Raw genomic sequence first — 112324 nt, forward strand, 5'->3', positions numbered from 1 at the left:
CGCGCTCGGCTTCACGCACCTTCTGTACGATCACCTGCTTGGCGGACTGGGCTGCGATGCGGCCGAAATCCATGGGTGGCAGCGGATCGGCAATGAAATCGCCGAGCTTGGCGTCGACGTTGCGATCGCGGGCCAGCTCCAGAGCGATCTGGGTGCCGTAGTCTTCGACCTGCTCGACGACTTCGAGCAGGCGCTGCAGGCGGATCTCGCCGGTCTTGGAGTTGATGTCCGCGCGGATGTTCGTTTCCGAACCGTAGCGGGAGCGCGCCGCCTTCTGGATGGCGTCGGCCATTGCAGCCAGCACGATCTCGCGGTCGATGACCTTTTCGCGTGCCACTGCATCCGCAATCTGCAGAAGCTCAAGCCGGTTTGCACTCACTGCCATTGTCGTTCGTCTCCGTCAGTCGAAAGGTTTCCGGCCTCTGCGGGCCGATCAATCCATTGCTATTCGTCGTCTTCGCCGTTCTGATTGGCGGCCTGGGCCTTGGCGAGCTTGTCGGCCCGCAGTGCGTCCCGGATCAGGTCGTCCGTCAGGATCAGCTTGGCCTCCGAAAGCGCCGTGAAGGGGATGGTGACGCTCGGCGCTTCGCCGTAGGCCACCTGGTCGCGCTCGATCGTAAAGCCTTCGTCGTTCGTCTCGGCAATCTTGCCGCGGAACCGCTTGCGATTGTCGACCATGATCGAAGTCTCGCATTTCACGATATGGCCATGCCAGCGGGTGAAATCGGACTTGCGCACCATCGGCCGGTCGATCCCGGGCGATGATACCTCGAGATGGTAGGCCTTATCTACCGGATCTTCGACGTCGAGAACAGGCGAAATCGCCATCGACACCTTTTCGCAGTCCTCGACGGTCATGGTCGAGTCGTCGCGCTCCGCCATGACCTGCAGCGTCAGGCCGTTCTGGTTCAGCAGCCGAACGCGGACCAGGCGATAGCCCATGTCGGCAATCACCGGATCGATGATCTCGGCAATCCGGAGCTCGACGCCGGTCTCGACGATGATGCGCGGTTCTTTTTCGGTCTGCGACATGAAGTGGTTCCGACATTCCGGCTCCGGAGAGCCTGTGGTTTGTCGATCGCCTAACAAAAAAGAGCGGGTCCCGGTCAGGCCCCACCCTTCATCAAACGATCAAGAATATGATTGCCATATACGCCCTGTGCCCGGCGTTTGCAAGTGTTTGGTAACGAAGCCTCCTTCGGGCTGGCTTCCGGGCAGAGCCGCTCTATACTCCTGAGCGAACTGACGCAGCCGAGTTGGAATACGCGTGATTGCCCCCTCATCGCCTTTTGCGCCCCTGCGCCACCACAACTATCGCAACATGTGGTTGGCGAGCCTTGCCTCCAATCTCGGCGGGCTGATCCAGGCTGTCGGGGCGGCCTGGATGATGACGGCGCTGACGAGTTCGGAAAATCTGGTGGCGCTGGTACAGGCCTCCACGGCGCTTCCGATCATGCTGTTTTCCGTCGTCTCCGGAGCGCTGGCCGACAGCTTCGATCGCCGTCGAGTGATGCTGACAGCCCAGTTCCTGATGCTGGCGGCCTCGATCCTCCTGGCCTTCTTTGCCTGGTCCGGCTGGCTGACGCCCTGGCTGCTCCTCAGCTTCACCTTCGTGATCGGCACCGGGACGGCGCTCCACAACCCCTCCTGGCAGGCCTCGGTCGGCGATATCGTCCCGCGGATCGACCTTCCGGCGGCCGTCTCCCTCAACAGTGCCGGCTTCAACATCACCCGCAGCGTCGGCCCGGCCTTGGGCGGCGTCATCGTGGCGGCGGCCGGCGCGGCGGCCGCTTTCGCCATCAACGCGCTCAGCTATTTCTCGCTGATCTACGTGCTCCTGCGCTGGCAGCCGAACTTCCCGAAGAACCCTCTGCCGCGCGAACGACTGGCCGGAGCGGTCTTCGCCGGTCTGCGCTATGTCTCGATGTCGCCGAACCTCGGGAAGGTCATCCTGCGCGCCTTCCTCTTCGGCGTATCCGCAGGTTCGGTCCTCGCGCTCCTGCCGATCGTCGCCCGCGACATCCTTCAGGGCGGTCCGCTGACCTACGGCATCATGTTCGGCGCCTTCGGCGTCGGCGGCATCGTGGGCGCGTTCCTGAACGCCCGCATCCGGGAGTGGCTCAAGAGCGAAGAGATTGTCCGGACCAGTTTCGCCGGCTTTGCGCTGAGCGCCGCCGTGATCGGGATCAGCACGAGCAATGTGGTCACCTTCCTCGCGCTGATTCTGGCCGGCGTCTGCTGGGTGGTGACGCTGTCGCTTCTCAACACCGTGGTGCAGCTGTCGGCACCGCGCTGGGTGGTCGGGCGGGCCCTGTCGCTTTACCAGACCGCGGCTTTTGGCGGCATTGCCGCCGGCAGCTGGCTCTGGGGCTCCTGGGCCGAAGCGATCAGCCCCGCCTCGGCCCTGATCGCGTCCAGCCTCCTGATGCTCGGCGGCGCGGCCGTCGGCCTGCGCCTGCCGATGCCGGATTTCCAGTCGCTGAACCTCGACCCGCTGAACCGCTTCGTCGAGCCGGCGCTCGGGCTGGAGATCCAGCCCCGCAGCGGCCCGATCGTGATCCAGATCGACTACGAGATCCACGACGAGGATCTGCCGGAATTCCTGTCGCTGATGGCCGAACGGCGGCGCATCCGTCTCCGCGACGGCGCCCGTAATTGGGCGCTGATGCGCGACCTGCAGATCCCCGAGATCTGGACGGAGACCTACCACGTGCCGACCTGGGTGGAATATGTCCGCCACAACCAGCGCCGCACCCAGGCCGATGCGGAAACGACGGACCGTATCCTGGCACTACACCGCGGCGACAAGGTGCGCGTCCACCGGATGATCGAGAGGCAGGCTATTCCGGCAACCCGCGACGACGTCTTCCATCAGCCGCATATCGATCCGCACTGAGGCACCTATTTCAGCCGGGCCTTCAGGGAGGCATCGGGAAAGCAGGTCGGCTGCAGGCCGCTCTTTGCCTGCCAGTCGCCGAGCGACCGCCGCGTCTTGTAGCCCGCCAGCCCGTCGACGGTGCCGACGTCATAGCCCTGGGCAACGAGCGCCTTCTGCATGGCGAGAACGTCCGACCGCAGCATCTTGCCGACATTGCCCCACGTCGCCTGAAAGGCGCCGCTGCCGTAGGCGATCCGGTCGGCGAGATTGCCGATGAAGAGCGCGTAGAGGTCGGAGTTGTTGTACTGCTTGATGACGTAGAAGTTCGGCGTGACGATGAACTCCGGGCCGTGGCGCCCGGCCGGCACCAGCATCATGCCGTCGGCACGCAGCTCCTGGTCAGGGAAGGGGCGTCCTGAGACGCGCCCTATGCCCGAGGAGGCCCAGGCGGAGATCGGCTTGGCCAGATCCGGCCCTTCCTGCGCGCAGGAGACGCCGGCGGGGATGTCAACTTCGAAGCCCCAGTCGCGCCCGCGCAGCCAGCCTTCCTGCGCCAGGTAGTTGGCGATGGAGGCCAGCGAATCGGGCACCGAGTTCCAGATGTCGCGGCGGCCATCGCCATCGAAATCCACGGCGTATTTCAGGTAGCTGGAGGGCAGGAATTGCGGCTGGCCCAAAGCGCCCGCCCAGGACCCCATCATCTGCGCGGCGGAGATGTCGCCGCCCTCGATCATGTGCAATGCCGCGATCAGCTCCGTGCGGAACATCTCCTTGCGCGTCGACATGAAGGCCTTCGTGGCCAGCACCTCGATGGCTTGATGCGGAAGCTTCGCCCGGCCGAAACCGGACTCGCGGCCCCAGATCGCCACGACGATCTCGCCCGGCACGCCGTAGGTCGCCTCGATGCTCTTAAGCGTCGCCGCATGCTGGGCCGAGAGGCTGCGGCCGGTGGCCGCCAGTCCCTGCAGCCGGTTCTCGGCGAAATAGGCCCCGGGTGAGGAGAATTCCGCCTGGCTCTGGTCCTGCTGCCGGGGCGGTGTGCTGCCCGGCGGCACGAGATCCGGCAGATCCCAGTCGAGCGACACGCTGTTGAATGCGGCCTTCAGCGTGGTGTCGGAAATACCGTTCCGTTTCGCCTCGGCCGCTATATCGCCGGCGATCCATCGCTGGAACTGGACTTCCACCTCCGCCCTGGAAGCGGCCGTGGCTGCCGGCGGCAGAAGGGCGAGCAGGGCGGCGAGCGCCCAGGTGAGCTTGCTCATGGTTTCTCCTCAGATCACGGTTCGGGCGCGCAGCGCAGCCGTCAGTGTTCCCTCGTCGAGATAGTCGAGTTCGCCACCGACCGGAACGCCGTGGGCAAGCCGCGTGATCTTGATCTCCAGCCCGGCGAGCTGGTCGGTTATATAGTGGGCTGTGGTCTGCCCCTCGACGGTGGCGTTCACGGCGATGATGATCTCTCGGATGCCGCCTTCCTGCACGCGATCGATCAATCCCCGGATGTTCAGGTCGTCGGGGCCGATGCCGTCGAGCGGCGAAAGCGTGCCGCCCAGAACGTGGTAGGCAGCGTTCATCGCTCCGGCCCGTTCCAGTGCCCAGAGGTCGGAAACGTCCTCGACGACGATGATCATCGACTGGTCCCGCCGGGTATCGGTGCAGACGGTGCAGGGGTCGACTGTATCGACGTTGCCGCAGCGGGAGCAGACCTTGACCTTCTCGTAGGCCTCGCCCATCGCCAGTCCCAGCGGGCCGAGCAACTGCTCCTTCTTCTTGATCAGGTGAAGGGCGGCGCGGCGGGCGGAGCGGGGCCCGAGGCCCGGCACTTTCGCCAGCAGCTGGATGAGTTTTTCGATTTCGGGACCGGTCACGCGTTTTGCCATGCGGGGCTTTTAGCTGATATCTTGCCGGAACGGAATCGCCGGAAGGGCCACATTGATGAAACTCACCGCCATTTGTCTCGGGCGCCCGGAGGTGCTCGCCGGCAAGAGCTACAAGACCGGGATCAACAAGACGGCTCTCAATGTGCCGATCGTGGTGGATGCGGAGGGGCTGGTGGGCGATGCGGTCTGCAACCGCAAGCATCACGGCGGACCGGATCAGGCCATCCTGCTGGAGGGCTCACTGACGCTCGATTGGTGGGCTGCCGAGCTCGGGCGGGACCTGCCGCCCGGCGCATTCGGTGAGAACCTCATTGTCGAAGGGCTGGACAACCGCGAGGTCTCGGTAGGAGACCGCTTCCACTTTGACGGTGTCGTGCTGGAAGCCAGTTCCGCCCGGATCCCCTGCGCCACCTTCGCCGCAAAGATTGGCGATCCGATGTTCGTCAAGCGCTATGCCGCGGCAGGCCGCCCCGGCATCTACTGCCGCGTCCTGCAGGGCGGTATGCTCGCGGCGGGCGAAGCCGTCCGCTGCGAGCCCTATGACGGTGAGCGGGTGCTCATGCCGGAGATCCTGTCGACGTTCGGCCGGAAAATGCCGGCCGACGTGCGCGCCCGTTTCATGGCGGCACCGATCGCCAGCCGGCTGCGAGCCCTGGTGGAAGCCGCCTGACGCGATCTTAGAACGGCAGCTTCATGCCGGGCGGGATCGGCAGGCCGGCTGTCAGATCCTTGGTCATCTCGGCGGCGGCCGTTTCCGCCTTGCCCTTGGCATCCTGATGGGCCGCGACCACGAGGTCCTCCAGGATCTCGACGTCGTCTTCCTTGAAGAGCGACGGATCGATCTTGAGGCCGAGCATTTCGCCCTTGCCGTTCAGGCGTACGGCAACGAGGCCGCCGCCGGATTTGCCTTCGACTTCGAGTGCGGCGATGTCTGCCTGCACCTTCTCCATCTTGGCCTGCATTTCCTTGACCTTGCCCATCATGCCCATGATGTCGCGCATCGGTATTCCTTCTCTTATAGTTCGATGTCGTCGCCGGGCAGGATGTCCCCCTCGGCGGATTCGGCCGCAGCCGGTGCAACCACGTCACCCTCGTCGATCTCGTCTTCGGTCACCCGGATGCGCACGTCGGTGATGCGTGCGCCCGGGAACTGCGCCAGGATGGCGGCGACGTCCGGATCGGCCCGGGCATCGGTGAGCCTTGCCTCGCGAGCAGAGTTATCGGCCTCGACAAGCGTCGGTTCGCCCGCTTCCTTGCTGAGGCTGACGATCCAGTGGATGCCGGTCCATTCCTTGAGCTTGACGCCGAGTTCGCCCGGCAATGTGCCGGGGCCGCCGTCCGTCATCCGGATATCGAGGCGGCCGGGATCGATCTTCACCAGCCGCACGAAGTTGCGCACCAATGCCTTCAGCTTTGCGTCGCGGTTCTTCGCGCAGAGGTCGACGATGTCCTGGATGGAGTTGACGGGCACCTTCGGCGCCGGCTTGTCGGCGGGCTGGGCCTCGGCGCGTCCGACGGGCATGGCATGCGCTTCCGGGGTCGGAACAGCCTTCAGCATGGCCGTCGGCCCGCCGTTGCCGCCGCGTTGCGCCGAAGGCATGGCCATGGGCTGTGCCGTCAGCGAAGGCGGTGCGGCAAGCTGCGCCCGGGTGCCGCCGTTGCCGGAGGATGGTGCCGTCGATCCGCGGGCCTCGCCACTGCTGAAGTCGCTCAGCCGCCGGGCCGCATCCTCCGGTGGCGGAAGATGGGCGGCATGGCTCAACCGGATCAGCACCATTTCGGTGGCGCCGGCGGGGCGAGACGAATTTTCGGCTTCGGGTATGCTCTTCAGCAGCATCTGCCAGATGCGCGACAGCGTGCTGACCGCCACCGCATTGGCGAATTCCTCGCCGCGCACGCGCTCGACCTCGCTCAGCGAGGGGTCCTGCGCGGCTTCCGGGATATATTTGAAGCGGGTCACGAGGTGCGTGAAGTCGGCCAGATCGCTCAGCACCACCACGGGATTGGCGCCCGCCTGGTACTGGATCGCGAACTCGGAGAGCGCCGCAGCGACATCGCCCCGGACGATATGTTCGAAGAGGTCGACGATGCGTGCCCGGTCGGCAAGCCCGAGCATGCCGCGCACGGTCTCCGCCTCTACACGGCCGCCGCCGTGGGCGATTGCCTGATCGAGCAGCGACAGGCCGTCGCGCGCTGACCCTTCCGCCGCACGGGCAATCATCGACAGTGCCTCGGGCTCGGCGGAAATGCCCTCCATCTCGGCGATGGTGGAAAACAGGTGGACGAGGTCGGCGGCACTGATCCGGCGCAGGTCGAATCGCTGGCAGCGCGACAGCACGGTGATCGGCACCTTGCGGATCTCGGTGGTCGCGAAGATGAACTTCACGTGCTCCGGCGGCTCTTCCAGCGTCTTCAAGAGGCCATTGAAGGCCTGCGTCGACAGCATGTGCACTTCGTCGATGATATAGACCTTGTAGCGCGCCGAAACCGGACGGTAGCGCACCTGCTCGATGATCTCGCGGATGTCGTCGATGCCGGTATGCGAGGCGGCGTCCATCTCGATGACGTCGACATGGCGACCGTCCATGATCGCCTGGCAGTGTTCGCCGGGGATTCGCAGGTCGATCGTCGGCCGGTCGATATCGTCGGTCTTGTAATTGAGGGCGCGGGCAAGAATGCGGGCGGTGGTTGTCTTGCCGACACCGCGAACGCCGGTCAGCATGTAGGCCTGCGCGATACGGCCGGTCTCGAAGGCGTTGGTGAGCGTGCGCACCATCGGCTCCTGGCCGACCATCAGGTCGGAGAAGTCCTTGGGGCGGTACTTCCGCGCCAGCACGCGATAGCCGCTGCCTGGGGGTGGAAATGCCGTCGAGGTGGGGCCGGTATCGTTCATGAGTCCTGCCAGCCTGCGCGGGCCGTTCCAGCCTCTTGACCGGACCGGAAGCTGACCAAGATGGTAGAAGGTGGGAGGCTGGCACGGTGACCCGTGCCGGGCTCGTTAGGGCTGCTTCCTTCCGGACCTGACCCGGTTGGCGAGTGGCTCGTCCACCACCAACCTCCCGCCGCACATATCGGCAATTACGCTCGCAAATGCAAGCGAAGCCTGTAAAAAACTGCTAGGCTTCACAGAGAGGAGAATGGACGTTGAGGGATTTTGCGCTGGACGAGAGGCTTGAGCGGGATTCGGAGCGGGTGACGGTCCTGGGGCTCTGCCAGTTGCGCCTGTTGAAGGACAGCCGCTGGCCGTGGCTGATGCTGGTGCCGCAGCGGAAAGGCATCAGCGAGATCTACGAGCTGACGCCGCTCGATCAGGCGCTGCTGACCTTCGAGACCAATTCCGTGGCTGCCGCTTTGAAGAAAGTAACCGGTGCCCGCAAGATCAACGTCGGCGCGCTTGGCAATATTGTCGGGCAGCTGCATGTGCATATCATTGCGCGACAGGAAGGCGATCCGAACTGGCCGGGTCCCATCTGGGGCTACGGCAGCGCCGAGCCCTATCCGGACGACGCCAAGAAGCAGGACCTCCTCAAGAAACTGGTTGAAGCCCTCTGACATGACTGCATCCCTTTTTGACACCGACACCCCCCACCCGGAACCAAGCCGCCTCACGGCCTTTGCGGGCAATACGCTCGACAGGCAGTCGGAATATCGCGACGAGGGCTGCCTCGAGGCGGCCCTGAAGGTGGAGGGCACGCATATCCTGGCCTTCACCGGCAGCCGGCTGATCCTGAAGCACGACGGACTGATCCTCGATCCCCTGTTTGCCGCATACGAACTGCCGGAACTGCAGCCGGATTTCGAAAATGCCGTCCTTCTCGGCTATCGGGAGAACGGCGAGCCCCGCATCGCGGTGCCGGTCGGCATTCCCGCCGAAGAGCTCGCGACGCACTTCAAGCCGACCGAGGCGCGCGCGCTCTTTCGCGACGGCCTGCTGGACGAGGAGCTCCTTGGTGAGGCGGCGCAGGGCGCGGCTCTCATCAACTGGAACGCCGGCAACCGGTTCTGCGGCAAGTGCGGCGGGAAAACGGAAGGCCGGATCGGCGGCTATCGTCGCGTCTGCACCGTCTGCCAGAACATGACCTTCCCCCGCACCGATCCGGTCGTCATCATGCTGACGGTCGACGAGGAGCGGGACCGATGCCTTCTCGGGCGCAGCCATCATTTCCAGGAGGGCATGTATTCCTGTCTGGCGGGCTTCGTCGAACCGGGCGAGACGATCGAGCATGCGGTGCGTCGGGAAACCTTCGAGGAGGCCGGCATCCGCACCGGGCGCGTCCGCTATCACGCCTCGCAGCCCTGGCCGATGCCGCATTCGCTGATGATCGGCTGTTTTGCCGAGGCCGCGTCGACCGAGATCAAGATCGACGAGCAGGAAATCGCCGACTGCCGCTGGTTCTCCCGCGAGGAGGTTGCGCGTATCCTGGACGCCCAGCCGGGTGACGGCAGCACCTTCGCTCCGCCGGCCGGCGCCATTGCGCACCGCCTGATCCGCGACTGGATCGACTGGCCGCGCTAGGCCAGTCGGGTCATCATTCAGGGTTTCTGCAGCGCACCGCGCATGGGGTGGCCCTTGTAGACGCCGAGGATGCGGACCTTCTCGGAGAAGAAGCGCAGCTCCTCGAGCGCCCGGCGCACCGCCGCGTCGTCCGGGTGGCCTTCGATGTCCGCATAGAACTGCGTCGCCACGAACTTGCCGCCGAGCTGGTAGCTCTCGAGCTTGGTCATGTTGACGCCGTTGGTGGCAAACCCGCCCATGGCCTTGTAGAGCGCAGCCGGAATGTTGCGGACGTTGAAGACGAAGGTGGTGACGATCACCTCCTGGTCGTCCTCCCGCGCGGCCCAGTTCTCGTTTCGAGACAGTACGACGAACCGCGTCACGTTGTTTTCGCTATCCTCGACATTCTCCGCCAGGATCTCCAGGCCGTAGAGGTCGGCCGCAAGGCGCGGCGCAAGGGCTGCCATCGAGCGGTCACCGGTTTCGGCAACCAGCTTGGCCGCACCGGCGGTGTCGCCCGCCACCACCGCCTTCCAGCCGTTCGAGCGGATGATCTTGCGGCATTGGCCCAGCGCATGGATGTGGCTGTGGACGGTGCGAACGTCGTCGCGCGTCACGCCCGGCAGCACCATCAGCTGGAAGCGGATCGGCATGAAATACTCGCCGATGATGTGCAGCCGCGAATCCGGCAGCAGGTAGTGGATGTCGGCCACGCGCCCGGCAATCGTGTTTTCGATCGGGATCATCGCCAGATCCGCCTCGCCGTTTTCGAGCGCCGTGAAGGCATCCTCGAAGGTGGGGCAGGGCAGCGGTTCCATGGTGGGAAACATGTCCCGGCAGGCCATGTCGGAATTGGCGCCGAAGTCGCCCTGGAAGGCGATCTTGTTGGTGGTCTGGATCATGGGGAGCGCCTCAGGAGGATCGGCTGGCGAGGATCGCGCGGGCCTTTTCAAGATCGGCCGGAGTATCGACACCGAGCGGAACCGAGTCAACGATCTCGACATCGATGCGCATGCCGGCCTCGAGCGCCCGCAACTGCTCCAGCGATTCCCGCTTTTCGAGCGGCGAGGGGCCAAGCGAGACGAACCGCTCCAGCGCCGTGCGGCGGTAGGCATAGAGCCCGATGTGATGGTAGAGGGGGCCGGGACCATGGGGTGCAGTCGCCCGGGTGAAATAGAGCGCGCGCAATCGGGTGGCGGAAACCGGCGAGCCGACCACCTTCACGACATTCGGATTGGTCTTCTCATGCTCGTCACTGATTTCGACCGCAAGCGTGGCGATATCCACTTTGGGATCGTCGAGTGGGCGCAGAGCCGCACGCACGGACTCGGGATCGATCGTCGGCAGGTCGCCCTGGACGTTGATGACGACGTCGATCCGACCCTCCGGGTCGGCCTTCTGCACCGCCTCGAAGATGCGGTCCGAGCCGGACTGGTGATCCTGCCGCGTCATCACCACCTCGAAGCCTGCCGCCGCCACGACGTCGAAGGTCTCCTGATGGTCCACGGCGACGATGATTCGACCGACCCTGGCCTCCTGTGCCCGCCTGGCGACCTGGACGATCATCGGCAGCCCGGCGATATCGGCAAGAGGCTTGCCGGGAAGTCTTGTGGAAGCCATGCGCGCCGGAATCAGCACCAGGGTTCGTTCAGGGGCAAGTTCGGTCATGAAGAGCCTTCAAAAGCGCGTCGAACAGTGTCAAAAAGTCTCATGCGCCAGCCTATAATCGTGTTGCAACGGCAATGCAAAAGACATAGGTTCCGCGCGATTTCAAGATGGCCCGCCTGTACCTGGCGGTTGCGAGGGAGCGTTTGCAAATGAACTCATACGTGAACATGGCGGTAGGAGCATTTCTTGCCACCGTTTTCGTAATGATGACGGTTTCGATAGCTTCTGACGGCATCTGGCACTCGGAAGCGCCCGAACAGGAAGGCTTTGCCATTGTTGCTGCGGAAACCGGAGGCGAAGCTGGCGCCGCTGAAGAAGTGGCTGCAGTTCCGATCGCCACGCTCCTGGCCAGCGCCGATGCGGCAGCCGGCGAGTCCTCGTTTCGCAAATGCGCAAGCTGTCACACGGCCGAGCAGGGCGGCGCAAACAAGGTCGGTCCGAACCTGTGGGGTATCGTCAATCGTCCAATCGCCTCGCATGAAGGCTTCAGCTACTCCGCCGCCATGCAGGACTTCTCCGAAGGCGGCTCTGTGGTCTGGGACTATGACCACCTGAGCTACTTCCTGGAAGCTCCGAAGCAGCACATTCCCGGCACGGCCATGGGCTTCGCCGGCCTGAAGAAGGATGATGAGCGCGCCAACGTGGTCGCTTACCTCCGTTCGCTGGCGGATAGCCCGGCTCCCCTGCCGGAACCGGTCGCTGCAGAAGCCGCACCCGCAGCAGAAGCCGCACCTGCCGCTGAGGGCGCTGCTCCTGCCGCCGAGGCACCGGCCGCCGAGGGTGCTGCACCCGCTGCCGAAGGCGCCGCTCCTGCCGCCAGCGACATACAGCCGGCCGCGCAGGCTCCCGGCCCGAGCGGGGAAGCTCCTGCGCCTGCCGTTCAGGAGGCCGAGCCCACTGCCGATCAGGCCCCGCCGATCACGCAGCCCGGCACTACCACTGGCCAGCAGCCGGCTCCAAACAACTAGGATTTCCAATCCATTGAGAAAAAGCCCGGCCATCGCGCCGGGCTTTTTTGTGTCTGGCTACGGCGAAGGCGGTAGAGCGGGGCAGCTTGCCTCAGCCCAGGAACCAGGCCCAGAAGCTGACGGAAATGATCCCGAAGGCCGTCGTCACGCTGATCGTTGAGGCGGCAATGTTTTGTCCGGACCGGAAGCGGTGGGCGATGAGCCAGGCATTGATCCCCGTCGGCACCGACGAGGTCAGGACCATCGCCGCCGTCCATTCCGGGCTCAAACCCAGCAGCCGGCTCATGGCGTAGACCGCAGCGGGCAGCAGCAACAGTTTCAGCGCGGCGATGGCGCTGGTCAGTCCAATATTGCCGCGCACCGGGTATTTCGTCAGTGCCATGCCGATGGAGATCAGCGCGGCCGGCCCGGCAGCGCTCGACAACTGCGTCACCACCGTGCTGAGGACAGGTGTCAGCGTCAGTCCGGAGAGATTGAACGCAAGGCCCGCCGCCAGCGCGATCACCAGCGGGTTGCGGACGAGGTTTGAGCCCACCTGCATCAGGATGGCCCGCAGGCCGCGCCTTTCGCCCCCGCCGACCACCACGGCGGCGCGTTCCATCAGGATCGTCCCGACGATCATCATCAGCGGCAGGTGGATGGCGAGCAGGATGGACAGTGCCACCAGTCCGTCCTCGCCGACAGAGCGTCCGACCAGCGGAAGGCCGATGAAGACGTTATTGGCAAACGCTGCCGACATCCCGGATATGACGCCGATCTTGGCGTCGCGCCCGAATACATGCCTGGCGACGAGATGCCCTGCGGTCCAGGTGACGGCGACGCCGGCGAAATAGGCACCCCACAGCCGGAAGGGTGAAGCGCCCTGGAAATGCGCATCCGCCAGCGTGTGGAAGATCAGCATCGGCACGGCGATCTTGAAGACGAATTCGCCCAGCGCATCTCCCGTCGCCTCGTTGAGGACGCCCAGGCGGGCGACAAGCCAGCCGATCAGGATGAGCAGGAAGACAGGGGCGACATTGACGAGAGTGGAGGACACGGCGGGGAGGCTTTCAAGGGAAGGGGCCTTCGCCTTTAAACCATCTCGACGAACGTCACAAATGCGCAGCGGGGAGAGTGTTCGTATCGCTCACTTCCTGAAGCCTGCCTCTAGGGTTTTTGCTTTGCTTGTGCGAGAAGGGCCAAGATTGGTAAGAAGCAAATCAGGAAGGGCTTGGCTGGATGTCCAAATTCGACGTTCTCGCAGTCGGCAATGCCATCGTCGACATCATCGCGCGTTGTGATGACAGTTTTCTCAGTGAAAACGACATCATCAAGGGCGCGATGAACCTGATCGATGCCGAGCGCGCCGAACTGCTGTATTCGAAGATGGGTCCCGCTGTCGAAGCGTCGGGCGGGTCGGCGGGCAACACCGCCGCCGGCATTGCCGGGCTGGGCGGCAAGGCAGCCTATTTCGGCAAGGTGGCCGAGGATCAGCTGGGCACGATCTTCCAGCATGACATCCGCGCCCAGGGCGTCCATTACGAAACCAAACCGGACGGCTCCAGGCCGCCCACGGCCCGCTCGATGATCTTTGTCACGCCCGACGGCGAGAGATCCATGAACACCTATCTCGGCGCCTGCGTCGAACTGGGGCCGCAGGATGTGGAGCCGCAGGTGGTGGCCGATTCCAAGGTCACCTATTTCGAAGGTTATCTCTGGGACCCGCCGCGCGCCAAGGAAGCAATCCTGGAATGTGCCCGCATTGCCCACGAGAATGGTCGCGAGGTGTCCATGACGCTGTCGGATCCCTTCTGCGTCGGACGATACCGCGCCGAGTTCCTCGACCTCATGCGCTCAGGCACGGTCGATATCGTGTTCGCCAACAAGCAGGAAGCGCTGTCGCTCTACGAGACAGAGGATTTCGAACTGGCATTGTCGACGATCGCCGCTGACTGCAAGCTCGCCGCGGTGACCCTCAGCGAAGAGGGGGCGATTATCGTGCGCGGCGAAGAACGTATCAAGATAGACGCCTTCGAGGTTGCTGAAGTGGTCGACACCACAGGTGCCGGTGATCTGTTCGCAGGCGGGTTCCTCTATGGCTACACCCAGGGGCGTTCGCTGGAAGATTGCGGCAAGCTTGGGTGCCTGGCGGCGGCCATCGTCATCCAGCAGATCGGTCCGCGTCCGATGCAGTCGCTCCGGGGTGCGGCGGCCCTTGAAGGGCTTCTCTAGGGGCGGCTACTTGAAGGCTTCCCCGGGATAGGCGCCCCAGACCTCTGCCTGGCTGACCCAGCCTTCGGCACCTCCGGCCGAGGCATGGCACCAGTCGCCGTTGCACTCGTCCATCACGATCACGACACCGGGCTGAAGCTTGGCGATGACCGCTGCCGAGCTCTGGGGCTCGCGGCGCATGTTGACGAAGACCTCGCCCTTCTCGCGCATCCATGGTGCTGCGACGGCGGTTCTTTCGCCCGAAAGCAGCGCCTGGTTGACCCAGCCTTCGGTCCCGTCGGCGTCACGCACCCGGCGCCAGTTGTCGTATTCCTGAATGATCTCCATCGGCGTGCCCGATTTCATGTACATCCAGGCAACGGGGTAATCCGTGCTCGGGCCGATGCGGATGTTGACCCGTGCGGACTTCAGGCTGACAAATCGGGGAAGCGGCAGCCCGCTGGCACCCTTGGCCGCGCCCTGGGCCATTGCCGGCGAAGACCCGAAAGCCGCAGGGCCCAGGCCGATCAGGGTAGCCATGAGAATCTTGAGAATGACGCTTCGCATGCGTGCCGTTCCAACTTCTGCCGCACCGGCTGCGCCGGCGATGGAGGGATCGTTGCCGGGCGCAGCCAAGACAGCCGCCTCGCAAGAGGTTTTGTTTGTCTTCGGCGACGGGTCTGGTAGAAACGCCCTGGATACACCGAATATCGCGCCACTTGGTTAAGGACCTCTGAACACGACGCTATGACGCCCAAGAAGAAGCCCAAGGTCTACATCACCCGGAAGCTCCCGGACGCCGTCGAGACCCGCATGCGCGAGCTCTTCGACGCGGAGCTCAACATCGACGACACGCCGCGCACCCGCGATGAGCTTTCGGCGGCGATGAAGGCTGTGGACGTGCTGGTGCCGACGGTGACGGATCGCATCGACCAGGCGCTGATCGAAGAGGCGGGCCCGAACCTGAAGCTCATCGCCAGCTTCTCCAACGGCACGGACCACATCGATGTCGACGCCGCGGCGAAGAAGGGCATCACCGTCACCAACACCCCGAACGTGCTGACCGAAGATACGGCCGACATGACGATGGCGCTGGTTCTCGCTGTCTCCCGGCGACTGACGGAAGGCGCGCGGATTCTGACCGATCATCCCGGCGACTGGGCCGGCTGGTCGCCCACCTGGATGCTCGGTCGGCGGATCTGGGGCAAGCGCATCGGGATCGTCGGCATGGGCCGCATCGGCACGGCAGTGGCACGTCGCGCCAAGGCGTTCGGCCTCGCCATCCATTACCACAACCGCAAGCGTGCCAATCCGGAGACGGAGGAAGAACTCGAGGCGACCTATTGGGACAGCCTCGACCAGATGCTGGCGCGTGTCGACATCGTCTCGGTGAACTGCCCCTCGACTCCGGCGACCTTCCATCTCCTCTCGGCGCGGCGCCTCGCGCTGATCCAGCCGACCGCCGTGATCGTCAATACCGCCCGCGGCGATATCATCGACGAGGCGGCGATGATCCAGCTTCTGCGCGACGGCCAGATTGCCGGGGCAGGGCTCGACGTCTACCAGAACGAGCCGGCCATCGATCCGAAGCTGATCAAGCTTGCCAATGAGGGCCGGGTGGTTCTGCTGCCGCATATGGGCTCGGCGACCATCGAAGGCCGCATCGACATGGGCGACAAGGTGATCATCAACATCCGCACCTTCTTCGATGGCCACAGACCTCCCAACCGCGTGCTGCCGGGCCGGCCCTGACGCAGCGGACGAGCGAGGACGTCAGCTAGCCAATACCGGTGGCGTGGCGTCGAGCGTCCGAACCATTTCGATGAAGGTCGCGCGATCACAGCCGGGGTGAGACTTCTCCGCCGTCTTAACGAAGCCCCAATGGGCAAACGTCGCATGGTTGCCGGTGAGTTCGATGCGGGTCTCCAGACGCAGCCGGCTGCACCCGCGCTCTCGCGCTGCCGCTTCGGCTTTTGCCAGGAGCCGCCGCCCGAGCCCCTTGCTCTGTGCGTCCGGGTGAACGGCAAGCTTGCCGATGTAGAGGCAGTCGGCAAGCTCCAGCCGGCAGAAGATGCAACCCAGCAGCTTTCCTTCCTCCACGGCGAAGAACGCGATCTCTGTTCCCGCCTTCTCCGCCAGCGACGCAGCCGTCAGTCCCTTGGCAGACGACGGTGGATCGATGACGCCGTCCATATACGCGAAGGAGGAATGGATGAGCGCCAGGAGCTCGTCCCAACGGTCGAAATCCGAACCAAGGCGGAAGATCTCGATCATGCCTTGCCCGTCTCCACCGGGCGGCGCTTGTAGCGGATCGTGTCGAAACGGGCCGTCAGCGAGTCGTAGAGAAGCAGGCGGCCGACCAGCGGGTCGCCGATGCCGGTGATGAGCTTGATCGCTTCCATGGCCATCAGTGTGCCGATGACGCCGGTCAGCGCGCCGATCACGCCGGTCTCGGCGCAGGAAGGGATCAGCCCCTCCGGCGGCTTCTCCGGAAAAAGGTCACGGTAATGCGGATTGGCAGTCCCGTCAGGCGCGGCCGCATAAGGCATCAGTACCGTCAGCGAGCCGTCGAAGCGGCCGACGGCGCCTGTCACCAGCGGAATGCGGGCCTCTGCTGCGGCGTCTGCCGCGGCATAGCGGGTGTCGAAATTGTCGGATCCGTCGATCAGCAGGTCGAATCGCGGAAGATGCGACCTCGCCCAGGGCAGGGAGAAGCGCTCCTCGTAGTCGAGAACCCGGATGGTGGGGTTAAGCCGGGCGATGGCGGCCCGCGCGCTGGCGGTCTTGGCCGCACCCACCGTGCCGGTGTCGTGAATGACCTGCCGCTGCAGGTTGGAGAGCGAGACGACGTCGTCGTCGACGATACCGAGCGTCCCGACGCCCGCCGCCGCCAGATACTCGAGGACCGGCGCCCCGAGACCGCCGGCGCCGATCACCAGCACGCGGGCGCTCTTGAGGCGCTGTTGCCCCGCGCCGCCGATTTCGGGCAGCAGGATGTGGCGACGATAGCGCTCGATTTCGTCCGGGGTCAGTTCCATGCCTGGTTTCTAGCAGCCCTGCCGACGTCGGGGAAGCGGTTGCTAGGGGCGGACGCTGCCGCCATCGACGGTAAAGAACTGCGCCCGCTCTGCCAGAGCTGAAAACATCGACCGGTCGGTGCCGGTCATGAAGGACTGGCCGCCGAGGTCATGGATCAGGTCGAATAGGGCCCTTCTGCGCCCCTCGTCCAGATGCGCGGCGATCTCGTCGAGGAGAAGGACCGGTGCAAAGCCGGTCATATTGGCGGTGAGGCGCGCATGCGCCAGGATGAGGCCGATCAGCAGTGCCTTCTGTTCCCCCGTGGAACAGCGTGCGGCATCCATGTCCTTTTCCCGATGACGGACCTGCAGGTCGCTCCGGTGCGGTCCGTCCAGCGTGCGCCCTGCCGCAGCGTCGCGCCCGCGGCTCTCGCGCAGCATGGCGAGATACCGGTCTTCCAGATCTGCCGCCGGTCCCTCGGGGACATCATCCAGGAAGCCTTCCAGGGCCAGCACCGGGGAGGGGAAAGGTGTCTCTTCCGAAGCCGCCGACAGGGTCCGCAACAGGCCGAGCATTTCCTGCCGGGCGGCGGCCATGGCGATCCCCAGCCCCGCCATCTGCGCCTCGATGGCGGAGAGCCAGGAGGGGTCGTAGCGTCCCTCCGACAAGAGGCGGTTGCGATTGCGCATGGTCCGTTCGAAATCGCCCGCGCGACGCCCGTGGGAGGGATCGATCGACAGGACCAGGCGGTCGAGAAACCGCCGGCGGTCGGAGGACGGGCCGGTGAAGAGACCATCCATGGCCGGCGTCAGCCACAGCACGCTGAGATGGTCGGAAAGCTCCTCCGTCGATTTGGCAGGCGTCCCGTTGATCCGCAGCCGGCGGACTGAGGTCTCACCCTCGCCGTCGATCCCGGTGCCGAGCGATACCTCGCCCTCCATGCCTTCCAATCGGGCAAAGACGGAAAAGCCGCCCTCGGCGCCCACACGGGTCACATCGGCCAGAACCGCCCGCCGAAGGCCTCGTCCGGGAGAAAGAAACGAAACGGCTTCCATCAGGTTGGTCTTGCCGGCGCCGTTTTCGCCGGTTAGTACCACATGCCGTTCGTCGAGCGTCAGGCTCGCCTCCGTGTAGTTCCGGAAGTCGGTGAGCTTCAGCTGCGAGAGAGAGATCTTCTGGGCCATGAGTGTCTGCTTGCGTCCTCAGAGGGAGCTAAGCGTTATCCGTCGCCATGGCAAGCATGCACCGCGATGCGTCTCCTTCCATGCCGCAACAACACGCCAGACGACGAGCCGATCGATGGCACGGGAACTTCCGCGAGACTGGCCGGTTTTACGCGCGACATGGAAACGGCGGAGACATAGGCTCCGGTATCCGCCAAGGAGGCACCCATGCTGGAACATGATGACATGACCCCGGAGGAAGCCCGGCGTGACCATCGGGAGATGCTGTGGTTCCTGGCGATCAATGCGGCCTTCGGAATGGCGATCGGGGTGGTGGTGGCCGCTGCCCTGGTCTGGTTCGATCTCTCCGGGCTCGGAACCCATGTCAGTCGTTCGCAGATGCCGATGCTGTCCTTTGCTATGATGGCCGTGCCGCTTGCGTTCACCTTCGGCGGTGCTGTAACAGCCTCGGCCATCATGCTGATGCCCTACGAGCGCAAGACGCGATCTTGAGCGCCTGAACGATGGCGGCACCAGCGGGCAACGCGAGGGACATGCTGTGGCGGACGATGACGAACGGATCATGCGGCTGGAAGAGCTTGCAGCCCACCAGGCAAAGGTGATCGACGAACTGTCGGACCAACTGGCCGACCAGTGGCGGATCGTCGAACAGATGCGGGCAAAGCTCGATCGTCTGACCGAACGCTTCCAGGCGATCGAGGAAAGCGCCCTGGATGCACCCGCAAACACCAGGCCGCCGCACTACTGACCGAACGCAAGATGCAGCAAAGGACAGCGCAAGGCTGCCCTTTGTGCGATGATCCTAGGACGAGCGAGCTGTTCACCGCCCTTCGGCGCAAGACGCCGCCCTCAGCCCTCGAAGAATTCCTTCATCCGGGCAAAGAAGCCGGTGGATTCCGGATTGTTTTCCTTCGAGGAAATCTCGTCGAATTCCTGCAGCAGTTCCCGCTGGCGCTTGGTCAGCTTCTGCGGCGTCTCGATCTGGATCTGGATGTAGAGGTCACCTGTCTGCGACGAGCGCAACACCGGCATGCCCTTGCCCTTGAGGCGGAACTGCTTGCCGGGCTGGGTGCCCTCGGGAACCGTGACCCGCGACTTCGTCCCGTCCAGCGTCGCGACGTCGAAGGTGCCGCCGAGCGCTGCCGTCGTCATCGAGATCGGTACGCTGCAGAAGAGATCCGCTCCGTCCCGCTGGAAGAACTCGTGTGGCTTCACCGACAGGAAGATATAGAGGTCGCCGGTCGGTCCGCCGCGCGTTCCCGCCTCGCCCTCGCCCTGCAGGCGGATGCGGGTGCCGTCCTCGATGCCCGACGGAATGTTGACCGAAAGCGACCGCTCTTCCGCGATGCGGCCCTGGCCGTGGCACTTGGTGCACGGGTCGGTGATCGTCTGGCCACGCCCGTGGCAGGTCGGACAGGTGCGCTCTACCGAGAAGAAACCCTGGCTGGCGCGGACACGGCCGGAGCCATGGCAGGTGGCGCAGGTCTTCGGCTGCGTGCCGGGCTTGGCTCCGGAGCCGGAGCAGAGGTCGCAGGTGATCGAGGTAGGAACCCGGATCTGGGCCGTCTTGCCGGCGTAGGCTTCCTCGAGCGTGATTTCCATGTTGTAGCGCAGGTCGGCGCCACGTTCACGGCCACCCGAAGACCGCCGGGCGCGGCCGCCGCCCATCATCTCGCCGAAAATGTCTTCGAAGATGTCGGAGAAGCCGCCGGGACCAGCGGAACCGAATCCACCGCCGCCGGGACCCATGCCGCCCGACTCGAAGGCTGCGTGGCCGAAGCGGTCGTAGGCAGCCCGCTTCTGGGGATCCTTCAAGGTCTCATAGGCCTCGTTGATCTCCTTGAACTTTTTTTCGGCATCGGCGTCGCCGGGATTCTTGTCCGGATGACACTTCATCGCGAGCTTGCGAAAGGCGCTCTTCAGCTCCTTCTCGTCAGCGGTCCTGCCGACACCCAAGGTTTCGTAATAATCTGCTTTTGCCATGGAGGTAACGGCTCCCGAAAGGATTCCGGCTGCACGATGGCAGCCGGATTTCTAGTCGACTATGTTCTGAGCTTTGCCATCGGGCGAACTCAGGCCGACTTCTTGTCGTCCTTGATTTCCTCGTAGTCGGCATCGACGACGCCATCGTCGTCCTTGCCGCCCTCGGAGCCTTCGGCACCCTCGGCCTGGCTGGCTTCATAGATCGCCTGGCCGAGCTTCATGGAGACTTCCATCAGCGTCTGCGTCTTCGCCTGGATGTCGTCAGCGTCCGGCTCGGAGGCTTCGACGGCAGTCTTGAGCGAAGCCACCGCATCCTCGATCGCCTTGCGGTCGGTTTCGGACACCTTGTCACCGTAGTCGGCGAGCGACTTCTCGGTCGAGTGGATCAGGCTTTCGGCCTGGTTCCGGGCCTCGACGCCTGCACGACGCTTCTTGTCTTCCTCGGCATGCGCCTCGGCATCCTTGACCATCTTCTCGATGTCCGCGTCGGAGAGACCACCGGACGCCTGGATGCGGATCTGCTGCTCCTTGCCGGTGCCCTTGTCCTTGGCCGAAACCTGGACGATGCCGTTGGCGTCGATGTCGAAGGTCACTTCGATCTGCGGCACGCCGCGTGGCGACGGTGGCAGGCCGACGAGATCGAACTGGCCGAGCAGCTTGTTGTCCTGCGCCATTTCACGCTCGCCCTGGGAAACGCGGATCGTCACGGCCGACTGGTTGTCGTCAGCGGTCGAGAAGGTCTGCGACTTTTTCGTCGGGATCGTCGTGTTGCGGTCGATCAGGCGGGTGAACACGCCACCGAGCGTTTCGATGCCGAGCGACAGCGGGGTCACGTCGAGAAGCAGAACGTCCTTGACGTCGCCCTGCAGAACGCCGGCCTGGATGGCGGCGCCCATGGCAACGACTTCGTCCGGGTTGACGCCCTTGTGGGGCTCCTTGCCGAACAGCTGCTTGACGACTTCCTGGACCTTCGGCATGCGGCTCATGCCGCCGACGAGCACGACTTCATCGATTTCGCCAGCCGTGACGCCGGCATCCTTCAGCGCTGCCTTGCACGGAGCAACGGTGCGCTGGACGAGGTCGTCGACCAGGCTTTCGAACTTCGAGCGGGTCAGCTTCATCGTCAGGTGCTTCGGACCGGAAGCATCGGCGGTGATGAACGGCAGGTTGATTTCGGTCTGCTGCGAGGACGACAGTTCGATCTTCGCCTTTTCAGCAGCTTCCTTGAGGCGCTGCAGGGCGAGCTTGTCGTTCTTCAGGTCGATGCCGTTGTCCTTCTTGAACTCGCCGGCCAGATATTCGACGAGACGCATGTCGAAGTCTTCACCGCCGAGGAAGGTGTCACCATTGGTCGACTTCACTTCGAACACGCCGTCGCCGATTTCCAGAACGGAGATGTCGAAGGTGCCGCCGCCAAGGTCATAGACGGCGATCGTCTTGCCTTCGGTCTTGTCCAGGCCATAGGCGAGGGCTGCCGCAGTCGGCTCGTTGATGATGCGCAGCACTTCAAGACCGGCAATACGACCGGCATCCTTGGTGGCCTGGCGCTGGGCGTCGTTGAAGTAGGCCGGAACCGTGATGACGGCCTTCTGGACCTTTTCGCCGAGGTAGGATTCGGCGGTTTCCTTCATCTTCTGAAGGATCATCGCGGAGATTTCAGCCGGGGAGTAGGACTTGCCCTGGGCCTGGACCCAAGCGTCGCCGTTGTCGCCCTTGACGATCTCGAACGGAACAAGGCCCTTGTCCTTCTCGACGGTCGGATCTTCATAGCGGCGCCCGATCAGGCGCTTGACGGCAAACAGGGTGTTGGTGGGATTGGTCACGGCCTGGCGCTTTGCCGGCTGGCCGACGAGACGCTCGCCATCTTCGGTGAAGGCGACCATGGAAGGGGTGGTGCGAGCGCCTTCGGCGTTCTCGATTACCTTGGAATCCTTGCCGTCCATGATGGCAACGCAGGAGTTCGTCGTACCAAGGTCGATGCCAATTACTTTAGCCATTTTTTCTCTCTCCTTTAAGCGAACCGTCGGAACCCCGCTCAGGCATTCCGCTGACAGTTCCTCGACTGGGATGGTCTACTGTATTCTCGCAGCATGCGCTGCGTCATGCGGCGTATATAAGGACGGGTTTTTTGGACTGCAAGGCAGGACAAGACTCTGATGTCAGCAAAAACACACGGGAATGTGAACGCAACCGTCTGCGGCTCACTGACCCATGATCAGGTCGTAGAGCGTCGTCTGGCGCGGCGGGCGGGTAGACGCGGTTGCGCCGGCATCCACCGGCGGCATCGGCCGGCCACCAACGTCTGCGGGCGGTACGGGAGCGCCCCCGAAATCATCGTAGGGACCGCGATATTCGCGATAGTCGCGGATCGGCATCTCGCCCTGCGACACGTCCTCCTGGTAGACATCGGCGGCCGGCGGAGCGGGATAGTTGTCGCGCCGCCCGACGCCGGGAAGCACGCCGGAGATGATGTCGCCGATGCTGGTCGGCTCCCGCTCCGGCTCGATCGAGGCCGGCGGCAGGTCGAAGCCGCCATGGCTTCCAAACAGGGGTGTCGGGGAATAGCCGTCGAGCGCGGCCGTCATGTAGTCTTTCCAGGCTTTGGCCGGAAGTCCGCCGCCGGTCACCTTCTTCATCGACGTGCCATCGTCGTTGCCAAACCAGATGCCGGTGGTCATGACGCTGGTGTACCCGACGAAGAGCGCGTCCCGGAAGGACTGGGTGGTGCCGGTCTTGCCTGCCGCCTGCCAGTCCTTGAGCTTCGCCGCCTTGCCGGTTCCGTTCTCGATGACGCGCGTCAACATGCTGTTCATGGTGGCGACCACCGTTTCGCTCAGCACCCGCGGCGGGCTGTCGTAGCCTGTCTCGTAGATCGTGTTGCCCTCGGCATCGAGGATGCGGCGGACGATGTGCGGCGTTGCCTTGTAGCCACCGTTCATGAAGGGGGCATAGGCTGCCGTCAGTTCCACCAGCGGCACCTCGGATGTCCCCAGCGCAATCGATGCATTCGGCTGCAGCTCCTGCTCGATCCCCATGCGGTGCGCGAGGCTGACGACCTCCTGCGGTCCGACCTCCATGACGAGCTGTGCAGCGATCGTATTGAGCGACTGGGCGAGGGCGGAGGAGACCGTCACTTCGCCACGATACTTCTGGTCGTAGTTTTCCGGGGTCCATTTGCCGATCCGCACCGGTGCGTCGTTGCGGATCGAGTCCGGCCGGATGCCGGCTTCCAGGGCGGCCGCATAGACGAACGGCTTGAAGGCAGAACCCGGTTGGCGCTTTGCCGTCACCGCCCGGTTGAACTGGCTCTGCGCATAATCCTTGCCGCCGACAAGCGCGCGGATTGCGCCGGTCGCATCCATCGAGACGAGTGCGGCCTGCGAGGCATTGAGCTTTTCGCCGTCACCCTCGAGGATGTCGGTGAGGGCCTCCTCGGCCTTCCGTTCCAGCGACAGGTCGATCGTCGTCTCGACGACGATATCCTGCTTTACCTCGCCGACGAGTTTCGTGACCTCGTCGAGAACCATGTCGGCGGCATAGTGCTCGGCTCCGGACCAGTAGCTGCGCGCTTTCGTCGGCGGCTGCGACATCGCCGACTTGATTTCGTCCTCGGTGACGTAGCCCTCTTCCTGCATCGCGCCGAGAACCACCTGGGCACGCGCTTCGGCAGCCTCCGGATCGCGCGCCGGCGACAGCCGCGACGGGGCCTTCAGAAGACCTGCCAGGAGCGCTGCCTGGCCGAGGTTGACCTCGCGTGCCGACGTATTGAAATAGCGGCGCGACGCCGCCTCGACGCCATAGGCATTCGACCCGAAGAAGACCCGGTTCAGGTACATCGCCAGGATCTGGTCCTTGTTGAACTTGTGTTCCAGCCAGAAGGCGAGGAGGACTTCCTGGATCTTGCGCTCGAAGGTGCGTTCCGGCGACAGGAACAGGTTCTTCGCCAGCTGCTGGGTGATCGTCGAACCGCCCTGAATGGGCTGGCCCGTCAGGTTGTTGATGAAGGCGCGCGCGAGGCCGAAGGGGTCGACGCCGAAATGGGAGTAGAAGCGCCGGTCCTCGATCGCCATCACCGCCTGCGGGATGTAGGGAGACATCTCTTCCAGCGACAGAGCCTCGCCGCCGGTAGCGCCGCGGTTGGCGATCACCGAACCGTTGGTGGAGACGATCTTGATGTTGGGTGGCCGATCCGGGATTGCCCAGGCGCTGGCGGCGGGCATCTGCGCGCCGTAGTAGAGAACAAGGCCGCCGATGCCGATGCCGGCCCAGATGCCGAGCACCAGGCACCAGTAGAGAAGCGAGCGCACCGGCGCAAAAAGGCCGCGCGACTGGCGGCGCGTCTTGCTTTTTCGGCGGGAACTGGAGGCGGCAGGCTTCTTCGCCGGGCCGGACTTGCGCTTGGGGCGGCCGCCGACGACCCGATCATCAGACCCCAGCCGCAGATCGTCCTCGAAACGGTCTTCATCGTCTTCGAAAGACGGTTCGATCCTGTGTCGCGATTTGCCCTTGGCTGCCATGCCGCGTCGGTAGCCCCATGTTCCTAAAGCCGACCGAGGCCGGTGATCAGATATTCGCCCAAGCTTTGGCTGGACTCTAAATGCGGCGATTTAACGGGGTGTTAAGGGAACTAGCCGGGCCGACCAAACTGGTCGGCCCGATGCGATAGGCTATCGACGGCATTCGTCCACATAGCGGTTCCCGTAGCGGTCGCGGTAGTAGCAGCGTCCTGGCTGGTCCTGTACGCTGCCGATCAACGCACCGCCTGCACCGCCCACCGCTGCGCCAACCGCGGCTCCACGGACGTCGCCGGATACGGCGCCACCGACCACTGCCCCGGTTGCAGCGCCGACGCCGGCACCGCGTTCGGTTGCCGTGCAGGCAGCAAGCGACATGGTCATAAAGCTGATTGCGAGAACTTTTTTCATAGGTCTTCTCCCTTGATTGACGATGGAGTTAACCGCTCGGGGCCGCCGTTGTTTCATCTCCGGCGCTGAAAAACCGTTCCAATCACCGCATCCGGTTTCCACCTTCGGCGGATCGAAGGCAAACGGGAGGGGTTTCGGAACAATGCCTGGCCGTTTCCGTTCCGTTTGATACGCAATAAGGGAGAAGAACAATGCCGAACAGAGATCCTATCCAGAATCCGGCGCCGGAAACTCCTCGCGGGCCGATTTCGACGCCAGGCATTCCCGACCGGACGCAGGGGAAGCCGCCCCTCACGCCTGTCCAGGACCCCGGCGATACCAAGAACCCGCAGGACCCCAAGCTCGATCCTGCCCTGATGCCGATCGGAGATCCCGCCGGCGCGGCGTAATGAATTTTTGAATGCGACAACAGGCGGCGAGCCGTCTGTTGTCGTTTCAGTCGTTCATGGCGATTGCCCAGGCTCCGGAGATTCGAGATACCACTTTCGGTGCTTAATTTTACATTCCGGCGCATCATGCGTAAGTTCTACACAAGACCGCCTTTATAAAGCCAAGTTTCGCGCGATCAATTCGATCCCGGGACTGGGATCAAAAGGCCTATCGGGCTGCAACAGCATGGGGAGGTTGGTGTGCCGACACAACTGGTTCGCAATCCGGTCAATCCGGATCAACTGAACATGCTGCAGCAGGTGTTTGATCAAGCATGTGTTGAGCATAACATCAGCAAATCCAGCCCGGACGGCGAGGCCTTGGCTCTCATTCTCGTTCATTCGATGCAAAAGGGATTGAGTGAGAAGGAAAAGCTGGAATCGCTTGCTCACATCCTGGCTGAAAGCCGTGGCGTCTGACACTTGTTCCTGGCTGCAATGAGAAGGTTCCCGAGGCGGAACCTATCGCTGCTTGACCCGTTAATGGATCAACTGGAACACAATGGAGGCTTCAATGGCCGAATCAACAGGAAATGTGAAGCCGATGGGCAACTTGGATCAGCTCGACAGTGACAAGATGGGGCAGGAGATCGCGTCGCTGCGTGCCGAGATCGCTTCGTTGAGTGCGCGCCTGAGCGAGCGCGCCGGAAACGCCGCCGCCTATGTTCAGGATGAGGCTACGACAGTCGCTGGTGCGATCCGCGAACATCCTGCCACGGCGACGACGCTCTTCACACTGATCGGCACGATCGGATTTGCGATCGGATATCTGGTCGGCGCTCAGTCGGTTGAAAACCGCACTGCCTGGTACCGTCGCTACTCCTAGCGCTACCAAGTCATCTCAATAAATGGGCGGATGTCGATGTCATCGACGTCCGCCCATTTCGTTGTGCGGGATCGCCTCATCAGGTGGACGCTTTGATGCTTTTTGGATGTTGGCGTCGAGCCATGCGCAGATCGCATTGCTGCGGTGCAAAATTGAGGCTGTTTTTCAGGCATGCTCACTGTATGATCAAAACATCGAAGGACGCACTCCTCCTCCCAGTGTTCTTCGATGGGACTAGCAACACCTCCTCCTCCCGGTTGCTGGTCAGTTTCGGAAACCCGGCGCACCTCCTCCCGCGCCGGGTTTTCTGTTTTCGGCGTAAGGGCGAGATTTAGCATAAGCCGCAAACCTTGACAGAGCGGCACCTCGCTTCTATCTCCCACGCATCGCTATTTGTAGACAAGACTGCTCTAAGCACCTCCGGTGCTCTCGACACCCTTCCTTCAAATACGAGACCACCCCGTTCCGGTTCGCTGGAACATCGCCGCTATTTGCAAGAGAAAGACATCGACATGGCTACCGGTACCGTAAAGTGGTTCAACGCAACCAAGGGCTATGGCTTCATCCAGCCGGATGATGGCTCAGCAGACATTTTCGTTCACATCTCCGCTGTTGAACGCGCTGGTATGAGCTCGCTCAACGACGGCCAGAAGCTGTCCTACGAACTCGTGACAGACCGCCGCTCCGGCAAGGTCGCTGCAGACAACCTGCAGGCTGCATAAGTCTGCCGCAGACGTGATCGGAAAGGCCGGCTTGTCCGGCCTTTTTTTATGTTAGCTATTGCAAAACAACGACCGCCGTACCATTTGCTGATCATCAGCGTTTCCGGCGCAGTGAGCAAATGCGGGAAACCGCGCCATCGATGAAACGGTTGCCATATTCGTCTTTTACGAAATGTTAACCAGTTGGAGCGATGATGATCGCCAGGGCCGCAATGGGCACATTGCCTGAAGCGGACGCGCCGGAAATGCCTGTCTCGATTCCTGGGTGACCACGGATGTACTGGCACAATCAGAATTGAGAGTAGAAAAGGTCGGGCTTGCCCGGCCTTTTTGTATTCTGGGGCCGGGCTTCCCCGGCCCCTTTAAGATCTATCTCAGAGTGCTGCCATGATCCGTGCCCAGGACCGGATGCCCTTGTGGAAGGACTTCAGGTCGTATTTCTCGTTAGGCGAATGAATACGGTCATCGACGAGACCAAAGCCGACCAGCAGGGAATCCATCCCGAGCATCTTCTGGAAATCGCCGACGATCGGGATCGAGCCGCCCATGCCGACGACCACGGCAGGCTTTTCCCATTCGTCCGACAGGGCATTCTTCGCCTTTGTCAGCACCGGTGAATCATAGGACAGCTGGATGGCGGGCGAGCCGCCGTGCTCGTGGAAGTCCACGGTGCAGTCTGCCGGGATGCGCGAGCGGACGTAGGCACGGAATGCGTCGCGCACCTTCGCCGGATCCTGCTCGCCGACCAGCCGGAAGGAGATCTTCGCGGAAGCCTTGGCGGCGATCACCGTCTTGAAGCCCTCGCCGGTATAGCCGCCCCAGATGCCGTTCACCTCGCAGGTCGGCCTCGCCCAGGTGAGTTCCAGAACAGAGCGACCCTTCTCGCCCGAAGGAACCGACAGTCCGACCTCGCCAAGGAAGCTTTCCGCGTCACGACCGAGCGTCTCCCAGCTCGCCTTGATGTTGGCAGGGGTCTCCTCGACGCCGTCATAGAAGCCGTCGAGGGTGATCCGGCCGGTCTCGTCTCGCAGACCGGCCAGAATTTCCGTCAGGATGTGGATCGGATTGGCCGCCGCGCCGCCGAAGAGGCCGGAATGCAGGTCGCGATCAGCGGCAGTAATGGTGATCTCCTCGCCGACCAGGCCGCGCAGCGCTGCGGCGATCGCCGGCGTCTCGCCGTCCCACATGCCGGTATCGCAGACCAGCGCGCAGCTTGCGGTCAGCTCCGCGGCATTTGCCTCCAGGAACGGCTTCAGCGAGGGCGAGCCGGATTCCTCCTCGCCCTCGAAGAGGATCGTGACGCGCACCGGCAGGCTGCCGTGGACGTCCTTGTAGGCTCGGCAGGCCTCGACGAAGGTCATCAGCTGGCCCTTGTCGTCAGCCGTGCCGCGGCCGGTGATCACCTTCCGTCCCGCGCCCAGGTCCTTGATTGCCGGAGCGAAGGGATCGTTTTCCCAAAGCTCCACGGGGTCGACCGGCTGCACGTCGTAATGGCCGTAGAAGAGGACATGCGGAGCATCCGGCGTGGCGCCTGCATGATGCGCCACCACCATCGGGTGGCCGGTCGTATCGCGTACGGAGGCGTCGAAGCCGATTTCGGTGAGGGTCGAGACCAGCCACTCGGCGGCCTGTCGGCAATCGGCCTTGTAGGCCGGATCGGTGGAGATTGATTTGATGCGCACCAGCTCGAATAGCCGCTCGAGGCTTTTCTCGAGGTTCTGGTCGGCACGGTCGAGGACGGGGGAAAGCTCGGTCATCTGGAAATCCTGTCTGCAAGAACAGGGGCGACCTTAGTGCAAAGGTCGTTGTGTTTCGAGAGCCGAGTTGGCGAAAGACTTTAGAGCTTGCGCGCGTTGTCGATGGCCATGCGCATGTATTCCATCATCAGCTCGCGCTCGAATTGCCGGAACCCCTCGAATAGGACGGCATCCGCTTCTGCCGCAGCCTCGACGGCCTGCCGCTCGAGCTCGCGCCCGAGCTCCGTCAGTCGAATGATCTGGGCGCGACGATCGCGGGGGTGTGGCTCACGCGTGATCAGTCCGCCGCGTTCCATGCGCACCAATGTGTTGGCAAGCGTTGCCTGCTCGACCTCCAGCCGATCGAGAAGTTGCTTCTGGGTCAGGCCGTCTTCCTGCCAAAGCTCCAGCAGCACCGGAAACTGGCCCGGAGAAAAGCCGAGGTCTGCGGCCCGGCTCTGCAGGGAGCGTGAAAAGCCCTTGGCCAGTTGGCCGGAGAGATAGGTCGCGCAGTGGGAGCGGTTGAATACCATGGGAGGAGCTTTCCTGACGAATGCAGGCGATATATAGCGCTCCATGCTTTCGCCAAGCCTGCGCAGCAGATCAGCAGAAAAGCAAAACCGCCACGGCCGGGAGGGGGATCGGCCGCAGCGGTTCGATGTCTGGACAAAGGCCCTGAGGGGGATGAGGCCTTCGTCCGGTCTGGAGCGGCGGGGGATGAGCCGACTGCCAGACTGCGGCGTGATCATTCGCCGGTACACAGGAAATGCGCAGCCGAACGGGGCTTTTCAAGGGAATCGCAAATTACAAATCAGTAACGTTCCGGTGAGCCTGCGGCAGGCATTGGCGCCGCGGTTTTCCATCAAGTTTTCGTGGACTGGCGAAGTGCTGCAAGCTATTCCATAGCCCATGAAAAAAGGTGATCACCTCTTCCTCGTCGACGGCTCCGGTTTCATCTTCCGCGCCTTCCACGCCCTGCCACCGCTCACCCGCAAGTCGGACGGGCTGCCGATCGGCGCCGTGTCCGGTTTCTGCAACATGCTCTGGAAGCTGTTGACGGACGCGCGCGATACCTCCGTCGGGGTGACGCCGACGCATTTCGCGGTGATCTTCGACTATTCCTCCAAAACCTTCCGCAAGGATCTCTACGACGCCTACAAGGCGAACCGCTCGGAGCCGCCGGAGGATCTCATTCCCCAGTTCGGCCTGATCCGCCAGGCGACGCGCGCCTTCAACCTGCCGTGCATCGAGACCGAAGGTTTCGAGGCCGACGACATCATCGCCACCTATGCGCGCCAGGCCGAGGCGACCGGTGCCGACGTCACCATCATCTCCTCCGACAAGGACCTGATGCAGCTCGTGACGCCCAACGTCCACATGTACGACAGCATGAAGGACAAGCAGATCGGCATTCCCGAAGTGATCGAGAAATGGGGCGTGCCGCCGGAGAAGATGATCGACCTGCAGGCCCTGGTCGGCGATTCGGTCGACAACGTTCCGGGCATTCCGGGGATCGGCCCGAAGACAGCCGCCCAGCTGCTGGAAGAGTTTGGCGATCTGGAAACGCTCCTGGCCCGCGCCGGCGAGATCAAGCAGGTGAAGCGGCGCGAAAGCATCATCGCCAATGCGGATCTCGCGCGCCTGTCGCGCCGGCTGGTCGAGCTTCGGCTCGACACGCCGCTCGACATGCCACTGGACAGCCTGGTGCTGGAAATCCAGGACGGGCCGAAGCTGATCGCCTTCCTGAAGGCGATGGAGTTCGGCAGCCTAACGCGGCGCGTTGCAGACGCCTGCGATTGTGATGCCAGCGCCATCGAGCCCGCCCACGTCGAGGTGCAATGGGGTGCTGCGGCCCGGGGTCCCGACCTTGATGCCGGCACCGACACCTCAGAGGCAAAGGCTCCGGCAAGGGTGGGTACGGGCACGAAGGCGGCTGCCGATATCTACGCTGCCGCAACACCGGGCGATCTCGCCAAGGCACGAGCCGAGGCCTTCACATCGGCAAAGATCGACAGAAGCTGCTACGTCACCATCCGCGACGTCGAGGAACTCGACGACTGGATGCGGGCGGCGCGCGAGACCGGTGTGATCGCCTTCGAGGCCGAGGGCACATCAATCGATCCGATGCAGGCGGAGCTTGCCGGCTTCTCGCTGGCATTGGCCGACAACACCCATACACCCTCAGGCCGTGACATCCGCGCCGCCTACATCCCCTTCGGCCACCGCAGCGGCAGCGACGACCTGCTCGGCAACGGCCGCGCTGAACATCAGCTGACAAGCGGCGAGGTGTTCGAGCGGGTGAAGCCTCTGCTGGAGGATGCAGCGGTCCTGAAGGTCGGTCACAATCTCAAATATGCCTATCTGCTGCTGAAGCGCCACGGCATCGAGATCGCCAGCTACGACGACGTGATGCTGATGTCCTATGTGCTGGAGGCCGGCAAGGGCGCCCATAGCCTCGACGCACTGTCGGACCGCTGGCTCGGCCACATGCCGGCCACCTTCAAGGAGGTTGCGGGCTCGGGCAGGGCTGGCCTCAGCTTCGACATGGTCGAGATCGAGCGCGCGTCCGTCTATGCGGCGGAGAAGGCCGACCTCACCCTTCGCCTGGCGATGGTGCTGAAGCCGCGGCTGACGGCAGACCAGCTGACGCGGGTCTACGAGCGGCTGGAACGCCCGCTGGTCGCGACGCTGGCGCGGATGGAGGAGCGCGGCATCACCGTCGACCGCCAGATCCTGTCGCGGCTGTCGGGGGAACTGGCCCAGAAAGCCGCGGCCATCGAGGACGCGATCTACGAGACGGCCGGCGAGCGCTTCACCATCGGCTCGCCGAAGCAGCTCGGCGACATCCTGTTCGGCAAGATGGGACTGCCCGGCGGTGCCAAGACGAAGACCGGGCAATGGTCGACCTCGGCGCAGGTGCTGGAGGATCTGGCGGCCATGGGTCATGATCTGCCGCGCAAGATCGTCGACTGGCGGCAGCTGACGAAGCTGAAATCCACCTATACCGACGCGCTGCCGGGCTATATCCACCCGCAGACGAAGCGGGTGCACACGTCCTATTCGCTCGCCTCGACCACCACGGGACGTCTATCCTCGGTCGATCCGAACCTGCAAAACATCCCGATCCGCACCACCGAAGGCCGCAAGATCCGCACCGCGTTCATTTCGTCAACCGGCCACAAGCTCGTTTCGGCCGACTATAGCCAGATCGAACTGCGGGTGCTTGCCCATGTCGCCGATATCCCGCAGCTGCGCCAGGCCTTTGCAGATGGCATCGACATCCATGCGATGACGGCATCCGAAATGTTCGGCGTCCCCGTCGAAGGCATGCCGAGCGAGATCCGCCGGCGCGCCAAGGCGATCAACTTCGGCATCATCTACGGCATTTCCGCCTTCGGGCTCGCCAACCAGCTGTCGATCGACCGCTCCGAAGCGGGCGAATACATCAAGCGGTACTTCGAGCGTTTTCCCGGGATCCGCGACTACATGGACAGCACCAAGGCCTTTGCCCGCGACCATGGCTATGTCGAAACGATCTTCGGCCGGCGGGCCTACTATCCCGAGATCCGCTCGTCCAATCCGCAGGTCCGCGCCTTCAACGAGCGCGCCGCCATCAACGCGCCCATTCAGGGCTCGGCCGCCGACATCATCCGCCGCGCCATGATCCGGATGGAGCCGACGCTGCAGGCGGAGAAGCTCGCGGCCCGCATGCTGCTGCAGGTGCATGACGAACTGATCTTCGAGGTCGAGGACGGCGAGATCGAGGCGACGCTGCCGGTGATCGTGGCGACGATGGAAGAGGCCGCCATGCCGGCGATCGCAATGCGGGTGCCGCTGAAGGTCGATGCCCGCGCCGCGTCCAACTGGGACGAAGCACACTGAGGGGTGCTTATCGCGGGCGAGATACCGGCAGGCAGTGGGCAAGCGCATCGACCATGGCCTCGCCGGCGTCTTCGATCGAACCGCTGTTGTCGATCGTGACGACGTCGTAGTCGTCGAGGCGCGTCGGCGTGCTTCGCTGCAGCCGGCGCAGGATCTCCTCGCGGCTTTCGCGACCGCGGGCCTCCAGCCGTGCGGCGAGCACCTCCGGCCGGGCGGTAACATTGACGACCGTCATCGATGGGAAGGCAGACTTGAAGTGCGGCAGTGCCGAACGTGATCCGTTGGCGACGACGACACGACCTTCTGCGATCTGCTGCAGCGTTTCCGCCGGAATGCCGTAGCTTAGGCCATGCGCATGCCAGGAGACGGCAAAGCGCCCCGACTGCGCCCGCCGCAGGAACTCTTCCTCGGAGACGGCATCATGATCCTCGCCGCCCGCATTGCCGTCGCGGGTGATCACGCGGCGTACGAAAACCACATCCGCCCGGTCCCGCAGCCGCGCGGCCGCAAAGGCCATCAGCGTATCCTTGCCGGCGCCGCTGGGGCCAACGACGACGACCAGGCGTCCGCCTGCGGCTTGCTCGGCTGCGGCTGCGTAATCCATCACGCCACCCGGCGCCCTTCGCGCCAGGTCGCACGCGCGACCGGCACGCCAGTGTCGCGCTGCACCCGAACGAGATCGGCCCGAAGACCCGTTGCGATCCGGCCGCGGTCGTTGAGCCCGACAGTGCGTGCCGGCGTGGAGGTGACCATGGCGATCGCCTTCGGCAGGGAGATGCTCTCCACATCGTCGGAGAGCACGAAGGGTGCGTGCAGCAGGCTGAGCGGCACATAATCCGAGGACAGAACGTCGAGCACGCCGCGCTCGGCCAGTTCCCGGGCTGCGATATTGCCGGAATGGGACTTGCCGCGCACGATGTTGGGTGCCCCCATCAGGACGCTCATGCCCGCCTTGTGAGACGCCTCGGCAGCCTCGAAGCTGGTCGGGAATTCCGCAAGCCGCACGCCGTGGCCGATCGCTTCGTCGACGTGGCCGAGGGTGGCGTCGTCGTGGCTGGCCACCGTGATGCCGCGCTCGGCGCAGAGGCGCGCCAGTTCGTCGCGATGAAGCGCCGAATATTGTGCGGACGCCGCCTGCCGCCGCGCGACGAAATGGGCGAAGGCCTCGTCGCTGAGACCGCGCTTTTCCTTGTAGTAGAGGATGTACTGGTCCATCGACTGGAACTGCCGCTGACCGGGCGCATGATCCATCAGCGAGACGAGGCGGACATAGGGATCCTCCTTGAAGTCCTCGAAATGCTCCAGCACGTTGTCGGAAGAGACTTCGCAGCGCAGGTGGAAGAGGTGCTCGGCGCGCAGGCGGCCTTCCTTCTGGGCGGCATGGATCGCATCCGCAAGGCCGCGCATCTCGCCCATTTCAAAACCACCGTCCTCGTCGGCGCCCATCCGCAGGCAATCGAAGACGGTCGTGATGCCGGACGTGGCGACCTGCGCGTCATGGGCCTGGATGGCCGCCGTGGTGTTCCAGCGAACGCCCGGACGCGGAGAGTAGTGCTGTTCCAGGTGGTCGGTATGCAGTTCGATCAGACCCGGGATGATATAGTCGCCTTCGACATCCTCGCCGGATCGTGCGGTCCCTTCGGAGATATCGGCGATCTTGCCGTCGCGGATCAGGAGAGAGCCGGAAAGGATCTGGTCGTCAAGGACGATGCGGGCGTTCGAGAGAACGGTCTCGGCGGTCATGGGAGGATCTTTCTGCTGTGCGCCGGCAGGCCGAGCGGTCGCCAGCTGTGAATGGTGAAGGGCTCGCCTCGGCGGGCCTCGATGAAGAGCGCCAGTCCGTCGATGGCGAGCGGCTGACCGTCCTGGCGGGAAAAACGGCGCTTGAGTTCCGAAAGGATGGTCGGCGCCAGGTCGTCCTCGACGGGTCCGGTCAGCGTCATGTGGAAGCGGAATTCATCCATGACATAGGGATAGCCCCATGCCGTCAGGTTTTCTCGCTGGGTCTCCGTCAGCCGCTCCGGCCGCCGGCGTGCCACGTCGGCGTCTGACAGGGGGGCACGGAACGGCTCGAATGTTTCAACGACGGAGGCGGCGAACGCCTGCAGTGGAGCATGGACCACGGCGGGAACCAGCGCAAAGAACGGTCCGAGTTGCCCGACGACGACCTCCGGGAGGTCGAACGGCGCAACCGATGCGGCAAAAGCATCGAATGCGTCAACCAGTGCGGCCTCCGTCTGCCCGTGACGGAGTTCGAACGGAGCCTTCAGGGTCGCATGGAAGCCATAGCGCTGCGGCTCGGCGACTAGGCTCCGCCACTGCTCGGAAGGCATAGCAAGGCCGCCTGGCGCGCCGAGCCTTTCGCCGGAAAACGCGTCGCGGCCGAGCCAGCGCCCGGCATCGCTGGCCAAAGGGCTGTCGGGGGCCGGGGTGTAATAGATGGCGTAGCGCAAGATGGTATCCAGAATCAGGAAGCTGTTTGGAGCCTATCGGAGAAGGAGCGCCAAGACAGGGCCTGCGCTAGTAGATTTCCATGACAGAATGATGATGGGGAAGCCGAGACTAATGGGATCGTGTTCCCATCAGTCTCGAGCGGAGCGCATTGGAAATGCCGTCGAACAGGAATACCACGAGAAGAATGAGCAGTACCATGTAGGCGACATTTTCCCAGTCGGAATTGGTGCGCATCGCTTCCCACAGTTTCAGGCCGATACCGCCGGCGCCGACCGCCCCGATGATGGTGGCCGAGCGGGTGTTGGACTCCCAGAAATAGAGCGCCTGGGAAGCGAAGATGGGCATGACCTGCGGCAGCACGCCGAACCGCTGGACCGTGGCGGGCGGCGCGCCGACGGAGCGCACGCCCTCCCGCTGCTTGTCGTCGATGTTCTCCAGCGCCTCGGCGTAGAGCTTTCCGAGGGTGCCTGTGTCGGTGAAGAAGATCGCGGAAATACCTGCGAGCGGCCCCGGCCCGAACGCGCGGGTGAAGAACAGGGCCCAGATCAGCATGTCGACGGACCGCAGGAAGTCGAAGAAGCGCTTGGCTATCTGGTTCACCGGTCGGTTGCGCAGGATGTTGCGGGCCGCGATGAACGACAGCGGGAAGGCGACGATCATGGCAAACAGCGTGCCGATGAAGGCCATCACGATGGTCTGCAGCAGCTTCGTCCAGACGTCGAGATGCTGCCAGGACGGATTGTAGAGGATGTCGTTCCAGGCAAGCGACAGATTGCTTTGCGACGGGTCGAGGCGCTCGCCGCTGAAGACGAGACCGGCGACCTCGCTTGCGGATCTGCCGAAGAAGGCGGAATTCGTGTCGAAGAAGAAGTTCTCCCAGCCGAGGAAGCGCTTGCGAACCCGCACCCGGTCGGCGCTGACGTCGGCCCAGCCGGAGAAGCCGAAATAGGCGATCACCCGTGCGCCAGGCGACCGTTGCTCTGCCCAGTCGGGAAGTGGACCCTCGGCCAGGACTTCATCGGCGGCGTGGTCCAGCAAGAGCACCAGCGTCTCGTCTCCACGCGTCATCATCACCCGCTCGGGCTGGATGTCGATGGTCCGCGACGGGCCGAGATCGACAAAGGCTTCCGTCACGACCTCTTCGACACGGGTCTCCGTCGTCGGGGCAGTGGCCGCCGTCTGCTGCTGCGCAGGTGCCGGCGCCATGAAGCTGAAGCTCGACGAAGAGGATGGAGCCGGGGCGGAAGATGAGGCCCCGGGAATCTCGATCGTGCGCGTGACCGTTTCGCGCTTTGCCTCGAGCCAGTCCGGATTGGGGTTCGGGCCGATGGGATCGAAGCGCGGGTAGTTGATCTGGATCGATCCGTCTGCCGCAATCTCGATGTCCGGACGAATTTCGTAGGAGATCCAGTCGGCCAGATAGTTGCCGGCCAGTCCCCAGTTGGCGGTGCCCAGGACCTTGCCCACGGCAAAGAACCACCAGGCAAAGATGAAGTAGAGGACGACGGTTACCGCGATGATCGGAATGCGGAAGCGCTGCCAGGGCGAGCGGTGGAGGAGGGCCGGGTGGCGGGCTGCGAGCGCATCCATTTCGGCTACGTTGAGAGTGGTCATGGCGGAGCCTCTTTCAGATTGCCTGGAAAGCCTGGTCGCCGACAAGCTTGCGGCGCAGCCATGCGGAGAATTGATCCACGGCGATGATGGTCAGAAGCAGCAGAAGAATGATGGCCAGCGTCTTTGCCTCATGTCCCTGACCGATCGAGAGGCGCAGGAGTTCGCCGATGCCGCCGCCGCCGACTGCGCCGATGATGGTCGAAGCGCGCACGTTGATCTCGAGACGCAACAGGAAATAGCTCATGAAGTTCGGCATGACCTGCGGCACCATGCCGAACCACGACCGCTCCACCCAGTTGGCGCCGACGGCCTTGAGGCCTTCGTCGGGCTTCATGTCGGCGTTCTCGATGACTTCGAAGAACATCTTGCCGAGCGCCCCGATGGTGTGGATGGCGACCGCGATGACGGCCGGCAGAGGCCCGAGCGACAGGATGGCCAGGAAGAAGCCGGCGATGACAACCTCCGGAAAGGCGCGAAGCAGTTCCATCACGCGTCGCGCCGTTCCGCGGATCCAGGGGTTGGGGGTCATGTTCTTGGCGGCCAGGAACGACAGCATGAAGCCGAAGATCAGGCCGATCCCGGTGGCGGCGATCGCGATGTTCAGGGTCACCAGCATCTGATGGAAGTATTCCGGGAGGTACAGGCTCTCCGTGAAATAGAGCCGCCCCTCAGGATAATTGTATTTCAGGCTGCCGTCGTCATAGGGGGAGGGCAGGTCGAACAGGGCGCGCCAGACTTCCATGCCGTCGCGCGGAATGAGCTGCCCCACGAAGTCGAAGAAGTAGGGGAGCCGGTCGAAGAACTTGCCGGAATTGGTCTCGTTGGCGAACCACAGGGACCCGGACACCACGAGCAGCAGCAGGAGGGCGGAGAGTGCCGTGTAGAGCCGCCGCTGTCCCGCCAGCTGTTGCCAGTGGCGCTCGATCAGCTTTCCGCTCTCGCTGAGCGTCGGGGTAATGACAGAGGTCGGCATGGCGGTATCCCGGGATAATGCGGCTCAAGAAAAGGCCGCCGAACGAGGGTACGGTCGGCGGCCTTGCGACGAGGGGGCAGATCAGCCGCCGATGGTTGCCTTGCGGGCGTCGATGATCGGCTTGTAGAAGTCGACGTCGACTTCGGCGAAGCCCGTGAAGTCACCGCCCTGGACGGCCGAGAAGCAGGCCGGATCGCTCTTCGGCAGGCCGACCATGAATTCCTTGAACTTGGTCTTCATGTCTTCGCTCATCGAGCTGCGCACGACGACCGGGCCGTTCGGGATCAGCGGCGACTTCCAGAGCTCGACGAGGTCGTCCATGTTCAGGATGCCCTTGTCCACCATCTTGCGAAGGTTGCCGGACGAGTAGCCGTCCTTGAATTCGCCAACGCCAGAGCCCCAGGTGGTGCCGGCATCGAAGGTGCCCTTGACGACTTCCAGAACCAGGTTCTCGTGGCCGCCGCCGAAGCCGGTTTCAGCAACGAATTCCTCGACCGTTGCACCACCGAGAGCCTCGGGCAGGGTGACGACGGGGATGAGGTAGCCGGAGGTGGAATCCGGGTCCGCGTAGCCGAGCTTCTTGCCCTTGATGTCTTCGACCTTGGTCATGCCGCTGTCCTTGCGGGCAACCATGATCGAGTGGTAGCCCATCGAACCGTCGGTCTGGACCGTGGTCAGGATCGGCTGAACGGCGTTGGCATCTTCCAGGTAGACCTTGGCATAGGCCGACGCGCCGAGTTCGGCGTAGTCGAGCGTGCCGCCGAGCAGGCCCTGAACGACGCCGTCATAGTCGGCTGCCGGGAAGAGCGATACCTTTTCGACGCCGAGAACGGCGGGGAGCTTTTCGGTCATGCACTGGAAGTTGCGCAGGCGGTCGGCTTCGTTTTCGCCGCCGAGGATGCCGATGCGGAATTCCTTGAGGTCTTGCGCCATGACGTTGCCGGCAAGAGCAACCAGGGCCACCGTGGCGAGCATAGTTTTCTTCAGCATGAGATCGTCTCCTGTTTGTCCGGACAGCCCGGACTGCTGTTGCAAGAATTGCCTTTGACGCTGGCTTGCGATGAAGCTCGGGTCAGACGCTGGCTGCAGCCAGGGCGTTGACACCGGCCGATGACCTGGCGGGCCTTTCGGCCGACGCGGGAATATTGATGCTGGTGGAGGTCATCGACTCGTCGATCCCTGCGCCATCGCGGTCTGAGCCGTAGATCGCTTGAACGGCTTCGGCCGTCAGCTCTGATGGCGTTCCGTCGAAGACGACATGTCCATCAGCCATGCCGATGATGCGCTCGCAGTAGCCGCGCGCCGTATCGAGCGTGTGAAGATTGGTGATCACGGTAATGCCTTCGCGCTCGTTGATGTCGCGCAGTGCGTCCATCACGATCTTGGCGTTCAGCGGGTCCAGCGAAGCGATAGGCTCATCGGCCAGAACCATCTTCGGGGCCTGCATCAGGGCACGGGCGATGGCGACGCGCTGCTGCTGGCCGCCTGAAAGCGTACCGGCGCGCTGCAGTGCCGTCTGCTCGATGCCAAGCCGCTCCAGGGCGGCGATCGCCATGATGCGCTCTTCACGGGTGAACACGCTGAGGAGGCTCATCACCGTGGACCGGTGGTTGAGGCGACCGAGCAGGACGTTGGTGAGCACGTCGAGCCGCGGCACGAGGTTGAACTGCTGGAAGATCATGGCGCAATCGCGCTGCCAGCCGCGCAGCGCGTTGCCGCGCAGGCGAGACACCTCGAGATCACCGAAATGGATCGAGCCGGACGAGGGATCGGTCAGGCGGTTGATCATCCGAAGAAGTGTCGACTTGCCGGCGCCGGAGCGGCCGATGATGCCGACCATCTGCCCCTGCGGGATCTCGAGGTTCACGTCGTTTACGGCCGTTCGTTCGCCGAAGCGGCGGGTGACGTTCCTGAGTTCGAACTTCATGCTCGGCGCCTTCTTGTTGCCTGAATTGAGATTGGCATTAACGGCCGCAGATGAAGGCTGAATGTCGGTTTTGTGTCGCCAATGTTACAATTGGCGACCCTTAGGAAGTTCCCTTAGCCGCCGTGCCTTGAAAGGAAGTCCTCGGCCGTCAGGGCGCGGAAATCATCGAGTGCTGCGCGCAGTTTCAGGTGGTCCCAGGTCCACCAGGCAAGCTTGTCCATCCGCTCGCCGACGTCCTTCGAAAAACGCTCGCGAATGAGCTTTGCGGGGACGCCGCCGACGATCGTATAGGGCTCGACATCCTTGGAGACGACGGCACCCGCGCCGATCACCGCACCGTTGCCGACGGTGACGCCCGGCAGGAGAGTCGCACCGTGGCCGATCCAGACGTCATTGCCGATCGTCACCCGGTTCTCGCGCCGCCACTCGAAGAACTCCTCTTCGTTCTCCGCGTCATCCCAGTAGTTGGCGGCGCGGTAGGTGAAGTGGTGAAGCGTGGCGCGCCAGGTGGGGTGGTTGGTGGCATTGATGCGAACGGCGGCGGCGATGTTGACGAACTTGCCGATCGTCGCGCACCAGACCGAGCCATCCTGCATGATGTAGGAGTAATCACCGATCTCCGCTTCATCGATGCGGCAGCGTTCGGCGACCTCAGTATAGCGACCGAGCTTCGAGCTGTTGACGCTGGCGCTGGGATGGATGCTCGGCTCGATACCGACCTTCACGCTCATGCGGCGGCCTTTCGCGGCGAAAACTGCAGCACGTCGAGAACCCGGTCGGAAACCGCCTCGCGCACTTCCTCGTCATGGAAGATGCCGAGCAGAGCGACGCCCTTCCGCTTCTTGTCTGCAATCATCTCGACCACGACGGCGCGGTTGCGCGCATCGAGCGAGGCGGTCGGCTCGTCGAGAAGCAGCACGCTGTGATCCGTGATGAAGCCGCGGGCGATGTTGACGCGCTGCTGCTCACCCCCCGAGAACGTGGCGGGCGGCAGGCCCCAGAGCTCTTCCGGAAGATTGAGCTCGGAGAGAAGCGCTGCGGCCTTCTCCCGTGCGTCGCCGGCACTGACGCCGCGCGACAGAAGCGGCTCGGCCACAACGTCGAGCGCCGAGACCCGCGGCACGGTGCGCAGGAACTGGCTGACATAGCCCATGGTCTGGCGACGGACGTCGAGCACGGTGCGCGGATCGGCGCGGGCAAGATCGACGATCCGGTCGCGGTGCGCCACGAGGATCTGCCCGGCGTCCACGGCATAATTGCCGTAGAGCATCTTCAGGATCGAGCTCTTGCCGATGCCCGAAGGTCCGCCGAGCACGACGCATTCGCCGCTGGCGACCGAGAAGTTGACGTCATTGACGACCGGCAGCTTGATGCCGTCGCGCAGATGCATGGTGAAGCTCTTGAACACTTCCGAAACGACGAGGGGGGTGGCCATGGGATGTCCTAAACCTGCAGGATGGAGGAGACGAGCAACTGCGTGTAGGGCTCGCGCGGGTCGTCGAGAACCCGGTCGGTGAGGCCCTGCTCGATCACATGGCCGTCCTTCATCACCATCATGCGGTGCGACAGCAGCCGGGCGACGGCCAGGTCGTGGGTGACGATGATCGCCGAGAGGCCGAGATCGTTGACGAGGCCGCGCACCAGGTCGAGCAGCCGCGCCTGGACGGAAACGTCGAGGCCGCCGGTCGGCTCGTCCATGAACACGAGGCGGGGCCCGGTCACCAGGTTGCGGGCGATCTGCAGACGCTGGCGCATGCCGCCGGAAAAGGCGCGTGGGGCATCGTCGATGCGGTCGGCATCGATCTCGACCCGGCCGAGCCAGTCGGTGGCAGTGGCGCGGATGTTGCCGTAGTGGCGGTTGCCAACCGCCATCAGCCGTTCGCCGACATTGGCGCCGGCCGACACCGTCATCCGCAGGCCGTCTGCCGGGTTCTGGTGAACGAAACCCCAGTCGGTGCGCATCAGGAAGCGACGCTCGGCCTCACCCATGTGATAGAGATCGCGGATGCTGCCGTCGCGCATGGTGTATTCGACGCTGCCCGTCGTCGGCAGCAGCCGCGTGGAAATGCAGTTCAGCAGCGTTGTCTTGCCGGAACCGGATTCGCCGACGATGGCCAGGACCTCGCCGGGCCAGAGGTCGAAGGAGACCTCCTTGCAGCCGATCCGCTGGCCGTAGAATTTCGAGACGGACTTCACCTTCAGAAGCGGTGTATCGCTCATTCTGCAGCCTCCTGGCGTCCCAGCATTGCGCCTGCATGGCCGTGGTCGCGCCGGTCCTCGCAGTGGTCGGTGTCGGAGCAGACGAACATGCGGCCGCCCTGGTCGTCGAGGATGACCTCGTCGAGATAGACGTTCTCCGCGCCGCAGAGCGCGCACGGCTTGTCGAAGCTCTGGATCTCGAAGGGGTGGTCCTCAAAGTCGAGGCTCACCACTTCGGTGTGCGGGGGGATGGCATAGATGCGCTTTTCGCGTCCGGCGCCGAAGAGCTGCAGCGCGTCGGACATGTGCATCTTCGGATTATCGAACTTCGGCGTCGGCGACGGATCCATCACGTAGCGCCCGGCGACCTTTACGGGGTAGGCGTAGGTCTTCGAGATCCGGCCGTTATGGGCGATGTCCTCGTAGAGCTTCACGTGCATGAGGCCATATTCCTCAAGCGCATGCATCTTGCGCGTCTCCGTCTCGCGGGGCTCTAGAAAGCGCAGCGGCTCGGGGATCGGCACTTGGTAGACGAGCACCTGGCCTTCCGCGAGCGGCTGCTCGGGAATGCGGTGGCGCGTCTGGATGATTGTCGCATCCTTCGTGTGTGTCGTGACGGCGACGTTTGCGACCTTCTGGAAGAAGGCACGGATGGAGACGGCGTTGGTGGTGTCGTCGGCACCCTGGTCGATGACCTTGAGGACATCCTGAGGACCGATGATGGACGCCGTTACCTGCACGCCGCCTGTGCCCCAGCCGTAGGGCATCGGCATTTCCCGCGAGGCGAAAGGCACCTGATAGCCCGGAATGGCGATCGCCTTCAGGATCGCGCGGCGGATCATCCGCTTCGTCTGTTCGTCGAGATAGGCGAAATTATAGGTCGCCAGGCCGCTCTCGGAGGGAACCTCAGGAGACATGATGTGTTTCCCCCAAGCAAAAGGAGCTGATAGTCATGGATACTGGCCTTCTGATCACGATGTTCTTCTCGGTCTTCGCAGCGAGCGGTCTCTGCTGTGCGTATTGGTACGGTGAAACCGACCGCAAATAGTCGCGGAGTAACGGTCTATTCCGCGGCGTCGCGGAGCGGGCCTGCCTTGACCTTCTGCGCCGCCTCGATGTCGGCGCGCATCTTTCTGACAAGGGCCAGCTCGGCCTGGAAGTCCACGTAATGCGGCAGCTTGAGGTGCTCGACGAAGCCGGTCGCCTGAACATTGTCGGCATGCGAGATGACGAATTCCTCGTCCTGCGCCGGCGCAGTGATATCTTCTCCCAGCTCCTCCGCCCGCAATGCCCGGTCCACCAGCGCCATGCTCATCGCCTTGCGCTCGCTTTGCCCGAACACCAGGCCGTAGCCCCGGGTGAACTGCGGCGGCGCCTTTGCTGACCCCTTGAACTGGTTGACCATCTGGCATTCCGTGACCTGGACGCGGCCGAGCGAAACGGCAAAGCCAAGTTCGGATACATCCAGTTCGACCTCCACCTCACCGATGCGGATTTCACCGACGAAGGGATGATTGCGTCCAAAGCCCCGCTGGGTCGAATAGCCGAGCGCGAGCAGGAAGCCCTCGTCACCACGCGCCAGCGCCTGCAGCCGCAGATCGCGCCCCATCGGGAATTCCATGGGCTCGCGCGTGAGGTCGCCCGGCGGCTGGTCGTCCGGCAGTTCCCCGTCCCCCTCGATCAGGCCTTCGGTGGCAAGAATGTCGGACACGCGGGTGGAGGCGCCGGGCAGCGGCTCCTTGCGCGATGGCAGGTCGACCTCCTCGTCCGTCAGCAGAGAGGGATCGAGCAGGCGGTGGGTATAGTCGAAGGTCGGCCCCAGAACCTGGCCACCGGGCAGATCCTTGTAGGTTGCGGAGATCCGCCGCGCGATGTGCATCTTCGCCGTATCGATCGGCTCGGAGCTTCCAAACCGCGGCAGGGTCGTCCGGTAGGCCCGGAGCAGGAAGATTGCCTCGATCATGTCGCCGCGCGATTGCCGCACGGCCAGCGCCGCCAGTGCCCGGTCGTAGAGAGATGCCTCTGCCATGACACGGTCAACGGCAAGCGCAAGCTGCTCGACGATCTGCTCGATGGTGACGGATGGCAGCGACCTTTCGCCCCGACGCCGGTCGGCCAGCAGCCGGTGGGCTGCATTGATGGCGGCCTCGCCTCCCTTGACGGCTACATACATGCGGTTTCTCCTCCGGCAATCCTGGTGGTGCGGGGCAGGCAAAGCAGGGCATCGCCGGCGGTGAGGATGACGTCGGCGCCCCGCGGGAAGAGCGCCCTGTTGTCGTTCCAGATGCTGAGGAAGACCTCCGGCAGGCCGGTGACCTTCACCGTGACCTTGTCCCGGATGCCGGGACCGGACAGCGTCAGCGGCTGCCCGTCCACAAGCGACGCCACTTCGATGACGAGCGTCGTCGAGCGGTCCGGATATTCCTGCGTGCCGAGCGCGAAAAGGCCAAAGGAGCAGATGCCGGCCGGCGACTGCATGAAGGCAAATCGGGCGTCGCTCTTTTCCTGTACGACCGGCGCTCCGGTGTGGAAGGCGATCCATTGCGGAGCGCCGGAGTTCGCCATTGCCGATTGCAGCCAGACCGGCGTATCGGCATCGCAAAGCGCCAGGGCCACGGCGCCCGCGGCCCGTCCGAGGGGCAGGGGCTGCTCCACGTCGATGCCGACGGTCTGGATCGTGCCCGGGCGCGACATGCCGTCCATCAGAAGGCGGAAGACCGCCTGGGAATCGAAAACCGGATCGGAGAAACCGCCGGTAAGGGCCTGCGCATTCATGCTCATCAATCGTCTCCCCGCACCATGGTGAAGAAGTCGACGCGCGTTGCCGCCGTCTCCTCGGCCTGCTGCCGATCCTCCTCGGCAATCCGCGCCTCGACAGGCGCCAGAATCGCGCTTTCCACGAAGCTGCGGGTCTCGCCGTCCTGCCAGAGCGCGTCGAAGACCGCCGCGAGCCGGACCTTGGGCTTGTCGGTTCCCAGTGCATGGGCATGTCCGGCGATGCCGGAGGCAAGCAGCACCGTTGCGCGCGTCACGGTGGCTTCGCCGAGATTGAAGGGACCGCCGCCGCCGCCGATGCGTCCCCGCACCATCACCAGTCCGGTCTCGGGACCGCGCACGGGGGTGTAATCGGGTTTTGTTGCGAGGGCGTCCCAGGCGCCCGTCAGCTCTTCGCGACTGGCGCGCGCGAGCAGGCCGGCTGCACGCTTGCGGGCCTCGGTGTCTGGAGAGGAAGTGTCAGGAGCGGATACAGTCATCGGCCTCTTTCAAATGTCTATTGTTATAGACAACCATACAATCTGACTGTACAGTTACAGCGAGGACATAACAAGAGTGTGACATGGTCGGGCAGGCGAGCGTTCAACGGCAAAGCGGAGTGGCATTGTGGCGCCAGATCGCCGACCGCATCCGTGCCTCGATCGCCAGTGGCGAATATGACGCGACCGGCCGCGTGCCGCCGGAAATCATTCTGGCGGCGCAGTTCGGCGTCAACCGGCATACGGTGAGAAGCGCGCTTGCGGCTCTCGCGCAGGAGGGGATCGTCAAGGCGGTGCAGGGCATCGGCACGATGATCGAGCGCAAGGAGCGCCTGAACTTCCCGATCTCGCGCCGGACGCGCTTCAACGAGGGAATCGGTGCCCAGGCACGGGAAACGGAGGGGCTTCTGCTGGCCTCGGCCGAGGAGCCGGCCTCGGACGATCTGGCGCGCCGCCTGCAGCTTGGAGCCGGTGCGGCGGTCATCCGGCTCGAGACGCTGCGCAAGGCCGACGGCCGGGCGGTGTCGCGGGCCACCGCCTGGTTTCCGGCAGAACGCTTTGCCGGCATCGAAGAGGCCTATCGGGCCAGCGGCTCGATCACGGCTGCCTTCAGGGTGCTCGGCCTCTCAGACTATGTGCGGGTCTCGACGGAAATCACCGCCAGCCATGCCGACGGCGCCGAGATGGAGGACCTCGGCCTGTCCGCCGGCGCGATCGTCCTCGTCACGCACTCCCTGAACGCGGACCCTGATGGAATCCCCGTCCAGTATGCGGTGAGCCGCTTTCCGGCCGACCGGGTGCAGTTCACCATCGAGAACTGAGGGCGGCGCCGATTGCGACGCCGTCGAAAGTCTCAGTGGGCGCCGGACATGTCTCCGAGAACCTGCTTGGAGGCCACGGTGGAGTCGGCATTCAGCTTGTAGACCATAGGCACGCCGGTTGCGAGGTTGAGCTTCAGGATCTCCTCCTTGCTCATCCGGTCGAGCACCATGACGAGGGCGCGCAGGGAATTCCCATGGGCGGCGACCAGAACCGTTTCGCCCCGCAGCACGCGCGGCAGGATCTCGGTCATGTAATAGGGCCAGACGCGCGCGCCGGTGTCGCGCAGGCTCTCGCCGCCGGGCGGCGGAACGTCATACGAGCGGCGCCAGATATGCACCTGCTCTTCGCCCCATTTCTCGCGGGCATCGTCCTTGTTCAGGCCGGAGAGATCGCCGTAGTCACGTTCGTTCAGGGCCACGTCGCGGATCGTTTCGAGATCCGGTTGACCGACCTTGTCGAGAACGATGCGCAGGGTGTCCTGGGCGCGCTTGAGCACCGAGGTAAAGGCGATGTCGAACTTCAGCCCTGCATCGGCGAGCGCCTGGCCGCCGGTCTCGGCTTCCTGGATGCCGAGCGCGGTGAGGTCCGGATCGCGCCAGCCGGTAAAGAGGTTCTTGAGGTTCCATTCGCTCTGGCCGTGGCGAACAAGGACGAGGGTGCCGCTCATGAAGTCAAATCCTCCGGATGATCAGTGGGAAAGCCCGAGCACGTCGAGCATGTCGTAAAGGCCGGGCTTCTGGCCGCGGCCCCAAAGAGCAGCCGCGACGGCGCCGCGGGCAAAGATGGAGCGGTCGCGCGCACTGTGGGAGAGGGTCACAAGTTCGCCTTCGCCGGCCAGGATGACGGAATGATCGCCGACGACGGAGCCGCCGCGCAGGGTGGCAAAGCCGATGGTACCGGCGGGACGGGCGCCCGTATGGCCGTCGCGAACCTTCACGGCATTCGCTTGAAGCTCGATACCTCGCCCCCTGGCGGCAGCGTCGCCGAGCAGAAGCGCGGTCCCTGAAGGCGCATCCACCTTGTGCTTGTGGTGCATCTCGAGAACCTCGATATCCCAGTTCTCTGCCGGAAGCGCCCGGGCGGCCTGTTCCACGAGCACGCCGAGCAGGTTGACGCCGAGGCTCATATTGCCGGACTTGATGATGCAGGCATGCCGTGACGCCGCCTCGATCTTCTGGTCGTCGGAGGGCGAGCAGCCGGTGGTGCCGATGACGTGCACGATGCGCGCCTGCGCCGCGAGGCCTGCAAATTCGACCGTAGCTGCCGGGCTCGTGAAGTCGAGGACGCCCTCGGCATCGACGAAAGCCTGAAGCGGGTCGGCGGTGACCGGCACGCCGATCGTTCCCGCGCCCGCCAATTCCCCGGCGTCCTTGCCGATGAAGGGTGAGCCCTCGCGTTCGATCGCCGCATGCAGCATGGCGCCGTCCGTTTCCTGGATCACCCGGATCAGGGTCTGGCCCATCCGGCCGCCGGCACCCACCACCACGAGTTTCATCGGATTGTCGTTCATGCCGGCATTGCTTTCATGGTCACGCGCCTGTGTCGGGCGCCTGCAGGTTGTTGAGGCGAGCGTAAAGACCGTCCTGATGCTGTGCAAGCGTCTCGTGCGTGCCTTCCTCGACCACGCGACCCTCATGCATGACGATGATCTTGTCTGCATTAACCACCGTTGACAGCCGATGCGCGATCACCAGCACGGTGCGTCCGCTCATGGCCGATTCCAGCGCCTTCTGAACGGCGGCTTCCGATTCATTGTCGAGCGCGGACGTCGCCTCGTCGAGGAGGAGGATCGGCGCCTGACGCACCAGCGCCCGGGCGATCGAAAGACGCTGGCGCTGGCCGCCGGAGAGCGTCACGCCGTTCTCGCCGACCGGCGTGTCGTAGCCGAAGGGCTGCGCCAGGATGAAATCATGGGCATGGGCGAGCCTGGCTGCCTCTTCCACCTCGGCATCCGTCGCCTCCGGTCGCCCGTAGCGGATGTTGTCGCGGATTGTCCCTTCGAAGAGGTAGGGCTGCTGCGAGACATAGGCGAGGTGACGCCGCAGCGACGACTTCGTGACGTCGGTAATATCCTGGCCATCGATCAGGATGCTGCCTTCCGACGGGTCGTAGAAGCGGGGAATGAGGCTGATGATCGTCGATTTTCCAGCGCCCGACGGTCCCACCAGTGCCGTCGTCTTGCCGCCCTCCGCCACGAGATCGACACTTCGCAGGATGGCGTCGCCGCTGGCGTAGGAGAAGGAGACGCCGCGCAGCTCGATCCGCGCCTCGGTAACCACCAGATCCTTGGCGCCGGGCTTGTCGCGCTGGAGCGGCGCCTGGTCGAGAAGCGCGTAGATCATCCGCGCATTGACGACGGCGCGCTCCATCTGCACCTGCAGCCTGGCGAGACGGCGGGCCGGGTCGTAGGCCAGCAGAAGCGCGGTGACGAAGGCGAAGAAGGCGCCTGGCGGCACGCCGTCGTAGATCGACCGGAAGGCGGCATAGGCCAGCACGCTGGAGATGGCGAACCCGGCGAAGGTTTCCGTCAGCGGCGCCGTGCGCTCGGTCAGCCGCGCAATCCGGTTGGCGCGGTTTTCGGCCTGGGAGATCAGGTCCTCGACCTTGCGCCCGAGCTGGTCTTCCATCGTGAAGGCCTTGACGATGGCAATGCCCTGGATCGTTTCCTGCATGGCGCCCAGCACATGGCTGTTGAGCTCGATGGATTCACGTGTGGCGCTGCGCAGCCGGCGGGATACGTAGCGCAGCGCGAAGATGAGCGGCGGCGCCACGACGAAGACGATCAGCGACAGCACCGCATCCTTGCTGACCATCACCCCGATCAGCGCGATCAGCGTCAGGAAATCGCGGGCAGTGGAGGTGACCGTGAGGTTCAGAACGTCCCGGATACCGTTGACGTTCTGGCTGATCTGGGCCGCAAGATGGGCGGACCGGCTTTCGCTGAAGAAACCGACCGACAGGGACATCAGGTGCGTGTAGAGGCGGCGCTGGTAGACCGCCACGATGTTGTTGCCGATCTTCGACAGCGTCACGGACTGACCGTAGGTGGCAAGGCCGCGCAGCACGAAGGCAAGGAAGATGGCGCCGCAGATCAGCCAGACGATGTCCGCGCGCTGATTGGCGAAGGCCTCGTTGACGACGGCTTCCATGATCCAGGCGGTGAAGGCGGTCGTTGCGGCCACGACGACGAGGCAGAAGATCGCGAAGGCATAGGCCTTCACGTGCTCGCGACCGTTTTCCGCAATCACGCGCTTCAGCACACTCGTCACAGTGCCCGAATCCAGATGTCGCTTCTTGTCTTTCGCAGAGCCCAATAAGGATGATCCCGTATCTCGGCAGCGCTGAAGGCGGGCCGCCGTGTTTTGCGGGCTCTATACCGAGGGATGTACTGCTTGACTAGTGCACAGACGCCTCGCCGCCGAAGGAAGCGATCAGCGCTGCCAGCGGCGTCCCTGGGTTGAGATGCCGTAGGCGCCGGGCGTGCGGGCGTAACTGGCAAGTCCGGCAAGTGCCGCAAGCGGGTGCGTGACCACGAAGGTCGGGATCAGCCGCATCAGCTCCGTATGCGGCGCCTTGTCCTCGAAGGCGGCGCGGAATTCGGGCTGTTTCAGCGCCGGGATGATCTTCTGCGAGATGCCACCGGCCAGATAGACGCCGCCCTTGGCCATGAACACCAGCGCCAGATCGCCCGCCAGCCGGCCGAGATAGGTTGCAAACAGCGAGATCGTTTCGGCAGCCTGGGCATTGCCTCCGGACTGCCAGCCGGCGGTCACCTCGGAAGGAAGGGTGAGGCTCGGATCCACGCCGTCTGCCGCACAGATCGCCGTATAGATGTTGACGAGGCCGCGACCGCAGAGAAGCTGCTCGGCCGAAATCCGTCCCTCGATCGCTTCGAGATGCGGGAAGATCTCGAGATCGCGCCGCGTCCGAGGCCCGATGTCGACATGGCCCCCTTCGCCCGGCACCGGAAACCAGGTGTCGCGGGCATGCACGAGGCCTGCCACGCCAAGACCGGTACCGGGCCCGAGCACCACCCGCGAGGCGGTGGCGGGCTCGCCGGCCGTGCCGACGACTTCGCGGTCGTCTGCGGTCAGGCAGGCAACCGCCAGTGCCTGGGCCTCGAAATCATTGAGGACGAGGACGTCGTCGAAGCCGAGCTCCATGATCAGGGCCCGCGGCTTGACGATCCAGTCGCAGTTGGTCAGGTCGATTTCGTCTCCCTCGATGGGACCCGCCACAGCAAGAATGGCCGAGCGTGGGCGCACGGCGCTTTTGTCCAAGACCTCCCGCTGGATGGCCTCGTCGATCGTTTCGAAATCCGCGGTTCGGACGTTCGGAAACTGGATCGGTTCCGACGTGTCGTCGACGAGGATCGAGAACCGGGCATTGGTCCCGCCGATGTCGCCGATCAGGATCGGGAAGGGCAGGCTCTCGTTTTCAGTGGCGTGATGCATCGGTCCCCGGTCGTCGTTTTTATTGGAAGTCGATCAGTCGTTCGGCGGTGGCGCGGTTGAGCGCCATCGGGATGTCGTAGACGGTGGCCAGCCGCGTCAGTGCCTTGACGTCGACGTCGTGCGGCATCGACGTCAGCGGATCGACGAAGAAGATCAGCATGTCGACCTCACCCGTTGCGATCATCGCCCCGATCTGCTGGTCGCCGCCGAGCGGGCCGCTCTTGAGGCGGGTCACCTGCAGTCCGGAGCAGGCGTCCTGGATGCGGCCACCGGTCGTGCCGGTCGCCACCAGACGGAACCGCGACAGCGCCTGCTGGTGCTGCTGCGCGAACGCCGCCATGTCGTCCTTCTTCTGGTCGTGCGCGATCAGCGCGATGCAGGGGAGGGTCAAGGGCAGGTCCCACGCTCGGATTAAATCGGTTTGATGGGTTCTACAGCGGCATCTTCCGGTTGGAAAGTGGGCAGCCGTTTCCTTAGTCAAACGGCCGCGGTCGCGGCAAGGGCCCGATTTCCGGCAAGGACTGCGCGTTGGCGATGATCGCCTCGATGTTCTGGGCAGGAACAGGCACGGCACCGGCGGCGGAATAGGCGGCGACCATTTCCTGGCCAGCGACATTCGCAGGAGCGGCCAGCACGGCGGCACAGGCTCGCGGCAGGTCGGAAAGCATCACCTGGCGCGGCTTGACCGGCTTGGCGTTCGGATCCGTCTTCGGCTTCGCCCAAGGCTCATCGGTGAACCACCACGCCAGCGACTTGTCGCAGCCGTCGCCCTGGCCGACGGCGGCCTGCGGCTTGCAGCCGGTCGCACCCTCCGTACAGCCGATGCGGATATGGAAGTGCTCGTCATGACCATAGATCGGTCGTACCTTTCCAAGGTTGGAACGGTCGCCGCGCCAGGTTTCGCAGAGCTTCTTCTTGATCGCCGGATTGACGAAGACCCGCTCCACCTGGGGATAGCTTGCCGCCTGCATCACCACCCGGGCATGGGTGTCGGACCAGCGCCGGGTATCGACCGTCAGGAACTTGCTCTTGTCCAGCATGGAGGTGAACGGCATGTCCTCGCGCTGCTGCGGCGACAGCGGCTCTGCCGGCTTTGGCGTGAACCACACGTCGGCATCGAGGCCGATCTGGTGGGAGGCGTGACCGAACAGCATTGGCCCGCCGCGCGGCTGCGAGATGTCGCCGACCAGGATGCCGGTTCCCCATCCGAGAGAAGCTGCATCCCTGGAGAAGCGCTCGAGCAGGGAGATCATCTCCGGATTACCCCAACGCCGGTTGCGCGAAAGCCGCATCGCCTGCCAGGTGGGGCCGTCTGTCGGAAGCGCGACGGCGCCTCCCATGCATCCCTTCGCATAGGAGCCGAAAGGGGCGGCCTGACCCTGCGACGGCAGCTTCGCGCCGCCAAACAGCTCCTTTGCCGGTCGCGTCTCGGCCAGGCCCTGGCCCGCGAGTTGCGCCAGGCAAAGCCCTGTCGCCAGAAGCCGTATCAAATGTCTGGATGTCCTGCGCATGCTCTCGCCGCCGCCCTGCAAATCACTTCCTCAAGCTTACCGTGAAAGAGAACTTTGGTGAAACGGAGATGGCGGCGCCGACCGATCCCTGTCCGATAAAACGCTTGTGAGCGCGCAAGCCTGTATTTCGCCTGACTTTGCCCTATGCTTTGCGGCAACGAAAAGAGAAACAGGGGTATCTGCATGTTGGCTCGCCGCCTTGCCGCATTGACGTTGTCTTTAGCTCTCGCCTGGCCAGCGCTGCCTGGGCGAGGTCTGGCGCAGGAACCGGAACACCAATGGCAGCACGGGATCGCAACGGTCGGCGATCTCAAATACCCGGAGGGATTTCCGCATTACGACTACGTCAATCCCCAGGCGCCCAAGGGTGGTCCCCTCAGGCTTGCGGTAGAGGGCAATTTCGACACGCTCAATCCGTTGCTCGCCCGCGGCGAACCAGCTTCCGGTCTGGAGCAGGTATTTGAGCCTCTGATGGTGTCTGCCAGTGACGAGCTTTCCTCGATGTACGGCCTTCTCGCGGAGTCTTTGAGCCACCCCGACGACTATTCCTCCGTCACCTTCCGGCTTCGGCCCGAGGCGAAATGGGCCGATGGCGAGCCGGTAACGCCGGAGGACGTGATCTTCAGCTTCGAGAACGCCAAGAAGAACGTCCCGCAGATGGAGTTCTACTACCGGCATGTGACGAAGGCGGACAAGACTGGCGACCGCGAGGTGACCTTCACCTTCGACGAGCCGAACAACCGCGAGCTGCCGCAGATCGTCGGGCAGCTGACGATCGTGCCCAAGCATTGGTGGGAGGGCACGGGCATGAACGGCGAAGTCCGCGACATCGGTCGCACGGCGCTTGAGCCGCCGCTTGGCTCCGGCCCCTACAAGGTCGCCTCGGTAACCCCCGGCTCGGCGATCACCTATGAACGGCGCGACGACTATTGGGGCAAGGACATCAACGTCAACGTCGGCCAGAACAACTTCGGCACCATCACCTATCGCTACTATGCCGACCGCGACGTGATGTTTGAATCCTTCCGTTCCGGCAACGAGGACTACTGGTGGGAAAATACGGCCCGGCGCTGGGCGACCTCCTACGATTTTCCAGCCGTGAACGACGGACGCATCAAGCTCGAGGAGCACGAGAACGAACTGCGCAAGGTCGGCGTCATGGTCGGCTTCGTGTTCAACACGCGGCGGGAGAAGTTTTCCGATCCCCGTGTCCGGGAAGCGCTGAACTACGCCTTCGATTTCGAGGAACTGCGCCGCACGATCTTCTACGACACCTATGACCGGGTCGACAGCTTCTTCTTCCGCACCGACATGGCGTCATCGGGTCTGCCGGAGGGGGCGGAACTGGAAATCCTCAACGAGGTGAAGGACCTGGTCCCGCCGAAGGTGTTTACCGAGCCCTATCGGAACCCGGTGAACGGCGACCCGCAGAAGCTGCGCGAGAACCTGCGCACGGCGGTCAGCCTGCTGCGGGAGGCCGGCTACCAATTGCAGGGCAATCGCATGGTCAACACCAAGACCGGTGAACCGCTGACCTTCGAAATCATGCTGGGCGGTCCGACCATCGAGCCTGTCGCGCTCGCCTTCGCGCGCAATCTGAAGATGATCGGCGTCGAGGCGACCGTCCGCAGCGTCGAGCAATCGCAGTTCACCAATCGTTGGCGCTCGCGCGATTTCGACGTGATGTACAATGCCTGGGGCCAGTCCAGCAATCCCGGCAATGAGCAGGCGGAATACTGGGGCTCGGAAGCGGCCAAGCGCGACGGATCGCAGAACTACAGCGGCATCAGCGACCCGGGTGTCGATGCTCTGGTCCGCAAGGTCATCTTCGCCAAGGATCGCGACGCGCAGATTGCCGCCGTCAAGGCACTCGACCGCGTGCTTCTCGCCCACCACATCGTCGTGCCCACCTATACGGCGAAGACATCGCGCATCGCCTACTGGGACACCATCGCCCATCCAGAGACGCTGCCGGAATATTCGCTCGGCTTCCCGGCGATCTGGTGGTCCACGACCGCGGCGAACTAGCCTCGCTGCGGGTGGTATGGCATCACTAGAGACGCGAATCACTTGAAACGCGGCCATGCCGCGAAGGAAGGACCACACCGGTTGACGTTGACCATGCCGCGCTTGTCTGCTTCCGCACCGCCCGAATGTAGCTGCTGATGGGGGCCTATATCCTCAGACGCCTGCTGCTGATGATTCCGACCATGGTCGGCATCATGGGCATCTCCTTCCTGGTGATCCAGTTCGCGCCGGGGGGGCCGGTCGAACAGGTAATCGCGCAGTTGACGGGTCAGGGCGACAGTGCGTCCGACCGCCTCTCCGGCGGTGGCGATCTCCTGGGCGCGCAGGGCGGCGGCTTCGAGGACAACTCCCGCTATCGCGGCGCCCAGGGACTGGATCCCGATTTCATCGCCAAGCTCGAGCAGCAGTTCGGCTTCGACAAGCCGCCGCTCACCCGGTTCCTCGACATGATGTGGGATTATATCCGCTTCGACTTCGGCGAGAGCTTCTTTCGCAATGCCTCGGTGATCGACCTGATCATCGACAAGCTGCCGGTCTCCATCTCGCTCGGCTTCTGGATCCTGATCATTTCCTACGTCATTTCCATCCCGCTCGGCATCCGCAAGGCGGTAAAGGACGGCTCGGCCTTCGACGTCTGGACCTCCGGCATCGTCATCGTCGGCTATGCGGTTCCGAGCTTCCTGTTCGGCATCCTGCTGATCGTCGTCTTCGCCGGCGGCTCCTTCTTCGACTGGTTTCCGCTCAGGGGACTGGTGTCGGATAATTTCGCGCAGCTGTCCTGGTGGGAAAAGATCCTCGACTATTTCTGGCACCTGACCCTGCCGCTGATCGCCCTGTCGCTCTCCGCCTTCGCCACCACCACTCTCCTGACCAAGAACTCATTCCTTGACGAGATCCGGAAGCAGTATGTGGTCACCGCCCGCGCCAAGGGTCTGCCGGAGCGGCGGGTGCTCTATGGCCACGTCTTCCGCAATGCCATGCTGATCGTGATCGCGGGCTTCCCCGGCGCCTTCATCTCCGCCTTCTTCACGGGGTCGCTGCTGATCGAGAACATCTTCTCGCTCGATGGGCTGGGACGTCTCGGCTACCTGGCGATCGTGAACCGCGACTATCCGATCGTCTTCGGCACGCTCTACATCTTCTCGCTGATGGGCCTTGTCGTCAGCCTCATCTCCGACCTCATCTACACCTGGATCGACCCGCGCATCGATTTCGAGCGGAGGGACGTCTGATGCAGGCTCAGGCACTTGCAGCACCGCCCACGGTGACCGACGCTCCGCCAAAGCGCGCCTGGCTGTCGCCCACCAACCGCCGCCGGCTCCAGAACTTTCGCGCCAACGGGCGCGGCTACTGGTCCTTCTGGATCTTCATGGTGCTCTTCGTGCTCAGCATGTTTGCCGAGCTCATCGCCAACGACCGCCCGATCGTCGCCTCCTACAAGGGGGAGATCCTGTTTCCGGTGCTCGTGGACTATCCGGAGGAGAAGTTCGGCGGCTTCCTTGCCACCACCGACTACCGCTCGTCCTTCATCGCCGACGAGATCGAGGCGAACGGCTGGATGGTCTGGCCGCCGATCCGCTATTCCTACCTCACCGTCAATTCCAACATCCCCCATTCGGCCCCCACCCCACCGTTCTGGCTGATGGAGCCGGAGCAGCGCTGCGCCGGCTACGCGCTCGGCGATGAAGATCCCGCCTGCATTCTCGGAAACCTCAACTGGCTCGGCACGGATGACCAGGCGCGCGACGTCGTGGCCCGCATCATCTACGGGTTCCGCGTGTCGGTGCTATTCGGCCTGGTGCTCACCATAGCGTCTGCCGTCATCGGCGTGACGGCCGGCGCCATCCAGGGCTATTTCGGCGGCTGGACGGATCTGCTCTTCCAGCGCTTCATCGAGATCTGGTCGTCGATGCCGGTGCTCTACATCCTGCTCATCATCGCCGCCATCCTGCCGCCGGGCTTCTTCGTCCTCCTGGGGATCATGCTGTTGTTTTCCTGGGTCGGCTTCGTCGGCATCGTGCGGGCGGAGTTCCTGCGGGCGCGAAACTTCGAATACGTCAACGCCGCACGGGCGCTCGGCGTCGGCAACTGGACGATCATGTTCCGGCACCTGCTGCCCAATGCCATGGTCGCGACGCTGACATTCCTGCCCTTCATCCTGTCGGGATCGATCGCGACGCTGACCTCGCTCGACTTCCTAGGCTTCGGCATGCCGCCCGGCTCGCCCTCGCTCGGCGAGATGATCGCCCAGGGCAAGAACAACCTGCAGGCGCCGTGGCTTGGCCTGTCGGCCTTCTTCACCATGTCGATCATGCTGTCGCTGCTGATCTTCGTCGGCGAGGCGATCCGCGATGCCTTCGACCCCCGCAAGACCTTCCGGTGAACCCATGACAGAACCGCTCCTTTCCGTTCGCGATCTGTCGGTGGCCTTTCATCAGGGCGGCAATACCTCGCTGGCCGTCGACGGCGTCTCCTTCGACATCATGCCGGGCGAAGTGGTGGCCCTTGTGGGCGAATCCGGCTCCGGCAAGTCGGTGACGGCAAACTCCGTCCTCAGGCTGCTGCCCTATCCATCGGCCAGCCATCCATCGGGAGAAATCCTGTTCGGCGGGCACGATCTCCTGACGGCGCCGGAGCCGGTGCTGCGACGCGTGCGCGGCAACCAGATCACGATGATCTTCCAGGAGCCGATGACCTCGCTCAATCCGCTCCACACGATCGAGAAGCAGATCGGCGAGATCCTCGACCTTCACCAGGGCATGACGGGGCAGGCGGCACGGGCGCGCATTCTCGAACTTCTGAACCAGGTCGGCATTCGCGAACCGGAAAAGCGGCTTCAGGCCTATCCGCACCAGCTCTCCGGCGGTCAGCGCCAGCGCGTGATGATCGCCATGGCGCTCGCCAACCGGCCGAAGCTCCTGATTGCCGACGAGCCGACGACCGCCCTGGACGTCACCGTTCAGGCGCAGATCCTCGATCTGCTGCGTCGTCTCAAGGGCGAGCATGGCATGTCCATGCTGTTCATCACCCATGACCTCGGCATCGTCCGCAAGTTTGCGGACCGAGTCTGCGTCATGACCGGGGGCAAGATCGTCGAAAGCGGCAACGTCGAGGACGTCTTCGTCAATCCGCAGCACGAATACACCCGCCACCTGCTGGCATCGGAACCGCGCGGGGAGCCGCCCGCCGCCGATCTGTCCAAGCCGGTGGTCATGGAAGGCAAGGACATCCGCGTCTGGTTCCCGATCAAGGCCGGGCTGATGCGCAAGGTGGTGGATCACGTCAAGGCGGTCGATGGCGTCAGCCTCTCGCTGCGGGCCGGCGAGACGCTTGGCGTCGTCGGCGAATCCGGTTCCGGCAAGACGACGCTCGGACTGGCGCTCGCCCGCCTGATCTCGTCGCAGGGGCGGATCGCCTTCATCGGCAACGACATCGGCGAATACACCTTCCGGCAGATGCGCCCGCTGCGCGATCGCCTGCAGGTCGTCTTCCAGGACCCCTTCGGCTCGCTGAGCCCGCGCATGTCGGTCGGAGAGATCATCGCCGAAGGTCTCAAGGTGCATGAGCAGGCGCTGTCGGCCGATGCGCGAGACGCGCGCGTCTGCTGGGCCCTGACCGAAGTCGGCCTCGATCCGGAGACGCGCTGGCGTTACCCGCACGAGTTCTCCGGCGGCCAGCGGCAGCGCATCGCCATTGCCCGGGCCATGGTGCTGAAGCCGCGTTTCGTGATGCTCGATGAGCCCACGTCGGCTCTCGACATGACCGTGCAGGCACAGGTGGTCGATCTGCTGCGCGACCTGCAGAAAAAGCATGATCTCGCCTACCTCTTCATCAGCCATGACCTGAAGGTGGTGAAGGCGCTTGCCAACCACGTCATCGTCATGCGCACGGGAAAGGTGGTCGAGGAGGGGCCGGCAGAGCAGATCTTCCGTGCGCCGCGGCAGGACTACACGAAGGCGCTCATGGCCGCAGCCTTCAATCTCGAGGCGGTGGAGACGGCCGCCATCAATCAGTAGCTCAAGGGGTTCCGGATGTCTGCCAAACGCGCCGTCGTCATCGATCTGAAGTTCGAGCGTCGCGAGATCGACGCGGCCCTCCGCAATGCCTTTCAGGGGCGCGACGTCCTGCGGGCATCCGACCGGGATCAGGATCTGTCCGCTGCCGGCTATGCGATCGTCTGGAAGCCGGACGCCGATCTGTTTCGGCGCGCGCCGAACCTGCAGGTGCTGTTTTCGGGCGGCGCCGGCGTCGATCACATCCTCGCCATGCCGGACCTGCCGGATCTTCCGATCGTGCGCTTCGTCGATGAGAGCCTCACGACCCGCATGAGCGAATGGGTCGTGCTGCAATGCCTCTCCCACCTGCGCCAGGCGCCACGATACCTGAAGCAGCAGCGCGAGCGGGTCTGGCGGGAATTGCCGCAGCCGGAAGCAAAGGATCTGACCGTCGGCGTCATGGGGCTTGGGGTGCTCGGTCAGGATTCCGCCATCAAGCTGAAGATGATGGGCTTTGACGTGGTTGGCTGGTCGCGTCGCAAGAAAGAGCTGCCGGGCATCGAGACTTTCGACGCGGACGGAATCGACGCCTTTCTGTCCCGCACCGATATTCTGGTCGGCTTGCTGCCGCTGACGCCGGAAACCCGGGGCCTCTTCAATGCGGCGCTTTTCTCGAAGCTTCGAAAGGGAGGGCGTTTGGGCGCTCCCGTCTTCATCAATGCCGGCCGCGGCGGCAGCCAGGTGGAGGCCGATGTGCTCGCGGCCCTGCAGGAGGGCACCCTTGGCGGCGCCTCGCTCGACGTCTTCGAAACCGAGCCGCTGGCTACAGACAGTCCCTTGTGGGCGATGGACAATGTCATCATTACGCCGCATGCCGCCTCCGCGTCGGATGCCGCAGCCCTCTTCCGCCATGCGGAGCGCCAGATCGATCGCATCGAGGCCGGCCAGCCGCTCGAGCATCTCGTCGATCGTGGAACTGGGTATTAAGGGAAAGCGGAACCTCGCGGCGCGCCAATCGTTGCCTATCCAACACCGTGGCCGAATGCCGCCGCGGAAAGGAGCGATGATGAACACCCCGAATGACCCAAATACCCCCCGTACCGGAACCGGACAGCCACGTCCCGTCGGCTCGCCTCCCGAACAGCCGATGAGCGGCACCGAAGCCAGGCAGGGCCGTGGCGGTTCCACCGTGCTGAAGGTGCTGATTGCCGGCCTGGTTCTGGCCATGATCGCCTGGGGCGCCGTCGAGATCTTCGGTGAAGCCACGGATGCGCCAGCCGAGCAGACCGCAACGCCGCCGACCGGCGATACCACGCCTGCCGCTCAGGAGGCCCAGCCGACGGCCGATCCCGCCACCGCACCGGCACCCGCGCCCGCCAACTGATCCCCACGAGGTGATCCTCCTCGGCCGCGGCATGCCGCGGCCGTTTGGCGTGTGGACTTCCAGGGTATTTTTCCATAAGTCTTGCCTCCGGATGGCGGTGGGTCGTCGCCTTCGGGCAGATCTGACCAGACACAGTTGGCCTCTCGATAGGCCGGGGCAGGGCAGGCATGACCAAGACCGATATCGCAAGCAGGGTCTACAATCACACCTGGAAGCTCGATCCGATCATCCGCAGCCTGATCGATACGGATTTCTACAAGCTGCTGATGTTGCAGATGATCTGGAAGCTCTATCCGAATGTCGATGCAACCTTCTCGCTGATCAACCGGACCACGAAAGTTCGCCTCGCCGACGAGATCGACGAGCACGAACTGCGCGAGCAACTGGACCATGCGCGCAGCCTTCACCTTTCCAAGAAGGAGTTGATCTGGCTTGCCGGCAACACCTTCTATGGCCGCAAGCAGATTTTCGAGCCCGAGTTCCTCAACTGGCTCGCGACCTATCAGCTGCCGGAATACGAGCTGTCGAAGCGCGACGGGCAGTACGAGCTGACGTTCCATGGCCGCTGGATGGAAACCACCATGTGGGAGATCCCGGCGCTTGCCATCATCAACGAGCTGCGCTCGCGGGCCGCCATGCGGCACATGGGGCCGTTCACGCTGGATGTGCTCTATGCGCGCGCAAAGGCGAAGATGTGGGAGAAGGTCGAGCGGCTGCGCGTGCTTCCGGGCCTGCGGATCTCCGATTTCGGCACCCGCCGGCGCCACAGCTTCCTGTGGCAGCGCTGGTGCGTCGAGGCTCTGAAGGAGGGCATCGGCCCGGCCTTTACCGGCACCAGCAACGTCCTGCTCGCCATGGATTCCGATCTCGAGGCCGTCGGTACCAATGCGCACGAGCTGCCCATGGTGGTTGCGGCGCTGGCAAATTCCGACGACGAGCTGCGCGCTGCCCCCTACCAGGTTCTCAAGGACTGGAACCGGCTCTACGGCGGCAATCTCCTGATCGTCCTGCCGGATGCCTATGGCACGAGCGCCTTCCTGCGCGATGCGCCGGAGTGGGTGGCGGATTGGACCGGCTTCCGCCCCGACAGTGCGCCGCCGATCGAAGGCGGTGAGAAGATCATCGACTGGTGGCGGAAGATGGGCCGGGATCCGAAGGACAAGTTGCTGATCTTTTCCGACGGACTGGATGTCGATGCGATCGTGGATACCTATCGCCATTTCGAGGGTCGCGTGCGCATGGGCTTCGGCTGGGGCACGAATCTGACCAATGACTTCGCCGGCTGCGCACCCCAGCACGTCGAAAGCCTGAAGCCGATTTCGCTCGTGTGCAAGGTGAGCGAGGCGAACGGTCGTCCGGCGGTGAAGCTGTCGGACAATCCACGCAAGGCGACGGGCGAACCCGCTGAGGTGGAGCGCTACCTGCGCTTCTTCGGGGAGCAGGATCGCGTCGATCAGGCGGTTTACGTCTAAAGGTCTCAGAAAAAGGGCCCCGCAAAAGCGGAGCCCTTCGGTCGTTCTATCCTGAGCCGATCTAGGCTTACTGGATGATCTGGACGACGGTGCCCGTCTGCGGGTCGACGATCACGCGCTGCTCGTTTACCACCGCGTAGGAATAGTTGCTGTGGTCCGGTACGGGCGTCAGCACGACCGTCTCAGGAATTGGCTGGCCGACCTCGATCTGGCGTTCGACAACGACAGTCGTGGCAGGAGCCGGCTGCGCCTGAACATAGGTGACGACTTCCGGCGGCGGCGGATCAATGGCCGTGCCGAGCGCTGCACCGGCAATGCCGCCGACGGCTGCGCCGATCGGACCGCCGACGATGGCGCCGGTCACAGCGCCCCCGGCTGCGCCGCTCATGGTTCCCTCTTGGGCGACGGCTGCGGTGGCGAAAGAAGCTGCGACGAGTGCGCAGGAAGCGAGAATGACGTTTTTCATTGTGGTGTCTCCGTTTCTTTGCCCTTCTGGGCATGAGAATGCGTCAGGAGACACCTGGTTCCGGAGGATCGGTAACCCTTGATGAACGCATGTCATCTGCGGAGAGCACAGAGGCTACTACCGGTATCCGGTCGTCCGGACTGCCGTAAGGGTCAGTGTACGGTTTCGAAGGCGATCTCGTCGCGCAGGATGCTGAGCGTTTCCTCCAGCGACTGGACCAGGATGTCCGTCAACGGATCCGCGTCATTCTGCTCGAGGAACAGGGCAAGCGTCTGTTCCGAGATCAATTCGGACTGTTCAACGTCGTGGGTCACAATCATTGTTCTCCTTCGTAGCCGACCAACCGGCATGGAAGGAATGGGCGATGAGGCTTGTGCGGGCCTAACGGCGTTGCCGTCAGGCGCTGAAGCGCTCCTTGAAATCCGCATAGGCCCTGGCAATGCCATCGCGCAGACCGGTGCTGGCGGACCAGCCGAGCGTCTTCATCTTGTCGACATCGAGCAGCTTGCGCGGCGTTCCGTCCGGCTTGGCGCTGTCGTAGACGATTGTGCCGTCGAAGCCGACCACGTCCATCACCGTCTCGGCGAGCTCGCAGATCGTCACGTCCTCGCCGGTGCCGATGTTGAAGAGGCCGTCGCTGATGCCGTTCTCCATCAGGAAGACGCAGGCCTCGGCCATGTCGTCGACGTAGAGGAACTCGCGCATCGGCTTGCCCGATCCCCAGACCACAAGCTCCCGGTCACCCCTCAGCTTCGCCTCATGCGTCTTGCGGATCAGCGCCGGCAGGACGTGGCTGTTGGCGAGGTCGTAGCTGTCGTTGGGGCCGTAGAGATTGGTCGGCATCGCCGAGACATACTGGGTGCCGTACTGCCGGTTGTAGCTCTCGCAGAGCTTGACGCCGGCGATCTTGGCGATCGCATAGGGCTCGTTGGTCTGCTCCAGCGGCCCCGTCAGCAGATAGTCCTCGCGGATCGGCTGCGGGCAGTCGCGCGGATAGATGCAGCTGGAGCCGAGGAACAGCATGCGGTTGACGCCCGCCTGCCAGGCGGCATGTACCACATTCGTCTCGATCATCAGGTTCTGGTAGAGGAATTCGGCTCTCAGCGTATTGTTGGCATGAATGCCGCCCACCTTGGCGGCTGCCATGAAGATGTAGTCCGGCTTTTCCTGGCCCAGAAAATCCATCACCGCCTGCTGGCTGACGAGGTCGACCTCGGCATGCGTCCGTGTCACCACGTTGGTGTAGCCGAGGCTGGAAAGCTTGCGGACGATGGCCGAGCCGACCATGCCCCTGTGCCCGGCAACGTAGATCTTTGCGTCTCTGTCCATGACCTACTCGTGATAATCGTAAGCGGAAAAACCGTGGCGCTTGACCAGTTCGTCGCGCTCGGCCGCCTTCAGGTCCTCGCGCATCATCTCCGAGACAAGCTCCTGGAAGGTGATCTTCGGGGTCCAGCCGAGCTTTTCCCTGGCCTTCGTCGGGTCACCCAGCAGCGTCTCGACTTCCGTCGGGCGGAAGTAGCGCGGATCGACCGCGACGATGCAGCGGCCCTTGTCGTCGTAGCCCTTCTCGTCGGCGCCCGAACCCTTCCACTCGATCTTCATGTCGATTTCTGCAGCACCTGCATTGACGAAGTCGCGCACGCTGTACTGCACGCCGGTGGCGATGACGAAGTCGTCCGCCACCTCCTGCTGCAGCATCAGCCACTGCATCTCGACATAATCCTTGGCGTGGCCCCAGTCGCGGAGCGCATCCATGTTGCCGAGGTAGAGGCAGTCCTGCAGGCCGAGCTTGATGCGCGCCAGCGCGCGGGTGATCTTGCGCGTCACGAAGGTCTCGCCGCGCACCGGGCTCTCGTGGTTGAAGAGGATGCCGTTGCAGGCATACATGCCGTAGGCTTCGCGGTAGTTGACGGTGATCCAGTAGGCGTAAAGCTTGGCCACCGCATAGGGCGAGCGCGGATAGAAGGGCGTCGTCTCGCGCTGCGGGATCTCCTGAACGAGACCGTAGAGTTCCGAGGTGCTGGCCTGGTAGAACTTCGACTTCTTCTCCAGCCCGAGGATGCGGATGGCTTCCAGGATGCGCAGCGCGCCGAGAGCGTCGGAGTTTGCCGTATACTCCGGCTCCTCGAACGACACCGCCACGTGCGACTGGGCCGCCAGGTTGTAGATCTCGTCCGGCTGGACCTGCTGGATGATGCGGATGAGGCTCGACGAATCGGTCATGTCGCCGTAGTGCAGCACCAGCTTGCGGTTCTTCTCGTGCGGATCCTGGTACAGGTGGTCGATGCGGTCGGTATTGAAGAGCGAGGTGCGGCGCTTGATACCGTGCACCTCATATCCCTTGGCGAGCAGAAGTTCCGCAAGATAGGAACCGTCCTGGCCCGTAATGCCGGTGATCAACGCAACTTTCATGTTTCCATCGCCTTTTCGGGGTCTATACTTGAGGCCGAAGTACTGCGTAGCAAAAATGTTTTTGGTCCGGAAGTGCAATGCAGCAAAATAAGCGCCATCATACTCGCAAAGCCACGACCGGCCCCGGTTTGTAGCGGGCGCGCCCGTTTTTCGAGATGGAGTCCGCAGTAAATCGCCGAGCCGACGCCGAAAGATGTCGTCGCGATACAGAACGATCCATAATCTTGATGATGGTGGGGATGGCGGACAGAGAGGGATTCGAACCCTCGATACGCTTTCACGTATACACGCGTTCCAGGCGTGCGCCTTCAACCACTCGGCCACCTGTCCTTGAAGAGGAAGGGCTGCCTGCACATTGGCAAAGCAGCGGTCGGGCGGGATATATACCGATGAATTCCTGCGGATCAACCGGAATTTACGGGAAAATGCATCGGTGTCCGATCAATCGCACGATTGCGCCTCTTAGGCGCCCGCGCTATCGCTGATCAAAGGGGTGCAGCGCACGCTATCCCTGAAGCGGAAGGAGGCAGAGGCCTTGGTAAGGACCGTCTTTCATTTTCTGAGCCTCGTCGCCTTGGTGGCTGCAATCATGGCAGGTACGCTGGACGCCATCGAGTCCGTGTCCTCGTCTGCCGTGGTCATGACTTCACTCGGAAACCACTGGCAGAACCTCGACGTCGTCAGCCTGACACTGGCAGAGGAGGCCTTCGCCTCCTATATCAGTGCCGATGCATGGCGCTGGGCCGTGGCGCCGGTTCTGGCGCAGCCGGCCTTTGGCGTGTTCCTCGTGATTGCCCTGTTGTTCTGGATGATCGGCTACCGACGTCCACGATTCGCGGGTCGCTTCTCGGCCTGACGGCTCTTGAAGCAATTGTGACGGACCGTCATGCCGCCGGCAGGCAGTGCAAGTTCCGACCCCAAGGAGGCGATGATGTTCGTGATCGACATGTTCAACAAGAAGACGGCAATGCCGACGCCGGACAATGCGCTGCCGGGCCGCAGCGATCCGCTCCCGACGGCGCAGACGCATTTCGTCAACGGCCGACCGTTGAAGGGTCCCTATCCGGAAGGACTGGAGATCGCCTATCTCGGCATGGGCTGCTTCTGGGGCGCCGAACGCCTGTTCTGGACCATCCCGGGCGTCTACGTCACGGCTGTCGGCTATGCCGGCGGCATCACGCCCAATCCGACCTATAACGAGACCACCACGGGCCTCACCGGCCATGCGGAGATCGTCAAGGTGGTCTTCGATCCCTCGGTGGTCTCCTATCGCGATCTGCTGAAGGTGTTCTTCGAAGAGCACGATCCGACGCAGGGCATGCGCCAGGGTAACGACATCGGCACCACCTACCGATCGGCCGTCTATACGACGACCGACGAGCAGGCTGTCGAGGCAGGGCAGGCGGCGGAAGCCTTTCAGGGCGCCTTGGACGCCGCCGGCAAGAAGGTCAGGATCACCACCGAGTTCGCTCCTCTGGACGTCTTCTATTATGCCGAGGATTATCATCAGCAGTATCTCGCCAAGAACCCCGGTGGCTATTGCGGCCTGAAGGGCACCGGCGTGGCCTGCCCGGTCGGCTGACAGACAACGGCAGCCAGTTGTTCATGCCGCGGATTTCATCGGTCCGCGGCATGTTTTTGTGCAGTTGCACGACGTGCTCCGGATTTTTACCAGATGAAAAAAATCGGGTGAATTTTTCCATGGCCCATGCAAAAGTGCGGGCAGCCGGTCTCTCGTGGGGAGGACTGGTGGCCGCAGACGCGCCTGGTACCAGGGATGCGGGAGACCCAGCTATCAACTTACAAAAAAACAGGGCTGAACGATGAAAAGAACCCTTCTGACTCTCATGGCGATGGCCGCAATGTCGGCGACTGCGCTGGCAGCCGAGATCAAGCCCGCATTGGTCTACGGAACGGGCGGCAAGTTCGACAAATCCTTCAACGAGGCTGCCCATGCCGGCGCCGAACAGTTCAAGGCGGAGGCGGGGGTCGAATACCGGGATTTCGAGCCGACCAGCGATACGCAGGGCGAGCAGGCGATCCGCAATTTCGCAAGCCGCGGCTATAACCCCGTGGTCGCCGTCTCCTTCGCCTGGACATCGGCGATGGAAAAGGTCGCGGCCGAGTTCCCCGACACCAAGTTCGTGATCGTCGACGCCGTTGTCGACCTGCCGAACGTGCGCTCCGTCGTCTACAACGAGGAACAGGGCTCCTACCTCGTTGGCCTTCTCGCAGGCATGGCGTCCGAGACCGGCAAGGTCGGTTTCGTCGGCGGCATGGATATTCCGCTGATCCGCAAGTTTGGCTGCGGCTATGTCCAGGGCGTCAAGGCGGCCAATCCGGATGCGCAGGTCTTCCAGAACATGGTCGGCACCACGGGTGCGGCCTGGAACGATCCGGTGCGTGCCGGTGAACTCACCAAGAACCAGATCGACCAGGGTGCGGATGTAGTCTACGCGGCAGCCGGCGCAAGCGGCCTCGGTGTCCTGCAGACGGCAGCCGACAACGACAAGCTCGGCATCGGCGTCGATTCCAACCAGAACCACCTGCATCCGGGCAAGGTGCTGACCTCGATGGTCAAGCGCGTCGACCTCGCGGTCTACAACGCCTTCAAGGATACTCAGGGCGATGCCTTCACGGCCGGCGTTCAGGCTCTTGGCGTCGAACAGGATGGCGTCACCTATGCGGTCGACGACAACAACAAGGACCTGATCACGCCGGAAATGACGGCTGCCGTCGAAAAGGCGAAGGCCGACATCGTTGCCGGAACCGTCAAGGTCCATGACTACATGTCGGACAATTCCTGCCCGAACTAACACCTGCGGGCGCATGTGACACATCACATGCGCCCTTTTCATGCCCGGATGCGAAAGGCGGACGCTTGAGCCTCGACCCTTCAACAGTGCCTGCCATCGAGCTTGTCGGCATCGACAAGAAGTTCGGACCGGTGCACGCCAACAAGAACATCAACCTGACGGTCGCCAAGGGAACCATCCACGGCATCATCGGCGAAAACGGTGCCGGCAAGTCGACGCTGATGTCGATCCTCTACGGCTTCTATCAGGCCGATCAGGGACAGATCCACATCCACGGCAAGCAGACCGTTATCCGCGACAGCCAGGCCGCGATTTCCCTGGGCATCGGCATGGTGCATCAGCACTTCATGCTCGTGGAAAACTTCACGGTTCTCGAGAACATCATCCTGGGTGTCGAGGGCGGCATGCTGCTGGGCCGCGATACGGACCGTGCGCGTGCAAAACTCCAGCAGTTGCAGAAGGATTACGGCCTCGACGTCGATCTCGACGCCATCATCGAGGAACTGCCGGTCGGCCGGCAACAGCGCGTGGAGATTCTGAAAGCGCTCTACCGCGGCGCCGACATCCTGATTCTCGACGAGCCGACCGGCGTCCTGACGCCGGCCGAGGCCGACCACCTCTTCGAGGTTCTTCGGGTCCTGCGCGAGCAGGGCAAGACGATCATCCTCATCACCCACAAGCTGCGCGAGATCATGGCGATCACCGATGAGGTCTCCGTCATGCGCCGCGGCGAGATGGTGGCGACACGGACGACGGCAGAGACGACGGTGGAGGAACTGGCCGAGTTGATGGTGGGCCGCCGCGTGCTCCTGCATGTGGACAAGGACGCGGCCCGACCAGGCCCGGTGCTGCTGTCGGTGAAGAACCTCACCGTCAAGGACGGTCGCGGCGTCACCATGGTGGACAATGTTTCTTTCGACGTGCGCGCCGGCGAGATCGTCGGGATTGCCGGTGTCGCCGGCAATGGCCAGTCGGAGCTGCTGGAAGCCATCGCAGGCATCCGCAAGCCGTCATCCGGCGAGATCCTCATCGACGGCCAGCCGGTCGCCGGTCTCGATGCCGCCCGTCGGCGCGATCTCGGTCTTGCCCATATTCCCGAAGACCGCCACCACATGGGCTTGGTCCTGAAATTCGAGGAGTACGAAAATGCCATCCTCGGCTATCACCGTGACGAAAAATACGGCCGTGGCGGTTTTCTCGACCTGGAGGCGATCCGCAAGGATGCCGAGGAGAAGATCGCGAAATACGACATTCGCCCGCCGAACCCACGGCTGAAGACGGCGAATTTTTCCGGCGGCAATCAGCAGAAGATCGTCGTCGCCCGCGAGATCGAGCGTGACCCGAAGCTCCTGATCGTCGGCCAGCCGACCCGCGGCGTCGACGTCGGCGCCATCGAATTCATCCACCGCCGGATCATCGAAACCCGGGACGCCGGCAAGGCGGTCCTGCTCGTCTCCGTCGAGCTGGACGAGATCCGCTCCCTGTCGGATCGCATCCTGGTGATGTTTGCCGGCCGGATCGTCGGCGAGAAGACCAGCGACGCTGGCGAACAGACCCTTGGCCTGATGATGGCCGGTATCGCGGCGTGAGGCGCTTATGACAACTGCATCCGTGCCTCTTCCCAACTGGATCAGCTATGGCCTGATCCCGGTGATGAACCTCATGCTGGCCTTCTTTCTGTCAGGCCTCGTGGTCTGGTCGATCGGGGAAAGCCCCTGGGAGGCTTTGAAGTTCCTGATCCAGGGCTCGCTTGGACGCGGAGACGCTATCGGCTTCACGCTGTTCTACACGACGAGCTTCATCTTCACCGGCCTGTCGGTCGCCGTCGCCTTCCATGCCGGGCTCTTCAACATCGGCTCGGAAGGTCAGGCCTATGTCGGTGGACTGGGTGCTGCACTGGCGGCACTCGCGCTCGACCGCTATGTCCCCTGGTACGTGACGATGCCTTTCGCGATTGCCGGCGCGGCCATCTTCGGCGCCGCCTGGGCCCTGATTCCCGCCTGGCTGCAGGCCAGGCGGGGCAGCCATATCGTCATCACGACGATCATGTTCAATTTCATCGCCGCGGCGCTGATGGTCTACCTGCTGGTCAATGTCCTGATCGTACCGGGGAAAATGGCGCCGGAGACACGCACGTTTCTGGAGGGCGGGCAGCTGCCGAAGCTGGACTGGCTGATGGCGTTGTTCGGCCTGGATCTTGGCCCTGCACCCTTCAACGTGTCCTTCCTGATCGCGCTGGTGATGTGCTACCTCGTCTGGCTGCTGATCTGGCGCACGAAGTTCGGCTATGAGATGCGAACCCTCGGCATCAGCCCCTCGGCCGCCATCTATGCCGGCGTGCCCTATGTCCGCACCGTGATCATCGCCATGCTGATCTCGGGCGCTCTCGCCGGCATGATGGCGCTGAATGCCGTCAACGGCGCGGCGGCAAGACTCCAGGTGGAATTCGTCGCCGGCGCCGGTTTCGTCGGCATCGCGGTCTCGCTGATGGGGCGAAGCCACCCGGTGGGCATCATCCTTGCCGCGCTGCTGTTCGGCATCCTCTATCAGGGAGGGGCCGACCTCTCCTTCGAGATGCCGACCATCACCCGCGACATGATCGTCGTGATCCAGGGTCTGGTGATCCTCTTTGCGGGCGCCCTGGAACACATGCTGCGGCCGGCCGTCGTGCGCATCTACCAGCAATTCGCCAAGGCTTGAGGAGAGACGGATGGAGTTCTTCGATATCGTCGTCAGCATCCTCGGATCGACCGTCCGGCTGTCGATCCCCCTGCTGTTCACGGCGCTCGCCGGCCTGTTCTCCGAGCGCGCCGGGATCTTCGACATCGGGCTCGAGGGCAAGATGCTGGCCGCGGCCTTCGCCTCTGCCGTCGCGGCCTATCTGACCGGATCGCCGTGGCTTGGCCTGCTGGCCGGCATCGGTGTCTCCATCATGTTCTCGCTGGTGCATGGTTTTGCCTCCATCACCAATCGCGGCAACCAGATCGTCTCGGGCGTCGCCCTGAACTTCGTGGCGATCGGCCTGACGGTCGTCCTCGGCCAGGCGTGGTTCGGCCAGGGCGGGCGCACGCCGCAGTTGCCGGGCGACGCCCGTTTTTCGCCGATCATCCTGCCGGGCGCAGATGCCGTGCGCGATGTGCCGATCCTGGGCCCGCTCTACGCCAACGTCATTTCCGGCAACAACATCCTCACCTACATGGCTTTCGTGGCGGTGCCGATCGCCTGGTGGGTGCTGTTTCGCACCCGTTTCGGACTGAGGCTGCGGGCTGTGGGCGAAAACCCGGGTGCCGTCGATACCGCCGGCATTTCTGTCTCCTGGATGCGATACCGGGCCGTCATCGTCGCAGGGTTCCTCTGCGGTTTTTCCGGCACCTATCTGGCGATCGCGCAGTCGGCTGCCTTCATCAACAACATGTCGGCCGGCAAGGGCTATATCGCGCTGGCGGCGCTGATCTTCGCCAAGTGGAAGCCGGTTCCGGTCATGTTCGCCTGCCTGCTGTTCGGCTTCCTCGATGCGGTAGCCAATTTCATGCAGGGCAAGTCGGTGCCGCTGATCGGCGAGGTGCCGGTCCAGATCTTCCAGGCGCTGCCCTATATCCTGACCTGCATCCTGCTGGCCGGCTTCATCGGCGTCGCCCGCGCGCCCAAGGCCGGCGGTGCCCCCTATGTGAAGGAGCGATAAACGATGTCGCACGACCTCTTCGAAGCGGCCCGCGCCGCCATGTCGAAATCCTACGCTCCTTACTCGAAGTTTCCGGTAGGAGCCGCCATCCGTGCCGACGACGGGAAAATCCACGTCGGCGCCAATATCGAGAACATCTCCTTTCCCCAGGGCTGGTGCGCCGAACCGAGCGCCATCAGCGCGATGATCATGGCCGGCGGGCGGCGCATCGAGGAGATCGCCGTGATTGCCGAGAAGCTGCCGCTCTGCACGCCCTGCGGCGGCTGTCGTCAGAAGATCGCCGAGTTCGCCTCGGCCGAGACCCGGATCTACCTTTGCGACGACCTGGGCGTCCAGAAGACGGTCACCATGGGGGAGCTTCTGCCCTATGCGTTCGAGACGGATCTGCTGCGATGAGGGATGTCGCGGACCTGCTCATCGATCGGCTGCATGGGATGATGCCGAGATCGGCCCTCGTTCTCGGTTCGGGACTTGGTTCTCTTGTGGAGGAGATCGCGGATCCGATCCGCATCCCCTACAGCGAACTGCCGGGCTTTCCGGTCAGCGGCGTGACCGGACATGCGGGCGAACTGGTTGCCGGCCATCTCGGCCGTGAGCCGGTGATCATGCTGTCCGGCCGGGCCCATTACTACGAGAAGGGCGATGCCCGGGCGATGCGCTTCCCGATCGAGGTGCTGAAGGGCCTGGGCGTCCAGTCGCTGATCCTGACCAATGCCGCCGGTTCGCTGCGCCAGGACATGCCGCCCGGTTCGGTGATGCAGATCACCGATCACATCAACTATTCGGGCATGAACCCGCTGATCGGCGAAGAAGGCGACGGGCGCTTCGTCGGCATGACCGCTGCCTATGATGCCGATCTGGCAGTAGGCATGCGCAACGCGGCAATCCGCTGCGGCATTCCCCTTTTCTCCGGCGTCTACATGTGGTTTTCCGGTCCGAGTTTCGAAACTCCTGCGGAAATCCGCATGGCGCGGACTTTGGGCGCCGATGCCGTCGGCATGTCGACCGTTCCGGAAGTCATCCTCGCCCGCTATTACGGTTTGCGTGTCGCTGCGGCCTCCGTCATTACCAATTACGGGGCGGGAATGACCGGCAGCGAGCTGAGTCACGAGGAAACCAAGGACATGGCACCGGTCGGCGGCAAGCGGCTGGCAGCCATTCTTCGGGACATGCTGTCGGAGCACTCCCCGGCAAGCGGGGACGCCCGGTCTTGATTTGCGCCTTGCGTCGGCTCATTTGAAGACCGACTATAAGGTCATCCAACGAGGAGGTACCAGGCCATGGAGATCAACACTCCGCGGGAGGCGGCAAGCCTCGCGCTTTCCCTGCTCGACCTCACCAACCTGCGCGACGACTGCGACGCAGCCGCAATCGAGGTCCTTTGCCGCAGAGCCCGCACGCCGCATGGATCCGTAGCCGCCATCTGCATCTGGTCGCGCTTCGTCGCCCATGCCCGCAGCATCCTCGGCGCGGGCAGCACTGTGCGCATCGCAACCGTCGTCAATTTCCCGTCTGGCGACCTGCCGGTCCCGACCGTGGTCGAGGAGACTCGGCGCGCTGTCGTGGACGGTGCGGACGAGATCGATCTGGTGATCCCCTACAAGGCATTGCTGGATGGCGACGAATCAGCGGTGACGGACATGGTCGCGGCCGTGCGTGAAGCCTGCCCGCAGTCCTGCCTGAAGGTCATCATCGAGGCCGGCGAACTCAAGGACAGCAGCCTCATCCGCCGCGCTTCGGAACTGGCGATCGATGCGGGTGCCGATTTCATCAAGACCTCGACGGGCAAGGTTGCCGTCAACGCCACGCTGGAGGCCGCCGACATCATGCTGCGGACCATCCGCGATTCGAAAAAGCGGATCGGCTTCAAGCCCGCCGGCGGCATCGGCACGGTTGCCGACGCCGATCTCTACCTGCGGCTCGCGGAAACCATCATGGGTCCGAACTGGGTCATGCCGTCGACCTTCCGCTTCGGCGCGTCGAGCCTGCTCGACGACATCACGGCGGTCCTGAGTGGCCAGCCGTCGTCGCTGGCCGCATCTGGCTATTGAGCCGATCATGATCCCGCAGGAGATCATCAGGCGCAAACGGGATGGTCAGACCCTTTCCGGTGAGGAGATCGCGGCCTTCATCAATGGTTTGACCCGGGGGGACGTCACCGAGGGTCAGGCTGCGGCCTTTGCCATGGCCGTCTTCTTCCGCGGCATGTCGCGCGATGAAACCGTCGCCCTGACACTTGCGATGCGCGACAGCGGCGACGTCATGACATGGGCGGATATCGGCCGCCCGGTCGCCGACAAGCATTCCACCGGCGGCGTTGGCGACAATGTTTCTCTGGTGCTCGCGCCGCTCGTCGCCGCTTGCGGGTTGGCGGTGCCGATGATCTCCGGACGAGGCCTCGGCCATACCGGCGGCACGCTCGACAAGCTGCAATCCATTCCCGGCTACAACGTTGCTCCGGACCTCGCCCTGTTGCAGCGGGTGGTGTCGGAGGCGGGCTGTGCCATCGTCGGCCAGACCGGCGATCTGGCGCCGGCGGACCGGCGGCTCTATGCCATCCGGGACGTGACGGCCACCGTCGAATCCGTACCGATGATCACGGCCTCGATCCTGTCGAAGAAGCTCGCCGCGGGTCTGGAGACGCTGGTCCTCGACGTCAAGGTCGGCAATGGCGCCTTCATGGAAAGCCTGGAGGAAGCGGAGGCTCTGGCCCGCTCCCTTGTCGAGGTGGCGAATGGGGCAGGTACCCGCACCACCGCATTGCTGACCGACATGAACCAGCCGCTGGCGGATGCGGCCGGCAATGCGCTGGAGGTTCGCCACGCCATCGACCTTCTCTCGGGCCGCAAGAACGGCACCCGCGCCCATGAGCTGGTGCTTGCGCTTGCCGCGGAAATGCTGGTGCAGGCCGGAGTTGCCACGAACCTCGCGGAGGCGCGGCAGCAGGCGGAACGGGCGCTTGAAGGCGGCGAGGCGCTCGGTGTCTTCGCCCGCATGGTGCATCTCCTCGGCGGCCCTGCGGATCTCGTGGAACGGCCGGACCACTATCTTCCGGAAGCGGCGGCGGTCGTTCCTGTTGTGGCGCAGGAGAGCGGCTGGCTGTCGGCCTGTGCCACCCGCGACCTTGGTCTGGCCGTGATCGAACTGGGCGGCGGGCGCAAGCGGCCACAGGACGACATCGATCACGCGGTCGGCGTGGCCGACATTCTGCCGCTCGGCAGCCAGGTGTTCCGGGGCGATCCCATTGCCTTCGTGCATGCGGCAGACCGAGCCGAGGGCGAGCGGATGGCCGAGGCCGTTCGACGTTGCTTTGCAATGTCCGAGGAGGCCCCCGCGGTGACACCGGTCGTCATCGAGCGGATCACCTGATCATGGCGTCAACCTACGGTGAGGCGACCTACTTGGTGCCGTACATGCGGTCGCCGGCATCACCGAGGCCGGGCATGATATAGCCCTTCTCGTTGAGATGGCTGTCGATCGAGGCGGTGAAGATAGGCACGTCCGGATGCGCCTTGCGAAAATTTGCGATGCCCTCCGGGGCTGCCAGCAGGCACAGGAAGCGGAGATTGTAGGCGCCGCGCTCCTTGAGCTTGTCGATGGCGGCGATCGAGGAATTGCCGGTCGCCAGCATCGGATCGACGACGATGATCAGGCGGGCGGCGATGTCTTCGGGCGCCTTGAAGTAATATTCGACCGGCTGCAGCGTCTCGTGGTCGCGGTAGACGCCGATATGCGAGACGCGCGCCGACGGCACGAGCTCCAGCATGCCTTCGAGCAGTCCGTTTCCGGCTCGCAGGATGGAGGCGAAGACCAGCTTCTTGCCTTCCAGCACCGGCGATTCCATCTGCTGCATTGGCGTTTCGATGGTTTCCATCGTCATCTCGAGATCGCGGGTGACCTCGTAGCAGAGCAGGGTGGAAATCTCCCGCAGCAGGCGCCGGAAGCCTGCCGTCGACGTTTCCTTCTTGCGCATGATCGTCAGCTTGTGCTGCACCAGCGGATGATTGATGACCGTTACACCGTCCATCGGAAACCTGCCTTCCCCTGTTCGTTCATTTGTTCTCTTCTTCATCGAATGGCGAGAAACCGCAAGCCCTCAGGCGCGGTTTACCTCGGCTGAAGAACCGGCAGAGCCATGGTCAAGTCGCGCGAGCAGGTTGCTGCGGGTGTCTTCGTCGACGAACGCGGCCTCGATTGCCGTCCGCGTCATGCCGTTGATCTCCGCATCCGAAAACCCCATCACCTCGGCAGCGATCCGGTACTCGCGCTCCAGCGAAGTGTGGAAGAATGGCGGATCGTCGGAGTTGAGGCAGACGCGGACGCCGGCCTCCTTCAACTGGCGCAGCGGGTGGTGCTGGAAATCCGGATAGACCTGCAGCGCGACGTTGGAGCCGGGGCAGACCTCCAGAACCGTCCCCAGATCGGCAAGCCGGGCCACCAGATCCATGTCCTCGATGGCCCGGACGCCATGCCCTATTCGCGAGGGGCGCACGAGGTCCAGCGCATCCGTCACGCTGAAAGGGCCGCAGACCTCACCGGCGTGGATTGTCAGCCCGAGGCCCGCATCGCGGGCGATATCGAAGGCCCGGGCGTAGTCGGCGACGCGACCCATCCGCTCTTCGCCCGCCATATTGAAGCCTGTCACCAGAGGATTGCTGCTGCGTGCGGCGTAGTTCGCCGCCGCGATCACGCTGTCCGGCCCGAAATGCCGTTCGCCGGTGACGATGATGCGCGCTTCAATGCCGGTCTTGTCCCGGGCGTTGCGGATGCCTTCGGAAATTCCCGACAGATAGGCATCGGCGCCAAGCCCGATCCTGTCGCCATGGTCCGGCGAGACGATGATCTCGCTGTAGATCGTGTTCGCGGCCGCAAGCTCGGTGAGATAGGTCTCCGTCAGCAGCGCATAATCGGCGTCCGTCCGGAACAAGGCGGCCACGCGGTCGTAGCAGACAAGAAACTCGGAGAAATCGCTCCAGAGGTAGCGGCCGTCGGAGAGGAACGTGCTGGCGTCCACGCCATATTTCCGGGCCTGTTGCAGCGCTAGGGCGGGCGGCGCCGCCCCCTCGATATGGCAGTGGATCTCGGCTTTCATGAAAGTCGTCGTCAAAGAAAACTCCATCCGTGCGAACCGGCGGGAAGCGTCAGATGCGCTGCTATGGTTTCGCCGATGTCTGCGAAGGTGGGCCGCAGCCCGATGTCGCGGGAGCGGATGCCGGGGCCGAACGCCATGATCGGGACCCGCTCCCGGGTGTGATCCGTTCCTCGCCAGGTTGGGTCGCAGCCGTGGTCGGCGGTCAGCACGACGAGGTCGCCCGGTTTCAGCCGGCGGTGGATTTCCGGCAGCATGAGGTCGAAGGCCTCCAGTGCCGCGGCATATCCCGGCACGTCGCGGCGATGGCCGTAGAGCTGGTCGAAATCCACGAAGTTGGTGAAGACGAGATCGCCGTCCGCGGCAAGGTCCATAGCCTCCAGCGTTGCGGCCATCAGAGCGGCATTGCCGTTTGCCTTGACGACACGGGAGATGCCCTGATGGGCAAAGATGTCGCCGATCTTGCCGATCGCATGCACGGTGCGCCCGGCATCCACTGCGCGGTTCAGGAGCGTCGGCTCCGGTGGCGGAATGGAGAAATCGCGGCGATTGCCGGTCCGCTCGAACTCTGCGGCCGTCTCGCCGATGAAAGGTCGCGCGATGACGCGGCCGATGTTGAGCGGATCGACCAGCCGCCGCACCGTCCGACAAAGGTCGATCAGGCGCTCCAGTCCGAAGTGGACCTCGTGGGCGGCGATCTGCAAGACGGAATCGCTGGATGTGTAGCAGATCGGCTTGCCCGTCCGGATATGCTCTTCGCCGAGTTGCGCGATGATGTCGGTCCCGGAGGCGTGGCAGTTGCCGAGGATGCCGGGGACATCTCCCTCGCTGCAGATCGCTTCCACCAGCTCCGGCGGGAAGGCGTCGGTCTTGTCCGGAAAATAGCCCCAGTCGAACATCACCGGAGTGCCGGCGATCTCCCAATGTCCGGACGGGGTATCCTTGCCACGCGAGACCTCGTTGGCGGCTCCATGCAGACCGAAAATCCGGTCCGGGCGGTGCATGCCGGCGGGGTAGTCGCCGCTGGCAAGTCTGGCGATCTCCAGAAGGCCGAGAGAGGACATGTTGGGAAGCTTGAGCGGGCCTTCCCGCAGCCCGGCGCGATCGGCAATGCCTGCGGCACAGAATTCCGCGATATGGCCAAGCGTGTTGGAACCCAGGTCATCATAGGCGTCCGCATCGCGGGCACCGCCGACGCCGAAGGAATCAAGAACGAACAGGAAGGCTCGCGCCATGTATCACCCGAATGACTGAAGATGTCGCGGCAGCCTCGAGGGCCGGCGCTCAGGTTCATATAGCTTCAGTCAAATTTTAGCAAAGGGCCCGGAGGCCTGCTTCTCAGCAGTCGGTGCAGGCGATGGCCTTGCCGGACCGGGAGCGGTAGTAATAGTCCCTGCTGATGGTGATGCTGCGCATCTCGCTTGGAATGAGCCCCGGCATGAACATCAGCAGCTGATGGGGCACCGAAACCTCCGCATGCACGATGAATGTGTTCGCCACCTTCATCTTGTCGGGAATGGTGATCGTGTTGCCGGTTGTGTGAGGCTTGCCGCCGGATTCATCCCAGGACCAGGCGACTTTCGGGTTGGCAGCAGCATCAAGGGCAATTCCGGTGATCTTGATCAGGGTCGTGGTGCCGCCGTAGGGGACGAATATGCTCTGCGCCACATGCTCCATGCTGTTGAGGAACGAGTCGCTGACGGACTCCTGTTGCTGCGTCACGAGATCGGCGATCGTTCCGGCGGCACGCGTCACCCGCTTGGAGATGCTGAGCCCGATCGTGAGTTCGAACACCGTGATGTAGATCATCAGCAGCAGCGGCGCGATCAGCGCGAACTCCACGGCTCCCACGCCGCGTCTGTCGCTCCAAAGGCGGCGGATCTGCATCAACAGGCCGCAGCCGCGCTGCATCCTCTCGTCCGCCATCAGTAGTCCTCGTTCTTGTAGGTGGCGGTGGCGACGATCAGGAATTCCTTGGGCAAGGAGCCATCGGCAGGCCGGATGTTCGAGATATACGGCCGGACCAGATCGGTGATGATCTCCCAGCGATAATAGGCCCGCAGCATGTTGATCGTGCCGGAGCCGCCAGGTTGGTAGGCATTGGTGGCAGCCAGTGCGCCGAAGGACGCACCACCCACGCGCGGGATGGCTGTCGGTATGTCCGCGTAGGTGGAGAAACTGCGAACATCGAGAATCAACCGGTCGCTGTCTCCTCCGTTGCACTGGATGAGGATCGAGATCTCGTCACAGAATTTCGCGCGAAAGTCGCTTTCCTTGGTGTCGTTCTTGATCTCGCCCGTGCGCATCTGCCGCGCCATCGTGTCGACGGCGTTTCCGATCAGCTGCTCCCCGGTATAGGCCACGAATGTCTCGATGATCGCAAAGACGATCAGGAAATAGGGAATGGCGAGCAGCGCGAACTCGATCGCAGCCGCACCATCGCGCGAGCGCAACAGCCGCCGGGCAGAGGAGGGCGTCCTCTGTTCATCGACCGGTTCGCTGGATCTGTCGCGGGTTCTTGGCATCAACCGTATCCAATCAATGGAGGCAGGCGAATGCTATGGCGGCTTTATTAGGATTCCGTTGCCGCAGGTGCTGCTATTTGAGCCAATACCGCCTGGAACAAGGCATCAGGGGTTGGTGGCGCCGGCAATATCCGAATGCTGCTCGCAATTGGGAGTGCAGGAAAGGATCACCCGGTCGGTCTGACGATAGACCCGGAGCGTATTGCCTTCGTCGATAGACACGAGGATGCGTTCGTCGGCAATTGCATTGCCGTCGCTGTCGAGCAGCACGAGATTGGTGGTCCCGAAGCTGCGGCCGGTCACGACGATGGTGGTCGGGTCGGCGACCGTCGCATCGGCAACGGTGGAATTGCCGACAATCACCTTGCTGACGGGCCGGTCGAGCCGCAATACCCGCGCATGGTTCATGAACACGCGCAGCACGTCGCCCTGCCGCAACTGTTCCTCCGCATGGGTTGCAGCGGCCCCGCCAAGAGCGATGCCCAGAGCAAGCGAGAGGCAGATGATCGGGCTTGGGGTCATGCCGGGTGGGCCTTCAACTCGAGACTATGCTTACCAATCCTTCCCGGAAAATGGTGAACGAAGGCTTAAGCCCGTCCCCAAAATCAGCCTCTTGTACTGCCGGAGAATTTCGTCACTCTGTAGAAATCCTGGAGAGACGGACTTCGCCTTTTATATTTGTCTTTTCTTATCAACAGGATGGCCTCTGATCATGACAGGAGCCATTGCTGTCGCACATTAACGGCTCGCTAACGATATCCTTTAAGCGGATGGCAATCGTCAGCCGGTAGGGTTTTGGCATCCGAACAACGGCGAAAAAGTTGTCGGGAATGCTGTCCAATCCAACTGTGCTTCAGGAGAAATTGCATGTCGAAGTTTTTTGCTCGCTTTATCAAGGATGAGTCCGGTGCGACTGCGATCGAATATGGCCTGATCGCCGCCCTCATTTCCGTCGCTCTGATTGCTGGCGCCTCCACGCTGGGCGACTCTCTGAACGAGACCTTCGGTGCCATTGCGGGTAAGATGGAAGCCTGCGTTGATGGTGCATCTGACACTTGTAAGTAACTTCCAATGAATGGGGCGTCCTGCATCGCGGCGCCCCTTCAACGATCTACACCGTTCACTTTTTCAGTTCATGAGAGGTCGGATGCCCGCAATAGGCGCAGCAATACTGATGATTGCTCCGGTGTGTCTGTTCATTGCGGCCATCAGCGATCTCTTCACGATGACGATCCCCAATCGTGTATCGATTTTCCTCTTGGCTTCCTTCGCTGTTCTGGCTCCGGTTTCGGGCCTTCCTTGGGCGGAAATCAGCATGAGCGTCGCAGCGGGGGCTCTCGTGCTCGCCGTCTGTTTCGGCTTCTTCTCCCTCAACATCATGGGGGGCGGTGACGTGAAGCTGCTGGCGGCTTCCGCTGTCTGGTTCGGGTTCAGCCCGGCGCTCGGCGCGTTCATCGTCGCGACTGCCCTCTGGGGCGGAGTTGTCACCCTTCTGGTCCTGGTGCTTCGCGCGCAGGCCAACCGCTTCGCCTTGATCGAGACGGTGGTGCCGGCCCAGATCCTGGCCACGAAGAAGATCCCCTACGGCGTGGCCATCGGGATCGCCGGCATCATGACCTTCTGGGACTCGCCGATCGCCCTGGCTGCCCTCAAGATGCTCGGCTGATAGCAAGGCTCTAAACTTCTTATTTACCACGCGTGTAATGGGAAAATTAACCCTAATTACACGATTGGCGACCATTCTTCCCGGGAAGTGAATCTCCAAGGAATGGTCATGAAACCCGCTCGTATCCTCATTCTAGCCGTGGCCGTCGTCGCCGCAGGCCTCGCCGGCCTGCTCGCGATGCGTCTTTCTGGCACGAGCGCGCCGCAGATTGCCGAAACCGTCATCAAGCAGCCCTCCATCAACGTGCTGGTCTCCGCCGCCAACCTGCCCGTCGGCACGCGCCTGGGTGAAGACTCGCTGCGCTGGCTGGCCTGGCCTGAAGACGGCGTTGTCGAAGGCTTCATCACCGAAGCGGCCCAGCCGCAGGCCATGTCCGAACTGAACGGCATGGTCGTCCGGCTCCCGGTGTTCGAAGGTGAGCCGATCCGCGGCGAGAAGATCGCCGACTCCTCCGACCGCATCATGTCCTCCCTGCTGCCTGCAGGTAAGCGGGCCGTTGCCATCGAGATCTCGGTTGCCACCGGTGCCGGCGGCTTCGTGCTGCCCAATGACCGGGTCGATGTCATCATGGTGCGTAACCAGGACGACCGTTTCCTGACCGAAAACGTCCTCTCCAACGTTCGGGTGCTGGCAATCGACCAGCAGATCCAGGAAAGCCCGGATGGCTCCAAGGCCGTGGTCGGCACCACGGCGACGCTGGAACTGACGCCGGATCAGGCCCAGGTCATGGCCGTCGCACAGCAGATGGCCGATCGCCTGACGCTTGCTCTCCGGTCGGTTGCCGACGCGCAGGAGGCTGACACGGTGGCGGCCGACTACCTGCTGAACGGTGGCACCAAGGCGGAGATTCAGGTCATCAAGTCAGGCTCCATCGTGAGCAGCCCGCAGACACAGATACAGCCGCAGTAACGGAGTGCAAACGTGAGCCAGTTCAGACGTAAAGCGAAGAGCTCCGTGGCGGCCGGTGTCGCATTCTGCCTTGCCCTTGCCGGCCAGCCGCACGTTCTGTTGCAGGGAGGGACAGCGTTTCCTCAGGCTGTAGCGCAGGAAAACAGCATTGTGCGTATCAACGACGCGGGCAGGGGCGTGCGCAAGCGGCTGAAGCTCGGCCTCAACAAGGCGCTGGTGGTCGATCTTCCCGCCGACGCGCACGACATTCTTGTCGCCGATCCCTCTATGGCCGATGCCGTGACCCGCACCTCGCGGCGGATCTATCTGTTCGGCAAGACGGTCGGCCAGACGAACATCTTCATTTTCGGTCGCAACGGCGAGGAGATCGTCGCCCTCGACATCGAGATCGAACGCGACATTTCGGGCCTGGAGCAGAACCTGCGTCGCTTCCTGCCGGACTCCAGCATCAAGGTCGAAATCATCTCCGACAATATCGTGCTGAGCGGCACGGTCAGGACACCCCAGGACGCGGCCCAGGCGACGAAGCTTGCAACCATCTTTCTGAAAGGTGGTGAAGCGACGACGCGCACCGAGGTGGCGACCAGCCAGAGCTCCGGCGACGGAGCCGTCGCCCTGTTTGCCGAAGGCCGTCAGCAGTCGCAGGTGGTCAACCTGCTGGCCATCGAAGGCGAGGATCAGGTGACCCTCAAGGTCACCGTCGCCGAAATCCGTCGCGAGGTCCTGAAGCAGCTCGGTTTCGACAACACCTTCAGCCGCCAGCCGTCGGGAACGTCATCCGGTCTCGACGTCCTGACGATTGGCGCCGGCAGCTCCGGCCTCACCGGCAACATTGCCGGAACGGTGGGCCGCATGGGCATCCAGACGGCGCTGAGTGCGTTGGAGCAGGCCAAGGCCATCCGAACCTTGGCCGAGCCGACGCTGACCGCCATTTCGGGCCAGTCCGCCACCTTCAACTCCGGTGGCGAGCGCCTCTATTCGACCACCAATTCCGATGGCGATACCGTCATCACATCCTATGACTACGGCATCTCGCTCGCCTTCACGCCGACGGTCCTGTCGTCGGGCCGGATCAGCCTGCGCATCAAGACCAGCGTGTCTGAGCCGGTCGTTAACAGCAGCGGTCCGGAGTTTCGGACCCGCGAGGCCGAAACGGTTCTGGAACTGCCGTCAGGTGGTTCGATGGCCCTTGCAGGGCTCATCCGTGACGACGTTCAGCAGGGCATGAGCGGAACCCCGGGCGCCTCCAAGCTGCCGCTGTTCGGCGCCCTGTTTCGCGCGAAGACATTCGAGCGGACGGAGACGGAGCTCGTCATCATCGCCACGCCCTATCTCGTTCGCCCGGTGGCCCGCAACGAGCTGTCGCGGCCGGACGACAACTTCAACCCGGCGAGCGACGTGGCAAGCGTCTTCCTCGGGCATGTGAACCGCATCTACGGACGCAAGGACGCGCCAGCTCCTGTCCTTCCCTACGAAGGCAATGTCGGGTTTATCTACAAATGAAGAGCGCGAAGCCGAACATCATTGTGCCCCGTAACGGCGCACCGGAACTCCGCCGGACGGCGGAAACCCAGCATCAGGCCTCTCGGATCAACAGGGCAGGCAGGATCTCTGCCACCGCCGTCTTTCTCGGAATTGCAACGCTGCTTGGCAGCTGCGCCAACCGCGACGCGACGACGACAGGCTCGCTGCCGGACGATTACCGTACCCGCCATCCGATCGTGATCGGCGAAGCCGAGAAGACGATCGATATCCCGATCGCCACCGGCGACCAGGGCCTGACGCGCGGCCAGAGCGAGGTGATCGCCGGCTTCGCGGCGGAATACATGCGCACCTCCAAGGGGATCATCCGGATCATCATACCGCAGGGCGCCATCAATTCCGGCGCTGCCGCGGCCGCGGCCAGCGACACGCGACGCCTGCTGGTGCGCATGGGCGTTCAGAAGAACCACATCCTCCAGAGCAGTTACGCCGCGGCGGACTATGGGCAGGCGGCGCCGATCCGGCTTGCCTATGTCGCCATCACCGCGCAGGCCGGCCCCTGCGGCGAATGGCCGGCGGACATCGCCCTGAACACCGTCGAGAACAGGAATTACTACAATTTCGGCTGCGCCAGCCAGAGCAACCTGGCAGCCCAGATCGCCAACCCGAACGATCTTCTCGGTCCGCGGCGGATGACGCCGGCAGACGTGCAGCAGCGCGCGACGGGGATCGACCGCTATCGCAGCGCCACGACAGAACTCAGGGACACGCCATGATGAAATGTGTCCGACCAGACCAGAGGCCTTCGCTATGAGTACGGTGGACTACAGCATCGGCACGCCCACGTTCGAGGAGGTTTCTCCGGCGGATGAGGCGGCGCCGGCAGATCTTGCGGCGCTGCGCCCGCTGCCGCGCATCTCCATTCACGCCTTCTGCGAAAGCGATGCCATGCTGCGCACGATGGAGCGGATGAGCCGTGACCGTCGCATGGCCAAGGTCAACATGCGGGTTACCAACGGCGGCACCGAGGCAGCCGCCAACATGTTTGCGGGGAGCCCGACACCCAATCTCGTCGTTCTCGAGACCAGTGCAGAACCGGGCAACCTGCTCAACGAACTGGCGCCGCTTGCCGAGGTCTGCGACCCCTCGACCCGTGTCATCATCGTCGGCCGCTACAATGACATCGGGCTCTACCGGGAACTGATCCGCAACGGCATTTCCGAGTATCTGGTCGGACCCGTGCAGATGACGGAGATCCTGGCCTCGATCTCGGCGATCTTCGTCGATCCGGAGGCAGAGCCGCTCGGCAAGTCGATCGCCTTCGTCGGCGCCAAGGGCGGCGTCGGGTCCTCCACCATTGCCCACAACTGCGCATTCGGCATTTCCAACCTCTTTGCCACCGAGACCATTCTCGCCGATCTCGACCTTCCCTTCGGCACCGCCAACATCGACTTCGACCAGGACCCCTCGCAGGGGATCGCCGAAGCGGTGTTTGCGCCCGATCGCCTCGACGAGGTCTTTCTCGACCGCTTGCTCACCAAATGCTCCGAGCACCTGTCGATGCTGGCAGCCCCGTCACTCCTCGACAGGGCCTACGATTACGAGGGCATGGCCTTCCGCCCCGTCGTCGAGATCCTTCAGCGCAGCGCGCCGGTTGCGGTTCTCGATCTGCCGCATGTCTGGTCGGAATGGACGCGGTCCGTCCTGGCCGATGCCGATGAGGTTGTCATCACCGCCGTTCCGGACCTCGCCAACCTGCGCAACACCAAGAACATGCTCGATGCACTGAAGAAGCTGAGGCCGAACGACCGCCCGCCGCATCTGATCCTCAACCAGGTCGGCATGGCCAAGCGGCCGGAAATTGCCCCGGCGGATTTCTTCGAACCGCTGGAAATCGAGCCGATCGCGATCCTGCCCTTCGACGCGCAGATGTTCGGCAACGCCGCCAACAGTGGCCGGATGATTGCCGAGATCGACGCCAAATCTCCTGCGGCCGAGACCTTCTCGCAGATCTGCCACATCGTCACCGGCCGCTCGGCGATCAAGAAGACGAAGAAAGCCGGCCTGTCCAAGATGCTGGGGATGCTGGGCCGGAAGTGACTGCTGCACGAATGCTTGCGCCCCGGGGTGCGATGAAGACTGGATGAACGAATGTTTGGAAAACGCGGAAACGAAGGATTCGGGAAAAGCACCGGCGGCGGCAGCCTGGTCGATGCTGCGCCCGTGGCACCACCGTCTCCCGTCGCCGCCAAGCCGGCAGGGCCGGAGGTCTTTGCCGAACCGGTGCAGGACCGCAATGGCTCGCGTCAGCACGTCGCGCCGCCTCCGATCGCACCTGCGCCGGCTCCTCGCAAGAAGCAGGTCAGGACGGAGCACTACTACGACACCAAGAGCCAGGTCTTCTCGGCGCTGATCGACACGATCGACCTGTCGCAGCTCGCCAAGCTCGACGGCGAAAGCGCGCGTGAAGAGATCCGCGACATCGTCAACGACATCATCACCATCAAGAACTTCGCGATGTCGATCTCGGAGCAGGAGGAGCTGCTCGAGGACATCTGCAACGACGTCCTCGGCTACGGTCCGCTGGAGCCGCTGCTTGCCCGTGACGACATCTCCGACATCATGGTCAACGGGGCAGGCCAGACGTTCATCGAAGTGGCCGGCAAGACGCTGGAGTCCGAGATCCGCTTCCGCGACAACTCCCAGCTCCTGTCGATCTGCCAGCGGATCGTCAGCCAGGTCGGGCGGCGTGTCGATGAATCCTCGCCGATCTGCGATGCGCGCCTGCCCGATGGTTCGCGCGTCAACGTCATCGCACCGCCATTGGCCATCGACGGGCCGGCGCTGACGATCAGAAAGTTCAAGAAGGACAAGCTGACCCTTGAGCAGCTGGTCAAGTTCGGCTCGATCACGGCCGAAGGTGCCGTCCTTCTGCAGATTGTTGGCCGCGTCCGCTGCAACGTCGTGATCTCCGGCGGTACCGGCTCGGGTAAGACGACCCTGCTCAACTGCCTCACCCGCTACATCGACGAGGACGAGCGGATCATCACCTGCGAGGACACGGCCGAACTGCAGCTGCAGCAGCCGCATGTCGTCCGCCTCGAAACCCGCCCGCCCAACATCGAAGGCGAGGGCGAGATCACCATGCGTGATCTGGTCAAGAACTGCCTGCGCATGCGGCCCGAACGGATCATCGTCGGCGAAGTGCGTGGACCCGAGGTCTTCGACCTCTTGCAGGCGATGAACACCGGCCACGACGGCTCGATGGGCACCATCCACGCCAACACCCCGCGTGAGTGCCTGAGCCGCATGGAATCCATGATCGCCATGGGTGGCTTCCAGCTGCCGGCGAAGACGGTGCGCGAGATCATCTCCGGATCGGTGGATGTCATCATCCAGGCGGCCCGCCTGCGCGACGGTTCGCGTCGTATCACCCACGTCACAGAAGTCGTCGGCATGGAAGGCGATGTCATCGTGACCCAGGACCTGATGCGCTACGAGATCGAGGGCGAAGATGCCAACGGCAGACTGATCGGCCGGCACATGTCGACCGGCATCGCCAAGCCACACTTCTGGGATCGGGCCCGCTACTACAACGAGGAACGTCGTCTGGCCGCCGCACTGGATGCCATGGAACAGACGGCGGGATAGGAGCAATGTTCGGTCTCGACGCAAACATCCTGCTGATCGTGGCCCTGGTGGCGGTGTCTGCTGGCGCCGTCAGCTACGCGCTGCTGTTTTCGCGCATCGAGACGGAAAACAAGACCAGTGCCCGCATCAGCCGGGTGAAGTCGGCCGAATCGGACCTGTCGAAGGTCAAGGCTGCACGCGACCGGGTCCAGGAGCTCTCCAAGCGCCGCAAGTCGGTGCAGGATTCGCTGAAGGACCTGGAAAAGAAGCAGGAAGAGCGCTCCAAGAAGATGGGCGACGGCAGCCTGAAGTCGCGCCTTGCACAGACCGGGCTGCCTCTGACCATGCCGCGCTTCTACATGATGAGCGGCGCTCTCGGCGTCTTCGCGCTCGTGGCGGCCCTGCTGGCGGGTATCCCGCTGATTGCGGCTGCCGGTGCGGCCTTCGTGGCCGTGATCGGACTGCCGCGCTGGATTGTCGCCTTCCTCGTCAAGCGGCGCCAGAAACAGTTCCTCACCGAGTTTCCCAACGCGCTCGACGTCATGGTCCGTTCCATCAAGTCTGGTCTTCCGCTCAACGACGCGCTGCGACTGATCGCAGCCGATGGGCAGGAGCCGGTGAAGGCGGAGTTCCGGCGGGTGGTCGAATCGCAGCAGGTCGGCCTCAGCATTCCGGAAGCCTGCGTGCGCATGATGCAGACCATGCCGCTGCCGGAAGTGAATTTCTTCGCCATCGTCATCACCATCCAGAGCCAGGCCGGCGGCAATCTCTCCGAGGCGCTCGGAAACCTGGCCAAGGTTCTGCGCGAGCGCAAGAAGATGAAGGCCAAGGTGCAGGCCCTGTCGATGGAAGCCAAGGCCTCGGCCGTCATCATCGGCGCGCTCCCCTTCATCGTCGCCTTGCTCGTCTATCTGACCTCGCCGGAATACATGACGATCCTCTTCACCGATCCGCGCGGGCACATGATCATGCTTTTCTCGGCCATATGGATGTCGATCGGCATCTTCGTCATGCGCAACATGATCAACTTCGACTTCTAGGGGGCTGGCGGTGAAAGATCTCGCGACGACACTGACGGATCCGGCTCTGCTCTTTGCGATCTTCGTCGCGATCGCGGTATTCGCGACCTTCTTCTCTCTGGCGAGCCCCTTCCTCGAGCGCGGCAACCTCGACAAGCGCAGGAAGGCGGTCTCGACCGAACGGGAGCAGATGCGAGCCCGCGAGCGGGCCAGGATGACCGCCGAGGCCTCCAAGGCGACGCTCCGCACGCAGAACAACCAGTCGGTGCGCAACATCGTCGAGCGCTTCAATCTGCGCAAGGCGCTGGTCGACGACAACACCGTGAACAGACTGCGGGCTGCCGGTCTGCGGTCGCAGAACGCGCTGAACATCTTCCTCGTCGCGCGCTTCCTCCTGCCTTTCCTGTTTCTCACGCTGGCCATCGTCTGGATTTTCGTTCTCGGCAATCTGGCCGAGCGGCCGTTCGCCATCCGCATGCTGGCCGCAATCGTCTTCGCCTACGTCGGCTTCTATCTGCCCAATATCTATGTGACGAACCGCGTGACCAAGCGGCAGCATTCCATCCGGCGCGCCTGGCCGGACGCACTCGACCTGATGCTGATCTGCGTGGAATCGGGGATTTCCATGGAAGCGGCCATGCGTCGCGTCGCCGAGGAAATGAGCAGCCAGTCGCCGGAGCTGGCCGAGGAAATGGTGCTGACGACCGCCGAGCTCTCCTTCCTGCCGGATCGCCGCATCGCGCTGGAAAATCTCGGCATTCGCACGCAGCTCGACACGGTCAAGAACGTCACCCAGGCCCTGATCCAGGCCGAGCGCTACGGCACGCCGATCGCGCAGGCACTGCGGGTGCTGGCCCAGGAAGGACGTGACGAGCGGATGAACGAGGCGGAAAAGAAGGCTTCAGCCCTGCCACCGAAGCTCACCGTGCCGATGATCCTGTTCTTCCTGCCGGTGCTGATCGCCGTCATCCTCGGTCCCGCAGGGATACAGGTCTCCGATCGCTTCTAGCCGCTCAGCTCGGCAGCCCCAGCACCTTTTCAAAGAGCTCCCAGCTCTCGTCCATCGGGTAGGCATAGCTCACGAATGGCAGGCCGATATGGCCGTAGAGCAGGGAAAGCTGCCATTCGGCGGTCTCTTCGTCGACATTGGCGATCTGCTGCAGGTAGATCACCGAGGCAAGCCCGGTGCGATCCGCACCACCCTGGCAATGGATCAGCAGGGGCTTGGGTGCATCGCGCAGCAGCGCGATCAGCTGGAAGCTCTCCTCGGCGGTCAGTTGCCGACCCGCAGACATGCGGAAATTCAGGTGATTCACACCAAGCCGCTGGGCTACCGCCGTCTCGTCCTTGTACCAGTCACTTTCACTTTCCCCGCGAAGATTGACCACCGTCCTGATGCCGTAGGACTGGATATAACCTTCGAGGGCGGCCGGGGTGGGCTGCGCCGACCGATAAAGCTCGCCGGCGATGACTTCGTGGAAGTTGCCGGTCAGATGCAGGAGGCCGACATAGGAGCCGACCAGCAGTGCCGAGGCAAGCACCAGCCTCATGGACCATTTCAAAATTCGCCGCATGACAACCATTTCCCAGTCCAGCTTTGGAGTTCAGGAGATGACTGTAGCGGATCTTGCGCGGCTTGTCGTCTAGTTGACTGCGGGCTTGGCCTTGGCGTCCTTGTCGGCAAGCTTCGCCCAGGAGTTCTGCTGCGACAGCATGGAACGCAGGTAGGTGACATTCGCATCGGCCTGCTGCTGGGAGAGCTCACGCTTGGCGATCGTCTCGGCCTCGGCGAACCGGCCCTGGAGGCCGACGACAAGCGCCAGGTTCTGGCGCACGCGGCTGTCGGCGGCGGGCTGCTGGGCGGCATTGCGCATGTAGGTCTCGGCCGTGCGCAGGTCGCCGGTCAGGACATAGGACATGCCGAGATTGGAAATGATGGTCGGCTCGTTCGGCTGCGCATCGAGCGCCATGCGGTACTTCTGCCGGGCCTCGTCCGAGCGCCCGAGCTGATCGAGGACTGCGCCTTCGGCAGAATAGAGCCGCCAGTCGGGGCGATCCGGGGTCTGCGCGCGCCGAATGGTTTCCAGAGCCTGCTCGAACTGGCCGGCTGCCGCCTGCGCCTTGCCGTAGGCTGACAGCACGTCGCGATCCGTCGGATGGGCGATCACCACCTGCTGCATCACCGCAAGGGCCTGAACATGCTTGCCGGTCATGCCGAGCACCTGGGCATAGCGAAGGCCCGCGTTGCGGTCCTTCGGATTGCGCTCATAGGCGGCCCCGATCGAGCGCTCGAGGTTGTCGAGCTGGCTGGCGCTCATGGCCTCCATGGATGCCGCGGACGGCTGGATCGAGCCGGTGGTGGTGACGTCCTTCTTTGTCGCGCAACCCGCGAGCGCCAGGGCGATCAGGACAGCGCCGGTTGCCTGGGCAAGACGGGCCTTCCGGATCTGGAGCGTGGTGCTTCGGGTCATGGCAATCATTCTCGTCGCTCGGATGTGCGCTGCGATCGGTATCGACCGATGGCGCATTGCTCCGTCTAGCAATAGACTGTTAACCCTAACAGACAGTTAAAGCGCTGATTCCTCACGAGAAGGTTCCTATGTCCAGCTATCGCTACATCGATCGTCCGTCGGTTTTGACCGAGAAATCGGCAGCCTCCCGTCCCGTCCATGCGGTCACGGCGGCTGACATGGAAGACGGCACCATTGATGCCGCAGCGCTTGCATGGGCGCGCGCGACGGGTTTTGCCGCGGACGCCGGCAGCCTGCTGCTGGTACCCGGCGCCGACGGCACGCTGGCCGCAGCCCTCTTCGGCCTGGGCAGCGAGCCGGACGCGGCGCTGTCGGCCGGGAAACTGTCGAAGCTCCTGCCCGCCGGCGACTGGCACGTCGAGAGCCCCTTGTCGGCCGAAAAGATCGCGCTTGGTTTCGGTCTCGGAAGCTATCGCTTCAGCCGCTACCGGCAAGACAAGCAGAAGCAGGTACGCCTGGCGCTGGGCGACGAGGTTCGCATCGAGGTCGAACGGCAGCTGGCGGGGGCCTTTCTGGCGCGCGACCTGATCAATACGCCGACCAACGACATGGGGCCGGAAGACCTCGAGGTCGTGTTCCGCGCGCTCGGCCTGCACTACGGCGCCCAGGCCACCTCCATCGTCGGCGATGATCTTCTGGCGCAGAATTTTCCGCTCATCCACGCCGTCGGGCGCGCCAGCGCCCAGGCGCCACGCCTTCTCGAGATGCGCTGGGGCAGGCAGGGCGCGCCACGGGTGACGCTGGTCGGCAAGGGCGTGTGCTTCGATACCGGCGGGCTCAACATCAAGAGCGCCTCCAACATGGCGCTGATGAAGAAGGACATGGGCGGGGCGGCAAATGTCCTCGGCCTCGCGCTGATGATCATGGACGCCGGACTGGACGTCGATCTGCGTGTGCTGGTGCCTGCGGTCGAGAACTCCATAGCCGGCAATGCCTTCCGTCCAGGCGACATATACCGCAGCCGCAAGGGCCTGACGGTGCAGATCGACAACACCGATGCGGAAGGCCGCCTCGTGCTGGCCGACGCACTGAGCTACGCCGACGAGACGCCGCCCGACCTGCTGATCGACATGGCCACGCTGACGGGGGCTGCGCGCGTGGCACTGGGAACCGACATCGCCCCCTTCTTCACCGATGACGAGGCGCTGGCGACGCGTCTGTCGGAAATCTCCCGCGAGGAGAACGATCCGATGTGGCGCCTGCCGCTCTGGCCGGGATACGACAAGGACCTGAAGTCGCGCGCCGCCGATATCACCAATGCGCCCTCCGGCGGCATGGCCGGTTCGATCACCGCGGCCCTGTTTCTGAAGCGCTTCGTGGGCAAGCAGACGCGCTGGGCGCATTTCGACATCTACGGCTGGACGCTGTCGGAAAAGCCGCATGCGCCGCTCGGCGGCGAGGCCTTCGCCATACGAACCCTCTACCGCTACGTCCGGGACCTTGCGGGTCAATGATCCGGTAAGGGGTTCGGCCTAGGATTGCCGCTGGTATCTTTCGCAGAGGAGCGGTGATGTCGGTGGAACTGACGGCGACGGATGCGCTGGGGCTTTGGCACCGCGTGACGCTGGAACAGGTGCGCGGCGAAGGCGCCGATCTCAGCCTGCGGCAGCTGGCAATCCTGCTGCAGATCTATCTGCTGCCGCCACCGCACACGGTGCGTGGGCTGGCGGCAACACTCGAGGTCACCAAGCCGGTGGTCACCCGCGCGCTCGACACGATGGGGCACCTCGGCCTGGTGGAGCGGGTGCGCGACGAGAAGGACCGGCGCAACGTCGTGGTGAAACGGACGGTTGCCGGTTCACTCTACCTGGAACAGCTTGCGGACCTGATCCGCATGGAGGGCAGGCGGTAGCCTGGGAACGACATGACCGTGACATTGGACAGACGCCTGAACGCCTTCCGCCCGGACCTGGCCGACGAGGCTCTGCGCGGCCAGGTGGAAGCCGAACGCTTCATCGCAGGCAAGGCGGCCCGAATCACCATGCCGGTGGCGGCGCTGCGCCCTGCGCCCGACAGCGCCTGCGGCATCGATACGGAACTGCTGCTGGGCGAGACTGTTCGCGTTTTCGAGCGCAAGAACGGCTGGGCCTGGGTTCAGGCCGACCAGGACCGCTATGTCGGCTATCTGCCCGAAATGCAGCTGGGAGACCCCGAGGAGGTGACCCACTTTGTCTGCGTGCCGCGCACCTTCCTGTATCCCGAACCGGAGCTTCGCCGCCCGCCGGTCGCATCCCTCTCCATGGGAAGCCGGGTGCGGACCGTCGGCGAGGCTGAAACCCGCGGCACCCGCTATGTGACGCTCGCGGACGGCACGGCACTGATCGCGTCGCATTGCCTGCCATTGGGGGAGAACCTGACGGATGACTACGTGACGGTCGCCGCACGGTTTCTTGAGACACCCTACCTCTGGGGCGGCAGATCCGGTTTCGGGATCGATTGCTCTGCCCTGGTGCAGCTGGCGCTGATGATGACCGGGCGCTCGGCGCCGCGCGATTCCGACATGCAGGCTGCGTTCGGCACCGGAATTGCACGGGAGGAGCTGCGGCGCGGCGATCTCGTCTTCTGGAAGGGCCATGTCGGCATCATGGAGGACGACAAGACGCTCCTGCATGCGAACGGCCACACCATGACGGTTGCCCGCGAGAACTTCGAGGCGGCGGTGCAGCGAATCGGCTGGCTCTACAGTCTGCCGACCGGCTATCGCCGGATCTAGCGATCACAAAAACGTGGCGACGATGCCGTGGCAAGGGCTCGCCGCAGTTCGTATGTAGAGGTGGTCGATTCGAGGATTCGCGATGATCAAGACCGCCTGGATTTTGCCGCTGCTGATGCTCCTTGCCGTGGTGCTCGCAACCCTTGCCCCGGCAAGGGCGCAGGATGGCGCCTTTGCCCAGCGCGGGCAGACGGCGTTCCACGATCTCCCCGGCGTCGTGCCGGAGCAGGACCGTGTCCAGAGGCAGGACTATACCTGTTCGAGCAGCATCGAAAACGTCTACCGGGGTCGCGGCGGTTACGACATCCTCTATGGTGATGTCGCGCCGCGCCGGGTCTATCATTGTCAGACCGAGAGCGGCCTGACCTACTCCGGCACGGAGCTGCCCAACACGCATTGGGTTCCGGGTCTCAATCCGCACCACCTCCCCAAGTAACATTGATCGTTCCGTCACGGCCGTCGATCCTGCGGTTCGTTGATCGCAATGACCTGTGCATGCCGTGTCTTGTCTGATGACATGACGACGTTAGATGCTAGGCTTGGAGCAGCAAATGAAGATGTGCGGTGTCTGCCGCACGCAGGGAGGCACCATGTCATCGCAACTCATCGTCCCCGATCTCTCCGGAAAATCGGTCCTCATCACCGGCGCCTCTACGGGCATCGGCGCGGCACTCGCCCGCGCCTTCGCGGCACAGGGCGCCTCCGTCGGACTGCACTATAATTCCAGCGTCGATGCGGCCACGGCCTTGGCTGCGGAGATCGAGGCCGCAGGCGGCAAGACGGTGCTGATCCGCGGCGACGCGTCGAAATCCGGCGAGATGGCGCGCGTCGTCGAAGAGGCCGCGTCCGCATTCGGCCGCCTGGATGGTCTCATCAACAATGCCGGTGGCATGGTCGCTCGCGTCCCTTACCAGGAGATGACGGATGCGCATTACGATGCCGTGATGGATCTGAATGCCCGCTCGGTGCTGGCCGCCTCCACGGCTGCCATTCCGCACCTGAAGCTGCGCGGCGGCTTCATCATCAACACCACCTCGATTGCCGCCCGCAACGGCGCCAGCAACGGCGCCGGCCTCTACGGGTCGTCGAAGGCCTTCGTCTCCAACGTCACCCGCGGCATGGCCAAGGAGCTCATCCCATTCGGCATCCGCGTCAATGGCGTGGCTCCCGGCGTCATCGCAACCCCGTTCCACGAGCGCTATTCGACCTCGCAGCAGCTGCAGGCGGCGCTGTCCACCATTCCGCAGGGCCGCCTCGGCACGGCCGAAGATTGCGTCGGTGCCTACCTCTTTCTCGCCTCGGAAATGCTGTCCAGCTATCTGATTGGCCAGGTGATCGAGGTCAACGGGGGCCAGTTGATGCCGTAATCCGGCGTCATTGCAGAGAGAACGCGACGGACAACATCGGGAGGATTGAGAAATGGGAAAACGGATCGTCTTCACCGGCGGCAGCGGCAAGGCGGGGCGCCACGTGGTTCCCTATCTCGTCGGGCAGGGGCATGAGGTCTTCAACATCGACCTGGCGCCACTTGATTGCCCCGGCGTCAACACGCTGACGGCGGATCTCACCGACAGTGGCGAGACCTTCAATGCCCTGTCCATGCACTTCGGGTTCGACGGCCTGGAAACCGGGCGGGGCCCGGCGCCCGTCGATGCCGTCGTGCATTTCGCCGCCGTACCGCGCATCCTGATCCGCCCGGACAACGCCACCTTCGCCGCCAACGCCGTCTCGACCTACAACGTCATCGAGGCGGCGGTGAAGCTCGGCATCCGCAAGGTCATCATCGCCTCCAGCGAGACGACCTATGGCGTCTGCTTTGCCGAAGGCGACAAGGATTACCACAGCTTTCCGCTGACCGAGGACTACGACGTCGATCCTATGGACAGCTACGGTCTCTCCAAGGTGGTCAACGAGAAGACGGCGCGCGCCTTCGCGATGCGCTCCGGCGCCGACATCTACGCCCTGCGGATCGGCAACGTCATCGAGCCGCACGAGTACGACAAGTTTCCGGCCTTCATCGCCGATCCGCCGTCGCGCAAGCGCAATGCCTGGAGCTACATCGACGCCCGCGACCTTGGCCAGATCGTCCACCGCTGCGTCGAAAAGGATGGTCTCGGATTCCAGGTCTTCAATGCCGTCAACGACACCATCACCGCCTGGGAGCCGACCCGCTCCTTCCTGGGGCGTTGGGCGCCCGGCACGCCGATCGCCGGGGATATCGGCGAGTTCGAGGCGCCGATCTCCAACCGCAAGATCCGCGATGTCCTGGGTTTCCGGGAAGAGCATGATTGGCGCAAATACGTGCCCAAGCCCTGATGGCAAGGGTTCCCGTTGCGGCCGACAATCACTCGGCCGCGACGGAGGTCGGCTCGAATTGTTCCTTGAGCTTCTGCGGCTTCTTCGCGAGCGGACGATCGGCATCGCGGGCCGCACTTTCCTTCAAGAGCTTGACGAGCCAGTCGACGAAGACCCGCACCTTGTTGCCGAGATGCCGGGTCCGCGGATAGACGATGTAGAGCGGCAGCGGCTCCCGCTCCCAGTCCGTCAGCACCTCGACGAGCTGCCCCTTCTCCACCGCATCGCGCGCCATGAACTGCGGCGCCTGAGCGACCCCCATGCCGGAGACGGCGGCGGCGATATAGCTGCGGCTGTCGTTGACCGAGACAGCGTAGCGGGGCGTGATCTCCAGCGTCTCCTCGCCGCGTCGAAACTCCATCGGCAGGACGCGGCCCGCCTGCGCGTTGAGGTAGCCCACCGAAAAGAACTGCGCCTCCAGGTCGCGCGGATGCTCCGGCATGCCGAACATCTCGATGAAGCCCGGCGACACATAGGTCCGAAGGCTGATCTCTCCCACTTTCCGGGCAATCAGCGACTGGTCCGTCGGCGTTCCTGCCCTGAGCGCGCAGTCGACGTTCTCGGCCACATAGTCGATCAGCCGATCGCCGACGCCGATGTCGAGCGTGATCTGCGGATAGCTGCAGTAGAAGCTGCAGAGCGAGGGGATGACGATCAGGTCGGCGAAGGCGCCCGCCATTTCGACGCGCAGCCGGCCGGAGGGCTGCGACTGCGACGAGGAGATGCTGCCGTCGAGCTCTTCGAGGTCCGACAGGAACTGTGCCGCCCGCTCGTAGTAGAGCGCGCCCTCGGTGGTGACGGCGACCTGCCGCGTCGTGCGGTTCAGGAGCTTGGCCCGAAGGTGGCCTTCGAGATTCTGCACCAGATTGGTCACCGTCGTCTTCGACATGTCGAGCGTACGTGCGGCTCGGGTGAAATTGCCGGTTTCGACGACTCGGACGAAGGCGCGCATTGCAGAAAGCTGATCCATGACATGACCTCGTTGCGGCGCAATATTGTCCCGCTATAGTGGACATTGAAGTACGAATTGGAAACTTGTGCAGTTTCCGCCGAACAATAATATCAGGTGGCGTCGCGGAAACAAGAAGCTGCCTTGGGTAAAGAGCAGGCAGAGGACGAAATGAGGATGCGATGGGAAGAAGTCGAGCTGGATATGCCCACGAGGCCCCGCATGCCGATGCGGCTCTACGAGCCCCCGGTCAGGCAGAAGGCCCCGCCGCTCGTGCTTTATTTCCGTGGTGGTGCCTTTCAGCAGGATGAGCCTGCCGATCGGGAAACACCCATCGCCAGTGCACTCGCCGCAAGCGGTGCCGTGGTGGTGGAAGCAGATTACGGCAGCATCTCACGGAACATGTTCCCGGATGCTGTGGATTGCGGCCTCGCGGCACTTCGGTGCCTGAGTTCGCGGCGCAGGCAGTTGGGTGGGGTGAAATCCCTGATCCTGGTGGCCGGCGAAGAGGCGGGTGGAAACGTGGCGGCGGGGCTGGCGCTGAAAGCCCGCGACCAGATGCCCGGCCAATTGCATGGCCAGGTTCTGCTGTCGCCACTGATCGACCCGACGATGAGTTCGGTGTCGATCCGTCAGGCGGATACCATCGGCATGCGCGACCGCTGGTCCGATGGCTGGATGCGCTATCTGCGGGGGTTCTGCGGATCCACGCATCCCTACGCGGCGCCGTGTCTCTGTTCGCGGCTCTCCGCGGTGGCGCCGGCGCTGGTGGTGACGTCCGAGGACGATCCGCTGCACGACGAGGTGGTCAGTTATGCCGATCGCCTCGGTGAAGCTGGGGTCAAGGTGCGCCAACATGTCTTTCCGGCCGGCAGCGGCTGGAATGAGATCTACAACGAGGAAGGCGGCGCCTGGATGCAGGCGCTCTGTGTTCAGTTCAGCCTCTTCGTCCAGGACTTGCGTGCATGAACTATCGATTTGAAAGCATGTGGCGGCCGAATTAGGCCGCAAGGAGACCGTCGATGACATCGAAGAACCGAAGCTGGCCCCTGTGGGGCGCCGGACTGGCACTGGCCGCCTCAGTGGCGGGGGCTGTCCTGTATTTTGATCTGGGCCGGATGGCTGAGGCGACGCCGGCTGCAGCCGCACCGGCTGCCCCTCCGGCCATTCCCGTGACGGTCGCGGCCATCGAGCCCTCGAGCGTGACCACGTGGCAGGAATTTTCCGGACGGCTGGAGGCGGTCGACCGCGTGCAGATCCGTCCGCGCGTCGCCGGTACCATCCAGCAGGTGCATTTCCGCGAAGGCGGGCTGGTCGCGGCCGGCGACCGGCTGATCACCATCGATCCGGCACCCTATGCCGCAGCGGTCGCCCAGGCGGAAGGTCTCGCAGCCTCTGCCCGCGCGCGGCTGGAGCTGGCCACGACGGAACTTGACCGCGGCAATGCGCTGCTGTCCCGCAAGACGATTTCGGAAAGCGAGGTGGCGCAGCGCAAGGGTGCCCAGCGTGAGGCCCTGGCTGCCCTGCAATCGGCCGAAGCTGCCCTGAAGCTCGCCCAGCTCGATCTCGATTACACCGAGATCAAGGCGCCGATCGCCGGTCGCGTCGGCAGGCTGGAAGTCACGCCCGGCAACCTCGTGGGATCCGGTGATGCGGCCCAGCCGCTGACGACGCTGGTATCGGTCGATCCGATCTATGCGAGCTTCGATGCCGGCGAGGAACTGGTCGCGACCGTCCTGGCGGAGCTGCCGGTGAAGGATGACGGTGTGCGGGCCCTGGAGAATGTGCCCGTCGAGATCGCCACGCTGGCGGACGGAGCGGCTGTCCGCGGCAAGCTGCAACTGGTGGACAATGAAGTGAACGCCGCCAGCGGCACGATCCGCCTGCGGGCCGTCTTCGACAACCCGGACGGCCTGCTGATCCCCGGTCAGTTCGTCCGCGTCCGCCTTGGACAGCCGAAGCCGCAGGAACATCTCCTGGTCAGCGAGCGGGCCATCGGCTCGGATCAGGACAAGAAGTTCGTCTTCGTCGTCGATGACGCCAATACCGTCGTCTACCGCCAGGTGGATCTCGGTGGCGCCGTGGACGGCAAGCGCATCGTCGAAAACGGTCTTGCCGCCGGCGACCGCGTCGTCGTCAACGGCCTGCAGCGCATCCGCCCCGGCGCCGTCGTCGATCCGCAGGTCGAGGCGGAAGTCGCCCACAACTAGCAACCAGCCCGACTGGCGCCGTGGGGCGCCAGCCACGGAATTCGTGTCAGCAGTCAGCACCGTCGTTCGTGACCACCGGTCGCGGGCAGGGTCTGTTCGTGCCTTGTTTTGCCCTGGAGAGAGGGTTCTGAGATGAACATTTCGAGATTTTTCATCGACCGTCCGGTCTTTGCGGCCGTGCTGTCGGTCCTGATCGTGGTGGCGGGTCTGATCGGCCTGCGCGCACTGCCGATATCCGAGTACCCGGAGGTCGTGCCGCCGTCGATCGTGGTGCGCGCGGTCTATCCCGGCGCCAATCCGACCGTGATTGCCCAAACGGTGGCGACACCGCTCGAGGAGCAGATCAACGGCGTCGAGGACATGCTCTACATGTCGAGCCAGGCGACGTCCGACGGCGTGCTGACGCTGACGGTCACCTTCAAGCTCGGCACCGATGCCGACAAGGCCCAGCAGCTGGTCCAGAACCGTGTCTCCCAGGCCGAGCCGAGGCTTCCGGCAGAGGTTCGCGCGCTCGGTCTCACGACCGTCAAGAGCTCGCCGGACTTCATCATGGTCGTCAACCTCGTCTCGTCCGACGACCGCTACGACATCACCTATCTGCGCAACTACGCCACCCTCAACGTCAAGGACCGGCTCGCTCGGATCGAGGGCGTCGGCCAGGTGCAGGTCTTCGGCGCCGGCGACTATTCGATGCGCGTCTGGATCGACCCGCAGAAGGCGGCGGAACATTCGCTGGCGGCAAGCGACATCAGCAATTCCATCCGGGCCCAGAATGTTCAGGCGGCCGCCGGCATAATCGGCGCCTCGCCGAGCGTGCCCGGAACCGGGCTGCAGCTCAACGTCAATGCCCAGGGGCGACTGGAAACCCCGGAGGAATTCGGCAACATCATCGTCAAGAGCGGTGAGAACGGCGAGATCACCCGCCTGCGCGACGTTGCGCGCATCGAGCTCGGTGCCGCCGACTACACGCTGCGCTCGCTGCTCGACGGCCAGCCGGCCGTGGCCGTGGCGGTGCTTCAGGCACCCGGCTCCAACGCCATCGACATCGCCGAATCGGTCGGCCAGACCATGGACGAGCTGCAGCTCGCCATGCCGGAAGGCGTGAAATACGAGATCGTCTACGACACCACCAAATTCGTCCGCTCCTCCATCGAGAAGGTCGTCGAGACGCTTCTGGAAGCGATCGCACTGGTCGTCCTGGTGGTCATCCTCTTCCTCCAGACCTGGCGTGCCTCGATCATCCCGCTGATCGCCGTCCCGGTCTCGATCATCGGCACCTTCGCGGTAATGTATGCCTTCGGATTCTCGATCAACGCGCTGACGCTGTTCGGGCTGGTGCTGGCGATCGGCATCGTCGTCGACGACGCGATCGTCGTCGTTGAAAACGTCGAGCGCAACATCGAGAACGGCCTCTCGCCGCGTGAGGCCACCTACAAGGCCATGCGCGAAGTCTCCGGCCCGATCATCGCGATCGCTTTGGTGCTCGTTGCCGTCTTCGTGCCGCTCGCCTTCATCACCGGCCTGTCGGGCCAGTTCTACCGGCAGTTCGCGCTGACGATCGCCATTTCCACGGTGATCTCGGCCATCAACTCGCTGACGCTGTCCCCGGCGCTGGCCGCTCTTCTCCTGAAGGACCACCATGCCCCGAAGGACTGGCTGACGCGCATGATGGATGGCGTCTTAGGCTGGTTCTTCCGCGGCTTCAACCGCGCCTTCGGTGCCGCTTCCAACGGCTATGGCCGGACCGTCGGCGGCCTCCTGTCGCGCAAGAGCCTGGTGATGCTCGTCTACCTGGCACTCGTGGGCGCCACCTATGCCATGTTCTCGGCCGTTCCGGGCGGCTTCGTGCCGGCGCAGGACAAGCAGTATCTGATCGGCTTTGCCCAGCTTCCGGATGGCGCGACGCTCGACCGTACGGAGGATGTCATCCGCAAGATGAGCGACATCGCGCTGGAACAGCCCGGCGTCGCCCATGCCATTGCCTTCCCCGGCCTCTCGATCAACGGCTTCACGATCGGCTCCAACGCCGGCATCGTCTTCGCCGTGCTCGACGACTTCGAGGAGCGCAAGACGCCTGACCTCTCCGGTGGTGCCATCGCCATGGCGTTGAACCAGAAGTATTCCGGGATCCAGGAAGCCTTCATCGCCATGTTCCCGCCGCCGCCGGTCAACGGCCTCGGCTCGACGGGTGGCTTCAAGCTGCAGCTCGAGGACCGCGCCGGCTACGGCGCCCAGGCGCTTGACGAAGCCACCAAGGCGGTCATCGCCAAGGCCTATCAGACCCCGGAACTGGCCGGCATCTTCTCAAGCTACCAGATCAACGTGCCGCAGCTCTATGCCGATGTCGATCGCGCCAAGGCCGAGCAGCTGGGCGTGGCCGTCACGGACGTCTTCGAGACGCTTCAGATCTATCTCGGCTCGCTCTACGTCAACGACTTCAATGCTTTCGGCCGCACCTACAGCGTTCGCGTCCAGGCGGACGCGAACTTCCGGGCCGAGGCGCAGGATATCGGCGAGCTGAAGGTCCGCTCGCGCTCCGGCGAGATGATCCCGCTCTCGGCCCTCCTCAAGGTCGACGAGACGACGGGTCCGGAACGGGCGACCCGCTACAACGGCTTCCTGGCCGCCGATATCAACGGCGGCCCGGCACCGGGTTATTCCTCCGGCCAGGCCCAGGCTGCCATCGAGAAGATCGTCCGGGAGACTGTGCCGCAGGGGATCGACTTCGAATGGACGGATCTGACCTATCAGGAGATCCTGGCGGGCAACTCCAGCATCGTCGTCTTCCCGCTGGCGCTGCTCCTCGTCTATCTCGTGCTGGCGGCCCAGTATGAAAGCCTGACGCTGCCGATCGCCATCATCATGATCGTGCCGATGGGCGTGCTGGCGGCGCTGACGGGGGTCTGGCTGACGGGCGGAGACAACAACATCTTCACCCAGATCGGCCTCGTCGTCCTTGTCGGGCTTTCGGCAAAGAACGCGATCCTGATCGTGGAGTTTGCCCGCGAGCTCGAGCTGGAGGGAAGGACACCCTTCGAGGCCGCCGTCGAATCAAGCCGGCTGCGCCTGCGGCCGATCCTGATGACCTCGCTGGCCTTCATCATGGGCGTCGTGCCGCTGGTGATCTCCACCGGCGCGGGCGCGGAGATGCGCTCCGCCATGGGCGTCGCCGTCTTCTCCGGCATGATCGGCGTGACCTTCTTCGGCATCTTCATGACGCCGGTCTTCTACCTGCTCGCCCGCATCCTGACCGGCAGCCGTCCCCTGCGGCGATCCGGTACGGAGGAGGTCCCCGCTCTCTCTCCAGCGGAGTAGACCTCGGTGCCGTGCGGGCTTCTACTGGGCTCGCACGGCCGCCATTCAAGGTTACGAATCCTTCACGGCAATTGCCGGAGGATCTGAAACGCAAACAGCCGGCCACTCTGCGCGAAGCAGTGTGGCCGGCTGTTTTCTATGTCAGGAAGTTGAACGCAATCAATGCGTTCCGAATGGAATGGTGCCCAGAAGAGGACTCGAACCTCCACACCCTTTCGAGTACCAGCACCTGAAGCTGGCGCGTCTACCAATTCCGCCATCTGGGCGACGGAGAGCGATTTACGGGGGTGGCCCCTCGCTGTCAACCGGCTTCTTTGAAGTTTCTGTGTCGGTGGCTATAAATCTTTGCATGGCCGCATCAGGACCCTGGAGAAGAGCCTCCGTCCGCCGATCCGCGGTCGAGATGACCGAGGTCTCGAGCCGGGTCGATGACGTCCCGAACCCGCTGCTTCAGCTCCTTGGGCCCGGGGAAGCCACCGTCGCGCTTGCGCTCCCACAGGAGCGCGTCGTCGATGCGGATCTCGAAATTGCCGCCGGTCCCGGGAATCAACGCCACTTCGCCGAGGCTGTCGGAGAAGGTCTGCAGCAGTTCCTGCGCCATCCAGCCGGCCCGCAGCAGCCAGTTGCACTGGGTGCAGTAGAGAATGGTGATGCGTGGCTTGTCCATGGCGGCTCCCGGCATGATTTCTGTGGCGTTCGCGGTGGCGCATGCGGCATCCCTTGCTGGCAGCACCGCCTCCTTCAGCAAATCCACTTGCGCATTGCAGCGCAAGATCTTTCAATGGATCAACGTGCATCGGCAGGGGTGGGTAATGACAGAAATCTTCGAGGGCGGCTGCTTTTGCGGCCGTATCCGCTACCGGCAGCATGGCCGTCCGATGTTCGTACACTGTTGTCACTGCCGCGATTGCCAGCGCCAAAGCGGCAGTGCCTTTGCCGTCAACGCGCTGATCGAGGCTGATCGCGTCGAGATCGTCGAGGGCGAACCGGTGATGATCACGCTGCCGACCGACAGCGGTTATCCCCATGATGTCTATCGCTGCCCGCAATGCCAGTCGGCGCTCTGGAGCGATTACGGCCGTAGAGGCTGGTTGCGGTTCATGCGGGTGACGACCCTGGACCGGGCGGACGAATTTGCGCCCGACATTCACATCTTCACCCGCTCTCGGCTGCCGTGGGTGCGCCTGCCGGAGAGTGCGGTTGTCGTCGAGGAATATTACAGCCCGGCAAAGCTCTGGCCGCAGCAAAGCCTCGATCGTCGCGAGGCCGCGCGCCTGAAGGCTGACGCGGACCGCTAGCCGGGCACGAAAAAGAGGGCCCGGCAAGCGGGAGCCCTCTGAACAGTAGACGGTCAGATCAGGTCGGGCGATTGGCGCCGCCGCCGCCGCCGTCGCTGGCACGCTGGTATTTGCGTGCCTCGTCGGCGACCTTGTCCCGTGCGGTATCATGCACCTCGGAGGCAACCTCCGCAGCCTTGCTGTAGACGTCCGAGGCGGCTTCTTCCACCTTGTGCATGGTATCGGATGCCTTTGCCGACATCTCGTTGCGCACGCCGTCGGCCGTCTCGCCCATGGCGTCGTCTTCACGACGGGTGTGGGGCAGGGCCGCGCCGATCGCCGCTCCGAGAGCAAAGGCAAGCGCGCCGCCAATCAGCGGCTGGTCCTGGAAGTGCTTGGCGATGCTCTCGTTGAGATGCGTCGCCTGATCGCGGGCGGAACCACCCATGGCCATGGCGCTGTTGCCGGCAGAGCGGGCGCCGCCCATGACTGAACCCTTTGCGCGTCCGGCCGAGGATCCGATGCGCCGCCAGGTTTTCGATACCCAACCGGAAGCCTCATCGAACATGCGGCCTGCTTCATCCCGGATGTCATGCATCTGCTGGCCGGTCGCATCCGCAAAGCCGCGGTAGGTCTTGCCGGTCTCGTCCATGAAGTGGCCCGCACGGCGGCCGGTTTCGTCCGTCAGCGCCCTGAAGCGGCTGCCGCGGTCGTCCGAGAAGTGGCTGTAGCGGTGGGCGCCGTCCGTCTGGACCGGACCCACGCGGCGGACCGAGCCGGTCACCGGCGCCAGCGGATACTCGATCTCGTCATCGTCGTGGCCGAGATCGTCATGGCTCTGGTTGGCGCCCGGGTTTGCCATCAGCCATGCCATGCTGATGCCCATCAGGGCGACCGGGATGGGATTGGTCTTCATGGCGTTGCCGAGGTTGGCGACATACTCGCCACCGCCGCTGGACTTGGCATAGGCCATCGCCTCGTCGAGAAGCTGGCCCGGCGACATCTTCGCCTGGATGGCGTCGATGCGCTCTTCGATCCGCAGCCGGTCCTGGGCAATTTCGTGTTCGAGCTCTTCGGCTCGCTTGGTGTCGGTCGTGGACATTAGACGCGCTCCTTGATGATCTGTGCATCCTGGCGAAGGGACGACGAGGTCCGGTCAAACGAAAGGTTCTCGCCGCGAAGCGTGGAAAGTCCCTTCTTGATCATGCCGTAGGCCAGCAGGGCCACGACGACGCCGACGATGACGGAGGAGAGGGCATCCGCGCCGGTCTCGGACATGCCCTGTGCGACGAAGAAGGCCGCCAGGCCGTTCACGAGCGCTGCAAGCAGCACGCCGACGGCGGCGATGGCGAAGACCAGACCTGCGCCGAAGGCTTCGAGGCCGTTGACGGCGTGGGACATCTTCTCCGAGGCTTCGGTCTTGGCGAGGTTGATTTCCTTCCGGAACAGACCGGTGATGTCGGAAACGAGGCCGCTCACCAGTTCGGAAAGAGGACGATTGTCGATCGGATTAGCCATTGCGGGAACCCTCCGTGGGATAGCCCGTCGGGTAGCCGGCACCTGTTGTGGGGCTGACGGGTGATGTTGATGATGGTGTGGTGCTCGGAGCAGCGCTGCGGCTCGGGGCGGTGCCCATGCCTGCAGTCGTGCTCGCGCCGGTGGTCCGATTGGCCGACCCCTGGGTCTTGGCGCCACGGTCTGCCGAGGCTGTCAGGAAGCGGCTTGCGGCAAATCCGGCAAGCGCAGCGATGCCGATGAAGGCAGCCGGCTGACGGCGACCGAAATCCTCGGCCATGCCGGCGATCTCGCCCATGTCCTTGCCCTTGATGTCGTCGGCAAAGCGGTGGACGCTGGAGCCGATCTGCTTGGCATAGCGGCCGACTTCGGGCTGGTCCTGCTCGAGCTCCGAGCCTGCCTTTTCGATGGCGGACGCAATGCCGCTGACGCGGTCGGCGGCGAAGTTCTTCTGGTCGTCGGCTGCATCCTTGGCACGCTGGCTGGCGTTGCCGATCTCGGCCTGGGCCGTGGACTTGGCGCTCTGCCAGTCCTCGTTGACCTTGTCCTTCAGGCCGCTGCCGGCCTGCTGTGCTGTCGTGGAGGCCGAAGCACCTGCGGCGGACGCTGCGGACCTGACGCTGGACGACGTCGAGCTGGACGAAGGCGATGGTTGCGCCGGCTTTACGCCAGGCGTCTGTGTGGAGCCGGGGTTGAGGCCGGATCCTTGATTCAAATCTCGTTCGGTCATTGGACTCTCCCAGATAGGTGAAAGGGACGATGTGACGACACCGTTCTGATGCGATCGGGGACTCAACCTTTCATGGCCTCGAAATGTTCCGAAAGTGTCGGCAATTCGACAGCAGGCCGGGGCGACAGGGTGCCGATCACCTTTGCGCGATCACTCCGGGAATACGTCGATCGGGGGGGGGCGTGGCGCCCGCGATTAAGATTGGATTCAACCTTTCGCGGTAATCATCCGTTAGCTTTTCCGCGACGGCGTCGTAAGGCGCGCAGCGGTTGGCTTGTCTCGACTCTGTTTTGCGTGCGGGTAATTATGCGTTTCTCGGCTTTGTCAGCGGCTTTCCTTGCCGGCCTTATGCTCTCCGGCTGCACGTCCGGCTCCGGTCCCGAAGGTCTCCTGGCGGGTCTCCCGTCGAAGGAGGTGACCGGGTCTGTCACCCCGGCACCGGTACCCTCGGCAGTCGTTGGCGAACCCGCGGCACAAACGCAAGGGCAGCCGGCGGAGGCGCTTGCCTGGGCCGACGGGACGCCTCAGCCGCAGGCCTTTGCGCCAGCCGTCACGACGGTCGGCATGCCGATCCCCTCTGACCGGCCCATGGCCATGCTCTCGCCGCAGAACCCGGCAGCCACGACGCAAGGACGTCTGCGCGTCTACGGCCAGCAGTTCCGGGATGCAAAGCCCATCAACTTCGGCAAGGTGCAGCCCAGGCATTATGCCGTCCACGGCGTCGACGTTTCCCGTTGGCAGGGCGATATCGACTGGCCGAAGCTGCGCACGCAGGGTGCGAACTTCGCCTATATCAAGGCCACCGATGGCGGCGATCATCTCGACCCCATGTTCAAGACCAACTGGCGCAAGGCCAAGGAAGCCGGCATCCGCCGCGGCGCCTATCATTTCTTCTACTGGTGCCGCCGTGCCAGCGAGCAGGCCGACTGGTTCATCCGCAACGTGCCGCGCGATCCGGACGCTCTTCCGCCGGTGATCGATGTGGAATGGAATGGCGAATCGAGCTGCAAGCGCCGGCCTTCGCGCGCCGACGTTCTCGAAAAAATGCAGGTCTTCGTGGACAAGCTCGAGCGCCATTACGGCCAGCGGCCGGTGATCTACACCGCACCGGACTTCTACAAGGACAATCTCGTCGGCGCCTTCGAGAACTATCCCTTCTGGCTGCGTGCCGTCGCCCAGCATCCCTCCACGGTCTATCCGGGCCGCAAGTGGGTGTTCTGGCAGTATTCCGGCTCCGGCCTGTCGCAGGGCGTCAATGGCAGGATCGACCTCAATGTCTTCAACGGCAGCGAGGATGGCTGGCACAACTGGGTGGCCCGGCGCACCAGTTAAGCCGCTATAGGGGAGGCGAGGCGGCAGCCTCCGCCTTCAGCCATTCGGTCAGCCGATCGATGTTCCGGTCCTGGGATCGCGGTGCAAGGACCCAGTAGCCGCGGTCCATGTCGCTGAGTTCCGGCCCCGCCGTGACCAGCATGCCCGACGCGACCATCGAATCGACGAGGCCAAGCCAGCCGAGCGCCATGCCCTGGCCGCCGAGTGCCGCCTGCACCACCATCGCGTAGTTGTTGAAGCTGACGTCGCCGCCGAGAGGTTCCGCCTCCCGGCGGATTTCCATCGCCGCAAAATAGCTCGCCCAGTCGAACCAGGGGGAGGAGAGGGCGGTGTCGAGGTGGATCAACGGCGCGCGCGACAGGGAGAGAAGCGATGTCTCCTCTGCCTGCAGGAAGGCCTGGGAGCAGACGGGCACCACACGCTCCGGCATGATCATCTCTCCGGCATGTCCGAACTGCGCCCGCGAACCGAAGGCCACGGCAATTTCCGCCTCCTCCGCCCAATCGGATTCCAGCCGCTGCGTCGAGACGATCTGGATGTCGAAATCGGGGTAGAGCAGCCGAAAGCTGTGCATCCGGGGGATCAGCCACAGCGTCGCAAAGGCGTAATCCGTGCAGAGCCGCAACGCCGGGCGTTTCACCTCCGCTCTCAGGTCTTCCGCCAGCGCGTCGACATCGCTCACCGTTTTCTCGGCGATGGCGAGCAGGCGCTTGCCCTCCTCGGTGAGAGACACCCCCCGGTGCTGGCGATGCAGCAGCGGCCGACCGAAAGACGCTTCCAGCTGGCGGATCTGGTAGCTGACCGCAGGCTGGCTCAGTCCCTGCACGCGGGCGGCTGCCGAGAGCGATCCCTCCCGGGCAATCTCCACGAACAGCCGCATCCAGCCGATATCGACAGGCAGATGGCTCATAAAATTTCTTTATGGCTACTATTCAAAATCACGGGCTTCACAGCCGTATCTCATCAGTCTTCAATAAGTCCAGCAAATACAAGAAGGGGAAGAAGCATGACTTTGACTTCCACATTGGCTGCTCGGGCTCTGGCCTGCACCGCAGCAATTGCCACTCTCACAGCCGCACCGCTCACGGCGTCCGCCGCTGATCCGGAAGCCTGCCAGGCCATCCGCCTGTCTGATCCGGGCTGGACCGATATCACCGCCACCAACGGCGTTGCGGCCTATCTCCTCGAAACGCTCGGCTACGATCCGGACGTCAAGACGCTCTCCGTGCCGATCGGCTACCAGTCGATGAAGAACGGCGAGATCGACGTCTTTCTCGGCAACTGGATGCCGGCGCAGCAGGCCTTCATCGACGACCTGAATTCTTCCAACTCCATCGAGGTCCTGAACAAGAACCTCGAAGGCGCCAAGTTCACCCTCGCCGTGCCGGCGTCGGTCGCGGCGGAGCAGGGCGTCAAGGACTTCGCCGATCTGGCCGAGCATGCCGATGAGTTCGAGCGCAAGATCTACGGCATCGAACCGGGCGCACCGGCCAATACCAATATCCAGAAGATGATCGACTCCGGCGATTTCAGTCTGAAGGACTGGGAGCTGGTCGAATCCGGCGAACAGGCCATGCTGGCGCAGGTCGAGCGTGCCAACAAGGCCGGGGAACCGATCGTCTTCCTCGCCTGGGCGCCGCATCCGATGAACGCGCGCTTCGACATCAGCTACCTGTCGGGCGGCGACGACTATTTCGGGGCCAATTTCGGTGGCGCCGAAGTCTACACGCTGGCGCGTACTGGCTGGCCTGAGCAGTGCCCGAACGCCGCAACCTTCCTGAAGCAGATCACATTCACCGTCGACATGGAAAACGTCCTGATGGGCGAGATCCTCGGCGGCGAGAATCCTCAGGATGCCGCGGAAGCCTGGCTGAAGGAAAATCCTTCGGCCTACGAGCCGTGGCTGGCCGGTGTGACGACCTTTGACGGCAAGCCCGCCAAGGAAGCCGTCGACGCCGCACTCGGACTCTGAGGGCAACCAGTGCAGCCAAGACCGAATGTGCTGATCCTGATGGTGGATCAGCTGAACGGGACCTTGTTTCCGGATGGACCGGCGCAGTTCCTTCACGCGCCCCATCTGAAGTCCCTGGCGAAGCGCTCCGTGCGCTTCGCCAATTCCTATACGGCAAGCCCCCTCTGTGCGCCGGCGCGCGCGTCCTTCATGTCGGGGCAACTGCCGAGCCGGACGCGGGTCTATGACAATGCCGCAGAATTCGCCTCCGACATTCCGACCTACGCCCATCATCTGCGCCGCGCCGGCTACCAGACATCGCTGTCCGGCAAGATGCATTTCGTCGGTCCGGACCAGATGCATGGGTTCGAAGAGCGGCTGACCACCGACATCTATCCGGCCGATTTCGGCTGGACTCCGGATTATACAAAGCCGGGTGAGCGGATCGATTGGTGGTACCACAACCTGGGCTCCGTGACAGGCGCAGGCGTCGCCGAGATCTCAAACCAGATGGAATACGACGACGAGGTCGCCTACAACGCGACCCGCAAGCTCTACGATCTGTCGCGTGGCCAGGATGAGCGCCCCTGGTGTCTCACCGTCAGCTTCACCCATCCGCACGATCCCTATGTGGCCCGACGCCGCTACTGGGACCTCTACGAAGATTGCGACCAACTTGATCCCGCCGTTCCCGCCATTCCCTATGAGGAGCAGGACCCGCATTCGCAGCGCCTGATGGACGCCTGCGACCATAAGGCCTTCGAGATCACGGATGAAAACATCCGCCGGGCGCGCCGCGGCTACTTTGCCAGCATCTCCTACGTCGACGACAAGATCGGCGAGATCTTGGACGTCCTGGAGCGCACGCGCATGGCGGAGAACACCGCCATCGTCTTCGTGTCCGACCATGGCGACATGCTCGGCGACCGCGGTCTCTGGTTCAAGATGAACTTTCTGGAAGGCTCCGCCCGCGTGCCGCTGATGATTGCCGCCCCCGGCTGGAAGCCGGGCCTGGTGACGGAGCCGGTCTCCACGCTCGACGTCTGCCCCACGGTGTCGGCCATTGCCGGGATCGACATCAGCTTCCTGGCGCCATGGACGGACGGTGAGGATCTGACCGCCCTGGCAAAGGGGCAGCAGGCCCGCGAGCCGGTGCCGATGGAATATGCCGCCGAAGGATCCATAGCGCCGATGGTGGCCATCCGCGACCGTAGGTACAAGCTGACGCTCTGCGACCGTGACCCGCCTATCCTGGTGGATCTCGAGGCTGATCCCGACGAACTGGAGAACCTTGCGGGCGATCCGGCGCATGCGGACGCGATGCAGAGACTGTCGGCCCTGGCCGCCGAACGGTGGGATCTCGAGCGCTTCGATGCGGCGGTGCGCGAAAGTCAGGCCCGTCGGCACGTGGTCTATGAGGCGCTGCGCAACGGCGCCTATTATCCCTGGGACTATCAGCCGCTGCAGCGCGCCTCGGAACGCTACATGCGCAACCACATGGATCTCAACGTGCTGGAGGAGAACCAGCGGTTTCCACGCGGCGAGTAGGATTGCCGGTCATCTCTTCTCACGCACGGAACAAAATTCCGTGAGTCTTCGTTTCCTTGGCAGGTTTAACGGAGGAAGTACCTATGACCTATGATCCGAATGATACGCGCACAGGCCCGCGCTCACCGAATGATCCTCGGCCGGAGGTCGTCAACCATGTTGACGCACGCAGCCGCGGCTCGTCCTGGATGCCCTGGGTGGCCGTCCTTGCAGTAGTCCTGATTGCGGCGTTCGTCTGGAGCAACATGGGCGGCGAGCCGGGAACGGATCCTGCCACGACCTCGGCAACTGACGCGCCCGCCGTGACCAACGACGCGCCGGCCCCGGTCGCACCTGCGGCACCTGCCGCCCCGGCTGCGCCAACCAACGATGCTGCTCCCGCGGCTCCGGCTGGCAACGGCGGCTAACTGCCCTCGCTGCAAGAAATAAACCGTCCGCTGTTGCGGGCGGTTTTTCTATGAGGCTCTGCTTATGAAGAGTATGGTATCGGTGGGAGCCTTGCTTGCGGGCGTGCCTGAGTTGCGCCATAGATAGGTGATTATCCATCCCCAGTAAGCCTGCGCCGAAAGCCCGCCATCAACAGATGAGCCAGCAGGTGAGGCAATGTCCGTGGCACCGCCAACAGGGCATTCCTCGGTGCCCATGATGCCTGATTGTGTCGAAAGAGTAAGTGTTTGAAAGCGCTTGAGATGCTGAATGGCCTGGGGCCGACGTCGCCACTCGGCAGCCCATCCAGCTGGCCTGCGGGTCTGCAAACACTGGTTGCGACGGTTCTGCAGGCGCCGCTGCAGGTCATCCTTTTCTGGGGTACGGACTATATTGCCCTCTACAACGATGCTTATGCGGCAACAATCGGCGACAAGCACCCGTCCGCTTTCGGCCAGCCGGCTTCCTTCCACTGGCGCGAACTGTGGCATGATCTGGAGCCGCTTCTGGCTCAGGTGCGCGAGACCGGAAACCCGGTCTTGATGAAGGACCGGCCTTTCGCCATCGAGCGCCAGGGCCTGCCGGAAAACGTCACCTTCGACATCTCCTTTTCGCCTGTGCCAGGCGAGGCGGGCGCTGCGGCCGGCGTTCTGTGCATCGTCAACGAGACCACCGAGCGCACCGCTTACGAGCAGCGGATCCGGGAAAGCGAGATACGCTTTCGCAATATGGCCGACAGCGCGCCCGTGATGATGTGGGTGGTCGACGAGACCGGCTACTGCACCTACCTCAACTTGCGCTGGTACGCCTTCACCGGCCAGACTGCCGAACAGGCGGAAGGCTACGGCTGGCTGGAGGCGATGCATCCGGACGACAAGGAGCGCGCCAGCAGCGTGTTCCTTCAGGCGCTGGCCAGCAAGCAACCCTTCCGTCTCGAATATCGCCTGCGGCGCGCCGATGGCGTCTACCGGTGGGCGATCGATGCCGCGGAGCCGAGATTCACGCCGGACGGAGTCTTCGTCGGCTACATCGGCTCGGTCATCGACATCGACGACCGTTTCGAGATCGAACAGAAGCTGCGCCAGAGCGAGGCAGACCTGAGAGCGATCACGCACTCGATCGACCAGATGATCTGGGCTACCCGCCCCGACGGATTTCATGATTTCTACAACGACCGCTGGTACGAATATACCGGCGTTCCCTACGGTTCGACCGATGGTGCGGGCTGGAACGACATGTTCCATCCGGACGACCAGGAGCGTGCCTGGGCCATATGGCAGGAATCGCTGTCCAGCGGTAAACCCTATCATATCGAGTACCGGCTGAAGCACCGCTCCGGCGAGTATCGCTGGGTGATCGGCCGCGCAAACGCCGTGCGGGGCCCGGATGGCGAAATTCTCCGCTGGTACGGTACCTGCACCGACATCCATGAGCTGAAGACCGCCGAGCTGCACCGCTCCGCCCTGGTTGCCTTCCAGGAAAAGGTGGCCGATCTCGACGATCCTGTCGATGTGGCCTATGCCGCCTCCCAGATGCTGGGAGATGCCCTGAAGGTTGATCGTGTTGGCTACGGGACCATCGACATCGAGGCGGAGACCGTTCTGATCGATCGGGACTGGACCGCCGAGACCGTCGAAAGCCTCAAGGGCGTGCGGCACCTGCGCCACTACGGCAGTTTCGTCGACGACCTGAAACGCGGTGAGACGGTCGTCTTCGAGGATGCCGAACGGGATCCCCGCACCCGGGACAAGGCGGCCAACCTGGCGGCAATCTCCGCCCGTTCCATCGTCAACATCCCGATCCGCGAGCAGAGCGGGCTGGTGGCGCTGCTCTTCATCAACAGTGCAAAACCCCGGCACTGGACCGAGGAAGAACTGCGCTTCATTCGCGACGTCGCCGAACTGACCCGCCAGGCCGTGGAGCGCCGCCGCGCCGAGGCGGAACTGCGCCATCTGACGCAGACGCTGGAAGAGCAGGTCCTGCAGCGGACGGAAGAGCTGCGCCGCTCGGAAGAACAGCTGCGCCAGAGCCAGAAGATGGAAGCGGTCGGCCAGCTGACCGGCGGCATCGCCCACGACTTCAACAACAATCTCGCTGTCATCATCGGCGGCCTGAGCCTCCTGCAGCGACGCCTCAAGCGCGGCGAGACCCACGACCTCGAACGCCTGATCGTCGGCGCCACGGAAGGTGCCCAGCGGGCGGCGACTCTGACCCAGCGGCTGCTCGCCTTCTCCCGCCAGCAGCCACTGTCTCCGGAGTCTGTCGACGGCAACCGCATGGTCGCCGGCATGAACGACCTTTTGGTGCGCTCGCTCGGCGAGCATATCCGCATCGAGACGGTGCTGGCCGCCGGGCTCTGGAAGACCAGGGCCGATGTCAGCCAGCTGGAGAACGCCATCCTCAACCTCGCCGTCAACGCCCGCGATGCCATGCCCGACGGCGGCCGCCTGACGATCGAGACGGCCAATGCCCATGTCGATGATGCCTATGCAGGCGAACACGACATCGGCGCCGGCCAATACGTGCTGATTGCGGTGACCGATACCGGCACCGGCATGACCTCTGACGTCATCGCGCGCGCCTTCGACCCCTTTTTCACCACCAAGGTGGTCGGTAAGGGGACAGGCCTTGGCCTCAGCCAGGTCTTCGGCTTCGTGCGGCAGACGGGCGGCCACATCAAGATCTATTCCGAGCCCGGCCAGGGAACGACCGTCAAGATCTATCTGCGCCGCTTCTACGGCGAGGACGCCCCGCCGACGATTGCCGTCGTCGAGCCGCAGGCTCCGCGCGGCACCGGCGAGCGCATCTTTGTCGTCGAAGACGATGATCGCGTCCGCTTCTTCACCGTCGAGACGCTGCGCGAACTCGGCTACAGCGTCACCTATGCCGCAAGTGGCCCGGAAGCG

The 112324-nt window shown here is 63.7% G+C and carries 113 protein-coding genes, 2 tRNA genes and 1 other RNA gene (2 of these 116 only partly in view); 56 read left to right on the forward strand and 60 right to left on the reverse strand.

The window, feature by feature from the left end:
- A protein-coding gene (nusA, locus tag EO99_RS0112615) for a transcription termination factor NusA (protein ID WP_029619001.1) crosses the window boundary here: on the reverse strand, positions 1-385 show its 5' portion. The gene continues 1223 nt to the left of window position 1, outside the view; only the first 385 of its 1608 coding nucleotides appear in the window; the start codon lies at positions 383-385; the stop codon falls past the left edge of the window.
- Positions 386-444: 59 nt separating this feature from the next.
- A complete protein-coding gene (gene rimP / locus EO99_RS0112620; protein WP_029619002.1) occupies positions 445-1032 on the reverse strand; it encodes a ribosome maturation factor RimP in 588 nt (195 codons plus the stop codon).
- Positions 1033-1267: 235 nt separating this feature from the next.
- Between rimP and EO99_RS0112625 the strand changes: the two genes are divergently transcribed.
- Positions 1268-2896, forward strand: a complete 1629-nt coding sequence (locus EO99_RS0112625; RefSeq protein WP_029619003.1) for an MFS transporter — start codon at positions 1268-1270, stop codon at positions 2894-2896.
- Positions 2897-2901: 5 nt separating this feature from the next.
- Here EO99_RS0112625 and EO99_RS0112630 read toward each other — a convergent pair whose 3' ends face one another.
- Positions 2902-4140, reverse strand: a complete 1239-nt coding sequence (locus tag EO99_RS0112630) for a lytic murein transglycosylase (protein ID WP_037111779.1) — start codon at positions 4138-4140, stop codon at positions 2902-2904.
- A gap of 9 nt (positions 4141-4149) precedes the next feature.
- Positions 4150-4755 (reverse strand): recombination mediator RecR, encoded by a 606-nt coding sequence (gene recR, locus EO99_RS0112635; protein WP_029619005.1) that lies wholly within the window; start codon positions 4753-4755, stop codon positions 4150-4152.
- Positions 4756-4810: 55 nt separating this feature from the next.
- Here recR and EO99_RS0112640 point away from each other — a divergent pair, with 55 nt between their 5' ends.
- Positions 4811-5425 carry an MOSC domain-containing protein gene (locus EO99_RS0112640; RefSeq protein ID WP_029619006.1) on the forward strand — a complete coding sequence of 205 codons (615 nt, stop codon included), beginning with the start codon at positions 4811-4813 and terminating at the stop codon, positions 5423-5425.
- A 7-nt stretch (positions 5426-5432) separates the two neighbouring features.
- Here the strand turns inward: EO99_RS0112640 and EO99_RS0112645 are convergent, their stop codons facing one another.
- From EO99_RS0112645 to ffs, 3 genes are all read right to left on the reverse strand, one after another.
- On the reverse strand, positions 5433-5756 hold the full coding sequence (locus EO99_RS0112645) for a YbaB/EbfC family nucleoid-associated protein (protein WP_029619007.1): 324 nt from the start codon (positions 5754-5756) through the stop codon (positions 5433-5435).
- 14 nt (positions 5757-5770) lie between these two features.
- Positions 5771-7648, reverse strand: coding sequence for a DNA polymerase III subunit gamma/tau (locus EO99_RS0112650; RefSeq protein ID WP_029619008.1), 1878 nt, complete (start codon positions 7646-7648; stop codon positions 5771-5773).
- Between the two features lie 70 nt (positions 7649-7718).
- Positions 7719-7815, reverse strand: an RNA gene (ffs, locus tag EO99_RS26640) — signal recognition particle sRNA small type.
- An 84-nt stretch (positions 7816-7899) separates the two neighbouring features.
- Between ffs and EO99_RS0112655 the strand changes: the two genes are divergently transcribed.
- Positions 7900-8307, forward strand: a complete 408-nt coding sequence (locus tag EO99_RS0112655) for an HIT family protein (protein WP_029619009.1) — start codon at positions 7900-7902, stop codon at positions 8305-8307.
- Position 8308: 1 nt separating this feature from the next.
- A complete protein-coding gene (nudC, locus tag EO99_RS0112660; protein WP_029619010.1) occupies positions 8309-9271 on the forward strand; it encodes an NAD(+) diphosphatase in 963 nt (320 codons plus the stop codon).
- Positions 9272-9288: 17 nt separating this feature from the next.
- On the opposite strand, the gene EO99_RS0112665 is transcribed toward nudC, so the two are convergent.
- Together EO99_RS0112665 and EO99_RS0112670 are read right to left on the reverse strand one after the other, a co-directional pair.
- A complete protein-coding gene (locus EO99_RS0112665) occupies positions 9289-10152 on the reverse strand; it encodes a prephenate dehydratase (protein WP_029619011.1) in 864 nt (287 codons plus the stop codon).
- Between the two features lie 10 nt (positions 10153-10162).
- A complete protein-coding gene (locus EO99_RS0112670) occupies positions 10163-10918 on the reverse strand; it encodes a 3-deoxy-manno-octulosonate cytidylyltransferase (protein WP_029619012.1) in 756 nt (251 codons plus the stop codon).
- A 149-nt stretch (positions 10919-11067) separates the two neighbouring features.
- Here EO99_RS0112670 and EO99_RS25690 point away from each other — a divergent pair, with 149 nt between their 5' ends.
- On the forward strand, positions 11068-11886 hold the full coding sequence (locus EO99_RS25690; protein ID WP_081852045.1) for a c-type cytochrome: 819 nt from the start codon (positions 11068-11070) through the stop codon (positions 11884-11886).
- Between the two features lie 91 nt (positions 11887-11977).
- Here the strand turns inward: EO99_RS25690 and EO99_RS0112680 are convergent, their stop codons facing one another.
- Positions 11978-12922: an AEC family transporter gene (locus tag EO99_RS0112680; RefSeq protein ID WP_029619014.1), complete on the reverse strand. Its 945-nt coding sequence runs from the start codon at positions 12920-12922 to the stop codon at positions 11978-11980.
- Positions 12923-13104: 182 nt separating this feature from the next.
- Between EO99_RS0112680 and EO99_RS0112685 the strand changes: the two genes are divergently transcribed.
- Positions 13105-14097, forward strand: coding sequence for an adenosine kinase (locus EO99_RS0112685; RefSeq protein WP_029619015.1), 993 nt, complete (start codon positions 13105-13107; stop codon positions 14095-14097).
- A gap of 6 nt (positions 14098-14103) precedes the next feature.
- On the opposite strand, the gene EO99_RS0112690 is transcribed toward EO99_RS0112685, so the two are convergent.
- Entirely contained in the window at positions 14104-14643 is a 540-nt protein-coding gene (locus EO99_RS0112690) for an SH3 domain-containing protein (RefSeq protein ID WP_029619016.1), read from the reverse strand.
- Positions 14644-14823: 180 nt separating this feature from the next.
- Here EO99_RS0112690 and EO99_RS0112695 point away from each other — a divergent pair, with 180 nt between their 5' ends.
- Positions 14824-15828 carry a 2-hydroxyacid dehydrogenase gene (locus tag EO99_RS0112695; RefSeq protein WP_029619017.1) on the forward strand — a complete coding sequence of 335 codons (1005 nt, stop codon included), beginning with the start codon at positions 14824-14826 and terminating at the stop codon, positions 15826-15828.
- A gap of 21 nt (positions 15829-15849) precedes the next feature.
- Here the strand turns inward: EO99_RS0112695 and EO99_RS0112700 are convergent, their stop codons facing one another.
- From EO99_RS0112700 to recF, 3 genes are read right to left on the reverse strand one after another with little or no spacing between them, the layout of a single operon-like run.
- Positions 15850-16350, reverse strand: a complete 501-nt coding sequence (locus tag EO99_RS0112700; protein ID WP_029619018.1) for a GNAT family N-acetyltransferase — start codon at positions 16348-16350, stop codon at positions 15850-15852.
- Positions 16347-17114: a molybdopterin-synthase adenylyltransferase MoeB gene (gene moeB, locus EO99_RS0112705; RefSeq protein WP_029619019.1), complete on the reverse strand. Its 768-nt coding sequence runs from the start codon at positions 17112-17114 to the stop codon at positions 16347-16349. Before moeB ends, EO99_RS0112700 begins: the two co-directional genes overlap by 4 nt.
- Positions 17115-17156: 42 nt before the next feature.
- Positions 17157-18278 (reverse strand): DNA replication/repair protein RecF, encoded by a 1122-nt coding sequence (gene recF, locus EO99_RS0112710; RefSeq protein WP_029619020.1) that lies wholly within the window; start codon positions 18276-18278, stop codon positions 17157-17159.
- 207 nt (positions 18279-18485) lie between these two features.
- On the opposite strand from recF, the gene EO99_RS0112715 reads away from it, so the two are divergent.
- Together EO99_RS0112715 and EO99_RS0112720 are read left to right on the forward strand one after the other, a co-directional pair.
- Positions 18486-18770 carry a hypothetical protein gene (locus tag EO99_RS0112715; protein WP_235776809.1) on the forward strand — a complete coding sequence of 95 codons (285 nt, stop codon included), beginning with the start codon at positions 18486-18488 and terminating at the stop codon, positions 18768-18770.
- A 46-nt stretch (positions 18771-18816) separates the two neighbouring features.
- Positions 18817-19026 (forward strand): SlyX family protein, encoded by a 210-nt coding sequence (locus EO99_RS0112720; protein WP_029619022.1) that lies wholly within the window; start codon positions 18817-18819, stop codon positions 19024-19026.
- Between the two features lie 101 nt (positions 19027-19127).
- Here EO99_RS0112720 and dnaJ read toward each other — a convergent pair whose 3' ends face one another.
- From dnaJ to EO99_RS0112740, 4 genes are all read right to left on the reverse strand, one after another.
- Positions 19128-20261, reverse strand: a complete 1134-nt coding sequence (gene dnaJ, locus EO99_RS0112725; RefSeq protein WP_029619023.1) for a molecular chaperone DnaJ — start codon at positions 20259-20261, stop codon at positions 19128-19130.
- An 89-nt stretch (positions 20262-20350) separates the two neighbouring features.
- Positions 20351-22258: a molecular chaperone DnaK gene (dnaK, locus tag EO99_RS0112730; RefSeq protein ID WP_029619024.1), complete on the reverse strand. Its 1908-nt coding sequence runs from the start codon at positions 22256-22258 to the stop codon at positions 20351-20353.
- A gap of 204 nt (positions 22259-22462) precedes the next feature.
- A complete protein-coding gene (locus tag EO99_RS0112735; protein ID WP_029619025.1) occupies positions 22463-24778 on the reverse strand; it encodes a transglycosylase domain-containing protein in 2316 nt (771 codons plus the stop codon).
- 150 nt (positions 24779-24928) lie between these two features.
- On the reverse strand, positions 24929-25186 hold the full coding sequence (locus EO99_RS0112740; protein ID WP_029619026.1) for a glycine zipper domain-containing protein: 258 nt from the start codon (positions 25184-25186) through the stop codon (positions 24929-24931).
- 191 nt (positions 25187-25377) lie between these two features.
- Here EO99_RS0112740 and EO99_RS0112745 point away from each other — a divergent pair, with 191 nt between their 5' ends.
- The 4 genes from EO99_RS0112745 (at position 25378) to EO99_RS0112760 (ending at position 27162) form a co-directional block, all read left to right on the forward strand.
- The gene (locus EO99_RS0112745) at positions 25378-25575 is read left to right on the forward strand and encodes a hypothetical protein (protein ID WP_029619027.1); all 198 of its coding nucleotides are present in this window, start codon (positions 25378-25380) and stop codon (positions 25573-25575) included.
- A gap of 240 nt (positions 25576-25815) precedes the next feature.
- Entirely contained in the window at positions 25816-26034 is a 219-nt protein-coding gene (locus EO99_RS27410; RefSeq protein WP_139015047.1) for a hypothetical protein, read from the forward strand.
- 94 nt (positions 26035-26128) lie between these two features.
- Positions 26129-26440 carry a hypothetical protein gene (locus EO99_RS25695; RefSeq protein WP_235776810.1) on the forward strand — a complete coding sequence of 104 codons (312 nt, stop codon included), beginning with the start codon at positions 26129-26131 and terminating at the stop codon, positions 26438-26440.
- 512 nt (positions 26441-26952) lie between these two features.
- Positions 26953-27162: a cold-shock protein gene (locus tag EO99_RS0112760; RefSeq protein WP_029619029.1), complete on the forward strand. Its 210-nt coding sequence runs from the start codon at positions 26953-26955 to the stop codon at positions 27160-27162.
- A 374-nt stretch (positions 27163-27536) separates the two neighbouring features.
- Here EO99_RS0112760 and EO99_RS0112765 read toward each other — a convergent pair whose 3' ends face one another.
- A complete protein-coding gene (locus EO99_RS0112765; protein ID WP_029619030.1) occupies positions 27537-28919 on the reverse strand; it encodes a dipeptidase in 1383 nt (460 codons plus the stop codon).
- A gap of 80 nt (positions 28920-28999) precedes the next feature.
- A complete protein-coding gene (locus EO99_RS0112770) occupies positions 29000-29431 on the reverse strand; it encodes a MarR family winged helix-turn-helix transcriptional regulator (RefSeq protein ID WP_029619031.1) in 432 nt (143 codons plus the stop codon).
- 376 nt (positions 29432-29807) lie between these two features.
- On the opposite strand from EO99_RS0112770, the gene polA reads away from it, so the two are divergent.
- Complete coding sequence (gene polA, locus EO99_RS0112775; protein WP_029619032.1) at positions 29808-32780, forward strand: DNA polymerase I; 2973 nt, start codon at positions 29808-29810, stop codon at positions 32778-32780.
- Between the two features lie 7 nt (positions 32781-32787).
- On the opposite strand, the gene phnN is transcribed toward polA, so the two are convergent.
- The 14 genes from phnN to phnG form a co-directional block, all read right to left on the reverse strand.
- On the reverse strand, positions 32788-33384 hold the full coding sequence (gene phnN / locus EO99_RS0112780) for a phosphonate metabolism protein/1,5-bisphosphokinase (PRPP-forming) PhnN (protein ID WP_029619033.1): 597 nt from the start codon (positions 33382-33384) through the stop codon (positions 32788-32790).
- The gene (locus EO99_RS0112785) at positions 33384-34523 is read right to left on the reverse strand and encodes an alpha-D-ribose 1-methylphosphonate 5-triphosphate diphosphatase (protein ID WP_029619034.1); all 1140 of its coding nucleotides are present in this window, start codon (positions 34521-34523) and stop codon (positions 33384-33386) included. The genes phnN and EO99_RS0112785 overlap by 1 nt, the downstream gene beginning before the upstream one ends.
- Positions 34520-35233, reverse strand: coding sequence for a DUF1045 domain-containing protein (locus tag EO99_RS0112790; RefSeq protein WP_029619035.1), 714 nt, complete (start codon positions 35231-35233; stop codon positions 34520-34522). Before EO99_RS0112790 ends, EO99_RS0112785 begins: the two co-directional genes overlap by 4 nt.
- A 109-nt stretch (positions 35234-35342) precedes the next feature.
- On the reverse strand, positions 35343-36848 hold the full coding sequence (phnE, locus tag EO99_RS0112795) for a phosphonate ABC transporter, permease protein PhnE (protein WP_029619036.1): 1506 nt from the start codon (positions 36846-36848) through the stop codon (positions 35343-35345).
- Between the two features lie 13 nt (positions 36849-36861).
- The gene (phnE, locus tag EO99_RS0112800) at positions 36862-37821 is read right to left on the reverse strand and encodes a phosphonate ABC transporter, permease protein PhnE (protein ID WP_029619037.1); all 960 of its coding nucleotides are present in this window, start codon (positions 37819-37821) and stop codon (positions 36862-36864) included.
- An 81-nt stretch (positions 37822-37902) separates the two neighbouring features.
- Positions 37903-38811 carry a phosphonate ABC transporter substrate-binding protein gene (gene phnD, locus EO99_RS0112805; protein ID WP_029619038.1) on the reverse strand — a complete coding sequence of 303 codons (909 nt, stop codon included), beginning with the start codon at positions 38809-38811 and terminating at the stop codon, positions 37903-37905.
- A gap of 82 nt (positions 38812-38893) precedes the next feature.
- The gene (gene phnC, locus EO99_RS0112810) at positions 38894-39748 is read right to left on the reverse strand and encodes a phosphonate ABC transporter ATP-binding protein (protein WP_029619039.1); all 855 of its coding nucleotides are present in this window, start codon (positions 39746-39748) and stop codon (positions 38894-38896) included.
- Between the two features lie 113 nt (positions 39749-39861).
- Positions 39862-40479 carry a DapH/DapD/GlmU-related protein gene (locus EO99_RS0112815; protein ID WP_029619040.1) on the reverse strand — a complete coding sequence of 206 codons (618 nt, stop codon included), beginning with the start codon at positions 40477-40479 and terminating at the stop codon, positions 39862-39864.
- Positions 40476-41183, reverse strand: coding sequence for a phosphonate C-P lyase system protein PhnL (phnL, locus tag EO99_RS0112820; RefSeq protein WP_029619041.1), 708 nt, complete (start codon positions 41181-41183; stop codon positions 40476-40478). Before phnL ends, EO99_RS0112815 begins: the two co-directional genes overlap by 4 nt.
- A gap of 8 nt (positions 41184-41191) precedes the next feature.
- Positions 41192-41968 (reverse strand): phosphonate C-P lyase system protein PhnK, encoded by a 777-nt coding sequence (phnK, locus tag EO99_RS0112825; protein WP_029619042.1) that lies wholly within the window; start codon positions 41966-41968, stop codon positions 41192-41194.
- Positions 41965-42864, reverse strand: a complete 900-nt coding sequence (locus EO99_RS0112830) for an alpha-D-ribose 1-methylphosphonate 5-phosphate C-P-lyase PhnJ (RefSeq protein ID WP_029619043.1) — start codon at positions 42862-42864, stop codon at positions 41965-41967. The genes phnK and EO99_RS0112830 overlap by 4 nt, the downstream gene beginning before the upstream one ends.
- A 146-nt stretch (positions 42865-43010) precedes the next feature.
- Positions 43011-44120, reverse strand: coding sequence for a carbon-phosphorus lyase complex subunit PhnI (locus EO99_RS0112840; protein WP_029619044.1), 1110 nt, complete (start codon positions 44118-44120; stop codon positions 43011-43013).
- Entirely contained in the window at positions 44111-44728 is a 618-nt protein-coding gene (gene phnH / locus EO99_RS0112845) for a phosphonate C-P lyase system protein PhnH (protein WP_029619045.1), read from the reverse strand. Before phnH ends, EO99_RS0112840 begins: the two co-directional genes overlap by 10 nt.
- Positions 44728-45201 carry a phosphonate C-P lyase system protein PhnG gene (phnG, locus tag EO99_RS0112850; protein ID WP_029619046.1) on the reverse strand — a complete coding sequence of 158 codons (474 nt, stop codon included), beginning with the start codon at positions 45199-45201 and terminating at the stop codon, positions 44728-44730. Before phnG ends, phnH begins: the two co-directional genes overlap by 1 nt.
- 83 nt (positions 45202-45284) lie before the next feature.
- Here phnG and phnF point away from each other — a divergent pair, with 83 nt between their 5' ends.
- Positions 45285-46022, forward strand: a complete 738-nt coding sequence (gene phnF / locus EO99_RS0112855; RefSeq protein ID WP_029619047.1) for a phosphonate metabolism transcriptional regulator PhnF — start codon at positions 45285-45287, stop codon at positions 46020-46022.
- A 32-nt stretch (positions 46023-46054) separates the two neighbouring features.
- Here phnF and EO99_RS0112860 read toward each other — a convergent pair whose 3' ends face one another.
- The 6 genes from EO99_RS0112860 to mepA all read right to left on the reverse strand — a co-directional run bounded on the left by EO99_RS0112860 (position 46055) and on the right by mepA (position 51988).
- Positions 46055-46690, reverse strand: coding sequence for a 2,3-bisphosphoglycerate-dependent phosphoglycerate mutase (locus tag EO99_RS0112860; protein WP_029619048.1), 636 nt, complete (start codon positions 46688-46690; stop codon positions 46055-46057).
- Between the two features lie 21 nt (positions 46691-46711).
- Positions 46712-47533, reverse strand: coding sequence for a 4-hydroxy-tetrahydrodipicolinate reductase (dapB, locus tag EO99_RS0112865; protein WP_029619049.1), 822 nt, complete (start codon positions 47531-47533; stop codon positions 46712-46714).
- A 19-nt stretch (positions 47534-47552) separates the two neighbouring features.
- Positions 47553-49337, reverse strand: coding sequence for an ABC transporter ATP-binding protein (locus EO99_RS0112870; RefSeq protein WP_029619050.1), 1785 nt, complete (start codon positions 49335-49337; stop codon positions 47553-47555).
- A gap of 117 nt (positions 49338-49454) precedes the next feature.
- Positions 49455-50477 (reverse strand): glucokinase, encoded by a 1023-nt coding sequence (locus EO99_RS0112875; RefSeq protein ID WP_029619051.1) that lies wholly within the window; start codon positions 50475-50477, stop codon positions 49455-49457.
- 19 nt (positions 50478-50496) lie between these two features.
- Positions 50497-50868, reverse strand: a complete 372-nt coding sequence (locus EO99_RS0112880) for a methylglyoxal synthase (protein WP_029619052.1) — start codon at positions 50866-50868, stop codon at positions 50497-50499.
- A gap of 82 nt (positions 50869-50950) precedes the next feature.
- Positions 50951-51988 carry a penicillin-insensitive murein endopeptidase gene (mepA, locus tag EO99_RS0112885; RefSeq protein ID WP_029619053.1) on the reverse strand — a complete coding sequence of 346 codons (1038 nt, stop codon included), beginning with the start codon at positions 51986-51988 and terminating at the stop codon, positions 50951-50953.
- Positions 51989-52171: 183 nt separating this feature from the next.
- Here mepA and EO99_RS0112890 point away from each other — a divergent pair, with 183 nt between their 5' ends.
- From EO99_RS0112890 to pncB, 7 genes are all read left to right on the forward strand, one after another.
- Positions 52172-54016 (forward strand): extracellular solute-binding protein, encoded by a 1845-nt coding sequence (locus EO99_RS0112890; protein ID WP_029619054.1) that lies wholly within the window; start codon positions 52172-52174, stop codon positions 54014-54016.
- 137 nt (positions 54017-54153) lie between these two features.
- Entirely contained in the window at positions 54154-55248 is a 1095-nt protein-coding gene (locus tag EO99_RS0112895) for a microcin C ABC transporter permease YejB (protein WP_029619055.1), read from the forward strand.
- Positions 55248-56399 carry an ABC transporter permease gene (locus EO99_RS0112900; protein WP_037111790.1) on the forward strand — a complete coding sequence of 384 codons (1152 nt, stop codon included), beginning with the start codon at positions 55248-55250 and terminating at the stop codon, positions 56397-56399. The genes EO99_RS0112895 and EO99_RS0112900 overlap by 1 nt, the downstream gene beginning before the upstream one ends.
- Positions 56400-56403: 4 nt before the next feature.
- A complete protein-coding gene (locus EO99_RS0112905; protein ID WP_029619057.1) occupies positions 56404-58032 on the forward strand; it encodes an ABC transporter ATP-binding protein in 1629 nt (542 codons plus the stop codon).
- Positions 58033-58047: 15 nt separating this feature from the next.
- On the forward strand, positions 58048-58998 hold the full coding sequence (locus tag EO99_RS0112910; RefSeq protein ID WP_029619058.1) for a 2-hydroxyacid dehydrogenase: 951 nt from the start codon (positions 58048-58050) through the stop codon (positions 58996-58998).
- Between the two features lie 79 nt (positions 58999-59077).
- A complete protein-coding gene (locus EO99_RS25700; RefSeq protein WP_408002869.1) occupies positions 59078-59395 on the forward strand; it encodes a flagellar basal body-associated FliL family protein in 318 nt (105 codons plus the stop codon).
- 167 nt (positions 59396-59562) lie between these two features.
- Positions 59563-60867, forward strand: a complete 1305-nt coding sequence (gene pncB / locus EO99_RS0112920; RefSeq protein WP_029619060.1) for a nicotinate phosphoribosyltransferase — start codon at positions 59563-59565, stop codon at positions 60865-60867.
- Between the two features lie 67 nt (positions 60868-60934).
- On the opposite strand, the gene EO99_RS0112925 is transcribed toward pncB, so the two are convergent.
- The 5 genes from EO99_RS0112925 to EO99_RS0112945 form a co-directional block, all read right to left on the reverse strand.
- Entirely contained in the window at positions 60935-61333 is a 399-nt protein-coding gene (locus tag EO99_RS0112925) for a DUF1236 domain-containing protein (protein WP_029619061.1), read from the reverse strand.
- A gap of 152 nt (positions 61334-61485) precedes the next feature.
- The gene (locus tag EO99_RS27820; protein ID WP_162179306.1) at positions 61486-61647 is read right to left on the reverse strand and encodes a hypothetical protein; all 162 of its coding nucleotides are present in this window, start codon (positions 61645-61647) and stop codon (positions 61486-61488) included.
- Between the two features lie 82 nt (positions 61648-61729).
- Complete coding sequence (locus tag EO99_RS0112935) at positions 61730-62662, reverse strand: GDP-L-fucose synthase family protein (RefSeq protein ID WP_029619062.1); 933 nt, start codon at positions 62660-62662, stop codon at positions 61730-61732.
- 3 nt (positions 62663-62665) lie between these two features.
- Positions 62666-63748, reverse strand: coding sequence for a GDP-mannose 4,6-dehydratase (gene gmd / locus EO99_RS0112940; protein ID WP_029619063.1), 1083 nt, complete (start codon positions 63746-63748; stop codon positions 62666-62668).
- A 240-nt stretch (positions 63749-63988) separates the two neighbouring features.
- Positions 63989-64078 (reverse strand) — tRNA-Ser (locus EO99_RS0112945).
- 259 nt (positions 64079-64337) lie between these two features.
- On the opposite strand from EO99_RS0112945, the gene EO99_RS0112950 reads away from it, so the two are divergent.
- From EO99_RS0112950 to deoA, 10 genes are all read left to right on the forward strand, one after another.
- Positions 64338-64604, forward strand: a complete 267-nt coding sequence (locus EO99_RS0112950; protein ID WP_051679835.1) for a hypothetical protein — start codon at positions 64338-64340, stop codon at positions 64602-64604.
- A gap of 75 nt (positions 64605-64679) precedes the next feature.
- A complete protein-coding gene (msrA, locus tag EO99_RS0112955) occupies positions 64680-65330 on the forward strand; it encodes a peptide-methionine (S)-S-oxide reductase MsrA (protein WP_029619065.1) in 651 nt (216 codons plus the stop codon).
- Between the two features lie 241 nt (positions 65331-65571).
- On the forward strand, positions 65572-66564 hold the full coding sequence (locus EO99_RS0112960; RefSeq protein WP_029619066.1) for a BMP family lipoprotein: 993 nt from the start codon (positions 65572-65574) through the stop codon (positions 66562-66564).
- Between the two features lie 65 nt (positions 66565-66629).
- Positions 66630-68153, forward strand: coding sequence for an ABC transporter ATP-binding protein (locus EO99_RS0112965; RefSeq protein ID WP_029619067.1), 1524 nt, complete (start codon positions 66630-66632; stop codon positions 68151-68153).
- A gap of 7 nt (positions 68154-68160) precedes the next feature.
- Positions 68161-69264, forward strand: a complete 1104-nt coding sequence (locus tag EO99_RS0112970; protein ID WP_029619068.1) for an ABC transporter permease — start codon at positions 68161-68163, stop codon at positions 69262-69264.
- Positions 69265-69274: 10 nt separating this feature from the next.
- The gene (locus tag EO99_RS0112975; protein ID WP_029619069.1) at positions 69275-70246 is read left to right on the forward strand and encodes an ABC transporter permease; all 972 of its coding nucleotides are present in this window, start codon (positions 69275-69277) and stop codon (positions 70244-70246) included.
- A 3-nt stretch (positions 70247-70249) separates the two neighbouring features.
- The gene (locus EO99_RS0112980) at positions 70250-70642 is read left to right on the forward strand and encodes a cytidine deaminase (protein WP_029619070.1); all 393 of its coding nucleotides are present in this window, start codon (positions 70250-70252) and stop codon (positions 70640-70642) included.
- Positions 70639-71460: a purine-nucleoside phosphorylase gene (locus tag EO99_RS0112985; protein WP_029619071.1), complete on the forward strand. Its 822-nt coding sequence runs from the start codon at positions 70639-70641 to the stop codon at positions 71458-71460. The genes EO99_RS0112980 and EO99_RS0112985 overlap by 4 nt, the downstream gene beginning before the upstream one ends.
- 66 nt (positions 71461-71526) lie before the next feature.
- Positions 71527-72297, forward strand: coding sequence for a deoxyribose-phosphate aldolase (gene deoC, locus EO99_RS0112990; protein ID WP_029619072.1), 771 nt, complete (start codon positions 71527-71529; stop codon positions 72295-72297).
- A 7-nt stretch (positions 72298-72304) separates the two neighbouring features.
- Positions 72305-73615 (forward strand): thymidine phosphorylase, encoded by a 1311-nt coding sequence (gene deoA / locus EO99_RS0112995; protein WP_029619073.1) that lies wholly within the window; start codon positions 72305-72307, stop codon positions 73613-73615.
- Between the two features lie 28 nt (positions 73616-73643).
- On the opposite strand, the gene upp is transcribed toward deoA, so the two are convergent.
- The 6 genes from upp to EO99_RS0113025 all read right to left on the reverse strand — a co-directional run bounded on the left by upp (position 73644) and on the right by EO99_RS0113025 (position 78382).
- A complete protein-coding gene (upp, locus tag EO99_RS0113000; RefSeq protein WP_029619074.1) occupies positions 73644-74273 on the reverse strand; it encodes a uracil phosphoribosyltransferase in 630 nt (209 codons plus the stop codon).
- A gap of 69 nt (positions 74274-74342) precedes the next feature.
- Positions 74343-75338: an adenosine deaminase gene (locus tag EO99_RS0113005; RefSeq protein WP_408002870.1), complete on the reverse strand. Its 996-nt coding sequence runs from the start codon at positions 75336-75338 to the stop codon at positions 74343-74345.
- An 11-nt stretch (positions 75339-75349) separates the two neighbouring features.
- Positions 75350-76570, reverse strand: coding sequence for a phosphopentomutase (locus EO99_RS0113010; RefSeq protein WP_029619076.1), 1221 nt, complete (start codon positions 76568-76570; stop codon positions 75350-75352).
- Between the two features lie 103 nt (positions 76571-76673).
- On the reverse strand, positions 76674-77261 hold the full coding sequence (locus tag EO99_RS0113015; protein WP_029619077.1) for a TadE/TadG family type IV pilus assembly protein: 588 nt from the start codon (positions 77259-77261) through the stop codon (positions 76674-76676).
- Positions 77261-77860 carry a TadE/TadG family type IV pilus assembly protein gene (locus EO99_RS0113020; RefSeq protein WP_029619078.1) on the reverse strand — a complete coding sequence of 200 codons (600 nt, stop codon included), beginning with the start codon at positions 77858-77860 and terminating at the stop codon, positions 77261-77263. The genes EO99_RS0113015 and EO99_RS0113020 overlap by 1 nt, the downstream gene beginning before the upstream one ends.
- 105 nt (positions 77861-77965) lie before the next feature.
- Positions 77966-78382, reverse strand: coding sequence for a pilus assembly protein N-terminal domain-containing protein (locus EO99_RS0113025; RefSeq protein WP_029619079.1), 417 nt, complete (start codon positions 78380-78382; stop codon positions 77966-77968).
- A 345-nt stretch (positions 78383-78727) separates the two neighbouring features.
- Here EO99_RS0113025 and EO99_RS0113030 point away from each other — a divergent pair, with 345 nt between their 5' ends.
- The 9 genes from EO99_RS0113030 to EO99_RS0113070 all read left to right on the forward strand — a co-directional run bounded on the left by EO99_RS0113030 (position 78728) and on the right by EO99_RS0113070 (position 87575).
- A complete protein-coding gene (locus EO99_RS0113030) occupies positions 78728-78925 on the forward strand; it encodes a Flp family type IVb pilin (protein ID WP_029619080.1) in 198 nt (65 codons plus the stop codon).
- A gap of 109 nt (positions 78926-79034) precedes the next feature.
- Positions 79035-79526, forward strand: coding sequence for an A24 family peptidase (locus EO99_RS0113035; protein WP_328286602.1), 492 nt, complete (start codon positions 79035-79037; stop codon positions 79524-79526).
- Between the two features lie 108 nt (positions 79527-79634).
- Positions 79635-80435, forward strand: a complete 801-nt coding sequence (cpaB, locus tag EO99_RS0113040; protein ID WP_029619082.1) for a Flp pilus assembly protein CpaB — start codon at positions 79635-79637, stop codon at positions 80433-80435.
- A 12-nt stretch (positions 80436-80447) separates the two neighbouring features.
- Positions 80448-81938: a type II and III secretion system protein family protein gene (locus EO99_RS0113045; RefSeq protein WP_029619083.1), complete on the forward strand. Its 1491-nt coding sequence runs from the start codon at positions 80448-80450 to the stop codon at positions 81936-81938.
- Complete coding sequence (locus EO99_RS0113050; RefSeq protein WP_081852046.1) at positions 81935-82693, forward strand: CpaD family pilus assembly protein; 759 nt, start codon at positions 81935-81937, stop codon at positions 82691-82693. The genes EO99_RS0113045 and EO99_RS0113050 overlap by 4 nt, the downstream gene beginning before the upstream one ends.
- Before the next feature lie 34 nt (positions 82694-82727).
- Positions 82728-84017 carry an AAA family ATPase gene (locus tag EO99_RS0113055; protein WP_029619085.1) on the forward strand — a complete coding sequence of 430 codons (1290 nt, stop codon included), beginning with the start codon at positions 82728-82730 and terminating at the stop codon, positions 84015-84017.
- A gap of 51 nt (positions 84018-84068) precedes the next feature.
- Positions 84069-85568, forward strand: coding sequence for a CpaF family protein (locus tag EO99_RS0113060; protein WP_029619086.1), 1500 nt, complete (start codon positions 84069-84071; stop codon positions 85566-85568).
- Between the two features lie 5 nt (positions 85569-85573).
- Positions 85574-86587 (forward strand): type II secretion system F family protein, encoded by a 1014-nt coding sequence (locus EO99_RS0113065; protein ID WP_029619087.1) that lies wholly within the window; start codon positions 85574-85576, stop codon positions 86585-86587.
- 10 nt (positions 86588-86597) lie between these two features.
- A complete protein-coding gene (locus EO99_RS0113070) occupies positions 86598-87575 on the forward strand; it encodes a type II secretion system F family protein (RefSeq protein ID WP_029619088.1) in 978 nt (325 codons plus the stop codon).
- Between the two features lie 4 nt (positions 87576-87579).
- On the opposite strand, the gene EO99_RS0113075 is transcribed toward EO99_RS0113070, so the two are convergent.
- Complete coding sequence (locus EO99_RS0113075; RefSeq protein ID WP_029619089.1) at positions 87580-88116, reverse strand: dual specificity protein phosphatase family protein; 537 nt, start codon at positions 88114-88116, stop codon at positions 87580-87582.
- A gap of 93 nt (positions 88117-88209) precedes the next feature.
- On the reverse strand, positions 88210-89037 hold the full coding sequence (locus tag EO99_RS0113085; protein ID WP_029619090.1) for a tetratricopeptide repeat protein: 828 nt from the start codon (positions 89035-89037) through the stop codon (positions 88210-88212).
- A gap of 128 nt (positions 89038-89165) precedes the next feature.
- Between EO99_RS0113085 and EO99_RS0113090 the strand changes: the two genes are divergently transcribed.
- The 6 genes from EO99_RS0113090 (at position 89166) to EO99_RS0113115 (ending at position 94126) form a co-directional block, all read left to right on the forward strand.
- Complete coding sequence (locus tag EO99_RS0113090) at positions 89166-90551, forward strand: leucyl aminopeptidase family protein (protein WP_029619091.1); 1386 nt, start codon at positions 89166-89168, stop codon at positions 90549-90551.
- Between the two features lie 56 nt (positions 90552-90607).
- The gene (locus EO99_RS0113095; RefSeq protein WP_029619092.1) at positions 90608-90949 is read left to right on the forward strand and encodes a MarR family winged helix-turn-helix transcriptional regulator; all 342 of its coding nucleotides are present in this window, start codon (positions 90608-90610) and stop codon (positions 90947-90949) included.
- Positions 90950-90967: 18 nt separating this feature from the next.
- The gene (locus EO99_RS0113100) at positions 90968-91810 is read left to right on the forward strand and encodes a C40 family peptidase (protein ID WP_029619093.1); all 843 of its coding nucleotides are present in this window, start codon (positions 90968-90970) and stop codon (positions 91808-91810) included.
- An 82-nt stretch (positions 91811-91892) separates the two neighbouring features.
- Complete coding sequence (locus EO99_RS0113105) at positions 91893-92246, forward strand: hypothetical protein (protein WP_029619094.1); 354 nt, start codon at positions 91893-91895, stop codon at positions 92244-92246.
- A 154-nt stretch (positions 92247-92400) separates the two neighbouring features.
- Positions 92401-93177 (forward strand): SDR family NAD(P)-dependent oxidoreductase, encoded by a 777-nt coding sequence (locus tag EO99_RS0113110; RefSeq protein WP_029619095.1) that lies wholly within the window; start codon positions 92401-92403, stop codon positions 93175-93177.
- Positions 93178-93229: 52 nt separating this feature from the next.
- Positions 93230-94126, forward strand: coding sequence for an NAD-dependent epimerase/dehydratase family protein (locus EO99_RS0113115; protein ID WP_029619096.1), 897 nt, complete (start codon positions 93230-93232; stop codon positions 94124-94126).
- A 28-nt stretch (positions 94127-94154) separates the two neighbouring features.
- Here the strand turns inward: EO99_RS0113115 and EO99_RS0113120 are convergent, their stop codons facing one another.
- The gene (locus tag EO99_RS0113120; protein ID WP_029619097.1) at positions 94155-95135 is read right to left on the reverse strand and encodes a LysR family transcriptional regulator; all 981 of its coding nucleotides are present in this window, start codon (positions 95133-95135) and stop codon (positions 94155-94157) included.
- A gap of 150 nt (positions 95136-95285) precedes the next feature.
- Here EO99_RS0113120 and EO99_RS0113125 point away from each other — a divergent pair, with 150 nt between their 5' ends.
- The 3 genes from EO99_RS0113125 to EO99_RS0113135 all read left to right on the forward strand — a co-directional run bounded on the left by EO99_RS0113125 (position 95286) and on the right by EO99_RS0113135 (position 100639).
- Positions 95286-96083, forward strand: coding sequence for an alpha/beta hydrolase fold domain-containing protein (locus EO99_RS0113125; protein WP_029619098.1), 798 nt, complete (start codon positions 95286-95288; stop codon positions 96081-96083).
- A 53-nt stretch (positions 96084-96136) separates the two neighbouring features.
- Entirely contained in the window at positions 96137-97324 is a 1188-nt protein-coding gene (locus tag EO99_RS0113130) for an efflux RND transporter periplasmic adaptor subunit (RefSeq protein WP_029619099.1), read from the forward strand.
- 132 nt (positions 97325-97456) lie between these two features.
- On the forward strand, positions 97457-100639 hold the full coding sequence (locus EO99_RS0113135) for an efflux RND transporter permease subunit (protein WP_029619100.1): 3183 nt from the start codon (positions 97457-97459) through the stop codon (positions 100637-100639).
- A gap of 179 nt (positions 100640-100818) precedes the next feature.
- On the opposite strand, the gene EO99_RS0113140 is transcribed toward EO99_RS0113135, so the two are convergent.
- Together EO99_RS0113140 and EO99_RS0113145 are read right to left on the reverse strand one after the other, a co-directional pair.
- Positions 100819-100905 (reverse strand) — tRNA-Leu (locus EO99_RS0113140).
- Positions 100906-100997: 92 nt separating this feature from the next.
- Positions 100998-101306 (reverse strand): SelT/SelW/SelH family protein, encoded by a 309-nt coding sequence (locus tag EO99_RS0113145; RefSeq protein ID WP_037111839.1) that lies wholly within the window; start codon positions 101304-101306, stop codon positions 100998-101000.
- Between EO99_RS0113145 and EO99_RS0113150 the strand changes: the two genes are divergently transcribed.
- The gene (locus tag EO99_RS0113150; protein WP_235776811.1) at positions 101305-101937 is read left to right on the forward strand and encodes a GFA family protein; all 633 of its coding nucleotides are present in this window, start codon (positions 101305-101307) and stop codon (positions 101935-101937) included. The genes EO99_RS0113145 and EO99_RS0113150 overlap by 2 nt on opposite strands.
- A gap of 58 nt (positions 101938-101995) precedes the next feature.
- Here the strand turns inward: EO99_RS0113150 and EO99_RS0113155 are convergent, their stop codons facing one another.
- The 3 genes from EO99_RS0113155 to EO99_RS28085 are packed head-to-tail and all read right to left on the reverse strand — an operon-like array spanning position 101996 to position 104161.
- The gene (locus EO99_RS0113155; protein ID WP_029619103.1) at positions 101996-103018 is read right to left on the reverse strand and encodes a DUF3618 domain-containing protein; all 1023 of its coding nucleotides are present in this window, start codon (positions 103016-103018) and stop codon (positions 101996-101998) included.
- Entirely contained in the window at positions 103018-103434 is a 417-nt protein-coding gene (locus EO99_RS0113160; RefSeq protein ID WP_029619104.1) for a phage holin family protein, read from the reverse strand. The genes EO99_RS0113155 and EO99_RS0113160 overlap by 1 nt, the downstream gene beginning before the upstream one ends.
- A complete protein-coding gene (locus EO99_RS28085; protein WP_077067068.1) occupies positions 103427-104161 on the reverse strand; it encodes a hypothetical protein in 735 nt (244 codons plus the stop codon). Before EO99_RS28085 ends, EO99_RS0113160 begins: the two co-directional genes overlap by 8 nt.
- A gap of 306 nt (positions 104162-104467) precedes the next feature.
- On the opposite strand from EO99_RS28085, the gene EO99_RS0113170 reads away from it, so the two are divergent.
- Entirely contained in the window at positions 104468-105493 is a 1026-nt protein-coding gene (locus tag EO99_RS0113170) for a glycoside hydrolase family 25 protein (RefSeq protein WP_029619106.1), read from the forward strand.
- Between the two features lie 4 nt (positions 105494-105497).
- Here EO99_RS0113170 and EO99_RS0113175 read toward each other — a convergent pair whose 3' ends face one another.
- A complete protein-coding gene (locus EO99_RS0113175) occupies positions 105498-106403 on the reverse strand; it encodes a choline sulfate utilization transcriptional regulator (protein WP_029619107.1) in 906 nt (301 codons plus the stop codon).
- A 96-nt stretch (positions 106404-106499) separates the two neighbouring features.
- Between EO99_RS0113175 and choX the strand changes: the two genes are divergently transcribed.
- From choX to EO99_RS0113195, 4 genes are all read left to right on the forward strand, one after another.
- Positions 106500-107465 (forward strand): choline ABC transporter substrate-binding protein, encoded by a 966-nt coding sequence (gene choX / locus EO99_RS0113180; RefSeq protein WP_029619108.1) that lies wholly within the window; start codon positions 106500-106502, stop codon positions 107463-107465.
- Positions 107466-107474: 9 nt separating this feature from the next.
- Entirely contained in the window at positions 107475-108992 is a 1518-nt protein-coding gene (gene betC, locus EO99_RS0113185; RefSeq protein WP_156034763.1) for a choline-sulfatase, read from the forward strand.
- 83 nt (positions 108993-109075) lie between these two features.
- Positions 109076-109399, forward strand: a complete 324-nt coding sequence (locus tag EO99_RS0113190) for a hypothetical protein (RefSeq protein ID WP_029619110.1) — start codon at positions 109076-109078, stop codon at positions 109397-109399.
- 267 nt (positions 109400-109666) lie between these two features.
- Positions 109667-112324 carry the 5' portion of a PAS domain S-box protein gene (locus EO99_RS0113195; protein WP_156034765.1) on the forward strand. The gene runs 258 nt beyond the window's last position, so only the first 2658 of its 2916 coding nucleotides appear in the window; it begins with the start codon at positions 109667-109669; the stop codon falls past the right edge of the window.

Source organism: Pseudorhizobium marinum (genome assembly GCF_000705355.1).
GTDB classification, from domain to species: domain Bacteria; phylum Pseudomonadota; class Alphaproteobacteria; order Rhizobiales; family Rhizobiaceae; genus Neorhizobium; species Neorhizobium pelagicum.

Bases quoted from the DNA above. Each gene is read 5' to 3' on its own strand.
- rimP (WP_029619002.1), bottom strand. From the start codon at position 1,032: ATGTCGCAGACCGAAAAAGAACCGCGCATCATCGTCGAGACCGGCGTC.
- EO99_RS0112630 (WP_037111779.1), bottom strand. From the start codon at position 4,140: ATGAGCAAGCTCACCTGGGCGCTCGCCGCCCTGCTCGCCCTTCTGCCG.
- recR (WP_029619005.1), bottom strand. From the start codon at position 4,755: ATGGCAAAACGCGTGACCGGTCCCGAAATCGAAAAACTCATCCAGCTG.
- EO99_RS0112640 (WP_029619006.1), top strand. From the start codon at position 4,811: ATGAAACTCACCGCCATTTGTCTCGGGCGCCCGGAGGTGCTCGCCGGC.
- EO99_RS0112645 (WP_029619007.1), bottom strand. From the start codon at position 5,756: ATGCGCGACATCATGGGCATGATGGGCAAGGTCAAGGAAATGCAGGCC.
- EO99_RS0112650 (WP_029619008.1), bottom strand. From the start codon at position 7,648: ATGAACGATACCGGCCCCACCTCGACGGCATTTCCACCCCCAGGCAGC.
- nudC (WP_029619010.1), top strand. From the start codon at position 8,309: ATGACTGCATCCCTTTTTGACACCGACACCCCCCACCCGGAACCAAGC.
- EO99_RS0112665 (WP_029619011.1), bottom strand. From the start codon at position 10,152: ATGATCCAGACCACCAACAAGATCGCCTTCCAGGGCGACTTCGGCGCC.
- EO99_RS0112670 (WP_029619012.1), bottom strand. From the start codon at position 10,918: ATGACCGAACTTGCCCCTGAACGAACCCTGGTGCTGATTCCGGCGCGC.
- EO99_RS25690 (WP_081852045.1), top strand. From the start codon at position 11,068: ATGAACTCATACGTGAACATGGCGGTAGGAGCATTTCTTGCCACCGTT.
- EO99_RS0112685 (WP_029619015.1), top strand. From the start codon at position 13,105: ATGTCCAAATTCGACGTTCTCGCAGTCGGCAATGCCATCGTCGACATC.
- EO99_RS0112690 (WP_029619016.1), bottom strand. From the start codon at position 14,643: ATGCGAAGCGTCATTCTCAAGATTCTCATGGCTACCCTGATCGGCCTG.
- EO99_RS0112695 (WP_029619017.1), top strand. From the start codon at position 14,824: ATGACGCCCAAGAAGAAGCCCAAGGTCTACATCACCCGGAAGCTCCCG.
- EO99_RS0112700 (WP_029619018.1), bottom strand. From the start codon at position 16,350: ATGATCGAGATCTTCCGCCTTGGTTCGGATTTCGACCGTTGGGACGAG.
- moeB (WP_029619019.1), bottom strand. From the start codon at position 17,114: ATGGAACTGACCCCGGACGAAATCGAGCGCTATCGTCGCCACATCCTG.
- recF (WP_029619020.1), bottom strand. From the start codon at position 18,278: ATGGCCCAGAAGATCTCTCTCTCGCAGCTGAAGCTCACCGACTTCCGG.
- EO99_RS0112715 (WP_235776809.1), top strand. From the start codon at position 18,486: ATGCTGGAACATGATGACATGACCCCGGAGGAAGCCCGGCGTGACCAT.
- dnaJ (WP_029619023.1), bottom strand. From the start codon at position 20,261: ATGGCAAAAGCAGATTATTACGAAACCTTGGGTGTCGGCAGGACCGCT.
- dnaK (WP_029619024.1), bottom strand. From the start codon at position 22,258: ATGGCTAAAGTAATTGGCATCGACCTTGGTACGACGAACTCCTGCGTT.
- EO99_RS0112735 (WP_029619025.1), bottom strand. From the start codon at position 24,778: ATGGCAGCCAAGGGCAAATCGCGACACAGGATCGAACCGTCTTTCGAA.
- EO99_RS0112740 (WP_029619026.1), bottom strand. From the start codon at position 25,186: ATGAAAAAAGTTCTCGCAATCAGCTTTATGACCATGTCGCTTGCTGCC.
- EO99_RS0112745 (WP_029619027.1), top strand. From the start codon at position 25,378: ATGCCGAACAGAGATCCTATCCAGAATCCGGCGCCGGAAACTCCTCGC.
- EO99_RS25695 (WP_235776810.1), top strand. From the start codon at position 26,129: ATGGCCGAATCAACAGGAAATGTGAAGCCGATGGGCAACTTGGATCAG.
- EO99_RS0112760 (WP_029619029.1), top strand. From the start codon at position 26,953: ATGGCTACCGGTACCGTAAAGTGGTTCAACGCAACCAAGGGCTATGGC.
- EO99_RS0112765 (WP_029619030.1), bottom strand. From the start codon at position 28,919: ATGACCGAGCTTTCCCCCGTCCTCGACCGTGCCGACCAGAACCTCGAG.
- EO99_RS0112770 (WP_029619031.1), bottom strand. From the start codon at position 29,431: ATGGTATTCAACCGCTCCCACTGCGCGACCTATCTCTCCGGCCAACTG.
- polA (WP_029619032.1), top strand. From the start codon at position 29,808: ATGAAAAAAGGTGATCACCTCTTCCTCGTCGACGGCTCCGGTTTCATC.
- phnN (WP_029619033.1), bottom strand. From the start codon at position 33,384: ATGGATTACGCAGCCGCAGCCGAGCAAGCCGCAGGCGGACGCCTGGTC.
- EO99_RS0112785 (WP_029619034.1), bottom strand. From the start codon at position 34,523: ATGACCGCCGAGACCGTTCTCTCGAACGCCCGCATCGTCCTTGACGAC.
- phnE (WP_029619036.1), bottom strand. From the start codon at position 36,848: ATGACCACTCTCAACGTAGCCGAAATGGATGCGCTCGCAGCCCGCCAC.
- phnE (WP_029619037.1), bottom strand. From the start codon at position 37,821: ATGCCGACCTCTGTCATTACCCCGACGCTCAGCGAGAGCGGAAAGCTG.
- phnD (WP_029619038.1), bottom strand. From the start codon at position 38,811: ATGCTGAAGAAAACTATGCTCGCCACGGTGGCCCTGGTTGCTCTTGCC.
- phnC (WP_029619039.1), bottom strand. From the start codon at position 39,748: ATGAAGTTCGAACTCAGGAACGTCACCCGCCGCTTCGGCGAACGAACG.
- EO99_RS0112815 (WP_029619040.1), bottom strand. From the start codon at position 40,479: ATGAGCGTGAAGGTCGGTATCGAGCCGAGCATCCATCCCAGCGCCAGC.
- phnL (WP_029619041.1), bottom strand. From the start codon at position 41,183: ATGGCCACCCCCCTCGTCGTTTCGGAAGTGTTCAAGAGCTTCACCATG.
- phnK (WP_029619042.1), bottom strand. From the start codon at position 41,968: ATGAGCGATACACCGCTTCTGAAGGTGAAGTCCGTCTCGAAATTCTAC.
- EO99_RS0112830 (WP_029619043.1), bottom strand. From the start codon at position 42,864: ATGTCTCCTGAGGTTCCCTCCGAGAGCGGCCTGGCGACCTATAATTTC.
- EO99_RS0112840 (WP_029619044.1), bottom strand. From the start codon at position 44,120: ATGTATGTAGCCGTCAAGGGAGGCGAGGCCGCCATCAATGCAGCCCAC.
- phnH (WP_029619045.1), bottom strand. From the start codon at position 44,728: ATGAGCATGAATGCGCAGGCCCTTACCGGCGGTTTCTCCGATCCGGTT.
- phnG (WP_029619046.1), bottom strand. From the start codon at position 45,201: ATGACTGTATCCGCTCCTGACACTTCCTCTCCAGACACCGAGGCCCGC.
- phnF (WP_029619047.1), top strand. From the start codon at position 45,285: ATGGTCGGGCAGGCGAGCGTTCAACGGCAAAGCGGAGTGGCATTGTGG.
- EO99_RS0112860 (WP_029619048.1), bottom strand. From the start codon at position 46,690: ATGAGCGGCACCCTCGTCCTTGTTCGCCACGGCCAGAGCGAATGGAAC.
- dapB (WP_029619049.1), bottom strand. From the start codon at position 47,533: ATGAACGACAATCCGATGAAACTCGTGGTGGTGGGTGCCGGCGGCCGG.
- EO99_RS0112875 (WP_029619051.1), bottom strand. From the start codon at position 50,477: ATGCATCACGCCACTGAAAACGAGAGCCTGCCCTTCCCGATCCTGATC.
- mepA (WP_029619053.1), bottom strand. From the start codon at position 51,988: ATGCGCAGGACATCCAGACATTTGATACGGCTTCTGGCGACAGGGCTT.
- EO99_RS0112890 (WP_029619054.1), top strand. From the start codon at position 52,172: ATGTTGGCTCGCCGCCTTGCCGCATTGACGTTGTCTTTAGCTCTCGCC.
- EO99_RS0112895 (WP_029619055.1), top strand. From the start codon at position 54,154: ATGGGGGCCTATATCCTCAGACGCCTGCTGCTGATGATTCCGACCATG.
- EO99_RS0112900 (WP_037111790.1), top strand. From the start codon at position 55,248: ATGCAGGCTCAGGCACTTGCAGCACCGCCCACGGTGACCGACGCTCCG.
- EO99_RS0112905 (WP_029619057.1), top strand. From the start codon at position 56,404: ATGACAGAACCGCTCCTTTCCGTTCGCGATCTGTCGGTGGCCTTTCAT.
- EO99_RS0112910 (WP_029619058.1), top strand. From the start codon at position 58,048: ATGTCTGCCAAACGCGCCGTCGTCATCGATCTGAAGTTCGAGCGTCGC.
- EO99_RS25700 (WP_408002869.1), top strand. From the start codon at position 59,078: ATGAACACCCCGAATGACCCAAATACCCCCCGTACCGGAACCGGACAG.
- pncB (WP_029619060.1), top strand. From the start codon at position 59,563: ATGACCAAGACCGATATCGCAAGCAGGGTCTACAATCACACCTGGAAG.
- EO99_RS0112925 (WP_029619061.1), bottom strand. From the start codon at position 61,333: ATGAAAAACGTCATTCTCGCTTCCTGCGCACTCGTCGCAGCTTCTTTC.
- EO99_RS0112935 (WP_029619062.1), bottom strand. From the start codon at position 62,662: ATGGACAGAGACGCAAAGATCTACGTTGCCGGGCACAGGGGCATGGTC.
- gmd (WP_029619063.1), bottom strand. From the start codon at position 63,748: ATGAAAGTTGCGTTGATCACCGGCATTACGGGCCAGGACGGTTCCTAT.
- EO99_RS0112950 (WP_051679835.1), top strand. From the start codon at position 64,338: ATGGCAGGTACGCTGGACGCCATCGAGTCCGTGTCCTCGTCTGCCGTG.
- msrA (WP_029619065.1), top strand. From the start codon at position 64,680: ATGTTCGTGATCGACATGTTCAACAAGAAGACGGCAATGCCGACGCCG.
- EO99_RS0112960 (WP_029619066.1), top strand. From the start codon at position 65,572: ATGAAAAGAACCCTTCTGACTCTCATGGCGATGGCCGCAATGTCGGCG.
- EO99_RS0112970 (WP_029619068.1), top strand. From the start codon at position 68,161: ATGACAACTGCATCCGTGCCTCTTCCCAACTGGATCAGCTATGGCCTG.
- EO99_RS0112975 (WP_029619069.1), top strand. From the start codon at position 69,275: ATGGAGTTCTTCGATATCGTCGTCAGCATCCTCGGATCGACCGTCCGG.
- EO99_RS0112980 (WP_029619070.1), top strand. From the start codon at position 70,250: ATGTCGCACGACCTCTTCGAAGCGGCCCGCGCCGCCATGTCGAAATCC.
- EO99_RS0112985 (WP_029619071.1), top strand. From the start codon at position 70,639: ATGAGGGATGTCGCGGACCTGCTCATCGATCGGCTGCATGGGATGATG.
- deoC (WP_029619072.1), top strand. From the start codon at position 71,527: ATGGAGATCAACACTCCGCGGGAGGCGGCAAGCCTCGCGCTTTCCCTG.
- deoA (WP_029619073.1), top strand. From the start codon at position 72,305: ATGATCCCGCAGGAGATCATCAGGCGCAAACGGGATGGTCAGACCCTT.
- upp (WP_029619074.1), bottom strand. From the start codon at position 74,273: ATGGACGGTGTAACGGTCATCAATCATCCGCTGGTGCAGCACAAGCTG.
- EO99_RS0113005 (WP_408002870.1), bottom strand. From the start codon at position 75,338: ATGAAAGCCGAGATCCACTGCCATATCGAGGGGGCGGCGCCGCCCGCC.
- EO99_RS0113010 (WP_029619076.1), bottom strand. From the start codon at position 76,570: ATGGCGCGAGCCTTCCTGTTCGTTCTTGATTCCTTCGGCGTCGGCGGT.
- EO99_RS0113015 (WP_029619077.1), bottom strand. From the start codon at position 77,261: ATGGCGGACGAGAGGATGCAGCGCGGCTGCGGCCTGTTGATGCAGATC.
- EO99_RS0113020 (WP_029619078.1), bottom strand. From the start codon at position 77,860: ATGCCAAGAACCCGCGACAGATCCAGCGAACCGGTCGATGAACAGAGG.
- EO99_RS0113025 (WP_029619079.1), bottom strand. From the start codon at position 78,382: ATGACCCCAAGCCCGATCATCTGCCTCTCGCTTGCTCTGGGCATCGCT.
- EO99_RS0113030 (WP_029619080.1), top strand. From the start codon at position 78,728: ATGTCGAAGTTTTTTGCTCGCTTTATCAAGGATGAGTCCGGTGCGACT.
- EO99_RS0113035 (WP_328286602.1), top strand. From the start codon at position 79,035: ATGATTGCTCCGGTGTGTCTGTTCATTGCGGCCATCAGCGATCTCTTC.
- cpaB (WP_029619082.1), top strand. From the start codon at position 79,635: ATGAAACCCGCTCGTATCCTCATTCTAGCCGTGGCCGTCGTCGCCGCA.
- EO99_RS0113050 (WP_081852046.1), top strand. From the start codon at position 81,935: ATGAAGAGCGCGAAGCCGAACATCATTGTGCCCCGTAACGGCGCACCG.
- EO99_RS0113055 (WP_029619085.1), top strand. From the start codon at position 82,728: ATGAGTACGGTGGACTACAGCATCGGCACGCCCACGTTCGAGGAGGTT.
- EO99_RS0113060 (WP_029619086.1), top strand. From the start codon at position 84,069: ATGTTTGGAAAACGCGGAAACGAAGGATTCGGGAAAAGCACCGGCGGC.
- EO99_RS0113065 (WP_029619087.1), top strand. From the start codon at position 85,574: ATGTTCGGTCTCGACGCAAACATCCTGCTGATCGTGGCCCTGGTGGCG.
- EO99_RS0113075 (WP_029619089.1), bottom strand. From the start codon at position 88,116: ATGAGGCTGGTGCTTGCCTCGGCACTGCTGGTCGGCTCCTATGTCGGC.
- EO99_RS0113085 (WP_029619090.1), bottom strand. From the start codon at position 89,037: ATGACCCGAAGCACCACGCTCCAGATCCGGAAGGCCCGTCTTGCCCAG.
- EO99_RS0113090 (WP_029619091.1), top strand. From the start codon at position 89,166: ATGTCCAGCTATCGCTACATCGATCGTCCGTCGGTTTTGACCGAGAAA.
- EO99_RS0113095 (WP_029619092.1), top strand. From the start codon at position 90,608: ATGTCGGTGGAACTGACGGCGACGGATGCGCTGGGGCTTTGGCACCGC.
- EO99_RS0113105 (WP_029619094.1), top strand. From the start codon at position 91,893: ATGATCAAGACCGCCTGGATTTTGCCGCTGCTGATGCTCCTTGCCGTG.
- EO99_RS0113110 (WP_029619095.1), top strand. From the start codon at position 92,401: ATGTCATCGCAACTCATCGTCCCCGATCTCTCCGGAAAATCGGTCCTC.
- EO99_RS0113115 (WP_029619096.1), top strand. From the start codon at position 93,230: ATGGGAAAACGGATCGTCTTCACCGGCGGCAGCGGCAAGGCGGGGCGC.
- EO99_RS0113120 (WP_029619097.1), bottom strand. From the start codon at position 95,135: ATGGATCAGCTTTCTGCAATGCGCGCCTTCGTCCGAGTCGTCGAAACC.
- EO99_RS0113125 (WP_029619098.1), top strand. From the start codon at position 95,286: ATGAGGATGCGATGGGAAGAAGTCGAGCTGGATATGCCCACGAGGCCC.
- EO99_RS0113130 (WP_029619099.1), top strand. From the start codon at position 96,137: ATGACATCGAAGAACCGAAGCTGGCCCCTGTGGGGCGCCGGACTGGCA.
- EO99_RS0113135 (WP_029619100.1), top strand. From the start codon at position 97,457: ATGAACATTTCGAGATTTTTCATCGACCGTCCGGTCTTTGCGGCCGTG.
- EO99_RS0113150 (WP_235776811.1), top strand. From the start codon at position 101,305: ATGGCGGCTCCCGGCATGATTTCTGTGGCGTTCGCGGTGGCGCATGCG.
- EO99_RS0113145 (WP_037111839.1), bottom strand. From the start codon at position 101,306: ATGGACAAGCCACGCATCACCATTCTCTACTGCACCCAGTGCAACTGG.
- EO99_RS0113155 (WP_029619103.1), bottom strand. From the start codon at position 103,018: ATGTCCACGACCGACACCAAGCGAGCCGAAGAGCTCGAACACGAAATT.
- EO99_RS0113160 (WP_029619104.1), bottom strand. From the start codon at position 103,434: ATGGCTAATCCGATCGACAATCGTCCTCTTTCCGAACTGGTGAGCGGC.
- EO99_RS28085 (WP_077067068.1), bottom strand. From the start codon at position 104,161: ATGACCGAACGAGATTTGAATCAAGGATCCGGCCTCAACCCCGGCTCC.
- EO99_RS0113170 (WP_029619106.1), top strand. From the start codon at position 104,468: ATGCGTTTCTCGGCTTTGTCAGCGGCTTTCCTTGCCGGCCTTATGCTC.
- EO99_RS0113175 (WP_029619107.1), bottom strand. From the start codon at position 106,403: ATGAGCCATCTGCCTGTCGATATCGGCTGGATGCGGCTGTTCGTGGAG.
- choX (WP_029619108.1), top strand. From the start codon at position 106,500: ATGACTTTGACTTCCACATTGGCTGCTCGGGCTCTGGCCTGCACCGCA.
- EO99_RS0113190 (WP_029619110.1), top strand. From the start codon at position 109,076: ATGACCTATGATCCGAATGATACGCGCACAGGCCCGCGCTCACCGAAT.